At 67.4% G+C, this 111,122-nt stretch carries 103 protein-coding genes (1 of these 103 running past the window's edge); 44 read left to right on the top strand and 59 right to left on the bottom strand.

The window, feature by feature from the left end:
- Positions 1-1,759, top strand: the 3' portion of a protein-coding gene (gene copA1 / locus JHD77_RS28005; RefSeq protein ID WP_003103003.1) for a copper-translocating P-type ATPase CopA1. Its footprint begins 620 nt before the window's first position; 1,759 of the gene's 2,379 nt are visible here — the last part of the coding sequence; the start codon falls outside the window, past its left edge; the stop codon is at positions 1,757-1,759.
- Between the two features lie 31 nt (positions 1,760-1,790).
- Here the strand turns inward: copA1 and JHD77_RS28000 are convergent, their stop codons facing one another.
- The 4 genes from JHD77_RS28000 to JHD77_RS27985 all read right to left on the bottom strand — a co-directional run bounded on the left by JHD77_RS28000 (position 1,791) and on the right by JHD77_RS27985 (position 10,091).
- Positions 1,791-4,511, bottom strand: coding sequence for a LuxR C-terminal-related transcriptional regulator (locus tag JHD77_RS28000; RefSeq protein WP_003103006.1), 2,721 nt, complete (start codon positions 4,509-4,511; stop codon positions 1,791-1,793).
- Positions 4,512-4,843: 332 nt separating this feature from the next.
- Positions 4,844-6,211 (bottom strand): DUF1329 domain-containing protein, encoded by a 1,368-nt coding sequence (locus JHD77_RS27995; RefSeq protein ID WP_003103009.1) that lies wholly within the window; start codon positions 6,209-6,211, stop codon positions 4,844-4,846.
- 60 nt (positions 6,212-6,271) lie between these two features.
- Positions 6,272-8,197 carry a DUF1302 domain-containing protein gene (locus tag JHD77_RS27990; protein ID WP_015649519.1) on the bottom strand — a complete coding sequence of 642 codons (1,926 nt, stop codon included), beginning with the start codon at positions 8,195-8,197 and terminating at the stop codon, positions 6,272-6,274.
- Positions 8,198-8,408: 211 nt separating this feature from the next.
- Positions 8,409-10,091 (bottom strand): fatty acid--CoA ligase, encoded by a 1,683-nt coding sequence (locus tag JHD77_RS27985; RefSeq protein ID WP_003103012.1) that lies wholly within the window; start codon positions 10,089-10,091, stop codon positions 8,409-8,411.
- A 181-nt stretch (positions 10,092-10,272) separates the two neighbouring features.
- On the opposite strand from JHD77_RS27985, the gene JHD77_RS27980 reads away from it, so the two are divergent.
- Complete coding sequence (locus tag JHD77_RS27980) at positions 10,273-11,448, top strand: acetyl-CoA C-acyltransferase (RefSeq protein ID WP_003118278.1); 1,176 nt, start codon at positions 10,273-10,275, stop codon at positions 11,446-11,448.
- Positions 11,449-11,504: 56 nt separating this feature from the next.
- Here JHD77_RS27980 and JHD77_RS27975 read toward each other — a convergent pair whose 3' ends face one another.
- Entirely contained in the window at positions 11,505-12,686 is a 1,182-nt protein-coding gene (locus JHD77_RS27975) for an MFS transporter (protein WP_031755840.1), read from the bottom strand.
- 101 nt (positions 12,687-12,787) lie between these two features.
- Between JHD77_RS27975 and JHD77_RS27970 the strand changes: the two genes are divergently transcribed.
- On the top strand, positions 12,788-13,576 hold the full coding sequence (locus JHD77_RS27970) for an AraC family transcriptional regulator (protein ID WP_003137733.1): 789 nt from the start codon (positions 12,788-12,790) through the stop codon (positions 13,574-13,576).
- Between the two features lie 280 nt (positions 13,577-13,856).
- On the opposite strand, the gene JHD77_RS27965 is transcribed toward JHD77_RS27970, so the two are convergent.
- Genes JHD77_RS27965 through cioA form a run of 3 tightly spaced genes read right to left on the bottom strand, consistent with a single transcriptional unit; the run spans position 13,857 to position 16,518 of the window.
- On the bottom strand, positions 13,857-14,027 hold the full coding sequence (locus tag JHD77_RS27965; RefSeq protein ID WP_003093052.1) for a DUF2474 domain-containing protein: 171 nt from the start codon (positions 14,025-14,027) through the stop codon (positions 13,857-13,859).
- A gap of 13 nt (positions 14,028-14,040) precedes the next feature.
- Entirely contained in the window at positions 14,041-15,048 is a 1,008-nt protein-coding gene (cioB, locus tag JHD77_RS27960; protein WP_003093053.1) for a cyanide-insensitive cytochrome bd quinol oxidase subunit II, read from the bottom strand.
- Positions 15,049-15,051: 3 nt separating this feature from the next.
- Positions 15,052-16,518, bottom strand: a complete 1,467-nt coding sequence (gene cioA, locus JHD77_RS27955; RefSeq protein WP_003103027.1) for a cyanide-insensitive cytochrome bd quinol oxidase subunit I — start codon at positions 16,516-16,518, stop codon at positions 15,052-15,054.
- Positions 16,519-16,955: 437 nt separating this feature from the next.
- Here cioA and JHD77_RS27950 point away from each other — a divergent pair, with 437 nt between their 5' ends.
- From JHD77_RS27950 to betT, 3 genes are all read left to right on the top strand, one after another.
- Positions 16,956-17,735 carry a MetQ/NlpA family ABC transporter substrate-binding protein gene (locus JHD77_RS27950; protein ID WP_003118275.1) on the top strand — a complete coding sequence of 260 codons (780 nt, stop codon included), beginning with the start codon at positions 16,956-16,958 and terminating at the stop codon, positions 17,733-17,735.
- 174 nt (positions 17,736-17,909) lie between these two features.
- The gene (locus tag JHD77_RS27945; protein WP_191519404.1) at positions 17,910-18,884 is read left to right on the top strand and encodes a sigma 54-interacting transcriptional regulator; all 975 of its coding nucleotides are present in this window, start codon (positions 17,910-17,912) and stop codon (positions 18,882-18,884) included.
- A gap of 189 nt (positions 18,885-19,073) precedes the next feature.
- The gene (gene betT, locus JHD77_RS27940; protein ID WP_016852485.1) at positions 19,074-21,035 is read left to right on the top strand and encodes a choline BCCT transporter BetT; all 1,962 of its coding nucleotides are present in this window, start codon (positions 19,074-19,076) and stop codon (positions 21,033-21,035) included.
- A gap of 107 nt (positions 21,036-21,142) precedes the next feature.
- Here the strand turns inward: betT and JHD77_RS27935 are convergent, their stop codons facing one another.
- The 6 genes from JHD77_RS27935 to JHD77_RS27910 all read right to left on the bottom strand — a co-directional run bounded on the left by JHD77_RS27935 (position 21,143) and on the right by JHD77_RS27910 (position 28,084).
- A complete protein-coding gene (locus tag JHD77_RS27935) occupies positions 21,143-23,179 on the bottom strand; it encodes an OPT family oligopeptide transporter (RefSeq protein WP_003114310.1) in 2,037 nt (678 codons plus the stop codon).
- Positions 23,180-23,341: 162 nt separating this feature from the next.
- Positions 23,342-24,175 carry a taurine dioxygenase gene (gene tauD / locus JHD77_RS27930; RefSeq protein ID WP_003114311.1) on the bottom strand — a complete coding sequence of 278 codons (834 nt, stop codon included), beginning with the start codon at positions 24,173-24,175 and terminating at the stop codon, positions 23,342-23,344.
- A gap of 106 nt (positions 24,176-24,281) precedes the next feature.
- Positions 24,282-25,100, bottom strand: a complete 819-nt coding sequence (locus JHD77_RS27925; protein ID WP_003114312.1) for an ABC transporter permease subunit — start codon at positions 25,098-25,100, stop codon at positions 24,282-24,284.
- On the bottom strand, positions 25,090-25,881 hold the full coding sequence (locus JHD77_RS27920) for a taurine ABC transporter ATP-binding protein (protein ID WP_015649523.1): 792 nt from the start codon (positions 25,879-25,881) through the stop codon (positions 25,090-25,092). Before JHD77_RS27920 ends, JHD77_RS27925 begins: the two co-directional genes overlap by 11 nt.
- Before the next feature lie 64 nt (positions 25,882-25,945).
- Positions 25,946-26,959: a taurine ABC transporter substrate-binding protein gene (tauA, locus tag JHD77_RS27915; protein ID WP_003114314.1), complete on the bottom strand. Its 1,014-nt coding sequence runs from the start codon at positions 26,957-26,959 to the stop codon at positions 25,946-25,948.
- A gap of 204 nt (positions 26,960-27,163) precedes the next feature.
- A complete protein-coding gene (locus JHD77_RS27910) occupies positions 27,164-28,084 on the bottom strand; it encodes an acyl-CoA dehydrogenase family protein (RefSeq protein ID WP_003122033.1) in 921 nt (306 codons plus the stop codon).
- A gap of 324 nt (positions 28,085-28,408) precedes the next feature.
- Between JHD77_RS27910 and JHD77_RS27905 the strand changes: the two genes are divergently transcribed.
- Positions 28,409-28,735 (top strand): HU family DNA-binding protein, encoded by a 327-nt coding sequence (locus JHD77_RS27905; protein WP_223198316.1) that lies wholly within the window; start codon positions 28,409-28,411, stop codon positions 28,733-28,735.
- A gap of 123 nt (positions 28,736-28,858) precedes the next feature.
- On the opposite strand, the gene JHD77_RS27900 is transcribed toward JHD77_RS27905, so the two are convergent.
- From JHD77_RS27900 to rocR, 7 genes are all read right to left on the bottom strand, one after another.
- Positions 28,859-29,455 carry an HAD family hydrolase gene (locus JHD77_RS27900; RefSeq protein ID WP_003107576.1) on the bottom strand — a complete coding sequence of 199 codons (597 nt, stop codon included), beginning with the start codon at positions 29,453-29,455 and terminating at the stop codon, positions 28,859-28,861.
- Positions 29,452-30,321, bottom strand: coding sequence for an acyl-CoA thioesterase II (gene tesB, locus JHD77_RS27895; protein WP_003093084.1), 870 nt, complete (start codon positions 30,319-30,321; stop codon positions 29,452-29,454). Before tesB ends, JHD77_RS27900 begins: the two co-directional genes overlap by 4 nt.
- Positions 30,322-30,354: 33 nt before the next feature.
- Positions 30,355-31,950 (bottom strand): SagB/ThcOx family dehydrogenase, encoded by a 1,596-nt coding sequence (locus tag JHD77_RS27890; RefSeq protein WP_009313394.1) that lies wholly within the window; start codon positions 31,948-31,950, stop codon positions 30,355-30,357.
- 2 nt (positions 31,951-31,952) lie between these two features.
- The gene (locus tag JHD77_RS27885; protein ID WP_031755838.1) at positions 31,953-32,531 is read right to left on the bottom strand and encodes a GNAT family N-acetyltransferase; all 579 of its coding nucleotides are present in this window, start codon (positions 32,529-32,531) and stop codon (positions 31,953-31,955) included.
- A 26-nt stretch (positions 32,532-32,557) separates the two neighbouring features.
- Entirely contained in the window at positions 32,558-33,148 is a 591-nt protein-coding gene (locus JHD77_RS27880; protein ID WP_049950139.1) for a GNAT family N-acetyltransferase, read from the bottom strand.
- Between the two features lie 214 nt (positions 33,149-33,362).
- Positions 33,363-37,001 (bottom strand): transporter substrate-binding domain-containing protein, encoded by a 3,639-nt coding sequence (locus JHD77_RS27875; protein ID WP_191519403.1) that lies wholly within the window; start codon positions 36,999-37,001, stop codon positions 33,363-33,365.
- A 101-nt stretch (positions 37,002-37,102) separates the two neighbouring features.
- Positions 37,103-38,281, bottom strand: a complete 1,179-nt coding sequence (gene rocR / locus JHD77_RS27870; protein ID WP_003106013.1) for a two-component system response regulator cyclic di-GMP-specific phosphodiesterase RocR — start codon at positions 38,279-38,281, stop codon at positions 37,103-37,105.
- Between the two features lie 281 nt (positions 38,282-38,562).
- Here rocR and JHD77_RS27865 point away from each other — a divergent pair, with 281 nt between their 5' ends.
- Both JHD77_RS27865 and JHD77_RS27860 read left to right on the top strand, forming a co-directional pair.
- Entirely contained in the window at positions 38,563-39,192 is a 630-nt protein-coding gene (locus tag JHD77_RS27865) for a response regulator transcription factor (protein ID WP_031755832.1), read from the top strand.
- A 359-nt stretch (positions 39,193-39,551) separates the two neighbouring features.
- Positions 39,552-40,727: a TIGR03862 family flavoprotein gene (locus JHD77_RS27860; protein ID WP_003119225.1), complete on the top strand. Its 1,176-nt coding sequence runs from the start codon at positions 39,552-39,554 to the stop codon at positions 40,725-40,727.
- Positions 40,728-40,749: 22 nt separating this feature from the next.
- Here JHD77_RS27860 and JHD77_RS27855 read toward each other — a convergent pair whose 3' ends face one another.
- The 3 genes from JHD77_RS27855 to JHD77_RS27845 form a co-directional block, all read right to left on the bottom strand.
- Positions 40,750-42,099 carry a DEAD/DEAH box helicase gene (locus tag JHD77_RS27855; RefSeq protein ID WP_003114319.1) on the bottom strand — a complete coding sequence of 450 codons (1,350 nt, stop codon included), beginning with the start codon at positions 42,097-42,099 and terminating at the stop codon, positions 40,750-40,752.
- A gap of 77 nt (positions 42,100-42,176) precedes the next feature.
- Complete coding sequence (locus JHD77_RS27850) at positions 42,177-42,680, bottom strand: LabA-like NYN domain-containing protein (protein WP_003093104.1); 504 nt, start codon at positions 42,678-42,680, stop codon at positions 42,177-42,179.
- A 65-nt stretch (positions 42,681-42,745) separates the two neighbouring features.
- Positions 42,746-43,462, bottom strand: coding sequence for a DUF2076 domain-containing protein (locus JHD77_RS27845; RefSeq protein WP_003158720.1), 717 nt, complete (start codon positions 43,460-43,462; stop codon positions 42,746-42,748).
- 99 nt (positions 43,463-43,561) lie between these two features.
- On the opposite strand from JHD77_RS27845, the gene JHD77_RS27840 reads away from it, so the two are divergent.
- The 4 genes from JHD77_RS27840 (at position 43,562) to JHD77_RS27825 (ending at position 46,636) form a co-directional block, all read left to right on the top strand.
- A complete protein-coding gene (locus JHD77_RS27840) occupies positions 43,562-44,143 on the top strand; it encodes a cysteine hydrolase family protein (protein ID WP_003106834.1) in 582 nt (193 codons plus the stop codon).
- A gap of 157 nt (positions 44,144-44,300) precedes the next feature.
- Positions 44,301-45,395: a dimethylsulfone monooxygenase SfnG gene (gene sfnG, locus JHD77_RS27835; protein WP_003093107.1), complete on the top strand. Its 1,095-nt coding sequence runs from the start codon at positions 44,301-44,303 to the stop codon at positions 45,393-45,395.
- An 83-nt stretch (positions 45,396-45,478) separates the two neighbouring features.
- Positions 45,479-46,135: a hypothetical protein gene (locus JHD77_RS27830; protein WP_003114321.1), complete on the top strand. Its 657-nt coding sequence runs from the start codon at positions 45,479-45,481 to the stop codon at positions 46,133-46,135.
- Positions 46,136-46,201: 66 nt separating this feature from the next.
- Positions 46,202-46,636, top strand: a complete 435-nt coding sequence (locus tag JHD77_RS27825; protein WP_003106829.1) for a VOC family protein — start codon at positions 46,202-46,204, stop codon at positions 46,634-46,636.
- Positions 46,637-46,642: 6 nt separating this feature from the next.
- Here JHD77_RS27825 and JHD77_RS27820 read toward each other — a convergent pair whose 3' ends face one another.
- Entirely contained in the window at positions 46,643-47,479 is an 837-nt protein-coding gene (locus tag JHD77_RS27820) for an SDR family oxidoreductase (RefSeq protein WP_009877019.1), read from the bottom strand.
- A gap of 61 nt (positions 47,480-47,540) precedes the next feature.
- On the opposite strand from JHD77_RS27820, the gene JHD77_RS27815 reads away from it, so the two are divergent.
- The 3 genes from JHD77_RS27815 (at position 47,541) to JHD77_RS27805 (ending at position 49,935) form a co-directional block, all read left to right on the top strand.
- Positions 47,541-48,680, top strand: coding sequence for an endonuclease/exonuclease/phosphatase family protein (locus tag JHD77_RS27815; protein WP_003118267.1), 1,140 nt, complete (start codon positions 47,541-47,543; stop codon positions 48,678-48,680).
- Between the two features lie 89 nt (positions 48,681-48,769).
- Positions 48,770-49,504 carry a substrate-binding periplasmic protein gene (locus tag JHD77_RS27810; RefSeq protein ID WP_031755830.1) on the top strand — a complete coding sequence of 245 codons (735 nt, stop codon included), beginning with the start codon at positions 48,770-48,772 and terminating at the stop codon, positions 49,502-49,504.
- Between the two features lie 23 nt (positions 49,505-49,527).
- On the top strand, positions 49,528-49,935 hold the full coding sequence (locus tag JHD77_RS27805; RefSeq protein ID WP_003093113.1) for a hypothetical protein: 408 nt from the start codon (positions 49,528-49,530) through the stop codon (positions 49,933-49,935).
- Between the two features lie 10 nt (positions 49,936-49,945).
- Here JHD77_RS27805 and hrpB read toward each other — a convergent pair whose 3' ends face one another.
- Positions 49,946-52,462, bottom strand: a complete 2,517-nt coding sequence (hrpB, locus tag JHD77_RS27800; RefSeq protein ID WP_031755828.1) for an ATP-dependent helicase HrpB — start codon at positions 52,460-52,462, stop codon at positions 49,946-49,948.
- A gap of 141 nt (positions 52,463-52,603) precedes the next feature.
- On the opposite strand from hrpB, the gene JHD77_RS27795 reads away from it, so the two are divergent.
- Together JHD77_RS27795 and fieF are read left to right on the top strand one after the other, a co-directional pair.
- Positions 52,604-53,020: a hypothetical protein gene (locus JHD77_RS27795; RefSeq protein ID WP_003093116.1), complete on the top strand. Its 417-nt coding sequence runs from the start codon at positions 52,604-52,606 to the stop codon at positions 53,018-53,020.
- 88 nt (positions 53,021-53,108) lie between these two features.
- Entirely contained in the window at positions 53,109-54,005 is an 897-nt protein-coding gene (gene fieF / locus JHD77_RS27790; protein ID WP_003093118.1) for a CDF family cation-efflux transporter FieF, read from the top strand.
- On the opposite strand, the gene JHD77_RS27785 is transcribed toward fieF, so the two are convergent.
- Positions 53,998-54,681: a DUF6515 family protein gene (locus JHD77_RS27785; protein WP_003453952.1), complete on the bottom strand. Its 684-nt coding sequence runs from the start codon at positions 54,679-54,681 to the stop codon at positions 53,998-54,000. The genes fieF and JHD77_RS27785 overlap by 8 nt on opposite strands.
- A gap of 477 nt (positions 54,682-55,158) precedes the next feature.
- Here JHD77_RS27785 and JHD77_RS27780 point away from each other — a divergent pair, with 477 nt between their 5' ends.
- The 3 genes from JHD77_RS27780 to JHD77_RS27770 all read left to right on the top strand — a co-directional run bounded on the left by JHD77_RS27780 (position 55,159) and on the right by JHD77_RS27770 (position 56,542).
- A complete protein-coding gene (locus JHD77_RS27780) occupies positions 55,159-55,638 on the top strand; it encodes an Lrp/AsnC family transcriptional regulator (protein WP_003106063.1) in 480 nt (159 codons plus the stop codon).
- Between the two features lie 201 nt (positions 55,639-55,839).
- A complete protein-coding gene (locus JHD77_RS27775; RefSeq protein WP_003093125.1) occupies positions 55,840-56,049 on the top strand; it encodes a DUF2788 domain-containing protein in 210 nt (69 codons plus the stop codon).
- Positions 56,050-56,149: 100 nt separating this feature from the next.
- Complete coding sequence (locus tag JHD77_RS27770; protein ID WP_003093127.1) at positions 56,150-56,542, top strand: globin; 393 nt, start codon at positions 56,150-56,152, stop codon at positions 56,540-56,542.
- A 33-nt stretch (positions 56,543-56,575) separates the two neighbouring features.
- On the opposite strand, the gene JHD77_RS27765 is transcribed toward JHD77_RS27770, so the two are convergent.
- Positions 56,576-57,145: a pseudouridine synthase gene (locus JHD77_RS27765; RefSeq protein WP_003114324.1), complete on the bottom strand. Its 570-nt coding sequence runs from the start codon at positions 57,143-57,145 to the stop codon at positions 56,576-56,578.
- A gap of 138 nt (positions 57,146-57,283) precedes the next feature.
- Between JHD77_RS27765 and JHD77_RS27760 the strand changes: the two genes are divergently transcribed.
- The gene (locus tag JHD77_RS27760; protein WP_191519402.1) at positions 57,284-58,369 is read left to right on the top strand and encodes an MBL fold metallo-hydrolase; all 1,086 of its coding nucleotides are present in this window, start codon (positions 57,284-57,286) and stop codon (positions 58,367-58,369) included.
- Here JHD77_RS27760 and JHD77_RS27755 read toward each other — a convergent pair.
- The 6 genes from JHD77_RS27755 to ladS form a co-directional block, all read right to left on the bottom strand.
- Complete coding sequence (locus JHD77_RS27755) at positions 58,327-58,893, bottom strand: SEC-C metal-binding domain-containing protein (protein WP_023102861.1); 567 nt, start codon at positions 58,891-58,893, stop codon at positions 58,327-58,329. The genes JHD77_RS27760 and JHD77_RS27755 overlap by 43 nt on opposite strands.
- A gap of 150 nt (positions 58,894-59,043) precedes the next feature.
- Positions 59,044-60,543, bottom strand: coding sequence for an AMP nucleosidase (amn, locus tag JHD77_RS27750; protein WP_003119204.1), 1,500 nt, complete (start codon positions 60,541-60,543; stop codon positions 59,044-59,046).
- Positions 60,544-60,597: 54 nt separating this feature from the next.
- On the bottom strand, positions 60,598-61,029 hold the full coding sequence (locus JHD77_RS27745; RefSeq protein WP_003093139.1) for a PaaI family thioesterase: 432 nt from the start codon (positions 61,027-61,029) through the stop codon (positions 60,598-60,600).
- A gap of 11 nt (positions 61,030-61,040) precedes the next feature.
- Positions 61,041-62,690 (bottom strand): acyl-CoA dehydrogenase family protein, encoded by a 1,650-nt coding sequence (locus tag JHD77_RS27740; RefSeq protein ID WP_023102860.1) that lies wholly within the window; start codon positions 62,688-62,690, stop codon positions 61,041-61,043.
- Positions 62,687-63,334 (bottom strand): TetR/AcrR family transcriptional regulator, encoded by a 648-nt coding sequence (locus tag JHD77_RS27735; protein WP_003093144.1) that lies wholly within the window; start codon positions 63,332-63,334, stop codon positions 62,687-62,689. Before JHD77_RS27735 ends, JHD77_RS27740 begins: the two co-directional genes overlap by 4 nt.
- 105 nt (positions 63,335-63,439) lie before the next feature.
- Positions 63,440-65,827, bottom strand: coding sequence for a hybrid sensor histidine kinase/response regulator LadS (gene ladS / locus JHD77_RS27730; protein WP_003093145.1), 2,388 nt, complete (start codon positions 65,825-65,827; stop codon positions 63,440-63,442).
- Between the two features lie 210 nt (positions 65,828-66,037).
- Here ladS and JHD77_RS27725 point away from each other — a divergent pair, with 210 nt between their 5' ends.
- The 4 genes from JHD77_RS27725 (at position 66,038) to JHD77_RS27710 (ending at position 69,553) form a co-directional block, all read left to right on the top strand.
- The gene (locus tag JHD77_RS27725) at positions 66,038-66,835 is read left to right on the top strand and encodes a hydroxymethylpyrimidine/phosphomethylpyrimidine kinase (RefSeq protein WP_003100335.1); all 798 of its coding nucleotides are present in this window, start codon (positions 66,038-66,040) and stop codon (positions 66,833-66,835) included.
- Positions 66,836-66,845: 10 nt separating this feature from the next.
- The gene (gene thiE / locus JHD77_RS27720) at positions 66,846-67,475 is read left to right on the top strand and encodes a thiamine phosphate synthase (RefSeq protein ID WP_003093148.1); all 630 of its coding nucleotides are present in this window, start codon (positions 66,846-66,848) and stop codon (positions 67,473-67,475) included.
- A gap of 37 nt (positions 67,476-67,512) precedes the next feature.
- Positions 67,513-68,796, top strand: coding sequence for a glutamate-1-semialdehyde 2,1-aminomutase (gene hemL, locus JHD77_RS27715; RefSeq protein WP_003093150.1), 1,284 nt, complete (start codon positions 67,513-67,515; stop codon positions 68,794-68,796).
- A 208-nt stretch (positions 68,797-69,004) separates the two neighbouring features.
- On the top strand, positions 69,005-69,553 hold the full coding sequence (locus JHD77_RS27710; RefSeq protein WP_003093155.1) for a tetratricopeptide repeat protein: 549 nt from the start codon (positions 69,005-69,007) through the stop codon (positions 69,551-69,553).
- Positions 69,554-69,568: 15 nt separating this feature from the next.
- On the opposite strand, the gene JHD77_RS27705 is transcribed toward JHD77_RS27710, so the two are convergent.
- Positions 69,569-69,901 (bottom strand): DUF1820 family protein, encoded by a 333-nt coding sequence (locus tag JHD77_RS27705; RefSeq protein WP_003093157.1) that lies wholly within the window; start codon positions 69,899-69,901, stop codon positions 69,569-69,571.
- A 128-nt stretch (positions 69,902-70,029) separates the two neighbouring features.
- Between JHD77_RS27705 and miaB the strand changes: the two genes are divergently transcribed.
- From miaB to lnt, 5 genes are all read left to right on the top strand, one after another.
- Positions 70,030-71,370, top strand: a complete 1,341-nt coding sequence (gene miaB / locus JHD77_RS27700) for a tRNA (N6-isopentenyl adenosine(37)-C2)-methylthiotransferase MiaB (RefSeq protein WP_003093158.1) — start codon at positions 70,030-70,032, stop codon at positions 71,368-71,370.
- 168 nt (positions 71,371-71,538) lie between these two features.
- Positions 71,539-72,561, top strand: a complete 1,023-nt coding sequence (locus tag JHD77_RS27695) for a PhoH family protein (protein WP_031755822.1) — start codon at positions 71,539-71,541, stop codon at positions 72,559-72,561.
- Positions 72,551-73,033 carry an rRNA maturation RNase YbeY gene (gene ybeY, locus JHD77_RS27690; RefSeq protein WP_003093160.1) on the top strand — a complete coding sequence of 161 codons (483 nt, stop codon included), beginning with the start codon at positions 72,551-72,553 and terminating at the stop codon, positions 73,031-73,033. The genes JHD77_RS27695 and ybeY overlap by 11 nt, the downstream gene beginning before the upstream one ends.
- Positions 73,030-73,869 carry an HlyC/CorC family transporter gene (locus tag JHD77_RS27685; protein WP_003093161.1) on the top strand — a complete coding sequence of 280 codons (840 nt, stop codon included), beginning with the start codon at positions 73,030-73,032 and terminating at the stop codon, positions 73,867-73,869. Before ybeY ends, JHD77_RS27685 begins: the two co-directional genes overlap by 4 nt.
- 185 nt (positions 73,870-74,054) lie before the next feature.
- The gene (gene lnt / locus JHD77_RS27680; protein WP_003100330.1) at positions 74,055-75,590 is read left to right on the top strand and encodes an apolipoprotein N-acyltransferase; all 1,536 of its coding nucleotides are present in this window, start codon (positions 74,055-74,057) and stop codon (positions 75,588-75,590) included.
- A gap of 49 nt (positions 75,591-75,639) precedes the next feature.
- Here lnt and JHD77_RS27675 read toward each other — a convergent pair whose 3' ends face one another.
- Positions 75,640-76,401: a YdcF family protein gene (locus JHD77_RS27675; protein WP_003100328.1), complete on the bottom strand. Its 762-nt coding sequence runs from the start codon at positions 76,399-76,401 to the stop codon at positions 75,640-75,642.
- Between the two features lie 72 nt (positions 76,402-76,473).
- The gene (locus tag JHD77_RS27670; protein WP_003114329.1) at positions 76,474-76,905 is read right to left on the bottom strand and encodes a hypothetical protein; all 432 of its coding nucleotides are present in this window, start codon (positions 76,903-76,905) and stop codon (positions 76,474-76,476) included.
- A 170-nt stretch (positions 76,906-77,075) separates the two neighbouring features.
- On the opposite strand from JHD77_RS27670, the gene leuS reads away from it, so the two are divergent.
- From leuS to arfA, 4 genes are all read left to right on the top strand, one after another.
- Positions 77,076-79,697 (top strand): leucine--tRNA ligase, encoded by a 2,622-nt coding sequence (gene leuS / locus JHD77_RS27665; protein ID WP_003100324.1) that lies wholly within the window; start codon positions 77,076-77,078, stop codon positions 79,695-79,697.
- A gap of 66 nt (positions 79,698-79,763) precedes the next feature.
- Positions 79,764-80,387: an LPS-assembly lipoprotein LptE gene (locus tag JHD77_RS27660; RefSeq protein WP_003100322.1), complete on the top strand. Its 624-nt coding sequence runs from the start codon at positions 79,764-79,766 to the stop codon at positions 80,385-80,387.
- Between the two features lie 37 nt (positions 80,388-80,424).
- On the top strand, positions 80,425-81,462 hold the full coding sequence (holA, locus tag JHD77_RS27655) for a DNA polymerase III subunit delta (protein ID WP_003093168.1): 1,038 nt from the start codon (positions 80,425-80,427) through the stop codon (positions 81,460-81,462).
- Positions 81,463-81,553: 91 nt separating this feature from the next.
- The gene (arfA, locus tag JHD77_RS27650) at positions 81,554-81,706 is read left to right on the top strand and encodes an alternative ribosome-rescue factor A (RefSeq protein ID WP_003093169.1); all 153 of its coding nucleotides are present in this window, start codon (positions 81,554-81,556) and stop codon (positions 81,704-81,706) included.
- A gap of 229 nt (positions 81,707-81,935) precedes the next feature.
- Here arfA and JHD77_RS27645 read toward each other — a convergent pair whose 3' ends face one another.
- A complete protein-coding gene (locus JHD77_RS27645) occupies positions 81,936-82,145 on the bottom strand; it encodes a hypothetical protein (RefSeq protein WP_021205373.1) in 210 nt (69 codons plus the stop codon).
- 136 nt (positions 82,146-82,281) lie between these two features.
- Between JHD77_RS27645 and JHD77_RS27640 the strand changes: the two genes are divergently transcribed.
- Positions 82,282-83,628, top strand: a complete 1,347-nt coding sequence (locus JHD77_RS27640; RefSeq protein ID WP_003100318.1) for a lytic murein transglycosylase — start codon at positions 82,282-82,284, stop codon at positions 83,626-83,628.
- A gap of 109 nt (positions 83,629-83,737) precedes the next feature.
- On the opposite strand, the gene JHD77_RS27635 is transcribed toward JHD77_RS27640, so the two are convergent.
- On the bottom strand, positions 83,738-84,628 hold the full coding sequence (locus JHD77_RS27635; protein ID WP_031755821.1) for an alpha/beta fold hydrolase: 891 nt from the start codon (positions 84,626-84,628) through the stop codon (positions 83,738-83,740).
- 105 nt (positions 84,629-84,733) lie between these two features.
- On the opposite strand from JHD77_RS27635, the gene JHD77_RS27630 reads away from it, so the two are divergent.
- Positions 84,734-85,627 carry a LysR family transcriptional regulator gene (locus JHD77_RS27630; protein WP_003119197.1) on the top strand — a complete coding sequence of 298 codons (894 nt, stop codon included), beginning with the start codon at positions 84,734-84,736 and terminating at the stop codon, positions 85,625-85,627.
- 144 nt (positions 85,628-85,771) lie between these two features.
- Here JHD77_RS27630 and lipA read toward each other — a convergent pair whose 3' ends face one another.
- The 12 genes from lipA to JHD77_RS27570 all read right to left on the bottom strand — a co-directional run bounded on the left by lipA (position 85,772) and on the right by JHD77_RS27570 (position 96,890).
- On the bottom strand, positions 85,772-86,755 hold the full coding sequence (gene lipA, locus JHD77_RS27625) for a lipoyl synthase (protein ID WP_003119196.1): 984 nt from the start codon (positions 86,753-86,755) through the stop codon (positions 85,772-85,774).
- Positions 86,752-87,405 (bottom strand): lipoyl(octanoyl) transferase LipB, encoded by a 654-nt coding sequence (lipB, locus tag JHD77_RS27620; protein ID WP_003093177.1) that lies wholly within the window; start codon positions 87,403-87,405, stop codon positions 86,752-86,754. Before lipB ends, lipA begins: the two co-directional genes overlap by 4 nt.
- Complete coding sequence (locus JHD77_RS27615; protein WP_003100311.1) at positions 87,405-87,686, bottom strand: DUF493 domain-containing protein; 282 nt, start codon at positions 87,684-87,686, stop codon at positions 87,405-87,407. Before JHD77_RS27615 ends, lipB begins: the two co-directional genes overlap by 1 nt.
- 70 nt (positions 87,687-87,756) lie before the next feature.
- The gene (locus JHD77_RS27610) at positions 87,757-88,917 is read right to left on the bottom strand and encodes a D-alanyl-D-alanine carboxypeptidase family protein (RefSeq protein ID WP_003093182.1); all 1,161 of its coding nucleotides are present in this window, start codon (positions 88,915-88,917) and stop codon (positions 87,757-87,759) included.
- A gap of 65 nt (positions 88,918-88,982) precedes the next feature.
- Positions 88,983-90,011 (bottom strand): septal ring lytic transglycosylase RlpA, encoded by a 1,029-nt coding sequence (gene rlpA / locus JHD77_RS27605; RefSeq protein ID WP_003100310.1) that lies wholly within the window; start codon positions 90,009-90,011, stop codon positions 88,983-88,985.
- Positions 90,008-91,030 (bottom strand): lytic murein transglycosylase B, encoded by a 1,023-nt coding sequence (gene mltB, locus JHD77_RS27600; RefSeq protein ID WP_003132500.1) that lies wholly within the window; start codon positions 91,028-91,030, stop codon positions 90,008-90,010. Before mltB ends, rlpA begins: the two co-directional genes overlap by 4 nt.
- 8 nt (positions 91,031-91,038) lie before the next feature.
- A complete protein-coding gene (gene rodA / locus JHD77_RS27595; RefSeq protein WP_003114090.1) occupies positions 91,039-92,142 on the bottom strand; it encodes a rod shape-determining protein RodA in 1,104 nt (367 codons plus the stop codon).
- A 31-nt stretch (positions 92,143-92,173) separates the two neighbouring features.
- Positions 92,174-94,114, bottom strand: coding sequence for a penicillin-binding protein 2 (gene mrdA / locus JHD77_RS27590; protein WP_003093191.1), 1,941 nt, complete (start codon positions 94,112-94,114; stop codon positions 92,174-92,176).
- Positions 94,115-94,126: 12 nt separating this feature from the next.
- Positions 94,127-94,594 carry a 23S rRNA (pseudouridine(1915)-N(3))-methyltransferase RlmH gene (rlmH, locus tag JHD77_RS27585; protein ID WP_003093193.1) on the bottom strand — a complete coding sequence of 156 codons (468 nt, stop codon included), beginning with the start codon at positions 94,592-94,594 and terminating at the stop codon, positions 94,127-94,129.
- Between the two features lie 7 nt (positions 94,595-94,601).
- On the bottom strand, positions 94,602-94,958 hold the full coding sequence (rsfS, locus tag JHD77_RS27580) for a ribosome silencing factor (protein ID WP_003100305.1): 357 nt from the start codon (positions 94,956-94,958) through the stop codon (positions 94,602-94,604).
- Positions 94,959-94,980: 22 nt separating this feature from the next.
- Positions 94,981-95,625, bottom strand: coding sequence for a nicotinate-nucleotide adenylyltransferase (gene nadD, locus JHD77_RS27575; protein WP_003110376.1), 645 nt, complete (start codon positions 95,623-95,625; stop codon positions 94,981-94,983).
- The gene (locus JHD77_RS27570) at positions 95,625-96,890 is read right to left on the bottom strand and encodes a glutamate-5-semialdehyde dehydrogenase (RefSeq protein ID WP_003114089.1); all 1,266 of its coding nucleotides are present in this window, start codon (positions 96,888-96,890) and stop codon (positions 95,625-95,627) included. Before JHD77_RS27570 ends, nadD begins: the two co-directional genes overlap by 1 nt.
- A gap of 297 nt (positions 96,891-97,187) precedes the next feature.
- Between JHD77_RS27570 and JHD77_RS27565 the strand changes: the two genes are divergently transcribed.
- Positions 97,188-98,411: an alpha/beta fold hydrolase gene (locus JHD77_RS27565; RefSeq protein ID WP_023109669.1), complete on the top strand. Its 1,224-nt coding sequence runs from the start codon at positions 97,188-97,190 to the stop codon at positions 98,409-98,411.
- A gap of 7 nt (positions 98,412-98,418) precedes the next feature.
- Here JHD77_RS27565 and JHD77_RS27560 read toward each other — a convergent pair whose 3' ends face one another.
- A complete protein-coding gene (locus JHD77_RS27560; RefSeq protein WP_033936540.1) occupies positions 98,419-99,276 on the bottom strand; it encodes a class I SAM-dependent methyltransferase in 858 nt (285 codons plus the stop codon).
- Positions 99,277-99,339: 63 nt separating this feature from the next.
- On the opposite strand from JHD77_RS27560, the gene JHD77_RS27555 reads away from it, so the two are divergent.
- Together JHD77_RS27555 and JHD77_RS27550 are read left to right on the top strand one after the other, a co-directional pair.
- A complete protein-coding gene (locus tag JHD77_RS27555; RefSeq protein WP_003100299.1) occupies positions 99,340-100,059 on the top strand; it encodes a DNA-3-methyladenine glycosylase in 720 nt (239 codons plus the stop codon).
- Positions 100,056-101,369 carry a bifunctional DedA family/phosphatase PAP2 family protein gene (locus JHD77_RS27550; RefSeq protein ID WP_003100297.1) on the top strand — a complete coding sequence of 438 codons (1,314 nt, stop codon included), beginning with the start codon at positions 100,056-100,058 and terminating at the stop codon, positions 101,367-101,369. Before JHD77_RS27555 ends, JHD77_RS27550 begins: the two co-directional genes overlap by 4 nt.
- 10 nt (positions 101,370-101,379) lie before the next feature.
- Here JHD77_RS27550 and JHD77_RS27545 read toward each other — a convergent pair whose 3' ends face one another.
- From JHD77_RS27545 to JHD77_RS27535, 3 genes are read right to left on the bottom strand one after another with little or no spacing between them, the layout of a single operon-like run.
- Positions 101,380-101,973 carry an LON peptidase substrate-binding domain-containing protein gene (locus JHD77_RS27545; protein ID WP_003093212.1) on the bottom strand — a complete coding sequence of 198 codons (594 nt, stop codon included), beginning with the start codon at positions 101,971-101,973 and terminating at the stop codon, positions 101,380-101,382.
- A 19-nt stretch (positions 101,974-101,992) separates the two neighbouring features.
- A complete protein-coding gene (locus JHD77_RS27540) occupies positions 101,993-102,703 on the bottom strand; it encodes an LrgB family protein (RefSeq protein ID WP_003093214.1) in 711 nt (236 codons plus the stop codon).
- A complete protein-coding gene (locus JHD77_RS27535; protein WP_031636980.1) occupies positions 102,703-103,065 on the bottom strand; it encodes a CidA/LrgA family protein in 363 nt (120 codons plus the stop codon). The genes JHD77_RS27540 and JHD77_RS27535 overlap by 1 nt, the downstream gene beginning before the upstream one ends.
- 193 nt (positions 103,066-103,258) lie before the next feature.
- On the opposite strand from JHD77_RS27535, the gene JHD77_RS27530 reads away from it, so the two are divergent.
- The 3 genes from JHD77_RS27530 (at position 103,259) to JHD77_RS27520 (ending at position 106,332) form a co-directional block, all read left to right on the top strand.
- Complete coding sequence (locus JHD77_RS27530; protein WP_003093220.1) at positions 103,259-103,714, top strand: MaoC family dehydratase; 456 nt, start codon at positions 103,259-103,261, stop codon at positions 103,712-103,714.
- Positions 103,715-103,904: 190 nt separating this feature from the next.
- Positions 103,905-105,644: a C13 family peptidase gene (locus tag JHD77_RS27525; RefSeq protein WP_003118249.1), complete on the top strand. Its 1,740-nt coding sequence runs from the start codon at positions 103,905-103,907 to the stop codon at positions 105,642-105,644.
- Positions 105,645-105,690: 46 nt separating this feature from the next.
- Entirely contained in the window at positions 105,691-106,332 is a 642-nt protein-coding gene (locus tag JHD77_RS27520; RefSeq protein ID WP_003100290.1) for an oxidoreductase, read from the top strand.
- A 19-nt stretch (positions 106,333-106,351) separates the two neighbouring features.
- Here the strand turns inward: JHD77_RS27520 and JHD77_RS27515 are convergent, their stop codons facing one another.
- From JHD77_RS27515 to eatR, 4 genes are all read right to left on the bottom strand, one after another.
- The gene (locus JHD77_RS27515; RefSeq protein ID WP_042159398.1) at positions 106,352-106,600 is read right to left on the bottom strand and encodes a YceK/YidQ family lipoprotein; all 249 of its coding nucleotides are present in this window, start codon (positions 106,598-106,600) and stop codon (positions 106,352-106,354) included.
- A gap of 28 nt (positions 106,601-106,628) precedes the next feature.
- The gene (gene ubiX / locus JHD77_RS27510) at positions 106,629-107,258 is read right to left on the bottom strand and encodes a flavin prenyltransferase UbiX (protein WP_003093227.1); all 630 of its coding nucleotides are present in this window, start codon (positions 107,256-107,258) and stop codon (positions 106,629-106,631) included.
- 8 nt (positions 107,259-107,266) lie between these two features.
- Positions 107,267-108,622 (bottom strand): UDP-N-acetylmuramate:L-alanyl-gamma-D-glutamyl-meso-diaminopimelate ligase, encoded by a 1,356-nt coding sequence (gene mpl, locus JHD77_RS27505; RefSeq protein WP_003124067.1) that lies wholly within the window; start codon positions 108,620-108,622, stop codon positions 107,267-107,269.
- 157 nt (positions 108,623-108,779) lie between these two features.
- Positions 108,780-110,711 carry a sigma-54-dependent transcriptional regulator EatR gene (gene eatR, locus JHD77_RS27500; RefSeq protein WP_003114083.1) on the bottom strand — a complete coding sequence of 644 codons (1,932 nt, stop codon included), beginning with the start codon at positions 110,709-110,711 and terminating at the stop codon, positions 108,780-108,782.
- Between the two features lie 338 nt (positions 110,712-111,049).
- Here eatR and JHD77_RS33155 point away from each other — a divergent pair.
- Positions 111,050-111,122, top strand: a 73-nt coding sequence (locus JHD77_RS33155; RefSeq protein WP_003158058.1) for a hypothetical protein, incomplete at its 3' end; no start/stop codon positions are given.

Raw genomic sequence — 111,122 nt, 5'->3', positions numbered from 1 at the left:
TGTCTCCGCCTGGCGCGCGGTGAAGGCCGGCGCCGGCAACATGGACCTGCTGGTCGCCCTCGGCACCAGCGCCGGCTACGGCCTCAGCGTCTACCTCTGGCTGACCGCCCCGCCCGGCCACATGCCGCACCTCTACTTCGAAGCATCCACCGTGGTGATCGCCCTGATCCTCCTCGGCAAGTACCTGGAAAGCCGCGCCAAGCGCCAGACCGCCAGCGCCATCCGCGCCCTCGAGGCGTTGCGCCCGGAGCGCGCGGTGCGCCTGCGCGACGGTCGCGAGGAAGAGGTGGCGATCGCCGAGTTGCGCCTCGGCGACGAGGTGGTGGTGCGTCCCGGCGAACGCTTCCCGGTGGACGGCGAGGTGCTCGACGGCAGCAGCCACGCCGACGAGGCGCTGATCACCGGCGAGAGCCTGCCGGTACCCAAGGCTCCCGGCGACAAGGTCACCGGCGGCGCGATCAACGGCGAAGGCCGCCTGCTCTTGCGCACCACTGCGCTCGGCGGGGAAACGGTGCTGGCGAAGATCATCCGCCTGGTGGAAGACGCCCAGGCCGCCAAGGCGCCGATCCAGAAGCTGGTGGACAAGGTCAGCCAGGTCTTCGTCCCGGTGGTGATCCTCATCGCGCTGGTCACCCTCGGCGCCTGGCTGGTCGCCGGGGTCGGCCTGGAGCAGGCCCTGGTTAACGCCGTGGCGGTGCTGGTGATCGCCTGCCCCTGCGCCCTCGGCCTGGCCACCCCGACCGCGATCATGGCCGGCACCGGCGTGGCCGCGCGCCACGGCATCCTGATCAAGGACGCCGAGTCCCTGGAAGTCGCCCATGCGGTCACCAGCGTGGCCTTCGACAAGACCGGCACCCTGACCTCCGGGCGGCCGCAGATCATCCACCTCGGCGGCGACGACCCGGAGCAACTGCTCAGGCTCGCCGGCGCCCTGCAACGCGGCAGCGAGCACCCGCTGGCCAAGGCCGTGCTCGAGCGCTGCGCCGAGCGCGACCTGGAGGTTCCGCCGGTGAACGCCAGCCAGGCCCTCAGCGGTCGCGGCATCCAGGGCGAGGTCGAGGGTCGCCGGCTGGCCCTGGGCAACCGCCGCCTGCTCGACGAGCAGGAACTCAAGCCCGGCGCGCTGGCGAGTGCCGCCGCGGACTGGGAGGCCGAGGGCCGCACCCTGTCCTGGCTGCTGGAACTGGCTCCGGAGAAACGCGTGCTCGGCCTGTTCGCCTTCGGCGACAGCCTCAAGGACGGCGCCGCCGAAGCGGTGGAGGCCCTGCGCGGACGGGATATCCACAGCCACCTGATCACCGGCGACAACCGCGGCAGCGCGGCGGTGGTGGCCAAGGCCCTGGGCATCGACGACGTACACGCGGAAGTGCTGCCGGCGGACAAGGCCGCCACGGTCGCCGAGCTGAAAGGCCGGGGCCGGGTGGTGGCGATGGTCGGCGACGGCATCAACGACGCCCCGGCGCTGGCCGCCGCCGACGTCGGCATCGCCATGGGTGGCGGCACCGACGTGGCCATGCACGCCGCCGGCATCACCCTGATGCGCGGCGACCCGCGCCTGGTGCCGGCGGCGCTGGACATCTCGCGGCGGACCTACGCGAAGATCCGCCAGAACCTGTTCTGGGCCTTCATCTACAACGTGATCGGCATCCCGCTGGCGGCCTTCGGCCTGCTCAACCCGATGGTGGCGGGCGCGGCGATGGCCTTCTCCAGCGTCAGCGTAGTCGGCAACGCCCTGCTCCTGCGACGCTGGAAGCCCTGAGCCAGCACGCCAGGCACATGGGGTGGCGCGCCTAGCGCAACAACCCCATGTGCTTGGCCCGCGCCACCGCCTGGGTGCGACGCTCGACGCCGAGCTTGTCGTTGATATGGCGGGCGTGGCTCTTCACCGTATGCAGCGAGATGAACAGCCGCTCGCTGATCTCCTGGTTGGACAACCCCTGGGCGATCAGCTCCAGCACCGCCAGTTCGCGCCCGCTGAGCACCTCGCCCGCACTGCCCGCGGGCTCGGCGGGCGGCTCCGGCAACAGCGCGCGCATGCGCTGGGCGCCGGGACAGGCAGGGAAGCGCTGCAACTGTTCGCGCAACCATTCCGGCTGCTGCACGAGCAATTCGTGGAGCGGCAGCAAGGCTCCGCCGACTGCGCCCTCCATGGCTTGTTGCAGGGTCGCCAGCGCCTCGCGCTCGCGGCCCTGCTCCAGGTGCAGCGCGGCCAGTTGGCCGAGGGCCAGGCGAGCCGGCAGCAATGCGCCGTTCTCCCGCGTCGAGCGGGCCAGCCGATCCAGACGCCGGGCGGCCTCCTCCGGGCGTCCTTCGCGGCGCTCCAGGCCGGCCTGGAGCAACTCCACATGCAGCGGCAGCAGCGGACTGCATTCCGGCGGCGTGGCCGCCTGCCCGCCGTAGGTGCCGCCCAGGCGCTGTAGCCAGACGCCGGCCAGTTCGGTCTGGCCCTGGGCCAGCCAGAGTTCGCACTTGATCAGGGTGATCGCCGCCAGGTAGTAGATCGGCGGGATATCCCAGGCATGCATCAGCCGCTCGACGTCGCCAAGCCGGGCGAACGCCGCCGCGTAGTTGCCCAGGCGCCCTTCCAGGCTGGCCAGGACGCAATAGCCGATCACCAGGCTGACATCCCGGCAACTGCGGGTTTCCTCGATTCCCTGCTTGATCCATTTGCGCGCTTCGTCCGGCTGCAGCGCCAGGCTGCGCAGGTAGCCGCGGTACAGCAGGAGCCGCCCGCGCACCGCGTAGCGGCGTTGCGCCGGCAGGTGCTGGAGGCGTTCCAGGCCCTGGCGCACCTCCTCCTCGGCGCGCGCCACCTCGCCGCGCGCCTGGAGGACGCGGGCGCGGTCGTAATGGACCAGCGCCTCGAACAGCGGGTTGCCGTAGCGCTGGGCGAACTCCAGGGCGTCGCGGTTGTAGTTGCGCGCCTGCCAGAAGTCGCCACGGGTCACCGCCAGGTTGCTCAGCGTCGACAGGCATTGCAGGCGAGTGCCGTAGCGCTCCCCGGCGAGGTCCTGCAAGGCCTCGCGGCAGTGCGCCTCGGCCTTGTCGATATCGCCGCGGCCGCGCGCGATCACCCCGCTCAGGGCCTGCCACTGGGCCAGCAGGTCGCGCTGCGCGGACTCGTCCGGCGCCGGCAGGAAACGCGCCAGTTGGCCGGCCAGTTCTTCCGCGGCATCCAGCTGGCAGGCCAGCGCCAGCGCCCAGCCGTACAGCAGGATCAGGCGCGGCGTGCTCGCCAGGAGGCTGTCCGGCAGGTCCATCTTCCAGCGCAGCAGGGTGGCGATGTTCTGCTCCGCCAGCAGTTGCTCTTCCGACAGGTTCTGCACCAGGCTCGCCGCCACGTCCGGCTGGCCGGCGCGCAGCGCCTGCTCCACCGCCTGGTCGAGCAGGCCATGGCGGCTGAACCAGCCGCAGGCGCGCAGGTGCAGGGAGCCGGCGGACGGACCGAAGTCGGGCAAGGGACGCGCCAGCAGCAGGTCGGAGAACAGGTGGTGGTAGCGGAACCACTGGCCGTTTTCGTCCAGCGGCACGAGGAAGACCTGGTGCTGCTGCAGGTGGTCGAGGATCGCCGCGCTGTCGCCGGCCTCGCGCACGGTATCGCAGAGCTCGGCGCAGAAGCGCTCGAAGCGCGCGGTCTGGGCGAGGAACGCCTGGACCTCGGGCGGCTGCCGCTCGATCACCTCCTCCAGCAGGTAGTCGCGGATCAGTTCGTCGGCGCCGTGTACCCCGGGGCTGACCTGCTCCTCTGGATCGCCGCGCGCCAGCAGCCAGAGGCGCAGCCCGGCGACCCAGCCTTCGCTGCGCTCGAGCAGCGCGTCCAGCGCATCCTCGTCGAGTTCGAGGCCGCTGGCGGCCATCAGCGCCCCGCTCTCCTCGGCGGTCAGGCGCAGGTCCTGTTCGCTGAGTTCGAGCAATTGCCGCGACAGGCGCAGGCGCGCCAGGTGCCAGTCCGGCCGCTGCCGGCTGGTGACCAGCAGCACCAGGCCCTCGGGCAGGTGATTGAGGAGGAATTGCAGGCAACGGTCGAGCACCGCGCCCTGGGCCAGGTGGTAATCGTCCAGCACCAGTAGCAGGGGACGCTGCGGGTCCAGGCAGGGGGCGAGTTCGTCGAGCAGGTCGTCGAGCCAGGTCTCGAAGGCGAACGGCTGGTGGCGCTGGCGCATCTTCAGCAGGCCGAGGGCCTCTTCGCCCAGGGTCGGGTGGTACTGTCGCAAGCCATCGAGCAGGCGTTCGAGGAAACGTCCGGGATCGCTCTCGCGGCTGCTCAGTCCCAGCCAGAGGCTCTGCCAGCGCGGATCGAGGCTTTCGCAGAACTCGATGGCCAGGGAACTCTTGCCGAATCCGGCGGGCGCGGCGATCAGCAGCAGGCGACCGTCCAGTCCGTCGCGCAGTCGACGGCAAAGACGCGGGCGCGCCACATGGGCCGACGGCAGCGGGGGGCGGAAAAAGCGGTTGGCCGTCGGCAGGACGGCGGATGGAGTGCCCGAGAAGGTGCGCGAGAAGTCAGTCATCACCCGGTTTCTTGGTTTATGTATGGGGCGTGAACGCTCCGGAGACTAACCACAAGTGATGGCTATTTGAAGCACTATCCATCGGCTCGGACGAAATAGCGCACCGGCGCTTCAGCTCGATAACCAAGGAAAGACCGGTTTCCCGGCGCGGTCCAGGCGCGGCAAACGTTTCCCGGCCACACAGGTGCCCGCCGGGAGGATGGCGACGACGGAATCCGCGGGCGAGGCGGGAAAACACTTTGTAATGAATTGACGGCCGGAGCGGCACGCCGCCCGCGAAAACGAAGAAACCGGCACAAGGCCGGTTTCTTCGTGGCTAGGAACGCCGTTTCTCAGCGTACCCCTTCCTGGCGCAGCGCCGCCGGGGTGTAGTCGCTTTCCGAAGCGCTGTAGTTGAAGTCGTAGGCCTGTTTCTCCTCGTTCTTCATGCCCAGCGCCAGGTAGCGGCCGGAGAGCAGGTCGTAGAGGGTTTCCACCGCGTACCAGGGCACCTGCTTGTCGTAGTACTGCTCGGCATGCGCCTCGGCCACGCGCCACAGGGTGCCGCGACCGTCGTAATGGTCGATCTCGGCGGCCTGCCAGGTGTCCTCGTCGATGTAGAAGTCACGCTTGGCGTAGATGTGCCGCTCGCCCGGCTTCAGGGTCGCGACCACATGCCAGACGCGGTGCAGCTCGTAGCGGGTCAGGTCCTGGTTGATGTGGCCGGCCTTGACGATTTCGCTGTACTTGATCTTCGGATCGTCGAGCTTGTAGCTGTTGTAGGGAATGTAGATTTCCTTCTTGCCTTCCAGCTTCCAGTCGTAGCGGTCCGGCGCACCGTTGTACATGTCGAAGTTGTCCGAGGTGCGCAGGCCGTCGGCGGCGGTGCCGGGACCGTCGTAGGACACCTGCGGAGCCCGCCGCACGCGGCGCTGGCCGGCGTTGTAGAGCCACGCCAGGCGCGGCTCCTTGACCTGGTTGAGGGTCTCGTGGACCAGCAGCACGTTACCGGCCAGGCGCGAGGGCGCGGTGACCCGCTGCTTGAAGTAGAACAGCACGTTGCTCGGCTTGTTCGGGTTGTAGTCCTTCAGGTTGGTACGGAAGGTGAAGGCATCCTGGAAGTAGACCAGCTGGTAGGAGCCGTTGACCTGCGGAGTGGCCTGGGTCACCAGGCGCCGGACGCTGCCGCCGCGATAGCGGGTGATGTGGTTCCAGATCACCTCCAGGCCGTTCTGCGGGATCGGGAACGGGTTGGCGGTATCGAAGTTCTCCAGGCCGTTGCCGCCTTCCACCAGCTTGGTGGTGGTGGCGTTGCGCTTGGCCGCCTCCTGCACCGCCGCCGGGACGGTGGCGCTGCGGTGGGTCTTGTATACCGGGATCTTGTAGGTATCCGGGTAGCGCTTGAACATGGCCAGTTGGCCGGGAGTCAGCTTGTCCTTGTACTGGTCGACGTTCTGCGCGGTGATGGTGAACAGCGGTTGCTCGCTGGCATAGGGGTTGGCGAGGAAGCCACGGCTGTCGACGCTGCCGGCGTTGGTCGCCAGGCCGCCGTCCCAGGCGGGGATGCTGCCGTCGGCGTTGCCGGCCTTCTCCGCCCCCAACGGAGTCAGGCTGGTGCCGAGCTTGGCCGCTTCGTCGGCGGATACCGCCGCCATCACCTGGGTGGCCAGCAGGCTCAGGGCCAGTACACCGGTATGCAGAAGAATCTTCGTTGTTTTCATTCGCTCGTCGTCCTCGTTAAGTCCTGCTCGCCGGCCCGGTTCGCACCGGGCCGGCGTACATCAGAAGTTCATGCCGAAGCTGAGCGCGACGAAGTCGCGATCGTCCACGGTGGTGTACTTGCCGTCGAAGAAGTTGGTGTAGGAGAGGCTCGCGGTGTAGGTGTTCTGGTACTCCGCGTCCACCCCCAGGCTGACCGCCTTGCGGCCTTCCTCGAAGTTGGCGCCGGGACCGGGCGAATAGCCATCGACGTCGTGCGACCAGGCCACGCTGGGCTTGAGGTTCACGCCCATGAACACGTCGTTGTAGTCCCAGATCGCACGGGCGCGATAACCCCAGGCGTCGGTCGTGGTGTAGCCGTCTTTTTCACAATAGCGAGTGACGTTATTGGCGTTCGGATTTCCCGTCACACTTGCGGCTAAGCCTGAACAAGTGCTCAGGCCATTTAACGTTCCCTCCATCGGACCGGAGCCAAATGACGGATCACGCCCGTAACGAACGACGGAACTACTTTCCAGCCCGCCGACATGGGTCCAGCCGATCTCACCTACCACTGTCAAGCGCTCGGCACCCATGACCTGGTCAAAGAAGTGCGTCAGGGTGGTCTGCAGTTGGGTGATTTCCTTGCGCCGATAGCCATGCATGTCCTCACCCGGCCGACCGTTCAGCAGCGATGCGTTCTCATAAGGTCGGCTACCACCGATATTCACGGGGTCCAGAGCGGAGTAGAGAATATCGGTGGTGTTCAGTTGTACGGGAGCATTCGGCCGATAGCTGACCTCACCGCTCCAGGCGGTACCATTGGGCAGCGTGGTTGAGAAACTCAGCCCGAACATGCGAATGTCTTCTGGATACTCGATGAAGTAATTGGAGTTGCCCGCAGTGGCTGCCGCCGCTGCCTGAGCAGCCAGGCTGGGACTGATAGCAGCGATATTGGTCGCAAAGTTGTTGATGGCCGCCATCTTCGCGGCGGACGGTCCCTGACCACTAAAGATCGGCAGGCGGCTGTGGTAATTCATGTAGTAGGCGCCGAACTCGGTGTTCAGTTCGTCGGCGAAGTAGCGAAGGGCGAAGCCGTACTGGCCACTGTCACGAGCGTCACGATCCGGACCACGCTGCACTACGATCCCTTCGTTCCAGGGAGACGGAGTGATTCCCAGACCTGCTCCGGACAACAGGCTGTTGAGCAGGTTGATGGACGCCTTGTTGTTGGTCAGCACCGCCAGGTTCTGGTCGCAGCCATCGGCCACCACGTCCGGCTGGGAGAAGAAGGTGCCACAGTTGTCGACCACCGTCTGGTCCCACTCGATCTGGTAGAAGCCTTCGGCGGACAGGTTGTCGGTGAGGTTCTGCGACAGGTAGAACATGTTCACCGGGATCAGGCCTTCCTTGATCTCCGAGCCGGGCCGGCGGAAGGCGGTGACGTCGATCGGGTTGATGGCGCTGATGCCGTTCTGGATGAAGGTGCTCTCGCCCCAGTTCACCACCTGCTTGCCCAGGCGCACGCTGCCCGGCAGGTCGCCGATGGCATAGTTGTGGTAGATGAAGGCGTCGAGCAGTTCGGCGCCGGAGGACTTGGCCAGGGTCTTGCGGCCGCTGTCGTCGATGTCCTTGAACTCGCGGTGCTCGTCCTTCAGCTCGAAGTCGTACCAGTACTTGCCGCGCAGGAACACACCGGTATCGCCGTACTTCAGTTCGAGGTCATGGATGCCCTTGAAGACCTTCGAGAACGTTTCCCCACGCTTGAAGTTCAAGTGGCTGTCGTCGGAGGTCTGGGAAAGTCCCTTGCCGCCGTTGTTCACACCGATCAGGTTCTTGTTCGGCTTGGCGGTCGACCAGCTGGCCCCGACCGACAACGCCGAGTCGAAGGAACCTTCGATTTCCCCGATGTTGAAGGTCACCCCAAAGGCCGGAGCCGCCAGCGAGGAAGCCAGGCTGACGGCCAACGGCAACCGGGCCCGACGCGAGAACGGATTACGGGTTGTCATCGACGCTACTCCATGTGTGTTTTTTGTTATGAGTGCGTGGACTATAGCTAGCGCTGCCTGCCGCTTGATCCCTCGAAAGTGTGATTTGCGCGGCGCAACCACTCTGGCTCGCGCCTTTGCGGCGGATGGAGAATGACCGGCCGGTCGCGAAAACGCGGAGACCAAGCGTTTGCTTGGCCTCCGGGCGTTTCGGCGGTGTAGGAAAGCCCCGTCAGACGGTCGACAGGAAGGCGCTGCCGGCTTCCTGCCACTGGGCGATCTCGATACGGATGCGCTTCTTGTCCAGCTTGCCGACGCTGGTCTTGGGAATATCGGTAACAACCGCGATCTGCGAGGGGATAGCCCACTTGTTGATGTTGCCCTGCTCGACGAAAGGCTTGAGGTGCTCCTTCAGGCCACGGGCGTCCAGTTGCTGGCCCTCGCGCACCACCAGCAGGGCGAACGGGCGCTCGCCCCATTGCGGATCGGGCACCCCGACCACCGCCACTTCGCGTACCGCCGGATGGCGGCTGATCAGGTCTTCCAGCTCCAGGGAGGACAGCCACTCGCCGCCGGTCTTGATCACGTCCTTGATGCGGTCGCGGATCTCGATGAAGCCCATGCCGTCCAGGGTCGCCACGTCGCCGGTGTGCATCCAGCCGCCGCGCCACAACTCCTCGCCGCGCTCGGGTTCGCGGAAATACCCCTGGGTCAGCCATGGCGAGCGCAACACCAGCTCGCCCTGGGACTCGCCGTCGGCCGGGAGGAAGCGGCCCTGTTCGTCCATGATCGCCGCATCCACCAGCGGCACCGGCACGCCGGCCTTGATCCGGTAGGTGGTGCGCTCGTCCTCGCTTCCGGCCAGCAGTTCGTCGTTGAGGTAGGCGCAGGAAATCAGCGGACAGGTCTCCGACATGCCGTAGGCGGCGGTCAGTTGGATGCCGCGCGCCTTGGCCGCCTCGTAGAGCGAGCGGTTCAGCGCGCTCCCGCCGATGATCACCTTCCAGCCCTTGAAGTCCACGCCCTGGGCAGCCCTGGCGTTCATCACCATCTGCAGGATGGTCGGCACGCAGTGGGAGAAGGTGACCTTCTCGCGCTTCCACAGTTCGACCAGCAGTTCCGGATCGTAACGCCCGGGATAGACCTGCTTGACCCCGAGCATGGTCGCCACGTACGGAGTGCCCCAGGCGTGGACATGGAACATCGGGGTGATCGGCATGTACACGTCGCTGGTACCGAGCAGGCGGATGCTGTCCAGGCTGCCGATGGTCGAAGCCATCGCCAGGGTGTGCAGGACCAGTTGCCGGTGGCTGAAATACACACCTTTCGGATTGCCGGTGGTGCCGGTGGTGTAGAAGGTGGTGGCGATGGAGTTCTCGTCGAAATCGGGGAAGTCGTAGCGCGGGCTGGCCGCGGCCAGCAGCGACTCGTATTCGCCGACCAGGCCGGGCAGTTCGGCGCTCTTCTCCGCGCCGTCGGTGAGCAGGATGGTCCGCTCCACCGTGGCCAGCTGCCCCGCCACCGCCTGGTAGAGCGGGACGAACTCGCTGTTCACCAGCACGAAGCGATCCTCGGCGTGGTTCATGGTGTAGAGGATCTGTTCCGGGGAGAGGCGGATGTTGATGGTATGCAGCACCGCCCCGATCATCGGGATGGCGAACATGCATTCCAGGTAGCGATGGCTGTCCCAGTCCATCACCGCCACCGTGTCGCCGGCCTTCACCCCGGCCTCGCTGAGTACGTTGGCCAGGCGCGCGACGCGCTCGTTGAAGGTGGCGTAGCTGTAGCGCACCTGGTCGCGGTAGACGATTTCATGACTCTTTTCGTAACGACGGCCGGAAAGCATCAGGCTCTTGATCAGCAACGGATACTGATAAGCGCCGGCGGCGGCCGGGATGAGACGGGTCTTCAGCATGGGGCGTACACCTGGGAGCGGGTTCGTTGTCAGGATGAGGCCGACTCTAGAGCCGTCGGCGGGCTTTGTTCATCAGTCAAAAGAGTGATTTGCCCCGTGACCTTTCGGAGCCTCCCGGTCACAAGATAGAATCCGCCCGCTGAATCGTTCAGACCCTATCCAGAACAAGAGGTAACGTTCCATGTCCGATATCGTCATCGTCGCCGGCGCCCGTACTCCCATGGGCGGCTTCCAGGGCAGCCTGGCCGGCGTTTCCGCGGTCGACCTGGGTGCCGTCGTGATCCGCGAAGCGGTGCAGCGCGCCGGCATCGCCGCCGAGGACGTACAGGAAGTGATCATGGGTTGCGTCCTGCCCGCCGGCCTGAAGCAGGGCCCGGCCCGCCAGGCCGCGCTGGCGGCCGGCCTGCCCGCCGCCACCGGCTGCACCACCATCAACAAGCTGTGCGGCTCGGGGATGAAGGCGGTGATGCTGGCCCACGACCTGCTCAAGGCTGGCACCAACCAGGTGATGGTCGCCGGTGGCATGGAAAGCATGTCCAACGCGCCCTATGTCCTGGAGAAAGCCCGCAGCGGCCTGCGCATGGGCCACGGCGAGATCAAGGACCACATGTTCCTCGACGGCCTGGAGGACGCCCGTACCGGCCGTTTGATGGGTTCGTTCGCCCAGGAGACCGCCGACAAGTACGGCGTGACCCGCGAGGAGATGGACGCCTATGCCATCGAATCGCTCAAGCGCGCCCAGGCCGCCATCGCCGATGGCTCGCTGGCGGCGGAAATCGTCCCGGTCACCGTCACCAGCCGCAAGGGCGAGAGCGTGGTGAAGGACGACGAGCAACCGCTGACCGCCAACCTGGAGAAGATCCCGAGCCTCAGGCCGGCGTTCCGCAAGGACGGTACCATCACCGCCGCCAATGCCAGCTCGATCTCCGACGGCGCCTCCGCGCTGGTCCTGATGACCGCCGAGGAAGCCCAGCGCCGTGGCCTGAAGCCGCTGGCGCGAATCGTCGGCCATGCCACCCAGAGCCAGGACCCGAGCGAGTTCACCCTGGCGCCGATCGGCGCGATGACCAACCTGTTCGCCAGGACCGGCTGGAGCAAGGACGACGTCGACCTGTTCGAGATCAACGAAGCCTTCGCCATGGTCACCATGCTCGCCATGCGCGAACACGGCCTCGATCATGCCAAGGTCAATGTCTATGGCGGCGCCTGCGCCCAGGGCCATCCGGTCGGTTCCACCGGCTCGCGGATCATCCTCACCCTGATCAACGCCCTGCGCCAGAAAGGCGGCAAGCGCGGCGTCGCCTCGCTGTGCATCGGCGGCGGCGAAGCCACCGCCGTGGCGCTCGAACTGCTCTGATACGGCGTTGAGCCATCGGCGCCCGGCCGGCTCGCGCTGTCCGGGCGCCCTCTTCCTCAGGTGCCCACCGCGGCGCTGCGCGCCGGACGCGGAAACACCAGCGCCGCGGCGAAGGTCAGCGCGGCGAAGCCCGCCAGTACCAGGTACAACCCCAGCAGCCCCTGCCGTGGCTCCAGGTAGGCAATCATCGGGATCGCCGCCGCGCTGGCGCCGAACGACAGGAAATAGCGCAGGGCGAAGACCCGCGCCTGCCACTGCGGCGCGACGAAGTGGGCGACCATCGCATCGTTCACCGTCACCTGGCCGAACACCGCGAACATGAACAGCGCGCCGAACAGCACCACTGCGCTGCCGTGGCCGTAGGCCAGGGCCAGCAGCAGCGGCACCTGGCAGAAGGTGAGGAAGACGAACGGCAACTTCAGGTTCAGGCGATCGATCAGGCGGCCCATGATCAGTTGCGCCACCGCGCCGAAGGCATAGGCCAGGCTGACCACCACGCCGAGGGTCTGCGGCGACGCCAGCAAGTCGCTCAGGCGCTCCTGGAACAGCTTCGGGTAGGTCACGGTGCTGGCGTTGAACACCACCCCGCCGGTGGCGGTGACCAGCGCCAGCACGCCGAACACCCGGCGCATCAACAGGCCCTCGCTGTCCTCGCCACGCGCCGCGGCCTTGGCCGACAGGTGCGGCGATGGCTCCTCGCGCACGCAGAAGAAAAAGCCGATGCCGAGCAGGATGGCCACCCCGCCGGGCAGGATGAACGCCGCACGCCAACCGAAGTGCGCGGTGAGAAAGCCGGTAAGCAGCGCGGCGAAGGCGACCCCGAGGTTACCCCACATGCCGTTGATGCCGATCTCGCGGCCGCGGTTCTCCGCGTGTGCCACCAGCATCGCGGTGCCGACCGGGTGGTAGATCGCGGCGAATACCCCGATCAGGGTCAGCCCGGTCACCAGCATCGGTACGCTGCCGGCCAGCCCGGTGAGCAGTGCGGCGGCGCCGATACCGAAGAAGAACAACAGCATCATCCGCCGCCGGCTCCAGGTATCGCCCAGCCAGCCGGCCGGCAGCGAACAGGCGCCGAAGGCGATGAAACCGCCCAGCGACAGGCCGATCAGACCGGCGTAGTCGAGGTCGAAGCTGCCGGCCATGCCGAGCACGGCGGCGGGGAAGATCAGCATGAACATGTGGTCGATGACATGCGCGGCGTTGATGAAGCGGATAACGGTTCGAGGTCGGTTCATGGCGTGCGGTCTGAATGGTCGGTGAGGAATGGGCGTCATGACCCGGGCATGATAGGTTGACCGAAAAGCGCAGACAGGACAGCGAGGTCATCGAAACGGACATGCTGATCGAGCACCGCCCGGACGGCCTGCTGGCCGCCATCTCCCTCGACTTCCCCGACAGCCATCACCTGGGGCGGCATTTCCACCCGCAGGCGCAGTTCCTCTACGCCGCTCGCGGCCTGATGCGCCTGGCCACCCACCACGGCGCCTGGGTGATCCCGCCGACCCGCGCGGTATGGATTCCGCCCCGGGTGGAGCACGAGATATTCATGTCCGGCGAGGTGCACATGCGCACCCTGTTCATCGAGCAACCCGAAACGCCGACACCGCTAAGCGACTGTTGCGTACTGGCGGTGACGCCGCTGCTGCGGGAAATGATCCTGCGCGCCATCCACCTCGAGAGCCAGCCGCGCCTGGACGACTTCCGTCAGCGCCTGCAAGGGCTGATCCTCAGCGAGATCGCCAACCTCGAACGGATGCCGCTGTACCTGCCGATGCCCCGCGACCGCCGCTTGCAGGCGATCTGCCAGGCATTGCTGAAACAGCCGGAACTGGGGCTGACCCTCGATGACTGGGGCCTGCGGGTCGGCGCCAGCTCGCGCACCCTGGCGCGGCTGTTCGCCCAGGAATTGCAGATGAGCTTCCATGAGTGGCGCCAGCAATTGCGCCTGACCGAAGCCCTGCCGCGCCTGCTGGCCGGCGACAGCGTGCAGGTGGTCGCCCGCGACCTCGGCTACGGCAGTACGCGGGCCTTCAGCAGCATGTTCCGCCGCCTGCTCGGCGAAACCCCGCGCGACTACCTGGGGCGACTGGAGCAACTGGCACGGGTCAGGGGCCGCGAGGACTGATGCCCCACGGCGCAACGCCAAGCCATGGCAATTCGGCGGATAACGCCTGCGGCGTTATTCGCCCTACCAAGGCTTCAGTAGGGCGCATCCGCCGCTCCCGTAGGGCGCATAACCGCAGCGCGGTTATCCGCCGAACCGGCCTGGATGGTGCAAGGCGGGAACGCGAGGATTGACGCCCTAGGGCGCAACACCGAGCACTGGCGGATCGGCGGACAAAAAGAAGCCCTCCAGCGGAGGGCTCTCGGAAAAGGGCGCCGGAGCGCCCGGATGGGATCGTCGATCAGTGCGGAACGCCCAGCCCCGCCGCGCTCATGAACAGGCGCATCAGCCAGGCGGCGACGCCCAGGGCCAGCACGCTGGCGGTCCAGATACCCGCCAACCAGGCCAGGCGTCGCCAGAGCGGTGGTTTGGCCGCGCTATCTCGTTCGGGATGACTCGGCGTACGGACCATATGCGGCGCCTCCTCAGTGATAGCCATCGCCGTGCTTCACCTTGCCGCGGAACACGTAGTAGCTCCAGGCGGTGTAGCCGAGGATGAAGGGAATGATGAACAGCGCGCCGACCAGCATGAAGCCCTGGCTCTGCGGCGGCGCCGAGGCCTCCCAGATGCTCACCGCCGGCGGGATGATGTTCGGCCACAGGCTGATCCCCAGGCCGCTGTAGCCGAGGAAGATCAACACCAGGGTGAGCACGAACGGCTTCACGTGGTCGTTGTTGGCCACCGAGCGCAGCAGCGCATAGAAGGTCACCAGGACCAGGATCGGCACCGGCAGGAACCAGAACAGGTTCGGCAGGCTGAACCAGCGTGCGGCGATCTCGGCATGGGCCAGCGGCGTCCACAGGCTGACCACCCCGATGATCGCCAGCAGCACCAGCGCCAGCGGGCGCGCCAGGTCGTGCATGCGCTCCTGCAGGCGGCCTTCGGTCTTCATGATCAGCCAGGTGCAGCCAAGCAGGGTGTAGGCGACGATCAGGGCCAGGCCGCAGAACAGCGGGAACGGCGCGATCCAGTCCAGCGAACCGCCGGCGAAGCTGCGGTTCTCCACCGGGATGCCTTCGATGAAGGCGCCCAGCGCCACGCCCTGGAAGAAGGTCGCCACCAGCGAACCGCCGATGAACGCCTTGTCCCAGATGTGCTGCTTGGCCGGCTTGGCCTTGAAGCGGAACTCGAAGGCGACGCCGCGGAAGATCAGCCCGACGAGCATGAAGATCAACGGCAGGTAGAGCGCCGACAGGACCACCGCGTAGGCCAGCGGGAAGGCCCCGAACAACGCCGCGCCGCCCAGCACCAGCCAGGTCTCGTTGCCGTCCCAGACTGGCGCCACGGTGTTCATCATCACATCGCGGTCGCCGCTGTCCTTGAAGAACGGATAGAGCATGCCGATGCCCAGGTCGAAGCCGTCCATCACCACGTACATCATGATGCCGAAGATGATGATGACCGCCCAGATGAGGGGAAGATCGATACCCATGTCTCAGTTCCTCTTGTCCTGGTCGCGGTCGGCCGCTTGCGCGTGGCCGTCGTGCTCTTCGTCGAAACCTTCGCCGGCGGCCGACAACGGCCGCGCCGGCGTGCGCTTCTGCCCGGCGCCTCCCGGGTTGGTCTCGCGTCCCTCATGGGTGACCGGGCCCTTGCGCACCAGGCGCATCATGTAGCCGATACCGACGCCGAACAGCGAGAAGTACACCACCACGAAGGTCAGCAGGGTCAGGCTCATCTGCGTCACGCTCTGCGCCGAGGAGGCGTCGGCGGTACGCATCAGTCCGTAGACCACCCAGGGCTGGCGGCCCATCTCAGTGGTGAACCAGCCGGCGAGGATCGCGATCAGGCCGGACGGTCCCATCAGCAGGGTCAGGCGCAGGAAGGCCTTCGAGTTGAACAGCTTGTCCTGGCCGCGCCAGCGCAGCCACAGGCTCCAGACGCCGACCAGGATCATCAGCATGCCGAGGCCGGCCATGATCCGGAACGACCAGAACACCACGGTGGAGTTCGGCCGGTCTTCCGGCGGGAAGTCCTTCAGCGCCGGGATCGGCTCGGTCAGGCTGTGCTTGAGGATCAGGCTGCCGAGCACCGGGATCTCCACCTTGAAGCGGGTTTCCTCGCGCTGCATGTCCGGCCAGCCGAACAGGATCAGCGGGGTCGGCTCGCCGCTGCTGTTGTCCCAGTGGCCTTCCATCGCGGCGATCTTCGCCGGCTGGTGCTCCAGGGTATTGAGGCCATGGGCGTCGCCGATCAGCGCCTGTACCGGGGCGACGATCAGCGCCATCCACATGGCCATCGAGAGCATCTTGCGGATCGCCGGGTTGTCGCGCCCGCGCAGCAGGTGCCAGGCGGCCGAGGCGCCGACGAAGAAGGCGGTGGCGAGGAACGCGGCGACCGACATGTGCAGCAGGCGGTAGGGGAACGACGGGTTGAAGATCACCGCCAGCCAGTCCACCGGGATCACCCGGCCGTCGACGATCTCGAAGCCCTGCGGGGTCTGCATCCAGCTGTTGGAAGCGAGGATCCAGAACGTCGAGATCAGCGTGCCGATCGCCACCATCACCGTGGCGAAGAAATGCAGGCCCGGTCCCACGCGGTTCCAGCCGAACAGCATGACCCCGAGGAAACCGGCCTCGAGGAAGAACGCGGTGAGCACCTCGTAGGTCAGCAGCGGACCGGTGATGGACCCGGCGAAGTCGGAGAAATGGCTCCAGTTGGTGCCGAACTGGTACGCCATGACCAGCCCGGACACCACGCCCATGCCGAAGTTGACCGCGAAAATCTTCGACCAGAAATGATAGAGGTCGCGGTAGACCTCTTCGTTCGTTTTCAGCCAGAGGCCTTCCAGTACGGCCAGGTAGCTGGCCAACCCGATGGTGATCGCCGGGAAGATGATGTGGAAGGACACGGTGAACGCGAACTGGATGCGGGCAAGGTCGATAGCCTCCAATCCGAACATGGCAACTCCTCTTCAGGTTCTCGGCCCTTCCGGCTTACGTGCGGATTCGGCCGTGCTTCCTCACGCGCAACGCTACGCAAGGTTTTGGAACACATCCTTCAGCTATCGTTCTTGTCATTGGAAAGCGACCGCAGCCCTGGATGGCAGGAATGCGGGAAGGGTCGCAAGCAGATTCCCGGACCGCCCGCCTTGATGCAGAGCAATTCGGTACGAAAATCTTACCCGTTAGCCTAGACCGTCCTGCTGTGGTCGGTTGTCGCGAGACAAATTGCCTCAGCTCTCTCATATTCATTAATAGAATATAAAAATAAACAAATAATATTTTTATGGAATAAAAAGAGTCGCTACTCTCCCCTTCAAGCCGCCCCTCGCGTGTTGGCGCCCCTCCTTCACCGCCCTGAACGCAGCGGCGGACATCGCCCTACAAGGATCGAAGAATGAAAAAACTGCTCCTGCTGACTGCCCTGGCCTCCGTCATCAGCGTTTCCGCCAACGCAGCGGAAAAGCTCCTCGTCGCCGCCACGCCGATCCCCCACGCGGAAATCCTCGAGCTGATCAAGCCGACCCTGGCGAAGGAAGGCGTCGACCTGCAGATCAAGGTGTTCACCGACTACGTGCAGCCCAACGTGCAGGTCGCCGAGAAGCGCCTGGACGCCAACTACTTCCAGACCCTGCCGTACCTGGAGAACTTCAACAAAGGCAAGGGCACCAACCTGGTCACCGTGGTCGGCGTACACGTCGAGCCCTTCGGTGGTTATTCGAGGAAATACAAGTCGCTGGCCGAGCTGCCCGACGGCGCCACCGTCGCCATCCCCAACGAAGGCAGCAACAGCGGGCGCGCCCTGCTGCTGTTGCAGAAGGCCGGCCTGCTCAAGTTGAAGGATCCGAACAACGCCCTGGCCACGCCCAAGGACATCGCCGAGAACCCGAAGAACCTGAAATTCAAGGAACTCGAATCGGCCCTGTTGCCGCGCGTGCTGGACCAGGTCGACCTGGACCTGATCAACACCAACTACGCGCTGGAGGCCAAGCTCAACCCGGCCAAGGACGCGCTGGTCCTGGAAGACCGCGACTCGCCCTATGTGAACTACCTGGTGGCGCGTCCGGACAACAAGGACAGCGACGCCCTGAAGAAGCTTTCCGCCGCGCTGACCAGCCCGGAAGTGAAAGCCTTCATCGAGAAGAAATATGCCGGCGCGGTGGTCCCGGCCTTCTGACCCCAGCCCGTCCCGACTCCCACGCTGGGCGCCGTTGCAGCGCCCCTTGTTCACGCCGGTGTCGCATGGCTTGCACCGGCGTTTCTTTTTCCGCAACGGCCCCCGCCCGCAGCCGTTCCGGCCGTCGTCACGGCGCAGGCGCTGGAGGCGCCCCGTGCCGCCAAGGAGTTACCCATGAGCGAGAAACCACGCCCCGCGCCGCTGACCTTCCCCGACGCCGACCGCAGTCCGCTGAGCATCCGCGCCAAGGCCCTGGTGTTCTTCGACCCACGCTCGCACCGGGTCCGCGAAGAACTCGAGCGCCTCGCGCCACAGGGCCAGCCGGTGCTGATCGAAGGCGAGACCGGCACCGGCAAGGAGCTGCTCGCCAGGCAGATCCACCGCCACAGCGAACGCGCCGGTCTGTTAGTTGCGGTCAGTTGCAGCGCCCTCAGTCGCAACCATGCCGAAGCCGAGCTGTTCGGCTACGCTCCCGGCGCCCATAACGGCCCGGTCGGCAGCCGCGCCGGCTGGTTCGGTTCGGCCAATGGCGGCACCCTGTACCTGGACGAGATCGCCGACCTGCCGCTGACGCTGCAGGCCAGGCTGCTACAGACGCTGGAGGAACGCGAGGTGCTGCGGGTCGGCGCGCAGCAGCCGATTCCCCATGACGTGCGCCTGGTCACCGCCACCAGCGTCGACCTGGACCAGGCGGTGCGCGCCGGCAAGTTCCTGGCCGGCCTGCAACAATACCTGCACGACGGCCGCCTGAGCCTGCCGCCATTGCGCGAACGTCCGGGAGACATCCTGCCGCTGGCGGAATACTTCGTCGGCGTCTATGCCCAGCGCCTGGACCTGCCGGTGCCGGCCATCGGCGTGGAAACCCAGCGGATCCTCGAGAGCTATCCCTGGCCAGGCAACATCCGCGAGCTGGAAAACGTCGTCCACTTCGCCCTGCTGGTCAGCGACAAGGAAGAAATCCTGCCGCAGCATCTGAATTTTGGCGGGGCAACGCCAGACCCATCGCTGGCCGGTCTGCGGCGCCTGCTCGGCCAAGCCGGAGCGCCGTCGCTGGAGCAGATACAGGCCCTGCTCCTGCAACTGGCCACCGAGCAGGCAGGCGGCGACGAGGAGGCGGGAAGGCGGCGCTTGGGACTGGCGGCGAACTGAAGGAATCCTTCGGCGAACGTGCGGGAAAAGCGCGGCGCCGAAGGCTTCCATACGTCCGAAGGATTGGCTCCCGGGCCCTTGATCGTGTTTATATTGAACGCTTGATCAAATTAAGGACGAGGAGACCAGCCTGTTTTGACTGACGCACAATCGCCCTCCGCCACCCCCTCCACCCCCACGCCCATCCGCATGAATCCCCCGGTGTTCTACGGTGCGGCGATCCTGATCCTGCTGTTCGCCGCAGTGGTCATCGGCTTCCCCCAGCGCGCCGGCGAATGGCTGCTGGCCGCGCAGACCTGGGCCTCGCAGACCGTCGGCTGGTACTACCTGCTGGCGATGACGCTGTACCTGATCTTCGTGGTGGTCACCGCGCTTTCCGGCTACGGCAAGATCAAGCTCGGTGCCGACCACGACGAGCCGGAATTCAGCTACCTGTCCTGGGCCGGCATGCTGTTCGCCGCCGGCATCAGCATCACCCTGTTCTTCTTCTGCGTATCCGAACCGCTGACCCACTTCCTCCAGCCGCCGCAAGGCGAGGCCGGTACCCAGGAAGCCGCGCGGCAGGCCATGGAACTGCTGTTCCTGCACTGGGGCCTGCACGGCTGGGGCGTATTCGCCCTGGTGGCGATGGCGCTGGCCTACTTCGCCTACCGCCACAACCTGCCGCTGGCCCTGCGTTCGGCGCTCTACCCGTTGATCGGCAAGCGTATCAACGGGCCGATCGGCTACACGGTGGACTGCTTCGGCATCATCGCCACGGTGTTCGGCCTCGGCGCCGACATGGGCTTCGGCGTGCTCCAGCTCAATTCCGGGCTGGACTACCTGTACGCCATACCGCATACCCATGCGGTGCAGATGGTGCTCATCGTGCTGATGATGGGCGCGGCGATCTCGGTGGCGGTCTCCGGGGTCGACAAGGGCATCCGCATCCTCTCCGACATCAACATGCTGCTGGCTTGCAGCCTGTTGCTGTTCGTGCTGTTCGCCGGTCCGACCCAGCACCTGCTCAACACCCTGGTGCAGAACGTCGGCGACTACCTCGGCCACCTGCCGGGCAAGAGCTTCGACCTCTACGCCTACGGCGGCCCCAGCGACTGGCTGGGCTCATGGACGGTGTTCTACTGGGCCTGGTGGATCGCCTGGGCGCCCTTCGTCGGCCTGTTCATCGCGCGCATCTCGCGCGGCCGGACGATCCGCGAATTCGTCTTCGGCGTGCTGTTCATCCCGCTCGGCTTCACCCTGGCGTGGATGTCGATCTTCGGCAACAGCGCCCTGGAGCAGGCCCTCGGCGGCGCCAGCGAACTCGGCCGGGTGGCCATCGAGCAGCCGTCGATGGCCCTCTACCAGATGCTCCAGAACTACCCCTGGAGCCGCGCGGTGATCACCGTCACGGTGCTGGTCAGCTTCGTCTTCTTCGTCACCTCGGCGGACTCCGGCACCGTGGTCCTCTCCACCCTCTCCGCCCACGGCGGCAGCGCCGACGACGACGGACCGAAGTGGCTGCGGGTGTTCTGGGGCTCGGTCACCGCGCTGGTCACCGGCGGGCTGCTGTTCGCCGGCAGCATCGACGCGCTGAAGTCGGCGGTAGTGCTGACCTCCCTGCCCTTCTCGCTGATCCTGCTATTGATGATGTGGGGCCTGCACAAGGCCTTCTACATGGAGTCGCAGCGCCAGCGGGCGCGGAGCCACTCCCTGGCGCCGCTGATGAGCGGCAACGGCAAGCGCTCCGGCGGCTGGAAGCGACGCCTGTCGCAGGCCGTGCACTTCCCCTCGCGGGACGAGGTGTACCGCTTCATGAACGACGTGGTGCGCCCGGCGATCAGCGAGGTTTCCGAGGTGTTCCGCGAGAAGGGCCTGGCGGTGGACGCCCAGCTCGACCCGGGCAACGCCTCGCTGAGCCTGGAGATCGGTCATGGCGAGCAGCATCGGTTCCTCTACCAGGTGCTGATGCGCGGCTACTTCACGCCGTCCTTCGCGCGTGCCGGCATGGGCGGCCTGCACCTGAAGAACCGCCGCTACTTCCGCGCCGAGGTGCATCTCGCCGAAGGTAGCCAGGACTACGATCTGATGGGCTACACCAAGGAGCAGATCATCAACGACATGCTCGACCAGTACGAGCGGCACCTGCAGTTCCTGCACCTGGTGCGTTGAGCGCAGGAAAAGGGGGCGCGCAGGGCGCCCCTTCCCTCATCCTCCGTCCCTGACCGCGGGGAATGACGCTAGCGGCAACATCCCATCCCCGTGCAGCTGCGAATCCCTCAGCGCGCCAGCACTCGCCGGTAGAACAGCACGCAGATCGCGACGAATACCACCAGTCCCAGCCACTGGGCGATGCCCGCGAAGCCGGCGCCGGCCAGCGCCAACGGCGCGTCCTCGCCGGTGGCGCCGATCACCCCGGCGAGCAGGATGCCCATCAGGCTCTCGCCGACGATCAGCCCCGAAGCCAGCAGCACGCCGCGTCGCTTCGGCTCTTCGGCATAAGCCTCTTCGTCGACCCCGGCCGCCGCCGCACGCTTCTTCAGGGCATTTTCCAGCAGCCAGGAAATCAGCGCACCGACCACCAGGGTCATGCCGATGGTCGGCGGCAGGTAGATCCCCAGGCCCACCGCCAGCACCGGCAGGCAGGCCTTGCCGGTACGGCGCAGGAGCAGGTCGACGAGGATCAGGGCGATGCCCAGGGCGACGCCGATGAGGATCATGTTCCAGTTCAGCGCGTCGTGGAAAATCCCGCTGGCGATCGCCGTCATCAGGGTCGCCTGCGGCGCGGCCAGGGCCTGGCCGGGGTCCATTCCCTCGCGCGGCAGGGCCCCGGTGAAGCCGTAGGCGCTGTAGAGCAGTTCCAGCACCGGGGGGATCACCAGCGCGCCGACGATGCAGCCGACGATCAGCGCGACCTGCTGGCGCCAGGGCGTGGCGCCGACCAGGTAGCCGGTCTTGAGGTCCTGCAGGTTGTCGTTGGAGATCGCCGCGATGGCCAGCACCACCGAGGTGGTAAACAGCGCCAGGGCGATCGCCAGCTTGCCGTTCTGGCGGTCCAGCAGGCCGCCCTCGATGCTGCCGAAGCCGAGTATCAGCAACGACACCAGGATGACCGCGATGATTCCGATCCCCGAGATCGGACTGCTCGACGAACCGACCAGGCCGGCCATGTAGCCGCAGGCGGCGGCGATCAGGAAGCCGAAGAAGAAGGCGAACACCACGCATACCGCCACCAGGCTCCAGAACTGCGGGCTGGCCATGTCCGGCGCGGCGGCACCGAGGAAGTGGCTGAAGACCACGAACAGCGAGACCAGCAGTATCCCGGCGATCAGCAGGATCCACTTGGCCGGCATGTCCAGCTCGGTGCGCAGGCTGTTCGCCTGGCTATTGCCGCGCACTGCCCCGAGGGAGGCCCAGACGCCCCGTACCATCGGCTTGAACAGGGTCGCCAGGGTCCACAGCGCGGCCACGCCGATGGTGCCGGCGCCGAGGAAGCGCACCTGCGAACTCCACAGTTGGGTGGCCAGGTCCGACAGGCTCTGGCCGTCGGCCGGCACGCTGTTGACGGTCAGCAGCGGCACCGCGACGCCCCAGGAGATCACCACGCCGATGAGGATCGCGATGCCGGCGGTGATGCCCATCAGGTAGCCGGCACCGACCAGCGCCAGGGAAAAACCGGTGGAAAGGCGGAACGCCGCCTGCCCGGCACTGAGCCAGACGCTGAAGCCTTCGGCGAGAACCTTGAAGCCGCTGCTCCAGAGGCTGAACAGCGCCGCCACCAGGCCGCCGCCGAGGATGTCGTAGAGCCCCGGCGCGTTACCGGCGGCACGCGGCGCGCGGGCGTCTTCCTCGTCCTCGGCGCCGTCGCTGCCGACCCGGAGGATTTCCGCCGCCGCCACCCCTTCCGGATACGGCAGTTCGCTCTGCACCACCATCACCCGGCGCAGCGGAATGGTATAGAGCACCCCGAGAATGCCGCCGATGGAGCAGATCGCCGCGGTCTGCCAGAACGGGAAGCCACTCCAGTAGCCGATCATCAGCAGGCCGGGAAGGATGAAGATGATCGAGGACAGAGTGCCGGCCGCCGAGGCCTGGGTCTGCACCATGTTGTTCTCGAGGATGTTGGCGCCGGAGAAGTAGCGCAGGACGGCCATCGAGATCACCGCCGCCGGGATCGACGAGGCGAAGGTCAGGCCGACCTTCAGACCGAGGTAGACGTTGGAGGCGGTGAAGACCACGGTGATCAGCGCACCGAGGATCAGGCCACGCAGGGTGAGCTCTGGCAGGGTCAGCTCATCCGGGATGCGTTCTTGCATGGATGAAAACTCTCGAAACAATTGGACCCGCCAAGCTTAGGCGAGAGCGGCACGCCGGGACACGACAGCGAATGTCGCAGAGGCGACCTTTTCGAGAGCAAAAGCTGGCGGAACGGACAGTTGCCGGCGCGGGCCGCCGGAGGAAGCCCGCGCGCGGCGTCGTCAGAAGGGCTTGTCGCCGAGGATGGTGGCGCGATGCATGACCCGCCGCTGTGGCCGGTAATCGTCCACCGCGTAGTGCTGCGTCACGCGGTTGTCCCAGAACGCCACGTCGTTTTCCTGCCAGCGCCAGCGCACGGTGAATTCAGGTCGCGTGGCATGGGCGAAGAGGAACTTCAGCAGCGCATCGCTCTCGGCCGGCTCCAGTTCGTTGATGCGGGTGGTGAAGCCATCGCTGACGAACAGGCCCTTGCGCCCGGTGACCGGATGGGTGCGCACCACCGGATGCGAGCGCGGCGGATTCTTCAGGCGGGCCTCCTCCAGGCGCGCCAGGTCGGCCTCGGTGACGCCGAAGCGCTCGCGGGGGAAGGACTTGCCGATGTCGTGGGTCGCCGTGAGGCCGTCCAGCAGACGCCGCAGCGGCGCCGACAGCGCCTCGTAGGCCGCCGTGCTGCTCGCCCAGAGGGTGTCGCCGCCGTACGGCGGCAATTGCTTGGCGGCGAGCACGGCTCCCAGCGCCGGGGTCTCGAGGAAGGTCACGTCGGTGTGCCAGATGGCATTGTCGCGCACGTCGGTGACCGCGGTGTCGAGGACGATGACCTCCGGCTGCTCCGGCACGCTGGGGTAGATCGGATGGATGTGCAGGTCGCCGAAGCGGGCGGCGAAGCGCGCCTGGCTCCTGGGTTCCAGCGACTGGTCGCGGAAGAACAGCACCTGGTGTTCGAGCAGGGCCTGCTCGATGGCCCGCTGGCCGGTGTCGTCCAGCGGCGCGCCGAGGTCGATGCCGGAAACGATGGCGCCCAGGGCCGGGCTGATGGGTTGGATGGTCAGGCTCATGTCGTGCTACTCGTCGGGCAGGTTGCGGGCGCGCCCTGCGCGCCCTCGCTCCGGCCTTCGCCGCGTGAGTGAAGGCCGGTTCGGAAATGACTCGGGACTCTCGCGCTCAACCCCAGGCGGCGAAGCGCCGCTGGACCCAGCGCAGCCCCAGTTCGAAGGCCAGGGCGATGGCGGCGATCAGCAGGATGCCGACCACCACCACGTCGGTGGCGAGGAATTGCGCGGCGGACTGGACCATGAAGCCGAGGCCGCGGTTGGCCGCGATCAGCTCGGCGGCGACCAGGGTCGACCAGCCGACGCCGAGGGCGATGCGCAGGCCGGTGAGGACCTCCGGCAAGGCACTCGGCAGGATCACGTAGCGCACCACCTGCCAGCGGCTGGCCCCCAGGCAGCGCACCGCCTGCACCCGCGATCGGTCTACGCGACGCACGCCAGCGGCGGTAGCGATCAGCAGCGGCGCGAACAGCGCCAGGTAGATCAGCAGCACCTTGCTCAGCTCGCCGATGCCGAACCAGATGACGATCAACGGCAGGTAGGCCAACGGCGGGATCGGCCGGTAGAACTCCACCAGCGGATCGAGGGCCGCTCCGGCCAAGGGATTGAGGCCCATCAGCACGCCCAGCGGGATCGCCGTCAGCACCGCCGCGCCGAGCGCCAGGAGCACCCGCAGCAGGCTGGTGCCGACGTGTTGCAGCAGGCTGGCATCGAGGTAGCCCTCCTGCCATAGCCGTTGCAGGGCTTCGAAGAGCTGTTCGGGCGCCGGCAGGAACAGCACGTCGACCCAGCCGAAACGGGTCGCCGCCCACCACAGCAGGGCCAGGGCCAGCACGCTGGCACCGGCGGCCCAGCGCCGACGGTCGCCGGGCAGACGGCGCTTGCGCGGGACAGGATTGGCAACGGCGAGTCCGAGGGTATCAGTGGGCATGTTCGGCCTCCGCGACATCGAGGAATTCGTCCAGCAACGCCTGGCGCAAACGGCCGAACTCGGGATCGGCCTTGATCGAACGCACCGTTTCGCCGGCGGCGTAGCGCCGCGCGAAGTCCACCGGCAGGCGCTTGACGATGCGCGCCGGCGGGCCGTCCATCACCACCAGGTCGGTAGCCAGGAACAGGGCTTCGTCGACGCTGTGGGTGATCAGGAAGAGGCCCTTGCCGGTCTGCTTCCACAGGTCCAGCAGGAGCACCTGCATGCGCTCGCGGGTCAGCGCGTCGAGCGCGCCGAACGGCTCGTCGAGCAGCAGGAAGTCCGGCTCGACCGCCAGCGCGCGTGCCAGCCCGAGGCGTTGCCGCTGGCCGCCGGAGAGCTGGGCGACGGACTGCTCGGCGTACTCCTGGAGGCCCACCAGTTGCAGGACCTGGCGCGCCCGCGCGGTGCGCTCGGCCTTGCCCAGGCCACGGATGCGCAGGCCCAGGGCGACGTTTTCGAGGGCGTTGAGCCAGGGCATCAGGGCGTCGTCCTGGAACACCACGCCGCGCTCGCCGCCGGGCCCTTCGAGTGTCCGGCCGTCGATCTGCACGCGTCCCTGGTCCGGCTTCTGGAAACCGGCGAGGATGTTCAGCAGTGTCGACTTGCCGCAGCCCGAAGGACCCAGCACCACCAGCGACTCGCCCTTGGCCAGGCCCAGGCTGAGATCGCGGAGGATGGCGCGGCGCTGGCCGCGCTGTTCGAATGAGAGGCTGATCGCCTCGGCCGTCAGACGGCTCATGTGTTCTGCCCTCCGTAGGGTAAGAAAGCCTCCGCTTCGACAGGCCGGAGCGGAGTCGCGGAATTCAGCGCTGGCCAACCTGGACCTGCTCCGCCTGGCGCACGAAGTCGGCGCTGACGTAGGGCGAGTAGTCGCCGAGGACGGCCGGCACGCGCTTCTGTTCCTTGAGGAATTCGGCAGTGCCGGCGATAGCCTTGGCGGTGCCGCCGCCGAGCAGGTCGGCGGACAGTTGCGCCTGGCTTTCCGGGAAGGTCGAGCCGGCCAGCAGTTCGGGGACGTCCCTGGGATCGGCGCCGGTCAGCCGGGCGATCTTCTTCACCGGCTCGGAGTCGGCGGTCCATTCGGCCTTGTGCGCGTTGTAGTCGGCGAAGGAATCGAGGCTGACGCGGGCGAAGCGGGCGACGATTTCAGGATGCTTCTCGGCGAAGTCCTTGCGCGCCACCCACACCTCGAATGTCGGCGCACCCCACTGGCCGACTTCGGCGGCGTCGGTGAGGACCTTGCCGCTTTTCTTGATCTCGCCCAGCGCCGGCGACCAGACGAAGGCCCCGTCGATGTCGCCGCGACGCCAGGCGGCAGCGATCTCGGCCGGGTTGAGGTTGACGATCTTCACCTTGGACGGATCGATCTGCCAGTGCTTGAGGGCGCCGAGCAGGCTGTAGTGGGAGGTTGAAACGAACGGGGTAGCGATAGTCTTGCCGACCAGGTCCTCGGGTTTCCCGATCCCGCTTCCATTGCGCACCACCAGCGCCTCGGCGGCGTTGATCTGCGCGGAAACGATGAAGGCGACGATCGGCAGCTTCCGCGAGGTCGCCGCTGCCAGTGGGCTGGACCCGATGTTGCCGAGTTGCAGGTCTCCGGAGGCGAGCGCGGCGATCACTTCCGGACCGCTGTTGAAGCGGCGCCAGTCGATCTTCTCGCCGATGGCTTTCTCGTACAGGCCATCGGCCTGGGGCACCTTGGTCGGGTCGATGCCGGTCTGGTAGCCGACCGTGATGTCGGCGGCCTGGGCGGCGACAGAAAGGCTGGCAAAGGCCAGGGCTGCCACCAGGCGGTGCAGGGAATTCGGGCGTTTCATCGGGCGAACCTCGGAGGCAACGGTGCCGCGCTCCGGAGGAGAACGGACCAGGGACGGGCAATGGGTGGCGACAGCGAGTCCGGTGGTCCGGTGCGATGCAGATTACAGATATAAAAAACGCGATATAAATAATATTTTGGAATTAGTTTATGAGCGCGAATGCGCCCCCGGATGCCCTTCCGCCCTTGCTCCATGCCCCCGTCCCTACAGGGCCGCGCCCAGCAAACGGGCTTCCAGGGCCTGTCGGCGCAGGCAGGCGAGCAGCCCGGCGCGGGCCACCGCCTCCGCCTCGCTCGCCAGCAGCGACGCCGCCGCGCTTTCGCGGAATGTCAGCGCGCCGCCGCGGGCGAATGCCGCCTGGAAGGACTCCGCCGCCAGTTCGACAAGACGCAGCGCGAGGGCGAGGAGACGCGGCGCCTCTCCCTGCCCCGCCACGTCGCCCGGCACCCGCGCAGCCTGGCCCAGGTCGAGGTTGGCCTGGGCCAATCGGGTCAAGCCTTCGCGCAGTTGCCCGCACGGGGTCGGCGGCAGGCCGGGCGGCACCAGGATGTCCTCGGGATGCAGCCGCAGCCGCTGGTAATGCAGCCGCTGCCCGGCGGGCAAGAACAGCCCCGAGCCATCGGCGAGGCCGGAGATGTCGATGCCTGCCCGTCCCGTTTCGGCGACAGCGATCAGGTGAGCGCGGGAGGGCGCGTGCCAGGCTGAGATCAGCAAGCGATCCACGTCTTCCACGGCGAAGCAATCGCTACCCCGTCCACCCACCAGGAAACCGCCCCGCCAGTGCTCCTGCGCTTCGGGCTGGGCGCGCCGCAGATCGACCGCCTCGCTCCACAGCCAGCGGCGCTCGACGCTGGCCGGCAACAGGCGGCGCTGCTGTTCAGGACTACCCAGCAGGCGAATGGAAGCGATCTGCAGATGATGCAGGGCCAGGCGCCGTGCCAGCTCGAGTTCCTGCTCGGCCAGGTGGCGGACGCCAGCGAAGATTTCCCCCCAGTCCCGCTCCATGCCGGCGAACACGCGCGGCACTGCCAGCGCCAGCAGTCCACTGTCGCGCAGGCTTGCCGCCCAACCGGCCATGGGTCGCGGTTTCCTGGGGTCGGGCGAGTGGAGCCGGGCTTCGCTCATGCGGCACCTCGAACGGGGAGCGAGGGCCAGGCGTTGGCGCGAGGTAAGCAGGCTCCGGTGATGGAAAGGGACGGGATGTCCTGCTTATAACCCTAATGGATGAAACCCTAACCTATAAATAACCAATAATCCTTAACTAAGAACCGGAGGCATGCGCCCCTGGCAGAACCATGAGGATGCGTCGGGCAACCGACGCCGGCATCATTCCGGACAGCCGCGAAAACCTCTGTAACGGCTCTGTCATGCGCGTCGTGCGAGGAAACAAATAAGCGGAGAAAAGGGAACCTTATTCGCGCCAAGCTGTTTAAAATCACGCCCGTTTCTGTGCGAGGCCCCTCGCGCAGTCTTTTACCAAGGAGCTACACCACCATGGCACTGACCAAAGACCAACTGATCCAGGACATCGCCGAAGCCATCGACGCGCAGAAGACCACCGTTCGCAGCGCGCTCGACCAGCTCGCCGAGATCGTCAAGGACGCCCTGGAGAACGATGGCGAAATCACCCTGCCGGGTATCGGCAAGCTGAAGGTCTCCGAGCGTCCCGCGCGCACCGGCCGCAACCCGCAGACCGGCAAGGCGATCGAGATCGCTGCCAAGCGTGTAGCCAAGTTCGTTCCGGCCAAGGCACTGACCGACGCGATCAACGGCTGATAACGGCCGCCGCATCCCGCACGGATGCGCAGGAAAAAAGCGCAGGAGCCTGGCTTCCTGCGCTTTTTTCGTTTTCGGGGAGCCGCTGGCGCTGCCGCCCTCGAGGTTTTCCGCCGGATATTCCTACGGCGTTTGCAGTTGCTCGAGCAACGCATGGCAATCGGCAGCGTGCCAGTCGGCCAGCTCCGGCCAGGGGTTTTCCGGCAGGTTGACCAGCACCGTGCGACTACCCGCGGCGCGTCCGCAGTCGAGGTCGAAACGGTAGTCGCCGACCATCACCAGCTCCGCCGGCGTCACGTTCCAGCGTCGGGCGATGCGCAGCAAGCCATCAGGGTCCGGCTTGGGCCGCGCCTCGCCGCGCCCGAGGATGTGCTCGGTGGGGAAGCAGCCGCCCAGGCCGATCGCTTCGAGGGTGATCAGCGCCAACTGGTGGTCGTTGCGGGTCAGGATGCCCAGGCGCACGCCGCGCCGCTGCAACTCGCGCACCAGTTCCAGTGCGCCCGGCGCCGGCCGCGCGGCCTCGGCCAGGGCGCGCTCGTGTTCGAGCAGCCAGGCGTGCTTGGCCGCCGCCTCGGCCTCGGGCAGGGCGGCGAGGTGCAGCAGGATGTCGTCCTGCTCGGGGATGTCCAGCGCTCGGCGGATCGCCGGGAAGTCGTGCACGGCCCGGGTCAGGGTGCCGTCCATGTCGAACACCCAGTGGCGGATGTCGGCCAGCCTCACGCCCAGTCCTCACGCTTGCGGATCAGGCCTTCCTGGCTCGACGAGGCGACCAGCTGGCCGCTCTGGTTGAAGATGCTGCCGCGCACGAAACCGCGTGCGTTGCCGGCCCAGGGGCTGTCGATGGCGTAGAGCAGCCACTCGTCCGCGCGCAGGTCGCGGTGGAACCACAGGGCGTGGTCGAGGCTGGCGACCTGCATGGTCTTCTGCCACACCGAAACGGCATGGGGCTGCATCGAGGTGGTAAGGAAACCGAAATCCGAGGCGTAGGCCAGCAGGTACTTGTGCAGCGCCGGGACGTCCGGCAGCTTGCCGTCGGCACGGAACCAGAGGTACTTCACCGGTTCGTCGGGCTGCGGGTCGTAGGGGTCGTGCTGGGTGACCGGACGAATCTCGATGGGCTTCGGATACAGCAGCTTGTCGCGGATGCGCTCGGGAATCCGCTCGGCGCGCTGGCGGGTCAGCTCCAGTTCCGAAGGCAGATTATCCGGGCCAACCACCTCGGGCATCTCGATCTGGTGGTGGAAACCTTCCTCGTCGTACTGGAAGGAGCTGCTCAGGGTGAAGATCGGCTGGCCTTTCTGGATCGCGGTGACCCGGCGGGTGCTGAAGCTGCCGCCGTCGCGCACCCGGTCCACCTGGTACACCACCGGCATGCTGGCGTCGCCGGGACGCAGGAAGTAGCCGTGCATGGAGTGTACGTGGCGATCGTCCTCCACCGTCTGGCTGGCCGCCGACAGCGCCTGCCCCAGGACCTGGCCGCCATAGAGCTGGCGGAAGCCGAGATCCTGGCTCATGCCCCGGAACAGGTTCTCCTCGATGGGTTCCAGGCTCAGCAAAGCCACCAGGTTGTCCAGTATCTGGGTCATGGGGTGTTTCCTCGAATTCGGGCTGTCGACGGGCTAGTCGCGGCGCAAGGCCGGGTACGCGGGCATGTTGCAAAGACGAGTGTCCCACACCGCGCGGCCGAGGGTGAAATGGTAGAGACTGGCCATGGACTCATCCGTTAGTCCAAGCAGCTCATGCACCAGGGGGTCGTAGTAGCAGCCGATACCCGTCCCAGACAGCCCAGCGGCCTCCGCCTCGAGGTAGAGCAACTGGCCGAGCTGCCCGCATTCCCAGTACAGCCGCGGATAGCACCAGGGGCCTTCTTCGAGCGCCGCGCCGAGATGGGCGAGCATGGCGAGCGCGACGCAGCCGTCGCCGGCGATGTCCTGCTGGCAGGAGAGATACGCCGACAGCGCGCGCGCATCGCCTTCCTGCAACAGGTACAGCGGCAACTCCGGATCGACGCGCTGCCAGAGGAAGTCCTCGCGCATCGGCGGCCGCCGCAGGCCGCTGCGATCCAGCCAGTACAACCCCGGCACCAGGCCCCGGACGCGATGGACGAACAGCAGTAGATCGACCCGCGCGGCCTCGCCGGTGACCGCGAAAGGCACCGGCGAGCGCTCCGGCAGCAGCCTGCGCAGCCAGGCCCGCAGCAGTTCGACATCGATGCCGGCGCGCCCGTCCATGCGCTGCGCGCTACGCCGCCGATGCAGCAGCGGTCGCAGCGGCAGGCCGGGGTTGTCGTTGCCGGGCTCGCCCGGTGCGACCCTCCACGGGCGTGCCGGCAGGCGCGGCGCCCGGCATAGCCCATGTATCCGCTGCAACTCCGGCCAGTCCCGGTACTCCCGCGACAGCCGGTTCGGTGCGCCGGCCAATGGCAGGGCCGCCAGCCCTTCGCACAGGCGCGGCGAAAGGGAAGGCTCCTGCGTGAGCGCCGGCCCGATCCAGAACAGTGCGTCGACGCTCTCGCACTCGGCGAAGCCGTCCCGGTCAAGGCCGAACAGGCCGTCCAGTGCGCTTTCGGCGACGCCGCGCAGCAGGCGCATCTCCCAGCCCTGGATCGCCGCGGCGATCGAGAGGCAGGCCAGCGCGTGGCCGAGGTCATGCTGGCAGTAGCGATAGGCTCGCTCACCGTATTTCCAGGCCTCGCGCCAGGGCACGCTGGTCAATGCCAGGAGGCAGCCGCCGGCCGGCAAGCAGTCATCCAGCAGCGAAGCCAGCGGCGCCGGCAGTTCGCCGCGCACCTCCAGGGCATGCTTGTCGGGACGGTAGTGGGCGAGCAGCGGCGCCGGCTCCAGGGTACCGCCGGGAAGCAGCAGGTAGGCTTCGGTGGGATGCAGGTTGCCGCTCGACGGATTGACCCGCAGCGCCCAGCGAGTGCCGCCGGCCTCCTTCCAGGCCGACAGAGCCAATCCGTCGTAGAGCATCTGCGAGAGGCTGCGGCGATCGAGCCGAGAGGGCGCGGCCGCCGGCCCGGAAAACACCCCGTCGTAGGGTGGCGACTCCTCCAGCGGCCGATGCAGCAGTTCGACTTGCCGGCAGCCCCGGTACTGGCGGAACGGCGCCGGCTGGGTCGCCCAGTCCAGTCCGCCGGGACCGGGAGCGTAGCGCTCCGGGCGATGCATGCTGAGGCGATGGTAGGAGAGCACCTCGCCGCCGCCGTCGCCCATGTTCACCGCTCCGCCCAGCGGGCCGCGTCGACGCGATAGAGGATATGCCGGCGCATCGGGTGATCCGCTGCCAGGAGTGGGTGGTCGAAATCCTCGGCCGGTTCGCGACGCATGCCCAGGCGCTCCATCAAGCCCCAGGAGCGGCGGTTGGGCGGCGTGGTGAAGGCCACCACCTCGGGCAGGCGCAGCCGCTCGAAGGCGAAGTCCAAGGCGGTTTCCGCCGCTTCGCGGGCGAATCCACGGCCCCAGTAGGCGGGCGCCAGGCGCCAGCCGATCTCCACGGTCGGGGCGAAGTGCACGTCCATGGTCACGTCGAACAGGCCGGTGAATCCGATGAACGCCGCCTCGCCCGGTAGCTCCAGGGCCCAGGGCCCGTAGCCACGCTCGGCAAAATGCGCCTGGACGCGATCGACCAAGGCGTCGCTCTGCGCGCGGTCGAGCACACTGGGGAAGAATTCCATTACCTGCGGGTCGGCGCACATCTCGGCGAACGCCTCGCGGTCGCTGTCGCGCCAGGCGCGCAGCAGCAGGCGCGGGCCATGCAGTTCGGAAATGGCGGAAGGGGGAAGGTTCGCGTTCATGGGAGGCCTTTTCGGAAACGGCCGACTCATCTGCGAAGCCAGTCCTCGCGCGTCAACCGGTACAGCACATGATGCCGCAAGCGGTGGCCGGGAGGCAGGTCGGGATGCTCGAAGTCGTCGGTGGGATCGCGATGCATCCCCAGGCGCTCCATCAGCCCCAGGGAGTTCTCGTTGGCCGATACGGTGAAAGCCACCACCTGGTCCAGGCCAAGGGTATCGAAGGCGTAGCTCAGCGCCGCCTCGGCCGCCTCGTGGGCGAAGCCCTCCGCCCAATGCTCGGCGGCGAGACGCCAGCCGATGGCCACCGCGGGTACGAAGGGCGCATCGAAGTCCACGACCTCCAGCCCCACGTAGCCGATGAAAGGATCGCCGCCCTTGACCTGCAGCGCCCACCAGCCAAAACCGTGCTCGGCGAAGTGCGCGTCGATGCGGCGCAGCAACGCGTCGCTCTGGGCACGATCCAGGCAGGACGGAAAGAACTCCATCACCAGTGGATCGGCATTCAGCTCGGCGAACCTGGCCCGGTCCTGCACCAGCCAGGGCCGCAGGATCAGACGGTGGGTATACAGCCGTGGCGAGCGAAGATGCTCGATGCTCAGGCTGGTCAGGTCGGCCATCGCTTGGTTCCTTTCGTTCAACGCACTCCAGAAGGACTATCTGACCGCAGGAATCGGCTGGGGTGCCCGCGAGGGCGGTATTCCGATCTTTGGTCAGGCTCCGCGGAAAAGGCTCCCCAACCGGAGTGTAGTCTTTTCCGCGCCTGGACATGCCCGATCCTCGGGCAAAGCGATGACGATTGGTTTACCGCCCGGGCAACGGGCGCGGGCCACGTCAATCCGTGCACTCTTCCACCAGGCTTTCGTCCAGGGCGAGGATCGCCAGTTTCACCCCAACGGCGCACTCTTCCACCCAGGCGAACGAGGCGTTCGGGCTGAGGCAGGCATCCTCGAGGCGCCGGCAGCTTTCCACCAGTTGCTCGCCACGCACCACCCTCGCCGCGCCCTTGATCCGATGCGCCAGCTCGGCCAGTTCGCCGGTCTCCTGGCGTTGCACCAGTCCCTCGAGGGTCTCCAGGTCCTTGCGGTTGCTGGTCAGCAGTTCGTCGAGCAGCCGCCTGAGCATCGTCGGCTCGCCGCCGGTCAGCGCATGCAGGGAATCCAGGTCGTAGAGACGGGGGGCCGTCGGTATGGCGACGGGTTCGGCATCGATGGTGACGGGCAGCTCGTCGGCGGCGAAGCCCAGGGCCAGCAGGCGCTCCTCGAGGACATCGAGGCCGATGGGCTTGATCAGGCACTCGTTCATTCCAGCCTGGATGCAGCGCTCGATCTCCTCCGGCTGGGCGTCCGCGGTGAGGCCGATGATGACCACCGGCTCCTCGCCATTCTCGCGCTCCTCCTGGCGGATCGAGCGGGCAAGGTCGGAGCCGCTCATCAGCGGCATGTGACAGTCGGTGATGACCATGTCGAACGGTTGCCCATGCCACAGGTTGAGAGCGCTCAGGCCGTTCTCCGCTTCCTCCACGTCATGACCGAGGAAGCTCAGCTGTTGATGGAGGATCTGCCGGTTGACCGCATGATCGTCCACCACCAGCACCTGCAACCGCCGCGCCTGGCGACTGCCGAGCGGGATCGCCCGCACGTTCTCGACGATCGGTTCCAGCACCTGCAGGCGCAGCTCGACGTCGATCCGCGTACCCTGCCCCAGCTCGCTGCTCATCACCAGGCGCCCTCCCATCATTTCGCACAGCGAGCGCGAGATCACCAGGCCGAGCCCGGTGCCCTCGGTGTTCTGCAGGTTGCGGTTGACCTGGGCGAAAGGCCGGAACAACTGCTGCTGGTCGCCCAGGGAAATACCGATGCCGGTGTCTTCCACACAGAGATTGACCTGCAACAGCGACGGCTCCACCTGGCGGCCATCGATGCGGATGCGGATCGATCCCTCGTCGGTGAACTTGATCGCGTTGCTGACCAGGTTGGAGAGGATCTGCTTGAAGCGCATGGCATCCAGCAGTACGTCGCCGTTGATACTCGAATCGATCTCCAGCACCAGGCTCAGGCGCTTTTGCCGGGCCAGGCCTTCGAACACCCGTGCCACCGATTCCACCAGCTCGCGCAGGTTGGCCCGTTTCGGCGACAGGCTGAGGCGACCTGACTCGATGCGGGCGATGTCGAGAATATCGCCGATCAGCTCCAGCAGGCTCTTCGCCGAGGCATAGGCGATCTCGATGCTGAAACGGTCCACCCGACCGGTCTCGGCACGCTTGAGCGCCAGTTCGAGGATACCGATCACCGCGTTCATCGGCGTGCGGATCTCGTGGCTCATGGTCGCCAGGAAGGTGGTCTTGGCCCGGCTCGCTTCGTCGGCCAGATTCTTTGCCTCTTCCAGCTCATCGATCAACTGGCGGTGCTCGGTGATGTCCAGCCAGCCACAGATGACACCGCGGATGGTCCCGCTGGAATCGCGGAACGGCTGGATCCAGTGGTCGATCCAGCGCTCCCGGCCGCCCAGCGCCACCGGGTAGACCGCCTCGATGGTCCTGCCCTCGCGCATGGCCATCAGGTAGCTGCGATGGAACTCCGGAGCGGTCTCGAAGTTTTCCATGGGCAGCTCGAGCACGGTGCGGTTCATCACCTCCTCGGAACTCAGGCCGACGCTCTGCAAGTAGCTGCGGTTGCAGGACAGCATCCGTCCGTTGACATCGCGCACATACAGCGGCGGGGGCATGCAGTCGGTCAGGGCCTCGACGAACCGCAACTGGTCGCTGAGCGCCTGTTCGACCCGCGCGCGCGCCCTGATCTGCCGGCGCTGATAAGTGACCCAGCCCAGGCAGAGCAGCAGCAAGGCCGCTGCGATCGCCAGGATCTCGGTGATCACCAGGATGTAGTCGACCCAGGTCTGGCCGCTCATTCCCGGCGGCGAGCGCCAGCGATTGACGATATCGCTCAGGTCGTCCGGCGAGATGCTCAGCAAGGCCTTGTCGAGAATCGACTGGAGTTCGGCGTCGCCTCGGCGAACGGCGAAGTGGGCGGTGGCCGCACCGATGGGAACCAGGTCGGCGATCGCCAGCCTCTCGCGGAACAACCGGACGATGTAGTAGCGAGCGGTGACCAGCGGCACCACCGCCGCGTCGGCCCGTCCTTCGTAGACCAGGTTCATGGCATCCAGCGCGACGCCGACCTCCACCATCGAGGCCTGCGGATAGCGCTCGCGCACCTGTTGCATGCCCACATGGCCGGCGGGAATCGCTATGCGCTTGCCGTCGAGGCTTCCGGGGCTCTCCGCGCGTCCCTTGTCGTCCGCCCGGGTGACGAGGACGTACGAGGTGGACAGGAACGAGCGGGTGAAACGCAGCATTTCCTCGCGCTTGCTGCTGCGGCTCATGATCGCCAGGTCCGCCTCCTTCCTGGCCAATACGCCGATCTGCTCGGGGAAGCCGCCACTGCGAGGCGTGACCTGGAAATGCAGGCCGGTGCGGCGGGAAATCATGTCCAGCAGGTCGGAGGCGATGCCCGAGAAGGTCTCGTCGGAATTGAAGAAGGCCAGCGGCGCCAGGTCGTCGTTGATGACCAACCGCACCACCGGGTGGCGAGCGATCCAGCGACTCTCCTGCGGCGTCAGCGCGATACGCTGGCCCGTTGGCAGGGAACCGCTGCCGACCCAGCGCCTGGCGATGCTTTCGAGACGGTCCTGGTTGATCGCGCCGATGGCCGAGTTGACGACGCGCAACAGGTTCGTGTCGCCGCGACGAAGGAGGAAGCCGTAGCCCCCTTCCAGGCGGGCATCGGCAAACCGCTCGAACCTCACGTAGCCGTAATAGGATCGATTGATCCGGTGGTAGGCGCTGAGCACATCGTCGAGATACAGGTCGGTATGTCCGAAAGCCACCGCGGCAACGGCCTCGTCATGGCTGCCGAAGACCACGAAACGCGCCCGCGGGAAACGCTGGCGCAATTCCCCGACATGCTCCCGGGCCACCGCCACGCTGAGTCCGGCGAGATCCTCCGGTGAGTTGCGCTTTTCCCCCATCCGCTTGAACACCGCCAATCGATCACGGGCATAGGGTTGGCTGAGCACCAGGGAGGAATCACCCGCCGAGCTGTAATGGCTGCCAAGCAGGTCGATCTTTCCGGCAGCGAGCGCCGCCACGGCATCCGCATGGGTATCGAAGCTCACGACCTTGATGCGCATGCCGAGCAACTGCCCGACCAGCGTGGCGACGTCCGCCGTTATGCCTTCGTAGTTCTCGTCGTCGAGCCGGACGTTGAAGGGCGAGGTCTCGTCCAGCGCCGCGCCGAGCCTCAGGTGACCCTTGTGGCGCAGCCAGGCCCAGTCGTCCTCGGCGATCGCCATGTCCTCGTGCTCGATGCGCAACTGGCTGAACAGCGTCAGGGACGGATGCGCTTCGACGGCGAACAGGCGTCCGCCCGACAGCAGCAGGCAGAAGAACAGCAGGAATAGTTTTGATCGCATGAAAGGTCTGTGCGGCAGGGCCGGCAGTTGTATGGAAAGGAAACGCGTCCGGCGCGAGGCCCGGCGTTCGGCTAGAGGCAGCCGAGGCCAGGGCAGCGGCGTCAGGATCCGGAGCAATAGTCGAGAAAGTGCTGTTCCGGCATCGGCCGGGCGAACAGGTAGCCCTGGGCTATGGAGCAACCGAGTTCGATCAGGCGTACCCGTTGTTCGTCGCTCTCCACCCCTTCCACCACCAGGGAAATTCCCAGCGCCTGCGCCAACGCCACGACACTGCTGATGACGGCGCAACTCCTGGGCTGGGTCTTCATCTTCTGGACGAAGGTTCTGTCCAGCTTGATCTGGCTGAAGGGAAACTCGCAGAGCCGGTCGAGGGACGAATAGCCGGCGCCGAAATCGTCCATCGCCAGGCCGCAGCCCATGATCCGCAGACGCACGAGGTTCTCCAGGCTGCTGGCAGGAGCGCTGATCAACCCGGTCTCGGTGATCTCGAACATCACCGAACTGGGCGGCAGGTGGAACTCGGTCAGCAACGCCGAGATGTTCTCGGCCAGGGCACGCGAACCCAGTTGCGAAGGATGGACGTTGAACGCCAGGTTGATCGGCTGCCCCAACTGCGCCAGCTTCCTGCGCGTCGCCAGACCCTGGCTGAACAGTTGCCAGAACAGCTTGTCGACCAGGTTGTAGGTTTCCATCACATAGAGGAAATGCGACGGCGGCAATACGCCGAGATGCGGGTGGTTCCAGCGTGCCAGGACCTCGGCGCCGATCAGGCCGCCGCCATCCAGGGCCACCTTGGGCTGGTAGTAGGCTTCGAACTCGCCGTTGTCGAGGCCGCGCACCACGTCCGCCACGGAGGGCAGCTCGGCGACTTCGATCTGTCGCGGCAGGTCCTGGCGACGAGCGTTGTAGCGGGTCAACAGGGCGGTGATCCGCTCCAGGCTGAATGGCTTGCCGAGGTCGCCGAGAAAATTGAGGCCCAGGCACTCGATCATCGAAATGGTGGCCTGGCGCAGGATGGGATCCACCTCGCTGCTGAGGATCACCGAATGGACCTTGCCGCTCAGGCTTGCGTGGCGAAGGAACGCCAGGCCGTCCATGCCGCTCATCTGCAGGTCGCAGATGGCGATGTCGACGTGTCCGCAGGACTCCAGGATCGCCACCGCCTCCTTGCCGTCCGCCGCCTCGAGGATCGATCCGGGCACCACTTTCTTCAGGGCTGTGACGGCTACCAGGCGCTGAAAAGGCTCATCCTCCAACACCAGAACATTCAAATCATTCATCACGGTCCACACAGGGTTTCCAGGAAATACCGGCGATATACTGCTGTGTTTCCCTTACTAGACCTATGGGACAAGTCCCCATGTTTTGTGGGAATTTTCCTACTGATTTGGAGGTTCGGTTGGATTAGCATGGTTCCACATGAAAAACCGAATCGCCCCGCCTCAACAGGCTATTCTGGACGGCGATCTCGGCCTAGCGCCCAACATGGATGACCACCGGCGGCAACGCCCGGGAAATCGAATCCCGCCCCTGCCCCGGTCCCTCAAGGTAAATCGAATTTATGCATACCGTCCTGATCGTCGACGACCACCCCGTCATCCGCCTCGCCGTGCGCGTCCTGCTGGAAAAGCATGGTTTGCAGGTGGTGGCCGAGACGGACAATGGCGTGGATGCCATCCAGTTGGTCCGGGAGCACGAACCGGACGTGGTGATTCTCGACATCGGCATTCCCAAACTCGATGGCCTGACCGTGATCTCGCGGATCAAGTCCCTGGAACTGCGCAGCCAGGTGCTGGTACTCACTTCGCAATCCGCAGAGGCGTTCTGCAAGCGCTGTATCCAGGTCGGCGCCCGTGGGTTCATCAACAAGGAAGAAGACCTGAACAACCTGATCAACGCCCTGAACGCCGTGATCGCTGGCTACACGTTCTTTCCTTCGCTCACGTTCGATACCCTCGGCACCCCGCCGGAGCGCATTTCCGAAAGCGAGCTTATCGGCCTGCTCTCCGACCGCGAGATGATCGTCCTCCAGCATCTCGCCATGGGCTATTCGAACAAGGCCATCGGCGAGAAGCTGTTCCTCAGCAACAAGACCGTCAGCACCTACAAGACCCGCCTGCTGCAGAAGCTCGGCCTGGGTTCGCTGGTCGACCTCGCAGAGTTCGCCAAGCGCAATTCGCTGATCCACTGACCTGGCGCTTGGCTGTCGAAGCCAAGGCCTAGCGCACCTTCGGGCAAGCGCGACCGGAAGCCGTTCCTGCCACACGACGAGCGTCGGCGGATTTCCACAAAGCGTGTGGAACCGCCTGTGGATAAGGTGCGAAAAACGCTTCGCGCAGCGCATCGTGCCTGGCCTTGCGACGGTTGATCAGTTCCTGACCAGGCGCACGGCGAGCGGACCAGCTGGCATCGACAAGGCTCGGAGGCGGTCTTCGCCTCGGTTACACTGCACGCCGGTTTCCCCAGGTCTCGCTCGTCGTCCACATGCCCAGTCAAGCATCCTCCCCTTCCCCCCAGGTCGCCATCGTCGGCGGCGGTCCCGCAGGCCTGATGGCCGCGGAGGTCCTGAGCCAGGCGGGCGTACGCACGGAAGTGTTCGACGCCATGCCCTCGGTCGGCCGGAAATTCCTCCTCGCGGGCGTCGGCGGCATGAACATCACCCATGCCGAGGCCAGGGAACAATTCCTCGGCCGCTATGGCAGGCGCCAGAAGGAAATCGCCGCACTGCTCGGCGAATTCGACGCGGATGCGTTGCGCGCCTGGATCCACGGCCTGGGTATCGACACCTTCGTCGGCAGTTCCGGCCGGGTGTTCCCCTCCGACATGAAGGCCGCGCCGTTGCTCCGTGCCTGGCTCAAGCGCCTGCGCGAGCAAGGCGTGCTCATCCACACCCGCTGCCGTTGGCTGGGCTGGAACGCGGACGGTACGCTGGACATCCAGAGCGCCGCCGAGCGCCTGTCGATACGCGCCGACGCCGTGATCCTGGCGCTCGGTGGCGGCAGTTGGCAGCGCCTGGGCTCCGACGGCGCCTGGGTGCCCCTGCTGCGCGCCCGTGGCATCGAGGTCGAGCCCCTGCGGCCAAGCAATTGCGGTTTCGAGATCGACGGCTGGAGCGAGCTGTTTCGCGACAAGTTCTCCGGCGCTCCGGTCAAACCGGTGGCCATGGGACTGGCGGGCGAAACGCCGCGCCAGGGCGAATTCGTCGTGACCCGCGACGGTATCGAGGGCAGCCTGGTCTATGCCCTCTCCGCCGCCATCCGCGAACGGATCGAGGCACGGGGCTCGGCCGAAGTATGGCTGGACCTGTTGCCGAACAGGCGTCGCGAGCAGATCGAGGCAGCCCTGGCTCGCCCGCGCGGTTCCAGGTCGATGGCCAATCACCTGCGCAGCCAGTTGGGCATCGATGGGGTTCGGGCCGGCCTCCTGCGTGAACTCACCCCCGCCGCCACCTATACCGAGCCGGCCCGCCTGGCGGCGGCGATCAAGCGCCTGCCGCTGACGCTGCTGCGCCCGCGTCCGCTGGACGAAGCGATCAGCAGCGCCGGCGGCGTACGCTTCGAGGCGCTCGACCGCAACCTGATGCTCGATGGCCTGCCCGGCGTGTTCTGCGCTGGGGAAATGCTCGACTGGGAGGCGCCCACCGGCGGCTACCTGTTGACCGCCTGCTTCGCCAGCGGGCGCGTGGCCGGACTCGGCGCGCTGGCCTGGTTGCGCGGCAGGCGCTAGAGACCGGTACGCCAGCGCCTCGCTATTTGCCGGACGGCCGCTTCTTCGGCTTGCCCGCCGCACCCGCGCCGAAGCCCGGTGCCTTGCGCACCGCCTTGACCGTCGGCGCGCTGCTGTCGAACCAACTGCCCAAGTGGATCTTGCCGGGCTTGCCGACGCTCTCCGCGGCCTTGGGTTTCTTCGGCTTCTTCGGTTTCTTCAGCACCACGCCGCCCGGTGCGGTCTGCGGCACCCGGTGCTCCGGCTCGAAGTCGGGCTCCTCGCGGCGTTGCAGGGTCTGCCCGATCAGTGTTTCGATCGCCGCCAGCAGCTCCACTTCGTCGGCGCAGACCAGCGACACCGCCTGGCCGGAGGCACCGGCACGGCCGGTACGGCCGATGCGATGCACGTAGTCCTCGGCGACGATCGGCAGGTCGAAGTTGACCACCAGCGGCATTTCCTCGATATCCAGGCCACGCGCGGCCACGTCGGTGGCTACCAGCAGGTCTACCTCGCCGGCCTTGAACCGCTGCAAGGCGCGCAGCCGCGCCGGCTGCGGCTTGTCGCCATGGATCGAGTCGGCGGCGATACCCTGCCGCTGCAACAGTCCGACCAGTTCCTCGACGCTCTTGCGGGTCTTGGCGAAGACCAGCGCCTGGCGCCAGCGATTGGCCTGCAACAGGTGGCAGAACAGCTCGGCCTTGCGCTTCTTGTCCACCGGCACCAGCCATTGCCTGACGCTCTTCGCCGCGGTATTGCGCGGACTGACCTCGATGGACAGCGGGTCGCGCAGCAGTTCACGGGCCAGCGTGCGGATGGCGTCGGAGAAGGTCGCGGAAAACAGCAGGGTCTGGCGCTTGCGCGGCAGCGCGGCGAACAGTTCGTCCAGCTCGCGGGCGAAACCGAGGTCGAGCATGCGATCGGCTTCGTCCAGCACCAACGCCTGGAGCTGGGCGAACTTCACCGCGTTCTGCCGATACAGGTCGAGCAGCCGCCCGGGAGTGGCGACGAGGATATCCACTCCCTTGCGCAGCTTCATCATCTGCGGGTTGATGCTGACCCCACCGTAGGCCACCGCGGTACGCAGCGGCAGGTGCTGGCCGTAGTCGCGGACGCTGGCGTGGACCTGCTCGGCCAGTTCGCGGGTCGGAACCAGGACCAGTGCACGCACCGAGTTCGCAGCGACCTGCGGCCCCTCCAGGGTCAGCCGCTGCAGCAACGGCAGGGCGAAACCGGCGGTCTTGCCGGTGCCGGTCTGTGCTGCGGCGAGCAGGTCGCGGCCCTTGAGCGCCGGGGGTATGGCTTGGGCCTGGATCGGCGTAGGCGTGCCGTGGCCGAGCCCTTCGAGGGCCTTGAGCAGGGGGTCGAGCAGACCGAGGGAAGCGAACGTCATGAGCGACTCGGAAAAAAGGAAACGGACGGCATTCTAGCGGATTCGCCGTCTCCCATCGTCCTCTGGAGCGCGGCCGGTCAGCCCTTGAGCAGCAGTCCGCCCTCGATCGGCACGTAGCGCGACGCCGCTCGGATCAGCGCGTTGGCGGTCAGGCCAGGCACCCCGTAGGCCGTAGCCACGACGCCGTGGGCGCGGATGACCTTCTCCAGCAGCAGATCGAAGTCGCCGTCACCGGACAGCAGCACCACTTCGTCCACCCGTGGCGCGGCATCCAGTACGTCGATGGTGATGCCGACATCCCAGTCACCCTTGGCCGAGCCGTCGGCACGCTGGATGTAGGGCTTCAGCTTCACCGTGAAACCGAGGTTGCGCAGAATCTGCTGAAACTGCTGCTGACGCGGGTCGCCGCGGTCGATGGCGTAGGCATAGGCCTCGACGATGCTCCCGCCGCGAGCGATGTCTGCCCACAGGGCGGCGTAGTTGAGATGGCAGCCGTAGGCCTGGCGCACGGTGTAGTAGAGGTTCTGCACATCGGCGAAGACAGCGATCTTCTTCGCCGCGGGCGACTCGGGACGACTCAAGGGGAACTCCGGAACGACGGCAGTGGGCCACCATTATCGCAGCCCACGGCCCGCAACCCTAACGGTCAGGTGAACAAATCGTCGTCGCCGAGGAAGCTGGAGTCGTCGTTGAAGTCGCTGTCGCTGAAATCGCCATCGGCGAAACCGCCGTCGGCGGGATAGTCGCTATCGGCGAAGCGCTCGGTCGCCGGCTCAGGATCGGCAAACTGGCTGGCGTCGAGGTTATCCACCGGGACGTCCTGGATCACCTCGACGATTTCCTGCGGCTGGCTGTGGCGGAACATGCCGGTGAGCAGGTCGGCCACCAGCATCCCGCCAGCGACCCCAGCGGCCGTCTGCAGCGCACCGCCGAGAAAGCCGCTGGCCCGCGAAGGCGCGGCCGCCGCGGCGGGCGCCATACCCGGACGCATGTCGCCGGCCGCCGCCGCCGGATTGGAGAAACGCGTCTCGCCCCAGCCCGCCGGGCGCCCCGATTGGCTCGGCGCCGGCTCGTCGCGCGCGCCGCCGCCGAACAGGCCGGAGAGGAAGCCGCCGCTGCTCGGACGGCTCTGCTGCAACTGGGTGACCTGCGCCTCGAGCTCCTTCACCCGTTGGTCGAGGCGCTTCAGCGCGGCTTCCTGGATCAGCACCACCTGCGCCATGTAGTACGGCGCCGCCGGCTGCCGCACCAGGTGCTGGTTGATCTGCGCCTCGGCCTCGGCGTCACGCGGAGCGGACTGCCCCTCGGCCTCGCGCAGGCGGCTGAACAGGCCGTCGATCAGGGTTTTCTCATCGGATTTCATCGCACGCCTCGACTGCATTTCGAGAAGGAAGGATGGATTGCACCAAAGGGAAATATTGGAGCACCCTGCACGATCTCAAGTTCCTCCGGTGAATTCCCGATGAATGACGATGCCCAGCGCTCCGCACGGTCCCAGGTCGCCCTGCTGATCGTCGACCTGCAACGCGGCATGCAGCGCCACGACCTGCCGCCGCGCAACAATCCCGGCGCCGAGGCGCGCATCGTCGAACTGCTTGCCGCCTGGCGCGCCGCCGGCTGGCCGGTGGTGCACGTCCGGCACGTATCCCGGCAGCCCGGCTCGCCCTTCGCGCCCGGCCAGCCTGGCGTGGAGTTCCAGCCAGCGCTGGCGCCGCGCGACGACGAGGCGGTGTTCGAGAAGAACGTTCCCGACGCCTTCATCAACAGCGGCCTGCAACGCTGGCTCCATGTCCGCGACATCCGCCAGGTGGCGCTCGTCGGGGTAGCCACGGAGAACTCGGTGGAAGCCAGCGCACGCAGCGCCGGCAACCTCGGCTTCCAGACCTGGGTAGTGGCCGACGCCTGCTTCACCTTCGCCAAGCCCGATTTCCACGGCACCCCGCGCAGCGCCGACGAGGTGCATGCGATGGCGTTGGCCAACCTGCACGGCGAGTACGCCGTGGTTCTGCGCGCCGCCGAACTGTTGCAGCGCTTGCCGGCCTGACTGTCTGCCGGGCAACAGCGGGACAACAGGGCTGTCCGGCAGAAGACAGGCCGGTTCCGCCATATCCCCCATAAGCCATTGATTCGAAAACATGAATCCGGGATGGCACGGTTCCTTCATAGACACCGGACCACGCCCCTACCCGGAGATACCCCCGATGAGCCAAGAGCAACAGCCGATCCGCTTCGCCTACTGGGTCCCCAACGTCAGCGGCGGCCTGGTGGTGAGCAAGATCGAGCAACGCACCAGCTGGGACATCGACTACAACCGCAAGCTGGCCCAGTTGGCGGAACGCAACGGCTTCGACTACGCCCTCTCGCAGATCCGCTTCACCGCCGGCTACGGCGCCGAGTACCAGCACGAGTCGGTGGCCATCAGCCACGCCCTGCTGGCGGCCACCGAGAAGCTCAAGGTGATCGCGGCGATCCTGCCTGGCCCCTGGCATCCGGCGGTGGTGGCCAAGCAACTGGCGACGATCGACCAACTGACCAATGGCCGGGTCGCGGTGAACATCGTCAGCGGCTGGTTCAAGGGAGAGTTCACCGGCATCGGCGAACCCTGGCTGGAGCACGACGAACGCTATCGGCGCTCCGAGGAGTTCATCCGCGTGCTGAAAGGCATCTGGACCGAGGAAAACTTCACCTTCAAGGGCGATTTCTATCGTTTCCACGACTACACCCTGAAACCCAAGCCGATCCAGCAGCCGCACCCGGAAATCTTCCAGGGCGGCAGCTCGCGGGCGGCGCGGGACATGGCCTCGCGCGTGTCCGACTGGTACTTCACCAACGGCAACAGCATCGACGGCATCCGCGCCCAGGTCGAGGACATCCGCGCCAAGGCGGCGGCCAACGGCCATTCGGTCAAGGTCGGAGTGAACGCCTTCATCATTGCCCGCGACACCGAGGAGGAAGCGCGGGCGGTGCTCGACGAGATCATCGCCAAGGCCGACTACGAGGCGGTGAACGCCTTCGGCGACGCGGTGAAACAGGCCGGCAAGGCCTCGCCGGAGGGCGATGGCAACTGGGCCAAATCCACCTTCGAAGACCTGGTGCAATACAACGACGGCTTCAAGACCAACCTGATCGGCACGCCACGGCAGATCGCCGAGCGCATCGTCGCGCTGAAGGCGGCCGGGGTCGACCTGGTGCTGTCGGCCTTCCTGCACTTCCACGAAGAAGTGGAGTATTTCGGCAAGCACGTGTTGCCGCTGGTCCGCGAACTGGAGCAGGCCCAGGCTCGCGAAGCGGCCTGAACGGCAACGGCGGCCGCCAGGCGTTGGCCTCGGCGGCCGGCTGGGTTAGAGTCGCGGGCTCGTATCCGATCTGCCGACCCGCGATGAATCCTCTGCTGCCGCTGCGTGACGCCTGGTTCTTCTTCACCCGCCACCTGACCACCCTGGTGCCGCTCTGCCTGCCCTGGATATTCCTCGAAAGCCTGCTCCAGCAGCAGATCGACGAAGCCGTCGGCCCCCAGCAGATGGGCGCCTGGAGCCTGGTCGCCGGACTGCTCTTCTACCCGCTCTACACCGCAGCCCTGATCCTGTTCATGGACGCGCGCGGGCGCGACGAGCGGCCTCGCGTCGGCCAGCTGTGGAGCGCCGCGCTGCGCCTGTGGCCAGCCTTCGCGCTACTCGCGGCGCTGACTTCGCTGCTGATCGTGCTCGGCCTGTCGCTGCTGATCCTGCCGGGCATCTTCGTCATGGTGAAGCTGTCCTTCGCCGAATTCTGCCTGGTGCTGCGCGGCCGTAGTCCGCTGCAGGCGCTGCGGGAAAGCTTCGAGTTCACCCGTGGGCGATTCTTCCTGATCCTCGCCTGTTCGCTGGTGATCCTGCTGCCGGTCTGGAGCCTGGAAGCCTGGCTCGCCGATTCGGCCGGCGACGCCGTCGTGCTGCGGGTCGCCCTGCATGCGCTCAGCGGGTTCTTCCAGCTGCTGTTGACCATCGTCGCCTTCCGCATCTACAGCCTCGGTCCGGCGCCACGCAACGGGATGTGAACGGCGCCGCGCGCCGATTCGCCGCGCTGGCCTATGCTTGACGAGCCCTGCCTCGAGGAACGGACCATGAGCGACGAATCGGCCAACCCCAGCTGCATTTCCCACCTGTCCATCGGCACCAACGACTTTCCCCGTGCCCGAGCCTTCTACGACGCGGTGATGGCCGCCCTCGGCTGCAAGGTGATCCTCGAATACCCCGGCGCCGTAGCCTACGGCAAGCTCTATCCGGAGTTCTGGGTGCAGGCGCCGATCGACGGCCGTCCCGCCAGCGTCGGCAACGGCAGCCACGTCGGCTTCTTCGCCGACAGCAAGGCCCAGGTCGACGCCTTCCACGCCGCGGCCCTGGCCGCCGGCGCACGCGACGAGGGCGCGCCGGGCCCGCGTCCGCTGTACGGCGAGCCCTACTACGGGTGTTTCATCCGCGACCTCGACGGGCACAAGGTCGAGGCCTCCTACTGGGACATGAGCCAGGGCTTCGACGCCCACGACCACGCCCACTGAGCACCGTCAGGGTTGCGGCTTGAGTCCCGACAGGCGCGGCACCAGCAGCTTTTCGAAGAGACGCGGAAAGAAGCGCGCCAGCAGCCGCGCCCGCCAGTTGACGTTGGACAGCACCAGCAGGCGCCGGCGCCGCGCGGCGCCCTGGAAGATCGCCTCGGCGACCTCCACCGGCGATGCCACCTGGCTGCCCAGCACTTGCACCGGCTGGCGAGTCACCGAGCCATCGCCGACCAGCGCGTTCTTGCGCAGGTCGGCGGCGGTGAATCCCGGGCAGGCCAGGGTCACGCTGACGCCGGTGCCTTCCAGCTCCATCCGCAGGGTATCGAACAGACCGTGCAAGGCATGCTTGCTGGCGTTGTAGGCGCTGCGGTAGAGCAACGGGGCGAAGCCGGTCAGCGAACCGAGCACGACGATCTGCCCGCGCCGTTCGAGCAGGCTCGGCAGCGCCGCGCGGGTGCAATGCACGGCGCCGAAGAAGTTCACCGCCATGACCTTGCGGAAAACCCCCAGGCCGGTTTCGGCGAAGGTACCGCGGTGGGTGATGCCGGCGTTGTTGACCAGCACGTCGATGCCGCCGAAGCGCTCCACCGCCAGCGCCACGGCACGCTCCACCGCATCGGCGTCGGCGACGTCGCAGCGCAGGCCGAGCGCCTCGCCGCCGAGATGGTCGCGCAGGTGCTGGACCAAACTGTCCAGCGCCGCCTGGTCGAGGTCGAGGATCGCCAGTCGCGCACCGGCCCGGGCGAAACGCAGCGCCAGCGCGCGACCGATGCCGGAACAGCCGCCGCTGACCAGCACCACCTTGTGGCGGTAGGCCTGGCTGCTGAATACCTTGCGCGGCATGCGGTACCCTCCCGCTCGAAAAAACGCGAACCCTTGCGTCAATTCGACCTGCAAGGATGAAATGCGCGGCGGCAAGCTCTATGCTCTGGTCCTTTCCAGCATAGTCTCGATTGCGATGTCACTGCCCCGTCTACGCAACCTGCTGTTCGTCGGCCTGCTCCTGCTGGTCGGCGGTGCCCTGCTCGCCAGCTACCTGCTGAGCTGGCAACCCGCCGACCGCGAAGCCGCGCCCCTGCATTGCCAGGGCGCCGCGCCGGCGCTGAAGCCGGGGCAGGCCCTGAAGGTGATGACCTGGAACATCCAGTACCTGGCCGGCAAGCGCTACGTCTTCTGGGACGACCTGCCGGATGCCACCGGCCCGGACCAGCGCCCCACCGCCGAAGACCTGGCGTTCACCCTCGACGAGGTGGTCCGGGTGATCCGTGACGAGCAGCCGGACCTGGTCCTGCTCCAGGAGATCGACGACGGCTCCAGCGCCACCGACGATCAGGACCAACTGGCGCTGATCCAGGAGCGCATCAACGATCTCTACCATTGCAGCGCCCAGGCCTACGAGTGGAAATCGGCCTTCGTGCCGACGCCGCACATCTTCGGCAGCGTCGGCCGCAAGCAGGCCACCCTGAGCCGCTATCGCATCGATAGCGCCGAGCGGCGCCAGTTGCCGCCACGCGATGGCGGGCTGTTCGACCGCCTGTTCGGGCCGCGCCCGGCGATCCTGGTCAGCCACCTGCCGATCGACGGCGGCGGCGAGCTGGCCGTGCTCAACGCCCGCTTCGACCGCCCGCAGGCGAACGACGACACCCTCGAGCGCCAGGTCGAGACCACCCGTACGCTGCTCGACGAACTGCAGGCCAGGCGCACGCCCTGGCTGCTCGGCGGCGACCTCAACCTGCTGCCGCCCGGCCAGTATCCCTACCTGCTGGCGCCGCTGCGCGCGCCCTACCGGGAAGACAGCGAACTGGGCATCCTGAGCGGGCGCTTCCCGATGGTGCCGTCGCTGGAAGAGGCCAGTGGCGTCGACCAGGTTCGCTGGTACACGCACTTCCCCAACGACCCACGGGTCCAGGGGCCGGATCGGACCCTCGACTACCTGTTCCACAGCCCCTCGCTGACCCGTCTCGATGCCCGGGTCCGGCGCAGCGATACGCTGCAGATCTCCAACCACCTGCCGCTCGCCGCGCGCTTCCTGCTGCCCCATTGACCGGGCGCGCGCCGGGCTGGACAAGCGGCCCGGCGCGCCGCATGCTTCGCCCCCATTCATAACAACAAAAAACGGCAAGGCCGCACACCATGCCCCTACGCACCACAACGCCCCTGCTCGCGCTGCTGGCGTTCGTCCTGCTGGCCGCCCCGCAGCTCCATGCGCAGGACGCAAGGCCGTCGTTGAACGTCGGCTACTACGAATTCCCCCCCTACATCTATACCGCCCGGGATGGCCACGCCGCCGGTTCCGGCGCCCGCCTGGTCCGCCTGCTGCTGGAGCGGGCCGGCTATCGTCCGGCGTTCCGCGCCCTGCCCAGCGCGCGCCTGTACCTGGGGCTGCAGGATGGCAGCGTGGCGCTGTGGGCCGGCGCGGCCAAGCCGGAGCTGGCCGCCGACACCCTCCAGGCGCGGCGCGTGCTCGGCCACGTCAGCCTGAACCTGTACTACCCGGCGCACCATCCGGCACCGCGGGTTCCCCAGGACCTGGCCGGACGCCGGCTGATCCTGATCAGCGGCTACAGCTACTGGAAACCGGTCACCGACTTCATCCAGGACCCCAACCTGCACCTGCGCCTGTACCGCACCGGCACCCACCACGCCGCCTTGCGCATGCTCGAACTCGGGCGCGGCGACTACCTGCTCGACTACCAGGCGCCGGTGGAAGCGGCCAGCCGCCAGGCGTTGGCAAGCCAGGAACTGTACCGCCTGCCGCTGCGGATGATCGTCTCGCGCCACATTCCCGGCGCCGAAGCGCTGCGCGACCGCCTGGACCAGGCCTACGACCAGTTGCGGAGCGACGGCGCCGACCTGTCCCTGCTGTGAACCGACCCCGGAGGAGGAGCCCGATGCATACCGCCATCCCCTGCTGCACGATCAACGGCGAACAGCCCGCCCTGCGCGGACAGGTCTGCCAGTCGCTGCTGATCCAGGAATGGTGGTGGGAAGGCCGTCCGGCCGATCCGGTGAACGTGGTCTACCTGCAGTTCGAGCAACGCTGGTATCGCCTCTACTTCGAGGGCGAGACGGTGTTCTGGCGCAGCGGCGAAGCGCCGCGGCCCTGCGAGAACGACGAAGGCCCGGGCGAGTACCGCCTGCACGACCTCGGCCGGCAGCGCGGCCTGGTCGGTGTGCGCCTGCTGGCCCTGGAGTTCGTCCTCAACGGCCCGACCCTGGACAGCCACTTCGACTTCGCCGACGGCCAGCGCCTGAGTTTCCGGCACTTCCTCGACGACGACCTGACCCGGGTGCTCTGAGCGCCGTCGACTACTTACGTGGCTTGGCCCGGGCAGTGGCCTCGGCCACCAGCGGGTCGTCCGGCCAATAATGCTTCGGATAGCGTCCCTTCAGGTCCTTCCTGACTTCCGCATAGGTGCTGCGCCAGAAGTTCGCCAGGTCCTGGGTCACCTGCACCGGGCGATGCGCGGGAGACAGCAAGTGCAGCTTCACTGCCAGGCGGCCCTGGGCGATGCGCGGAGTGTCGCCGAGGCCGAACAGTTCCTGCAGGCGCACCGCGAGGATCGGCGGGGTTTCGCTGTAGTCCAGGCGGATGCGCGAGCCGGAGGGGACTTCCAGGGTTTTCGGCGCCCACTCGTCGAGACGCTGCGGTAATGGCCAGGGCAACAGCCCGGCGAGGATCGAAGCCAGGTCGAGGTTGGCGAAGTGAGCCAGGCGGGTGACCTTGCCGAGATAGGCCGGCAACCATTCCTCCAACCGTTCCAGCAACGCGGCGTCGCTGACGTCCGGCCACTCGCTCTCGCCCTTGTCTTCCAGGTCCAGCCGGCGCAGCAAGCCGATGCGCGCCTGCCACTGGCGCAGTTCCGGGGTCCAGGGCAACAACTCCAGGCCCTTGCGCCGGACCAGGCCGAGCAGCGCCTGGCTGCGCGCCGCTTCGTCGAGGCCGGGTAGCGCCTCGCTGGACAGCACCAGTTCGCCGACCCGGCGCTGGCGCTCGGCGCGCAGCACGCCTTCGCGCTCGTCCCACTGCAGCTCGTCGCGCTGGCTGACCTGCTCCGCCAGGACCGTATCGAACAACCTCGGATCGAGTTCGGCGGCCAGGTAGATCCGCTCTTCGCGCTGGCCCTGGCGGCTGCCCAGATCGGCGATCACCAGCCAGGGCTGCTTCATCAGGCTGTCCGGTTCGCCGAACTGCGCAGCGCGTCCATTGGCCAGCCGGTAGTCGCCGCCACCGGCGCGGCGCTGGCGAGCGATGCGGTCGGGATAGGCGAAGGCCAGCAGGCAACCCAGCCAACGCGGATGACCGGGATCGACGACCGCCTCGCTGGCGGCGCCGCGCAGGTAACCGCGGAACTGCCGGGCCAGTTGCCGGGCGCGCTGTACCGCGCCGCGCGAGGCGCCAGTGCGGGCCTCGCCGGCGAGCAGGGCGAGACGGCTGTGCAGGTCGGCGCCGCCGCCACGCTGTATGTCACGTTCGCCGAGCAGCGCCGCTACGTCGCAAGCCAGTTCGCCAAGGCCGAGGGCCTGGCCGCGCAGCAGCAGGTGGGCAATGCGCGGATGGGTCGGCAATTCGGCCATCGCCTGGCCATGGGCACTCAACGCGCCGCTGGCGTACAGCGCCCCCAGCCGCCCGAGCAGCTCGCGGGCCTGGGCGTAGGCCGCCGCGGGCGGCGCGTCGAGCCAGGCCAGCTCCTCCGGCGCCACGCCCCAGCGCGCCAGTTGCAGGGCCAGCCCGGCCAGATCGGCCTGGAGGATTTCCGCCGTGCCGTAGGCAGGCAACTGCTCATGCTGGCTCTCCGACCACAAGCGGTAGCATACGCCCGGCTCCAGGCGCCCTGCGCGGCCGGCACGCTGGGTAGCGGAGGCGCGGGAGATGCGCTGGGTCTCCAGGCGGGTCATGCCACTGCCCGGATCGAAGCGCGGCACCCGCGCCAGGCCGGCGTCGATCACCACCCGCACGCCGTCGATGGTCAGGCTGGTCTCGGCGATATTGGTCGCCAGCACCACCTTGCGCGTGCCCCGCGACGCCGGCTCGATGGCGGCGCGCTGGGCGGCGAGGTCGAGTTCGCCATGCAGCGGGCAGAGCAGCACCTCGGGGCGTCCGCCAAGGGCTTCGCGCAAGCCTTCGTGAACGCGGCGGATCTCGGCCTGGCCGGGAAGAAAGACCAGCACGCTGCCGCTTTCCTCCGCCAGCGCCTGGAGCACCGCCTGCTGCACCCGCGGCTCGATGAACTCGCCGGGTTGCGCCGGCCGTCCCCAGCGGATATCCACCGGGAACATGCGGCCCTCGCTGCGCACCACCGGCGCTTCGCCGAGCAGCGCCGCAAGACGCTCGCCCTCCAGGGTCGCCGACATCACCAGCACTTTCAGCGGCGGCTCGTCGCGCAACAGTTCGCGGCCATTGAGAGTCAGCGCCAGGGCCAGGTCGGCATCCAGGCTGCGCTCGTGGAATTCGTCGAAGATCACCAGGCCGACACCGTCCAGCGCCGGGTCGTCTTGCAGGCGACGGGCAAGGATACCCTCGGTGACCACTTCGATGCGGGTCTTCGGGCCGACCCTGCTCTCCAGGCGGATCCGGTAGCCGACGGTCTCGCCGACCTTTTCGCCCAGCTCGGCGGCCAGCCGCTCGGCCGCGGCCCGCGCCGCCAGGCGTCGCGGTTCGAGCATGAGGATGCGTTGGCCGGCGAGCCAGGGCTCGTCGAGCAGGGCCAGCGGCACGCGGGTGGTCTTGCCGGCGCCCGGCGGGGCTTCCAGAACGGCCTGGTGTTGTGCGCCAAGGGCCTGGCGCAGGGCGGGAACAACGGCGTCGATGGGTAGGGAAATCATGCTGGCTCCGGACTGACCGACGAAGTATACCGGCGAACCGGCAGGCGCTTTCGACGGTCTTATCGTCATCGTCGCGGCAGAAGATTGCCGAACGCTGGTCGATTGCTATAGTTCGCCGTCATGTTCACCCGGAGGTCATACATGCGCCTTGCCACCCGCGTTTCCTGTGCCGTTCTCAGTGCAGCCCTGCTGAGCCAGTTGTCGGCCTGCGGTACGCTGTTCTACCCCGAGCGACGCGGCCAGATCGACGGTCGCATCGATCCGGCCATCGTCGCCTTCGACGCCATCGGCCTGCTGTTCTATATCATCCCCGGCCTGATCGCCTTCGGCGTCGACTTCGCCACCGGCGCCATCTACCTGCCCGACGCCAAGTACTCGGTCGCCCCGGAAGTGCTCAAGGATGCCGTCGGCGCGGACGGCAAGGTCGACAACCGCAAGCTCAAGGCCATCCTCGAACGCGAGATCGGCCGTGAACTGCCGCTCGACGACCCGCGCCTCATCCGCCACAGCGGCAGCGTCGAGCAACTGGCGGCCTATGGCCTGAAGCCGGCCGCCTGATCCGCCCTCCGAGCGCGACCGTGCGTCAGTGCCCGGTCGCCGCCCGGTTGGTTTACAGTGGCGCCGTCCCTCCTGACAGAAGCGCCCCATGAGTCCCGATTCCCCCCACGCCCGCCTGCTGCGCCTGGCCACCCTGGCCTCGCTCGGTGTCGCCGTCACCCTGGTCATCGGCAAGGCCATTGCCTGGTGGCTGAGCGGTTCGGTGAGCCTGCTCGCCGGCCTCACCGACTCCCTGCTGGACAGTGCCGCCTCGCTGCTCAACCTGCTGGCGGTGCACTATTCGCTACGCCCGGCCGACGACGACCACCGCTACGGCCACGGCAAGGCCGAGGCCCTGGCCGGCCTGGCCCAGGCCATGTTCATCGGTGCCAGCGCGGTGCTGGTGGCTATCCAGGCGGTCGAGCAATTGCGCGACCCGCAGCCCCTCGGCGCGGCCACCTGGGGCATCGCGGTGATGCTGCTGTCGCTGCTGCTCACGGCCCTTCTCCTGGCCTTCCAGACCCACGTCATCCGCCGCACCGGTTCCACCGCGATACGCGCCGACTCGCTGCACTACCGCTCGGACCTGCTGCTCAACGCCAGCATCCTCGTGGCACTGCTCCTGGCCCGCTACGGCTGGCCACAGAGCGACGGCCTGTTCGGCCTGGGCATCGCCCTGTACATCCTCTGGAGCGCCCTGCAGATCGCTCGCGAGTCGGTGTCGATCCTGATGGACCGGGAACTGCCTACCGACATCAGCGAGCGCATGCGCGAACTCGCCTGCAGCGTGCCGGGAGTGCTCGGCGCGCACGACGTGCGCACGCGGATCTCCGGCAACCACTGGTTCGTCCAGTTGCACCTCGAGCTGCCCGGCGAGCTGAGCCTGTCGGTGGCCCACGCCCTGACCGACCGCGCAGTGCTGGCGATCAAGCGCGAATACCCGAAGGCCGAGGTGCTGATCCATGCCGACCCGCAGGAAGTGGTCGGCAAGGAAACCGTCAGTTGACGCTGTAGCCGCGCCCGCTCAGGCAGGCGGCCATGGCCCGGCGGTAGCCGTTGGCGACCTCGGCGGCCGGCGCGTAGGTCGCCCCCGCCGGGTCGAAGCCGCTCTCGCCCACCGCCCAGCGGTGGCACTCGTAGCGGTCGCGGCTCTGCTGGTCGGGCCCCTGGCCGCGCGCGGGGTAGGCCACCACGTCGTAGCCGGTGGCCGGCACGCTGACCGGATAACCGGGCCCCGCTGCCCGCGGCGGCGGGCTGACCACTTCGTACTCGCGGGTGTCGGCATGCCACAGGTAGTAAGTACCGGCGGCAAGGAAGTACAGCACGCTGCCCAGCCAGACCTGCTCCGCATAGGGTGGCAGGCTGCGGACGCGCACCCCGCGGGGCGGCACGACCAGCACATAGCGCGGGCCGTCGGGTCGGTACCAGTAGCCGTCGTGGAAGAAATACTCGCCGCCGCGATAGGGCACCCGCAGGTGTCCGCGCGGCAAGGCCTCCACCACCCGGCCCGGACGCCAGTCGGGATGCGGTCCCCAACTGCCGCCGTACGCTTCGCCGCGGCCAGGTCCCGGTTGTCCGTGGGCAACACCGCGCTCGCCGCCGGGTCCGCCGCGTCCCCCTCGGCCGTCGTCGGCCTGCGCCTGGACGCACAGGCTCAGCGAGAGAGCGCCCACCCCGAGCATTCGCCACCATCCACCGTTCATCGTCTGCCTCGCCCCGGGCATGGTCGCCCGGCCATGTTCGAATGATCCCGGGAACGACTTTCCGCCGTTTTCCGCCAAGGGTGGGTAAACGCCGGGTAAAGAATGGGTAAAAGCGCGGCACGGGCCGGATCGCGGGCAAAGAAAAAGGGAGGCCCGTCGACCTCCCTTCTGGGGTAACTGTCCTGGCTCGGCGCTGTTGGCGACGGCTCACCTCACTCCACCTTCTGGGCGGTGTGCAACCCGGAGGCCGGCGCAACCCTGTAGGGTCGGCGGCCACGGCTGGCCTGATTGGGCGAGCCGTGATGGACGAGATGTCCGGGCCGTGAATCTGGGTAAAAGAATACGTCGCCAGGCGCGACCAATGATTGCTAATATTGCTCACCAGAACCTTGATTGCGCAATAAATCACTCAAATTCACCTTGCCAATGGCAATCAACCTGAAAGAAATCCTCGCCATGAACAAACTCGATCGCTACGACCTGCGTATCCTCGAAGAACTCCAGCGCGACGCACGCATCTCCAACCAGGAACTGGCAGAACGGATAGGCCTGTCGCCATCGCCCTGTTCGCGACGGGTCAAGCAGCTCGAGGACGACGGCTACATCGTCCGCCAGGTAGCCTTGCTGGACCGCAAGAAGCTCGGCCTGAGCCTCACCGCCTTCGTCCTCATAGGCATGGACCGACACACCCCGGAACGCTTCGAACATTTTCAGGAAGTCATCGGCAAATGCCCGGAAGTGCTGGAGTGCAGCCTGGTCACCGGGATGGACGCGGACTACCAGTTGAAGGTCGTGGTGCCGGACATGGACCATTACCAGAAGCTCCTGCTGGGTACCCTGACGCGCATCGAGGGGGTTTCCAGCGTGCGCTCCAGCTTCGTCCTCAACCAGGTGCTGGCGAGTACCGAACTGCCGCTGGAGCACCTGCGCGATTGATCGTAGCGAGACCTGGGACATGACACGGAACAGGCGGCATGCCGTATAATCGGCAACCTGTTTCAGTTGTCATGCCCGCGTGGCCCCCGCATATAAAGAGCAGCCTGCTCGTAGAACGATAAACGCCTTGCCCGCCCCCCATGGCACGCTCCGTCCGACCGCGAGCCGGACTTCGTTTGCTTGAAAATCCGGAGGTTGCCAATGGATCCCGAACTGTTCGAAGAGTGGATGATGACCGGTCTGGTGACCGTGCTTATCCTGTTCATGGCTTTCATCGTGTGGGACCTGGCGAAGAAGTCGAAAGCCGGCAAGTTCGGAACCCTGATCCTGTTCTTCGCCCTCGGCCTGGGCGTACTGGGCTTCATCATCAAGGGCCTGGTCATCGGCAGCCTCGAAGGCGCGGGCATGTAACCCCGGCGCCACGCGCGTCATCCAACCACTCGTAATCATCCGCCGGCCCCGGCCAACGGGGCCGGCTCGCCTTGCCATTGCCTAGAACAAGGGAGTCGCCATGAACGCCGCCGACCGCGTCATGCAGAGTTATGGACGCTGCTGTGCCAGCACCGGATTCTTCGATGATTTCTACCGGCATTTCCTTGCCAGTTCCCCGCAGATTCGCGCCAAGTTCGCCACCACAGACATGACTGCGCAGAAACACCTGCTGCGTGCCGGAATCATGAACCTGGTGATGTACGCCCGCGGCATGTCCGACAGCAAGCTGCGCGCACTCGGCGCCAGCCATTCGCGCGCCGCGCTGGATATCCGCCCGGAACTCTACGACCTGTGGCTGGACGCCCTGCTGATGGCGGTCGCCGAGCACGACCGCGACTGCGACGCCGAGACCCGCGACGCCTGGCGCGACGTGATGGGTCGCGGCATCGCCGTGATCAAGTCGTACTACTGATCGTTCCGCGCCCGCTGGACGACGCCCCTCTCGTCAGTCCAGCCGCGCCGGCACTTCCCGCCATTCCCCGAGGCCCAGGCCGTCCAGGCTCCAGGGGCCGATCCGCACCCGCACCAGCCGCAGCGTCGGCAAGCCCACCGCCGCCGTCATCCGCCGTACCTGGCGATTGCGCCCCTCGCGAATCACCAGTTCCAGCCAGTGGGTCGGCACCGACTTGCGAAAACGCACCGGCGGCACCCGCTCCCACAACGTCGGCTCATCCAGCAGACGCGCCTCGGCGGGCAGCGTCGGGCCGTCGTTGAGCGTCACGCCCTCGCGCAGGCGCCGCAATTGCTCCTCGTCCGGCGTGCCTTCGACCTGCACCCAGTAGGTCTTCGGCAGCTTGTGCCGGGGGTCGGCGATGCGCGCCTGCAGGCGACCGTCGTTGGTCAGCAGCAACAGGCCCTCGCTGTCGCGGTCCAGGCGCCCGGCCGGATACACGCCCGGCACCGGGATGAAGTCCTTGAGGGTCGAGCGCCCTTGCTCGTCGTTGAACTGGGTCAGTACGTCGAACGGCTTGTTGAACAGCAGCAGCTTCGGCTCGCTCGGCGGCGCCTTGGCCACCCGGCGTGGCGCAGGGCGGACGGGATGACGCGGGGAAGGACGCGGGGGACGGGACATGACTGGAAACGAGTTGGCTTGATCGGGGTACCGGGCGGCATGCTAGGTTGTCCGAGAGCCTGACCGCAAGAGCATCCCCTCATGCCCTCCCTGCGTCCCACCTGGCTGATCAGCCTGCTGACCCTGGCCGGCTGCGCTGGCAGCGCCTATCAGGGTCCGCCTTCGGACCATTTCGACGGCGAACGTTTCCGCAATATCCAGCCGACCGCGCACAAGAGCCTGCGCGACCTGCTCAAGTGGCAGTGGAACCGCCCGCCGCAACGCCCGTGGTTCGCCCTGCCGCCGACGGCAACGCCGCCAAGGGTGAACGAGCGCGCCCGCGGCGAAGAACTGCGGGTCACCTACATCAACCACGCCACCCTGCTGATCCAGCACCGCGGCCTGAACATCCTCACCGACCCGGTCTGGTCGCAACGGGTCAGCCCGCTCGCCTTCATCGGCCCGAAGCGCCACCATCCGCCCGGGTTGACGCTCGACCAGTTGCCACCGATCGACCTGGTGCTGGTGAGCCACAACCACTACGACCACCTCGACCTGGAAACCCTGCGCCAGCTCCACCGGCGCTGGCCGACGGCCAAGGTGGTCAGCGGCCTGGGCAACGCCGGGCTGATCCGCCAGACAGGTTTCGCCGACGTCGTGGAGATCGACTGGTGGCAGGCCGTGCCGCTGGGCGCTGGCCTGACGCTGCATGGCGTACCGGTGCAGCACTGGTCGTCGCGCACCCGCAGCGACACCAACCGCACGCTCTGGCTCAGCTTCGTCATCGACTCGCCGGACGGCCCGCTGCTGTTTCCCGGCGATACCGGGCTCGGCCCGGAGTTCGGGCTGATCAACCAGCGCTTCGGGGCGATGCGTTTCGCCGCCCTGCCGATCGGCGCCTACGAGCCGCGCTGGTTCATGCGCGACCACCACATGAATCCCGACGACGCGGTGCAGGCCCATCGCACGCTGCAGGCGCAGACCAGCATGGCCATCCACTTCGGTACCTTCAATCTCACCGACGAACAGCAGGACGACCCGCCCAAGGCGCTCCAGGCGGCACTGCGCAGCCAAGGCGTGGACCCGGCGACCTTCGGCACGCCGAAACCCGGCGAGCAGTGGCGCGTCGCACCGCGCAACGTCGCTCAGGAGGCCGAGGCCACCAGGCGGGAGCAGCAGTTGCGGTAGCGCTTGCCGCTGCCGCACGGACAAGCCTGCTCGCCACGGCCGCCCAGGGCCAGCCAGCTTTCCAGGCGCGCGGCCATCCCGGCCAGGCGCTCGCGGGCCTCGTCGTCCAGGCCGGCGCGGGCCAGTTGGCGCCGCAGGCCGAGATAGTCTTCCAGCAGGACATCGCGGCTGAGCGCCTGGTACTGGTCGGCCAGCGGCACGCCTTCGTAGCGCCGCTGCGGGTCGGCCAGGAAAGCGATGGCGCCCGCCTGCGGCAGGACATTCCACAGGTTGCCGCGCGGATCGCGCCAGCAAGCGCTGAAACGCGCGCGCAGGGCCAAGCCACGCCATTCTTCCAGGATCCAGCCATCGACCCGCTCGCCGCCGAGGGCCTCGACCGCCCGCCCGACCGAGAACCACGGTTCGCCGGCCAGGCTTTCCGGCATCGGCAACGGCGCTGCCACTTCCGGCGCGGCATCGGGCACCAGGCGGCGGGCGAAGCGACGGAGCGGGTTGCTGAGATGAGTGGGGACGCTGAACGGCATGGGGATCACATCGATGGCAGGCGTGGTCGTTCCGACCGGCAGAGGGCGCCGCGGTTCCACGCAGGGCGAAGGGCCATCATTGTAGGGCCTCGGCGCCGCAAGGCGTAGAAGCGCGCCGCGGTTTCCGCACGGAAACCGCGGCGCGTCCGATCAACGGAACGGCGGCTCGTCGAAACTCCGCAGCTTGCGCGAGTGCAGCGAGTTGAGCTGGCTGCGCAACAGGTCGAGGGCGGCGATGCCGATCCGCAGGTGCTGGTTCACCGCGCGCTCGTAGAAGGCGTTGGCCGAGCCGGGCAGCTTGATCTCGCTGTGCAGCGGCTTGTCCGAGACGCACAGCAACGTGCCGTAGGGCACCCGCAGGCGGTAGCCCTGGGCGGCGATGGTGCCGCTCTCCATGTCCACCGCGATGGCCCGCGCCAGGTTGATCAGTGGCCGCTCCTGGGCCCAGCGCAGCTCCCAGTTGCGGTCGTCGTAGGTGAGCACGGTGCCGGTGCGCAAGCGTCGCTTGAGCGACTCGCCGCGCTCGCCGGTGACTTCGGCGGCGGCTTCCTGCAAGGCGACCTGGACTTCGGCCAGCGCCGGGATCGGGATGTGCGGCGGCAGCGCGCGGTCGAGGATGCCGTCGCGGCGCATGTAGGCGTGCGCCAGTACGTAGTCGCCGATGGTCTGCGACTGCCGCAGGCCGCCGCAGTGGCCGATCATCAGCCAGCAATGCGGACGCAACACCGCCAGGTGGTCGGTGATGTTCTTCGCGTTGGACGGGCCGACCCCGATGTTGACCAGGGTGATGCCGTCGCCATCGGCGGCGATCAGGTGGTAGGCCGGCATCTGGTAGCGGTGCCAGACCACCCCGGCGACGATGGCGTTGGCCTCGCCTTCGTCCATCCCGCGTTCGATGATCACGTTGCCCGGCAGGACCATGCGCACGAAGCGCGGGTCCTCGCGCAGGCGGGTCAGGCCGAGGCGGATGAACTGGTCGACGTAGCGGTGGTAGTTGGTCAGCAGGATCCACGGCTGCACGTGGCGCCAGTCGCTGCCGGTGTAGTGCACCAGGCGGCGCAGGGAGAAGTCCACCCGCGCGGCGTCGAACAGCGCCAGCGGCAACTGGTCGGCGCGTTCCCATTCGTAGAGGCCGTCGGCGATGTCGTCGGAAGCGGCGGACAGGTCGGTGCTGGGGAACACCCGCGCCAGCTCGGCGGCGGTCACCCCGGAGCCGGCCAGCTCGTCGCCCTGCTCGACCACGTAGGGATAGGGGATGTCCTGTTGGCTCGGGCCGACCTGCACCTGCACGGTGAAATCGTCCATCAGCGGACGCAACTGTTCCAGCAGGTACTTGCGGAAGGCGTCGGGGTGGGTGACGGTGACGCTGTATTCGCCCGGCACCTGGACCTTGGCGTAGGCGCGGGTGGTGGACGGCACCTCGCCCTGGCAGCGGTAGCCGATGCGCAGTTGCGGGTAGTGGAAGTTCTGCCGCTCGGCCTCGCTTGGCTCGATGCGCTCCTTGATGTAGCGCTTGAGCGCCTGGCTCAGCGCCGCGGTGGCCTGGCGGTGCAGCTCGGCAAGACGGTCGACGGCCTCCTCGGCCGTGCGGGCGACGACGAACCCGTCGTCGGAATCGATACTCATGGTGGGCTTCCTGTCGGTTCGCATGGAAAACATCTTGCCTGTACCGACAGGAAAACACAGCGCTTTTCTCCCGTTATCTCATTCGGCCAGCGCCACCACCGCCATGGTCACGGTGGCCTTGCTGAACAGGTGCCGCCGACCGTCCCGCTCGGCGAACACCTCGGCCTCGACCACCGTCACCTGGCGCCCGGCCTTGAGCACCTCGGCGCGACACAACAGGCGCTGGCAAAGCGCCGGGCGCAACAGGTTGAGCTTGAACTCCAGGGTCAGCACCGTCTGCCCCTCCTCCACCAGGGTCGCGGCGGCGGCCCCGGCGGCATGGTCGGCCAGGGTCGCCTGGACCCCGGCATGGATGAAGCCGTTCTGCTGGGCGTGGCGGGGCAGGATGTCCAGCCCCGCTTCGACCCAACCCGGCCCGCAGTCCAGCGGACGGATGCCGAGGTCGCCGACGAAACTGGCCGCGGCGAAGCCCTGCTCGACCAGCTCCCGGTAGCGCGGATGCGCCTGCATCGCGACGCGCCTCAGGTCAGGTGCGGGGTGGCGCGAGCCAACAGCGCCTCGACCTCGACGCCGCGCGGGAGGGTGCCGTAGACACGCCCGCCGTCCCCCAGGCGACTGCCGATGAAGGCGTCGGACACCGCGGAGTTGCCGGCTTCCAGCAACAGCTTGGCCTGCAGGGCGATCGCCACGTCCTCGGTGAGCTGGCGGGCGCGGTACTGGATGTCGGCGGTGTCGGCGAAGGCCGCTTTGAGGTTGCCGATGTGCGCGGCGAGACGGGCGTCGCCATGGCCGTCGCCCAGTTCGGCGAACAACGCGTCGAGCACCCCCGGCTCCTTCGACAGGGCACGCAGCACGTCCAGGCACTGCACGTTGCCGGAACCTTCCCAGATCGAGTTCACCGGGGCCTCGCGGTACAGCCGCGGCAGGATGGTTTCCTCGACGTAGCCGGCACCGCCCATGCATTCGGAGGCTTCGTTGATCATCGCCGGGGCACGCTTGCAGATCCAGTATTTGCCCACCGCGGTGACCAGGCGGGCGAACTTCTCCTCCTGCTCGTCGTGGGCACGGTCCAGGGCATGCCCCATGCGCAGGGTCAGGGCCAGCGCCGCCTCGCTTTCCAGGGCCAGGTCGGCGAGCACGTTCTGCATCAGCGGTTGCTCGGCCAGCACCCGCCCGCCGACCTTGCGGTAGGCACAGTGGTGGGCGGCCTGGGTCAACGCCTGACGCATCAGTGCGCTGGAGCCGATCATGCAGTCGAAGCGGGTCATGGCGACCATCTCGATGATGGTCGGCACGCCACGGCCCTCCTCGCCGACCATCCAGGCCAGGGCGCCGCGATACTCGATTTCGCTGGAGGCGTTCGACCAGTTGCCCAGCTTGTCCTTCAGGCGCTGGATGTAGAACTGGTTGCGGCTGCCGTCCGGCCGGTGGCGCGGCAGCAGGAAGCAGGTCAGGCCCTTGTCGGTGTAGGCCAGGGTGAGGAAGGCGTCGCACATCGGCGCCGAGCAGAACCACTTGTGCCCGACCAGTTCGTAGGCCTGCCCCGGCCCGGGAATCCCCACCGGGTAGGCCCGCGTGGTATTGGCCCGGACGTCGGTGCCGCCCTGCTTCTCGGTCATCGCCATGCCGATGGTGACGCCCGCCTTCTGCTCCATCGGCACGTTGCGCGGGTCGTACTTGCGGGAGAGGATCTTCGGCAGCCATTTCTCGGCCAGGTCCGCCTGCAGGCGAATCGCCGGCACGCTGGCGTAGGTCATGGTCAACGGGCAACCGGTGCCGGCCTCCGCCTGGCTGTGCAGGTAGGACAGCCCGGCCCGCGCCACCTGGGCGCCGGGGCGCGGGTCGGTCCAGGGCAGCGAGGGCAGTTCGTGTTCGATGGCGGCGCGCATCAGCTCGTGGTAGGCGGGGTGGAACTCCACCAGGTCGACGCGGTTGCCGTAGCGGTCGTGGCTATGGAACTCCGGCTTGTGCTGGTTGGCCAGGAAGCCGGCCGCCATCAGCGGGCCGCCGGCCAGCTCGCCGTAGCGCTGCAGGCGCTCCTCGGCCCAGCCGCCCTGGTAGCGACGCACCCACTCCTGGAGAGGCAGGTCGAGGCGGTAGAGGTTGGCACCATCCAGCGACGGTACCTGGTTGGTCACTTCGTGGGTTTCGGCGTACTGGTGCAGGTTCATGAGGGTTCCTCGCAGACAGGCGCGCCCACCGCGCGCAGGCAGAAGTTCACCAGAGCCGTACTCACCGGCTCCAGACTCGGTTCCGGCTGGCCGCTGTCGCGAGCGGCGCGCGCCGGGGGAGACAAGGGGCCGACCAGCGCCTCGGCGATGGCCCCGACCAGGCAGGCCGCGGCAAGCGGCACCAGGGAAAGCTGGAATGCGCCACTGCGCCGGCCCTCCTCGAGCAGTTCGACGAACAGTGCGGCGTAGGCCTCGCGATAGCGCAGGCGCTGCTCGTCGACTTCAGGATCCACCGGCTCGGCGATCAGGGCGAAGGCCAGCCGCTGGCTGCTCCAGGCGCGCGCGGCAAAGCGCCGCAAGCCCTCGGCCAGGCGCCAGGCGGGCGCGCCGGGACCGCGCAGGACCACGGCCAGGGCATCGACCTCACGCTGGCTGGCGCGGCGGAAGATTTCCGCCGCCAGCTCGCCCTTGCCCCGGAAGTGGCGGTACAGGCTGCCGGTGGCGATCCCCGCGTCGTCGGCCAGGGCCTGCATGGTCAGCGCGGCGAAACCGCCCTCCGCGACACGCCGCAGGCCTAGCTGGAGGATACGCTCGCGCAGCGCGGAATCGCGTTGCAGGCGGCGTTCGGTGACACGATAGACCATGACTGAATCCGGATTCACTTTTTCCCAGTGAATCACGCTTCAGGCTTTGCCTAAAGAGACATACAGGTCGCGCAGGCCGGCATTTCAGCCAGCCGCGGAAAGGCTTCAGGCGGACTTGGTGACGATCGGCTGGCACAGCAGCCAATCGTGCAGCAGGGTCTGCAACTCTTCGAACTTGACCGGCTTGGCCATGTAGTCGCTCATGCCCGCCGCCAGGCAGCGCTCGCGATCGCCGCTGTGGCTGTGGGCGGTCAACGCCAGCACCGGCAGTTCCGCGCAGCCGGGCAGCGCGCGGATCGCCCGACAGGTGGCGAAGCCGTCCATCACCGGCATCTGGCAGTCGAGCAGTACGCCGTCCGGCCGCTCGCGCGCCAGCAACTCCAGGGCCTCGCTGCCGTTGTCGGCGGTGCGCACCCGGTAGCCGAGCTTGAGCAGCATGCCGCGAGTCACCAACTGGTTGATGGCGTTGTCCTCCACCACCAGCACCGTGCACTCCTCGGGACGCCGCACCGCCTGCCCGCCGGCGCGCCGCGGCGGCGGCGCCAGGCCCTGGGCCGGCTGGGTCAGTTGCAGGCGCAGGAGGAAGCGGCTGCCCTGCCCCGGCCGGGACTCGTGGGTCAGCTCGCCGCCAAGCAGTTCCACCAGCTTGCGGCACAGCGCCAGGCCGATGCCGAGGCCTCCGTAGCCACGGGTCAACGAGCTGTCGGCCTGGACGAAACGCTGGTAGAGGTCGCTGCCGGCGGCCATGTCGAAACCGATGCCGGTGTCGATCACTTCCACCCGCAGCGCCACCCCGTCATGGGTACGCCCGGCGGCGACGCGCAGGGTCACGCTGCCCCTGGCGGTGAACTTGATCGCGTTGTCGACCAGGTAGCCCAGCGCCTGGGCCAGCTTGCCGGCATCACCTTCGAGGGTGTCCGGCAGGCTGTCGTCCAGTTGCAGGGCGAAGCGCAGGCCCTTCTCCTCGGCGCGCGGCGCGTACTGCGCGCGCAGGCTGTCGAACAGGCCGCGCAGGCTGAACGGCTCGCGGCGCGGGTAGAGCTTGCCGGCCTGCAGTTCGATGAGGGCGAGGATGTCGTTGACCATCCGCATCATGTCCCGCGCCGAACCGGCGGCGGTGCGCTGGTACTCGGCGAGTTCGACGTCCATCGGCACCGTCTGCATCAGCTCCAGCGAACCGATCACCCCGCTCATCGGGGTGCGCAGTTCGTGGGTGACGGTGGCGAGGAACTCGTCCTTCAGGCGGTTGCTGTTGGCCAGTTCCTGGTTCAGCGCTTCCAGCTTGCGGCTGGACTCCTGGAGGATTCGCGCGCGCTCCTCCTTCATTGCGTTGATCCGGTCGGCCAGTGCCAGCGACAGCAAGCCCACCTCCAGCGCCGAACCGATCTGGCTGGCATACATGGTGAGGAACATGTTCGGCAGGTAGCCGAGGACCATCAGGGTGTTGACGATGCCGCCGAGAAGGAAGGCGGTCCAGGCGATGATGAAATAGCGCGCCACGCGCATGCCGCGCAGCCAGGCGAGGATGCCGGCGGCGAAGATCAGGCCGGTGAAGGCCAGCGCCAGGTAGGTGGCCAGGCGCAGGGCCACGGCGTAGCTCATGGTCAGCGCCATCAGCATGACCAGCGCGCCGACCGCCATCAGCGCCAGCAGGCCGCGGTCGACCCACACGCTGTGGTCGCGGGTATGCAGGAAGCTGCGCGCGAACTGGCAGCCGAACAGCGCCGCCGAACCGATCAGGAATGGCGTGGCGGCGTTCGCCCACCAGGGGCTGTCGGGCCAGAAGTACTCGATGCCGGCGCCGTTCACCGAGACCTGGTAGAGCCCGAACGAAGCGATATAGAGGATGTAGTAGAGATAGCTGGTATCGCGGACGCTGAGGAAGATGAACAGGTTGTAGATCAGCATCACCAGCAGCACGCCATAGATGATGCCGAGCACATAGATGCGTTCGGGCTGCTCCTCCAGGTAGGCCTTGGGCGACCACAGGGTCAGCGGCGCCTGGATCGACCCCTGGCTTTCCAGCCGCAGGTAGACACGCTGCGGCTTGTTCGGCTCGAGGCCGAGTTCGAACAGGTAGTTGTTCTGCCGGATCGGCCGACTGGCGAACGGCAATGTGTCGCCGGTGCGCTGGGCGAGGCGGTAGCCGCCCTGGCCATCGGGCAGGTAGAGGTCGAGCTTGTCCAGCGGCGGATAGGCCAGCTCCAGCAGCCAGGTGCGCGGATCGCTGGAGGCGACCGGCCGGTAGTCCAGGTCCAGGCGCAACCAGAACACCGAGCGCGAATAGCCGGCATTGAGCACGTCCTTGTCATGGCGGCGGAAGCTGCTGTCGATGGCCCGCGAGGTGATGTCGTTGATATCGGCGCTACCGCGCACGTCCTCGAACACGTCGATGGACTGCCCCAGCGGCAGGCGCTCGACCTGCTCGTTGAAGCTCACCGCACCCGCCAGGCACGGCAACGCAAGAAGAAAGAGAATCAGCCAGTGCCGCATGATGCCCCGCAGTGCTCCTCGAACGGACCGGGAGCCCCACCTCCCTCGTCATGGTCCGCCCTTGGCGAGCGTTGTATGAATATTCGCCGAACTTTAGCACACGCCACGCCACGTCAGGCCCGGGACGTGTCACGCAGGGCCCGGGCGCGGCGCCCGAAAGGTCGTCCGCGCAGCCGCCACGAAGCGCTTTTAGTGGTAAGCTCACGCGCCATGAAAACACCGACTTCCCGCCCCGTAGTGCTCTGCCTGTCCGGTCACGACCCCAGTGGTGGCGCCGGACTGCAAGCCGACATCGAAGCCCTGCTCGCCCAGGGCTGCCACGCCGCCCCGGCGGTCACCGCGCTGACCGTGCAGGACACCGTCAACGTCAGCGACTTCCGCGTCCTCGACCGCGAGTGGGTGCTGGCCCAGGCCAACGCCGTACTCGCCGACCTGCCCGTCGCGGCGGTCAAGCTGGGTATGCTCGGTTCGCTGGAGATGGTCGACACGGTGGCCGAGATCCTCGCCGCCCACCCGCACTTGCCGGTGGTCTGCGATCCGGTGCTGCGCGCCGGCGGCGGCGGTGCGTTGGGCAAGGGCGACGTCGGCTTCGCCATGCGCGAGCGGCTGCTGCCGCGCGCCACCATCGCCACGCCGAACCTGCCGGAAGCGCGCCTGCTCGCCGACCTGCCCGAGGGCAGCGCCGACCAGTGCGCCGAGCGCCTGCTGGAACACTGCGAGCACCTGTTGATCACCGGCGGACACGGCGACGAAAGCGAAGTGCACAATCGCCTGTACAGCCGCGACGGCAGCCGCCGCACCTTCACCTGCCAGCGCCTGCCCGGCAGCTACCATGGCTCCGGCTGCACCCTGGCCAGCGCCCTGGCCGGTCGCATCGCCCTCGGCGAAGCGCTGCACGGCGCCGTGCAGAGCGCCCTCGACTACACCTGGCGGACCCTGCGCGACGCCGAGAGTCCGGGCCACGGCCAATACGTGCCGCGCCGCCTGCCCACCGACTTCTGTCACTGAGAGCCAGCCGATGAAACTGCGCGGCCTGTACGCCATCACCGATAGCCAGCTACTGGACGACGGCCGCCTGCTGCCCTACGTCGAAGCCGCGCTCCGCGGCGGCGCGCGCCTGCTGCAATACCGCGACAAATCCAGCGACCAGGCGCGGCGCCTGCGCGAGGCGGAAAGCCTGCGCGAACTCTGCGAACGCCACGGCGCGCAGTTGATCGTCAACGACGACGCCGAACTCGCCGCGCGCCTGGGCGTCGGCCTGCACCTCGGCCAGACCGACGGTTCGCTGTCGGCGGCGCGCGCCCTGCTCGGCCGCCAGGCGATCATCGGCGCCACCTGCCACGCCCAACTGGAACTGGCCGAGCAGGCGGTGGCCGAGGGCGCCAGCTACGTCGCCTTCGGCCGCTTCTTCAATTCCAGCACCAAACCCGGCGCCCCCGCCGCCAGCGTCGAACTGCTCGACCAGGCCCGGCCGCGCCTGCACCTGCCGATCACCGCCATCGGCGGCATCAGCCTCGACACCGCGCCCGGCCTGATCGCCCGCGGCGTCGATCTGGTCGCCGTGATCCATGCGCTGTTCGCCGCCGCGTCCGCCGCCGAGGTGGAACGCCGCGCCCGCGCCTTCAGCGCCCTGTTCGAACCTGCCTGACGCCTCCGCGCCTCGCCCGAGAGATAGAGAGCTAGCCATGTCCCGTTCCGAAACGCTGTTCAACAACGCCCAGAAACACATTCCCGGCGGGGTCAACTCCCCGGTGCGCGCCTTCAAGAGCGTCGGCGGCACCCCGCTGTTCTTCAAGCACGCCGAAGGCGCCTATGTACTGGACGAGGACGACAAGCGCTACGTGGACTATGTCGGCTCCTGGGGCCCGATGATCCTCGGCCACAGCCATCCGGACGTGCTCGACGCGGTGCGCCGGCAACTCGACCACGGCCTGTCCTATGGCGCGCCGACCGCGCTGGAAGTGGAAATGGCCGACCTGGTCTGCTCCATGGTGCCGTCGATGGAGATGGTGCGCATGGTCAGCTCCGGCACCGAGGCGACCATGAGCGCCATCCGCCTGGCCCGCGGCTACACCGGGCGCGACAGCATCATCAAGTTCGAAGGCTGCTACCACGGTCACTCCGACAGCCTGCTGGTGAAGGCCGGCTCCGGCGCCCTGACCTTCGGCGTGCCGAACTCCCCGGGCGTTCCGGCGGCCTTCGCCAAGCACACCCTGACCCTGCCGTTCAACGACATCGAGGCGGTGCGCAAGACCCTGGGCGAAGTCGGCAAGGAGGTCGCCTGCATCATCGTCGAGCCGGTTGCCGGCAACATGAACTGTGTGCCGCCGGCGCCGGGCTTCCTCGAAGGCCTGCGCGAAGCCTGCGACGAACACGGCGTGGTGCTGATCTTCGACGAAGTGATGACCGGCTTCCGTGTCGCCCTCGGCGGCGCCCAGGCCTACTACGGGGTCACCCCGGACCTGTCGACCTTCGGCAAGATCATCGGCGGCGGCATGCCGGTGGGCGCCTTCGGCGGCAAGCGCGAGATCATGCAGCAGATTTCCCCGCTGGGCCCGGTCTACCAGGCCGGCACGCTCTCGGGCAACCCGCTGGCGATGGCCGCCGGCCTGACCACCCTGCGCCTGATCAGCCGCCCCGGTTTCCACGACGAACTGACCGCCTACACCACGCGCATGCTCGACGGCCTGCAACAGCGCGCGGATGCCGCCGGCATCCCCTTCGTCACCACCCAGGCGGGCGGCATGTTCGGCCTGTACTTCAGCGGCGCCGACGCCATCGTCACCTTCGAGGACGTGATGGCCAGCGACGTCGAACGCTTCAAGCGCTTCTTCCACCTGATGCTCGACGGTGGCGTGTACCTTGCGCCTAGCGCCTTCGAGGCCGGCTTCACCTCCATCGCCCATGGCGACAAGGAGCTGGAAATCACGCTGAACGCCGCCGAAAAAGCCTTCGCCGCGCTGAAATGATCCTCTTCGCGGCGCCCTTCCCGGGCGCCGCCCTCCTCCCCGCCGGAACGCCTTCCTAGCCGAAATGCATAAACGCGCCGACAAAGTTCCCGAAAAGACAGTAAAGACTTTGTAAGGAGGCGTCGGCTTATTTCATAATGTGAGGGTCAGCGCATTTCGTTGGCCGGGCAGCCCTTGCCCGCCCCGATCCAGGAGGTGTCTTCCCCTCATGTTCCGTACCGGCCGCACCCTCGCCCTGGGTTGCCTGTTGATCCTCCAGCCGCTGCTCGCGCAGGCGGGAGGCAACTCGTTGCTGATTCCAGCGACCGGCCGCTGCGCGCTGAACACCGTTCCCGAAGAATTGCAGCAGGCGCTCGCCGCCTGCCAGCAGGTCGCCAATGGCGGCGACGCCGAGGCGCAATACGAACTGGGCGAATTCTTCTACGACGGCGAGCGCATCCCGCGCGACCTCCAGGCCGCCCTCAACTGGTTCGAGAAAGCTTCTCTACAGGGCCATGCCCAGGCCCAGTACCACCTCGGCACCATGTTCTTCCGTGGCGAAGGGGTTCCGGCGAACAACGTACAGGCCTACATCGTGCTGAAGATGGCAGCGGTGAACGGCGCCGAGGACGCCCTGGACAGCGCCGACCTGGTAGCCGAGCAGATGAACCGCGACGAACTGGACATCGCCACCCGGGTGCTGGGGCAGATCTTCCGCAACTACCTGATCGAACTGCAGACTGCCGGCGGCGTCACGCCCTTCGCGCCGCTGCCCTGACGTCCCTTTCGCGAATCAGTCGCTCTTGCCGGGCATCGGCATGGGGAACGGCATGACGTTGCCCGCGCCCTTGGCCTCGCTGATCTTCGGCGTACCCAGGCGCTCGACCTCGTCGATGCGGACGATCGCGTGCATCGGCACGAAGCTGCGCAGAACGCCTTCGAACTGCGCCTTGAGCTTCTCCTCGCTGGGGTCCACCACCACCTGGGTGCGCTCGCCGAAGACGAACTCCTCGATTTCCAGGAAGCCCCACAGATCGCTCTGGTAGATCTGCTTGGCATACATCTCGAAGACCTGGCCCTGGTTGAGGAAAATCACCTTGTAGATGGGGTTTTCGCGCTTGTTCATGGCGGGGAAAGCAATGCCGGAAAATGAAGGGCGCGAATCATAGCACAGCCTTTCGGCCAGCAACGCTAGGAACCGGGGGCCCCGCCCTCTATAATGCGCGGTCCTTTTCGAACTGTCCGACGAAGCGCATGGCCAAGAAGCTTTTCATCGAAACCCACGGCTGCCAGATGAACGAGTACGACTCGTCGCGAATGGCGGACCTGCTCGGTGAACACCAAGCCCTCGAGGTGACCGAAAACGCCGCCGAGGCCGACGTCATCCTGCTCAATACCTGCTCGATCCGCGAGAAGGCCCAGGAAAAGGTGTTTTCCAAGCTCGGCATGTGGCGCGAGCTGAAGCAGCAGAATCCCGACCTGGTGATCGGCGTCGGCGGCTGCGTGGCCAGCCAGGAAGGCGCCGCGATCCGTGAGCGCGCGCCCTATGTCGACGTGGTCTTCGGCCCGCAGACCCTGCACCGCCTGCCGGAAATGATCGACGCCGCGCGCAGCACGCGCAAGCCGCAGGTCGACGTGTCCTTCCCGGAAATCGAGAAATTCGACCGCCTGCCGGAACCGCGGGTCGATGGCCCCACCGCCTTCGTCTCGGTGATGGAAGGCTGCAGCAAGTACTGCAGCTTCTGCGTGGTGCCCTACACCCGCGGCGAGGAAGTCAGCCGACCATTCGACGACGTGATCGCCGAAGTGATCCACCTGGCCGAGAACGGCGTCCGCGAAGTCACCCTGCTGGGACAGAACGTCAACGGCTTCCGCGGCCTGACCCACGATGGCCGCCTGGCCGACTTCGCCGAACTGCTGCGGGTGGTCGCCGCCGTCGACGGTATCGAGCGCATCCGCTATACCACCTCGCACCCGCTGGAATTCTCCGACGCGCTGATCCAGGCCCACGCCGAGGTGCCGGAGCTGGTGAAATTCATCCACCTGCCGGTGCAGTCGGGCTCCGACCGCGTGCTGGCGGCGATGAAGCGCAACCATACCGTGCTGGAATACAAGTCGCGTATCCGCAAGCTGAAGGCCGCGGTACCGGACATCTGCATCAGCTCCGACTTCATCGTCGGTTTCCCCGGCGAAACCGAGAAGGACTTCGAGCAGACCATGAAGCTGGTGGAGGACGTCGGCTTCGACTTCTCCTTCTCCTTCATCTACAGCGCGCGGCCCGGCACGCCCGCCGCCGACCTCGCCGACGACCTGCCGGAAGAAGTGAAGAAACAGCGCCTGCAGATCCTCCAGAGCCGCATCCACCAGCAAGGCTACGAGATCAGCCGGCGCATGGTCGGCAGCACCCAGCGGATCCTGGTCACCGACTTCTCGAAGAAGGACCCAGGCATGCTCCAGGGGCGCACCGAGAACAACCGGATCGTCAACTTCCGCTGCGACAATCCACGCCTGATCGGCCAGTTCGCCCAGGTGCACATCGACGACGCGCTGCCGCACTCGCTGCGCGGTACCCTGATCGACAGCACCCTGCATTGAGGCCGACGACCGTACGGCGGGCTCGCTGAACCTTCCCGCCGCCACGGTGCACCAACGTTTCAGCGGGAACCGGGAAAGCGCCGCCGCGATACGGCAACTTTGCGCGACGATATCCAGCGGTTATTCTCTTCCCTATCAATCAGCCACTGGCGAGTACGACAGAACACCTTGAACGCCCCCCAGGAACTTCATCGCTTTATCCTCGAGCCGTTCGACGCCCGCAGCTTCGCGACACTTTGCGGGCAGTTCGACGAGCATCTCCACCAGATCGAGGAACGCCTCGACATCGAGATCCGCAACCGCGGCAACCAGTTCGAACTGGCCGGCGAACCGCGCCGGACCAAGGTCGCCGAACGCCTGCTGCAGCGTCTCTACCGCGAGGCGCAGAACGGCACCGATCTCACCCCCGACACCGTGCACCTGTACCTGCAGGAGTCCGGCCTGGAAGACCTCGAGGAATTGCAGAGCGCGCCGCAGGTCACCCTGAAATCGCGCAAGGCGCACATCCGCCCGCGCGGCGCCAACCAGCAGCGCTACGTCAAGGCGATCCTCGACCACGACATCAACTTCGGCATCGGCCCGGCCGGCACCGGCAAGACCTATCTCGCCGTGGCCTGCGCCGTCGACGCCCTGGAGCGCGAGCAGATCCGCCGCATCCTGCTGGTGCGCCCGGCGGTCGAGGCCGGCGAGAAGCTCGGTTTCCTTCCCGGCGATCTGTCGCAGAAGATCGACCCCTACCTGCGCCCGCTCTACGACGCGCTCTACGAGATGCTCGGCTTCGAACACGTGGCCAAGCTGATCGAGCGCAACGTCATCGAGGTCGCGCCGCTGGCCTACATGCGCGGGCGCACGCTGAACAACAGCTTCATCATCCTCGACGAGAGCCAGAACACCACAGTCGAGCAGATGAAGATGTTCCTCACCCGGATCGGCTTCGGCTCCACCGCGGTGATCACCGGCGACGTCACCCAGGTCGACCTGCCCCGCGGCACCCGCTCCGGCCTCAAGCACGTGATCGAGGTCCTGCAGGACGTCCCCGGCATCAGCTTCACCCACTTCAAGCCCAAGGATGTGGTCCGCCACCCGCTGGTCCAGCGTATCGTCGAAGCCTACGAGCGCCATGAGAACCGCCAGCAAGGCCAGGTGCGGCCGGTCGAGGGAACGGGCAAGGGCGGTCACGATGCCGCTTGAGCTCGACCTGCAGGTCGCCAGCGCCGCCCCGGACCTGCCCTCCGAAGCACAGTTCCGCGCCTGGTGCGAACTGGCCCTGCGCCAGCGTCCGGAGTCGGAGCTGACCATCCGCCTGGTGGACGAGGCCGAAGGCCTGGAACTGAACAGCACCTACCGGCACAAGGACTACGCGACCAACGTGCTGTCCTTCCCCGCCGATGTCCCGGACGAGCTTCTCGATATCCCGCTGCTCGGCGACCTGGTGATCTGCGCCCCGGTGGTCGCCCGCGAAGCCCTGGAACAGCGCAAGCCGTTGCAGGCCCACTGGGCCCACCTGGTGATCCACGGCTGCCTGCACCTGCTCGGCTACGACCACATCGACGACGCCGAAGCGGAAGAAATGGAAACACTGGAACGTGAATTGCTGGCGGAACTGGGTCATCCCGATCCGTACGCCTGCGACGACGAAGAGCCACCGAGCAAGGAAAAATGAGCGAAGACCGATCGAGCAACGGGCACAAGTCCTGGCTGGACAAGATCACCCAGGCTTTTGCCCACGAGCCGAGAAACCGCCAGGAGCTACTCGAGCTGCTGCGCGATGCCCACGACAACAAGCTGCTGGACAGCGAGGCGCTGTCCATCGTCGAGGGGGCGATCCAGGTCGCCGACCTGCAGGTGCGCGACATCATGGTGCCGCGCTCGCAGATGATGAGCATCCGCTCGACCCAGACGCCGAAGGAGTTCCTTCCGGCCATCATCGAAGCCGCCCACTCGCGCTACCCGGTGGTCGGCGAAAGCCTCGACGACGTCATGGGCGTACTGCTGGCCAAGGACCTCCTGCCACTGATCCTGCACAACGACGAGCGTCCCTTCGACATCAAGGAACTGCTGCGTCCGGCTACCTTCGTCCCCGAATCCAAGCGCCTCAACGTGCTGCTCCGCGAATTCCGCGCCAACCGCAACCACATGGCCATCGTCATCGACGAATACGGCGGCGTGGCCGGCCTGGTGACCATCGAGGACGTGCTGGAACAGATCGTCGGCGATATCGAGGACGAGCACGACGTCGAGGAGGACAGCTACATCAAGCCGCTGCCCAGCGGCGATTTCATCGTCAAGGCGCTGACCCCCGTGGACGCCTTCAACGACTTCTTCGGCTCGGAATTCTCCGACGAGGAATTCGATACCGTGGGCGGCCTGGTGATGAGCGCCTTCGGCCACCTGCCCAAGCGCAACGAAGTGGTCGAGCTGGGCGAGTTCCGTTTCCGCGTACTCAACGCCGACAGCCGCCGCGTCCATCTGCTGCGCCTGTCTCCCCTGCAGAACTGAGCGCGCCCCCTCCGCCACGGCGGAGGGGGCATCTTCCCGCGCCGTCCTTCTGGCGTCTCGCCAGCCCCTCCTTTACTCTTGCGCCTTGCGCCAGACTCCCCTGTCGCCGCGGACGTTGCCGTCCGGCAGCCGAAGGCGGCCCCGGTCTGCGCAGTCGGACATTGAACAGGCTCTAAGGACATTCGATGCGTTGGATTTCTCGTCCCGGCTGGCCCGGACACCTGCTGGCACTCGCCGCAGGCGCGCTCACACCCCTGGCCCTGGCGCCCTTCGACTACTGGCCGCTGGCGATCCTCTCGATCGCCCTGCTCTATCTCGGCTTGCGCGGCCTTCCCGGCAAGTCCGCCCTGTGGCGCGGCTGGTGGTACGGTTTCGGCGCGTTCGGCGCCGGCACCAGCTGGATCTACGTCAGTATCCATGACTACGGCGCCGCCTCGGTGCCGCTGGCAAGCTTCCTCATGCTCGGCTTCACCGCCGGCGTCGCCTTCTTCTTCGCCCTGCCGGCCTGGCTGTGGGCGCGCTGCCTGCGCCGCGACAACGCGCCGCTGGGCGACGCCCTGGCGTTCGCCGCCCTGTGGCTGGCACTGGAGCTGTTCCGCAGTTGGTTCCTTACCGGTTTCCCCTGGCTCTACGCCGGCTATAGCCAGTTGCAGGGACCGCTGGCCGGGCTGGTACCGGTGGGCGGCGTATGGCTGTCCTCCTTCGTCATCGCCCTCAGCGCGGCCCTGCTGGTGAACCTGCCGCGCCTCTTCCCGCACGGTGCCAGCCTGCTTCTGGGGCTGGTCCTGCTGCTCGGCCCGTGGGCGGCCGGCCTCTATCTCAAGGGCCACGCCTGGACCCATTCGGCCGGCGAACCGCTGAGGGTAGTGGCGATCCAGGGCAACATCGCCCAGGAGCTGAAATGGGACCCGAATCAGGTCCGCGCGCAACTCGACCTCTACCGCGACCTGAGCCTGCCGCAGCAGGACGTCGACCTGATCGTCTGGCCGGAAACCGCGGTGCCGATTCTCCAGGACATGGCCAGCGGCTACCTCGGCGCCATGGGCCAGGTCGCCGACGAGAAGAACGCCGCGCTGATCACCGGGGTCCCGGTGCGTGAACGTCTCGCCGACGGCAAGAGTCGCTACTTCAACGGCATCACCGTGGTCGGCGAAGGCGCGGGCACCTACCTCAAGCAGAAGCTGGTGCCGTTCGGCGAGTACGTGCCGCTGCAGGACCTGCTGCGCGGCCTGATCGCCTTCTTCGACCTGCCGATGTCCGACTTCGCTCGCGGTCCGGCCGACCAGCCGCTGCTCAAGGCCAAGGGCTACCAGATCGCCCCGTACATCTGCTACGAAGTGGTCTACCCGGAGTTCGCCGCCGCGCTCGCGGCGCAGAGCCAGGTGTTGCTGACAGTGAGCAACGACACCTGGTTCGGCACTTCCATAGGCCCTTTGCAGCACCTGCAGATGGCACAGATGCGCGCCCTGGAAAGCGGTCGCTGGATGATCCGCGCGACCAACAACGGCGTCACCGGCCTGATCGATCCCTATGGCCGGATCGTCCGGCAGATCCCGCAGTTCCAGCAGGGCATCCTGCGCGGCGAGGTGATTCCCATGCAGGGCCTGACGCCCTATCTGCAATACCGCGTCTGGCCGCTGGCCGGGTTGGCCGGCGTGCTGCTGCTATGGGCTCTGCTCGGCCGCCAGTTGCGTCCGCAGGAGCGACGCCTGTTCGGCTGAAACCAGCCCCTCCTGGAAAGACCGGCGCCCCTGCGGCGCCGGTTGCGTCTCAGCGGTAGAACAGGCGATAGCCGACCAGGCCGATCGCCTCGTTCAGCAGCATGCCGCTCTGCCAGAAGGCCTGCGCTTCCGGCAGCCAGCCGCCGAAGGGCCGCAGGTTGGCCCCGCCGAGGAAGCCGACCGGCGCCGGGATCACCTCGAACCCCTGGCGCTCGAAGCTCCAGCGTGCCCGCTGCATGTGCCAGGCCTGGGTCACCAGCACCACCCGGCGCACGCCGGCCTCGCGCAACTGCGGGGCGCTCAGGGTGGCGTTTTCCCAGGTGGTACGGCTGAGACCTTCCTGCCAGCGCGTCGGCACGCCGAAGTCCTGCAACAGGGCATTGGCCATCAGCGCCGCCTCGCTGGGCGGGCGTCCGTAATGCAACCCGCCGCTGATCAGTACCGGCAGCGCCGAGGTCTTGGCCAGCCGCGCGGCATAGCGCAGCCGCTCGGCCGCCAGCAGGCTCGGCGCATCGTCGCCCCAGGCCGGGTCGTTGGTCTGCCGGCCGGCACCGAGGATGACGATGGCGTCGGCGCGCTGCGCCAGGCCCGGCAGATCCTCCGCCAGCAGGGCCGGTTCGCTTTCGAGCCAGCGCGCCATCCACTCCACGCTGAGCGGCATGCTCATCAGCCACAGACCGAAGAACCCGCAGACACCGCACAGCCGCGCCAGCCTCGGTCGGCTGGTGCGCCACCAGAAAGCGAAAAACAGCAGCAACAACAGGCCGCCCGGCGGCAGCAGAAGTTGCTTGAAGAAATAACGGATCGGCATCGCCCCCTCCCTGTCGGAAGAGGCAATCTAAAGGATTGCGCGACGCCTGGCGAAACTTCCCGGAAAGAGACCCTAGCGGCCGTTGCCCGAACGGAACAGTTGCGAGCCGCAATGGCCGCACGGCAACACGCCATGCCCCTTGCTCCACTGCACCGGCGCACCGCAGAGCGCACAGAGCAGTTGCCGCTGTTTCAACGAGACGTGGCGACGGGGCGCCGGCGGTTGCGGCCGGGGCGGCCGGGGTGTCCTGCCGGGCTGGCGCTCGAGCAGCGCCAGCTCCTCGGCGGCCGCATGCCAGCCGCGCAACCAGTGCAGGTCCTGGTCGAGATAGGCGCGTATCAGCCCCATCTCCGCTTCGCTCAAACCACGCAACTCAAGCTCCGTGGGATGCTCGTCACGCAGGCGCTCGGCCGTATCCGCTTCATCCAGAGCCAGGGCGAGACGCTGCAGCAGCCTCTCGTACAGCCCACCTCCCGTCACACTCGCGCGTTGCAGCTCAGCCATCGAACACCTCTGAAGGTACCACTGGGCAGCCAGCCATCGACGGCCCATAGGGCAAGCTTAGCGTTCCCGTTCGGCTGAACCGCCCCCGGCGACAAACGGCGCGGGCTATCGACAGGAGTGGGGGTCATGTATGCTACGAGGCTTTCGAACAGTCACGTCTAAGTAGCGCCATGCACGAGCAATATCAGCCACTCGAGATCGAAACCCAGGCCCAGAACTACTGGAAAGAACACCAGTCCTTCCTCGTCAGGGAGCTACCCGACAAGGAGAAGTTCTACTGCCTGTCGATGTTCCCGTATCCGAGCGGCAAGCTGCACATGGGCCACGTGCGCAACTACACCATCGGCGACGTGATCAGCCGCTACCACCGCATGCAGGGCCGCAACGTGCTGCAGCCGATGGGCTGGGACGCGTTCGGCATGCCGGCGGAAAACGCCGCGATGAAGAACAACGTCGCCCCGGCGGCCTGGACCTACGACAACATCGCCTACATGAAGTCGCAGCTGGACAGCCTCGGCCTGGCGATCGACTGGAGCCGCGAGGTCACCACCTGCAAGCCGGACTACTACCGCTGGGAGCAGTGGCTGTTCACCCGCCTGTTCGAAAAAGGGGTGATCTACCGCAAGAACGGCACGGTCAATTGGGATCCGGTCGACCAGACCGTACTCGCCAACGAGCAGGTGATCGACGGGCGCGGCTGGCGCTCCGGCGCGCTGATCGAGAAGCGCGAGATCCCGATGTACTACTTCAAGATCACCGCCTACGCCGAGGAACTGCTGGAGAGCCTCGACAACCTGCCCGGCTGGCCGGAGCAGGTGAAGACCATGCAGCGCAACTGGATCGGCAAGTCGCGCGGGATGGAGATCGGCTTCCCCTACGACCAGGCCTCCATCGGCCACGCCGGCCAACTGAAGGTGTTCACCACCCGTCCGGACACCCTGATGGGCGCCACCTACGTCGCCGTCGCCGCCGAACACCCGCTGGCCACCCAGGCAGCGCAGAACGACCCGCAGTTGCAGGCGTTCATCGACGAATGCAAGCGCGGCGGCGTCGCCGAGGCCGACATCGCCACCCAGGAGAAGAAAGGCATGGCCACTTCCCTGTTCGTCGAACACCCGCTGACCGGCGACAAGCTGCCGGTATGGGTCGCCAACTACGTGCTGATGAACTACGGCGAAGGCGCGGTGATGGCGGTGCCCGGCCATGACGAGCGCGACTTCGAGTTCGCCAACAAGTACGGCCTGCCGATCCGCCAGGTGATCGCCAAGGTCGAGGGCGACAACGACTTCGAGTCCAGCGTCTGGAAGGAGTGGTACGGCGCCAAGGACGAGTCCGTGCTCACCGTCAACTCCGGCAAGTACGACAACCTCGGCTACCAGGCCGCCTTCGACGCCATCGGCGCCGACCTCGAGGCCAAGGGCCTGGGCCAGGCGCGCACCCAGTTCCGCCTGCGCGACTGGGGCATCAGCCGCCAGCGCTACTGGGGCTGCCCGATCCCGATCATCCACTGCGAGGCTTGCGGCGACGTCCCGGTGCCGGCCGACCAGTTGCCGGTGGTGCTGCCGGAAGACGTGGTACCGGACGGCTCCGGTTCGCCGCTGGCGAAGATGCCGGAATTCTACGAATGCAACTGCCCGAAATGCGGCCAGCCGGCCAAGCGCGAAACCGACACCATGGACACCTTCGTCGAGTCGTCCTGGTATTTCGCCCGCTACGCCTGCCCGCAGTTCGAAGGCGGCATGCTGGACAGGAAGGCGGCCGACTACTGGCTGCCGGTCGACCAGTACATCGGCGGCATCGAGCACGCCATCCTGCACCTGCTCTATGCGCGCTTCTTCCACAAGCTGATGCGCGACGAAGGCCTGGTCGGCAGCGACGAACCGTTCAAGAACCTGCTGACCCAGGGCATGGTGGTCGCCGATACCTACTACCGGACCACCGCCAACGGCGGCAAGGACTGGTTCAACCCGGCCGACGTCGAGGTCGAGCGTGACGCCAAGGCCAAGGTCGTCGGCGCGCGCCTGAAGAGCGACGGCCAGCCGGTCGAGATCGGCGGCACCGAGAAGATGTCGAAGTCGAAGAACAACGGCGTCGACCCGCAATCGATGATCGACCAGTACGGTGCCGATACCTGCCGCCTGTTCATGATGTTCGCCTCGCCGCCGGACATGAGCCTGGAGTGGTCGGACGCCGGCGTCGAGGGCGCCAACCGCTTCCTCCGCCGCGTCTGGCGCCTGGCTCACGCCCACGTCAGCGCCGGCCTCCCCGGCGCGCTGGACGTCGCCGCCCTGAGCGACGCGCAGAAGCAGGTCCGCCGCGCCATCCACCTGGCGATCAGGCAGGCCAGCCAGGATGTCGGCCAGCACCACAAGTTCAACACCGCCATCGCCGCGGTGATGACCCTGATGAACGTGCTGGAGAAGGCGCCGAACCAGGACGCCCAGGACCGCGCCCTGATCCAGGAAGGCCTGGAAACCGTGGTCCTGCTGCTGGCGCCCATCACTCCGCACATCTGCCACGTGCTCTGGGGCCAGCTCGGCCATGCCGAAGCGGTGATCGATGCGCGCTGGCCGAGCGTCGACGAGAGCGCACTGGTGCAGGACACCCTGCAACTGGTGGTGCAGGTCAACGGCAAGCTGCGCGGACACATCGACGTGGCCGCCAGCGCCAGCCGCGAGGATGTCGAGGCCGCCGCGCGCGCCAACGAGAACGTGCTGCGTTTCACCGAAGGCCTGAGCATCCGCAAGGTCATCGTGGTACCGGGCAAACTGGTCAACATCGTCGCCAACTGATACGCGATTCCATTGGACGCCCCCGGCCATCCGGGGGCGCTGATCAACAGGAGTGAGGGAAGCTTGATGAAACGTATCCTGACCAGCGCCGCGCTGATCGGTATGACCACCCTGCTGGCCGCCTGCGGCTTCCAACTGCGCGGCCTGGGCGATGCGCAATTCGCGCTCAAGGAAATCGACGTGTCCGCGCGCAACGCCTACGGCCCGACCGTGCGCGAACTGAAGGAAACCCTGGAAAACAGCGGCGTGAAGGTCACCAGCAACGCGCCCTACCACCTGGTGCTGGTCCGCGAGGACAACCAGCAGCGCACCGTCAGCTACACCGGTTCCGCGCGCGGCGCGGAGTTCGAGCTGACCAACACGATCAACTACGAGATCGTCGGCGCCAACGACCTGGTCCTGATGAGCAACCAGGTACAGGTGCAGAAGGTCTACGTGCACGACGAAAACAACCTGATCGGTTCCGACCAGGAAGCCGCGCAGCTGCGCAGCGAGATGCGGCGCGACCTGATCCAGCAGTTGTCCATGCGCCTCCAGGCGCTGACCCCGGCGCAACTCGACGAAGCCCAGCGCCAGGCAGAAGCCAAGGCCAAGGCGGAAGCCGAAGCCCTGCGCGCCGCCGACGAGGCGGAGCGCCAGCGCCGCGCCGCCGAGCCGCAGCAGTCGCCGATCGAGTTCCCCACCCCGTGATGCCCCGGGGCCGGTTTCGCCGGCCCCGTCTTCTCCTATGAAGCTGACTCCCGCGCAACTCGCCAAGCACCTCCAGGGCCCCCTGGCGCCCGTCTATGTCGTCAGCGGCGATGAACCGCTGCTCTGCCAGGAAGCCTGCGATGCCATTCGCCAGGCCTGCCGCGAGCGCGACTTCGGCGAGCGCCAGGTATTCAATGCCGAAGCCAACTTCGATTGGGGCTTGCTGCTGGAGGCCGGCGCCAGCCTGTCGCTGTTCGCCGAGAAGCGCCTGATCGAACTGCGCCTGCCCTCCGGCAAGCCCGGCGACAAAGGCGCGGCGATTCTCCAGGAATACCTGCAACGGCCGCCGGAAGACACCGTGCTCCTGCTCAGTCTGCCCAAGCTCGATGGCAGCACGCAGAAGACCAAGTGGGCCAAGGCCCTGATCGATGGCAACGCCGCGCAGTTCATCCAGGTCTGGCCGGTCGACGTCCACCAGTTGCCGCAGTGGATTCGCCAGCGCCTGTCCCAGGCCGGCCTGTCCGCCAGCCCCGAAGCCCTGGAGCTGATCGCCGCGCGCGTGGAAGGCAACCTGCTTGCCGCCGCCCAGGAAATCGAAAAGCTCAAGCTGCTCGCCGAGGGCAACCAGATCGACGCCGCCACCGTACAGGCCGCGGTCGCCGACAGCGCACGCTTCGATGTCTTCGGCCTGATCGACGCTGCCCTTGGCGGTGAAGCGGCCCACGCCCTGCGCATCCTGGAAGGACTGCGCGGCGAAGGCATCGAGCCGCCGGTGATCCTCTGGGGCCTGGCCCGCGAGATCCGCCTGCTGGCTGGCCTGTCCCAGCAATACGGCCAGGGCATCCCGCTGGAGAAAGCCTTCGCCCAGGCGCGTCCGCCGGTCTGGGACAAGCGCCGTCCGCTGCTGACCCGTGCCCTGCAACGCCACTCCAGCAGCCGCTGGAACCAGATGCTGAGGGATGCCCAGTTGATCGACGCGCAGATCAAGGGACAGGCACCCGGCAGCCCCTGGAGCGGTCTCTCGCTTCTCGCCCTGAGCCTCGCCGGCCAGCGCCTCGGCCTGCCGGCAGCCTGAAGGCGCAACCGGCACTGGACAATCCGCGGCGACAGGCAGATGATGCGCGCGCTGGCGAGCGCCAGCCCGATCACCTTCGAGGACCTATGCCATGGCAAAGAAAAGCAAGCGGCCGAACAAGGCCAAATCCCTGGTCGCCCAGCCACTGTTCCGCAGCCGCCAGGAACAGGCGAAGAAAGGCAAAGGCAGCTACCGCCGCGAAGCCTCCCGTAACTGGGAGGCTTCTTTCGTTATGGCGGCCTGAAACAGCCGCTGGTCCATCCTCCCGCAACGCCCTCCTCACCCACGCGCCCCGCCTACCCCGCCCGAAGCCCGTCGACAAGACCAACCCCACCGCCAGCCTGCCGCCCATGGGCACACTATCGTCGGCGCGCAAGCCCTGGCCCCATCGGGTTGGGCGAAAAGCCAATGGTTCCTCCATCATGATCCGCGGCCTCGACATCCCGCGCGGCCGACTGGCAACCCTCTGGCCATTACAGCGCACGAACCAGGCTCGGGCGTTCGATGCCGACGCCGAAGCGGGTAGCCATGTCGCGCAGAACGAAGGCCAGGAAGAAGAAGTCGAAGGCCTCGAGCATGCCGCGCGCCCCGTCGCCGATCCCGACTCGGGTGCGCCGCGAGGCTTCGACAGGCGGCGGAGCGATACGGACGAAACCATTGGCCGCCCGACAGTGACCGAACATATGGCGAACGATATCCACCGCGCCGATGGAACCACATTGACGAACCCGGGGCCCCGCCGGCGCGTCCAACGACGGCAGACGCGTCCTGGCCGGCGTGCTAAGGTGGCCCGTCCCGAGGACCCTGCTGAGGAGAGCAATGCGTAACCCCGAACGATCCGCCCTGCTGAAGGTGAGCGGGCTGCTGGGCAGCACCGTCGTCGCCATGGGGCTTGGCCTCTCCAGCGCGTGCGCGCAGAAGAATCCGACAGTCGAATACAACCAGCCTGCCGCTCCCCAGCAGACCAAGGCGCCCTTCTCCGGCGCCGGCCCGGCCGCCTCGGTGCCCGCTGGCGCGCCGAACGAGGCCCAGCCTGGGCAAAGCTTCGAACAGTGGCGCGACGCCTTCCGTCAACAGGCGCTGGCCGGTGGAATCGATGCGCAGACCTTCGATCGCGCCTTCGCCGGCGTCCAGCCCGATCCCGCCGTGGTCGAAGCAGACCGCAGCCAGCCGGAATTCACCCGACCGGTATGGAAGTACCTGGAAGGCGCCCTCGATCCGCTGCGCGTTCGCCAGGGCCAGGCGCGCCTGGCGCAGCATGCGCGCATCCTCGGCGAAGTCGACGCGCGCTATGCGGTGGATGCGGATGCGGTGGTGGCGATCTGGGGCATGGAGAGCAACTACGGTTCGCACATGGGCAACAAGAACGTGATCCGCTCCCTGGCGACCCTCGCCTATGAAGGACGCCGCCCGGAATTCGCCCACGCCCAGTTGCTCGCCGCCCTGAAGATTCTCCAGCACGGCGACGTTCCGGCCTCCTTCATGATCGGCTCCTGGGCCGGCGCCATGGGCCAGACCCAGTTCATCCCGACCACCTACAACCAGTATGCCGTGGACTTCGACGGCGACGGCAAGCGTGACATCTGGGGCTCGCCCGGCGACGCCCTGGCCTCCACCGCCAACTACCTGAAAGCCTCCGGCTGGATCGCCGGACAACCCTGGGGTTTCGAAGTCCGCCTGCCGGCAGGCTTCGACTATTCCCTGGCGGAACTCACCATCCGCAAGCCCCTGGGCGAATGGCAAGGGATGGGCGTACAAGGCGTCAACGGCGGCCCCCTGCCCTCCGGGCTCTCCGGCGAACAGGCCTCGCTGCTGCTGCCGGCCGGGCACCGCGGCCCGGCCTTCCTGGTGCTGCACAACTTCCGCGCCATCCTCAAGTACAACAACTCCAGTGCCTATGCCCTGGCCGTCGGCCTGCTCGCCGACAGCTTCAAGGGCGGCGGCCGGATAGTCGGCGCCTGGCCGCTGGAGGATGTTCCGCTGAGCCGCTCGCAGCGCATCGAGCTGCAACGGCAACTGGCCGCCCGCGGACACGATCCGGGCGCGGTGGATGGCATCATCGGCGCCAATACGCGCAAGGCGATCCGCGCCTGCCAGCAGGAGTTCGGCTGGCCGGCGGACGGCTATCCGACCCCGGCGCTGCTCGACCGCCTGCGGACGCCATAGGGCCACCGGCGGAGCTTACGACCCCACGTCCGCCGCGACCGCTCGCGGCACACCGGTTCGTAGGGCGGATAACGCCATGGGCGTTATCCGCCGCTGCGGTGTCCAGGACCTAGTCATCCGCGCAGAACCGCAGGATAGCGTCCGCCACCTGGGCGGCCGCCTCGCGCTGCGGAAAATGGCCGACGCTCTCCAGCACCAGCCGCTGGTAGCGCCCGCTGAAGTAGTGCTCGCGTCCGCGGGAGCCGTCGGGGTGGGTGCAGGCATCCGCGCCGCCGTGCAGCACTAGGGTCGGCAGCGCCAGGCGCGGTGCCGGGAGCAAGCGCTGTTCCGCCGCCCCGTAGCGCGGCTTCCCCGCGACGAAGCCCCAGCGATGCCGGTAATAGTGCAGCACCACGGCGACCCAGTCCGGCCCGGAGAAGGCCTGGGCGGCCTCCTGGAAATCGCGCTCGGCATACCATCCCGGCGGCGACCAGGTGTCCCACATCTGCCGGGCGAACGCCTCGCCCTCCTCGCGCAGCGCGCGCTCTCCGCGTGGCGTGGCCATGAACCACTGGTACCAGAAGCTACGGGCCTGCGGCAGGGAAAGAACTTGCTGCGGATCGTTGCTGGCGTACCCCACCGAGAGCATCACCAGGTGCGAGGCTACGCCCTCGCGCAGTCCGCAGGCACTAGCCACCGCGCGAGCCCCCCAGTCATGGCCGACCAGCAGGGGACGTTGCAATGCCAGGCTGTCGACGAATGCCAGCAGATCGCAAGCCAGAGCCGCCAGTTGCCCGCTGCGCGGAGTAGACGCATCGCGGAAGCGGGTCGGGGCGAATCCCCGGAGGGCTGGTGCCAGCACCCGATAGCCGGCGTCCGCCAGGGACTCCGCCAGGTCTTTCCAGGCATGCGGGCTGTCCGGCCAACCGTGCAACAAGACGGCGCTGCGCGCCCCCTGCGGATTCCACTCCAGGTAGGCGATATCCAGGACATCGGTGGAAACGAAGGCATAGCGGCTCATCGGACCTCTCCAAGAGAAAGAAGGGACATCCTAGGACGCTTGCCAAGCGTGATTCATGAATAGTTAGCGTCTACTATTCATGAAACGAGATGAATGGAAGACCTCATGGAGCTTGCCGTCCCCACCTCCCAATCCCTGGATATCGTGTTGTTGCGTACCTTTCTCGAAGTGGTCGACAGCGGCGGTTTCGCCCTCGCCGCGGACAATCTCGCGCTCACCCCCTCCGCGGTCAGCGGGCATATCAAGCGCCTGGAACAGACAGCCGGCGTCAGCCTGCTCAGCCGCACCACTCGCCGCCTGGAGCTGACCCAGGCGGGCGAGACGCTCTACGCCTATGCCCGCAACATCGTCGAGCTGGAGCGCGAGGCCCGCGCCAGGCTGCACGGCACGCCGATCCGCGACCGCCTGCGCATCGGCGCTTCGGAGGACTTCGCCAGCGCCTGGCTGCCACGCGTCCTGCAACGCTTTCGCCGCTGGCACCCCGAAGCATCCATCGAACTCAAGGTCGGTATCACCACCGACCTGCTCCGCCAGCAGGCCCAGGGGCGCACCGACGTGGTGTTCGGCAAGCAGTGCCGGCGGGTAGGAGACGACGGCGAACTGCTCTGGGAGGAACCGCTGGTCTGGGCCGCGGCGACCGCGATCGAGCTGCCCGCGGGCGAACCGCTGCCGCTGGCGCTGTTCCCCGAACCCTGCGTCTACCGCGAAGCGGCGATTACAGCCCTCGGCGCCGCTGCGCGACCCTGGCGCCTGGTGTTCGAGAGCGCCAGCATGGCCGGCTGCCTGTCCGCCGCGCTGGCCGGTTTCGCCGTGACGGTGGTGGCGCGCAGCCAGATGCGCGAGGGGCTGCGCGAACTGGGCCCGGAACAGGGTTTTCCGACGCTGCCGGAGGCGCGTTTCTACGCCTTCTCGCGCCAACCCAGCCTGGCGGCCGATGCCCTGATCGAGGCGGTGCGGCAGCTCGGCCAGCGCAGTCGCTTCGTTACCGCACAGGGATGAGAGCAAACGGTACTCACCTACGCGCCGGCGGATAACCGCAAGCGGTTATTCGTCCTACGTCCGAAGAGGCTTCGTGGCTGCCCAACGAAAAACGCCGCGTCCCTGTGCAGGGACGCGGCGTCGGAGGCATTGGCGCGGCGTCGATCAGCCGATCTTGTTGCCGTGCGCCTGCTGGTCGGCATGGTAGGACGAACGCACCAGCGGGCCGGACGCGACGTTCTTGAAGCCCATCTTCTCGCCTTCCTCGGCGAACCAGGCGAAGGTGTCCGGATGCACGAAGCGCTGCACCGGCAGGTGGTTGCGCGACGGCTGCAGGTACTGGCCGAGGGTCAGCATGTCGATGTCGTGCTCGCGCATCCGCTGCATGACCTCGATGACCTCATCGTCGGTCTCGCCCAGGCCGAGCATCAGCCCGGACTTGGTCGGTACGTGCGGAACCATCTGCTTGAACTTCTGCAGCAGGTCCAGCGACCACTCGAAGTCCGAGCCCGGCCGCGAGGAGCGGTACAGGCGCGGTACCGTCTCCAGGTTATGGTTGAACACGTCCGGCGGCTCGTTGGCGGTGATCTCCAGGGCGATGTCCATGCGACCGCGATAGTCGGGCACCAGGGTTTCCAGCTGGATCCCCGGCGACAGCTTGCGGATCTCGCGCAGGCAGTCGGCGAAGTGCTGGGCGCCGCCGTCGCGCAGGTCGTCGCGGTCCACCGAGGTGATCACCACGTACTTCAGCCGCAGGTCGGCGATGGCGATGGCCAGGTTGGTCGGCTCGTCGACGTCCAGCGGCTTCGGCCGGCCATGACCGACGTCGCAGAACGGGCAGCGTCGGGTGCAGATATCGCCCATGATCATGAAGGTCGCGGTGCCGCCGGAGAAGCACTCGCCCAGGTTCGGGCAGGACGCCTCTTCGCAGACGCTGTGCAGCTTGTGCTTGCGCAGCAGTTGCTTGATGCGGTCGACCTCGGGGGAAACCGGGATGCGCACGCGGATCCAGTCGGGTTTCTTCGGCAGTTCCTCGGTGGGAATGATCTTCACCGGAATCCGCGCGACCTTTTCCGCGCCGCGCAGCTTCACGCCGACTTCCACCTTGCCCGGCTTGGCTTCTCCGGACTTCTCCACAACAGTGCTCATGTCAGTTCGATCCCGCCCGTAAGGGTCTTCTGTTCAGCGTAGCCAAGGCGTGAGACGAGCTCAGCGCGCAATCGGGTACACACCTCGGCAAAATCCACCGGCCCAACCAGGTCGCGCAGTTGGGTCATGGGCATCCCGGCGTAGCCGCAGGGATTGATTCGTTGGAACGGTCGCAGGTCCATGTCCAGGTTCAGCGCCAGGCCATGGAAGGAACAGCCGTTGCGGATGCGCAGGCCGAGGGAGGCGATCTTCGCCCCGTCGACGTAGACACCCGGCGCGTCCGGCTTGGCCACGGCCTGCACGTCATAGGACGCCAGCAGGCCGATCAGGCTCTGCTCGATCCGGCTGACCAGCTCGCGCACGCCCAGTCCCAGGCGGCGGACATCGAGCAGCAGGTAGGTGACCAACTGGCCGGGGCCGTGGTAGGTCACCTGGCCGCCGCGATCTACCTGGATCACCGGGATGTCGCCGGGGAACAGCACATGCTCCGCCTTGCCGGCCTGCCCCTGGGTGAAGACCGCAGGGTGCTGCAACAGCCAGGCTTCGTCCATTACCGATTTGTCGCGTTCGGCAACGAAGCGCTGCATGGCATGCCAGGTCGGTTCGTAGGGAACCTCGCCGAGCTCACGGAAGCCCAGCTCGAGTCCCATCAGAGCACCATGTGCACGCGTCCGGTCGCGCGCAGGTCGTTATGGATGGCTTGCAGTTGGTCGACATCGGTGGCAGTGATCAGCACCTGCACCGAGAGGAATCGCCCCTTGCTGCTGTCACGGACCACCAGGGTCTCGACGTCGAGATCCGGCGCGTGGCGCTGGATGATTTCCACGACCAGGTCGGAGAAACCTTCGCCGGCGTCGCCGATCACCTTGATCGGATAACGCTCGCAGGGGAATTCGATTTTCGGGGGTTGAACGTCAGGGGTATCGGTCATGGCGGCGGCGGACCCGTGGTCCGCGGGGACGGGCGCCCGCTGGCCTCGTGAGCGGGCGGGCGCCGGTCGGTCAGTTGAACAAACCGTAGAAGAACAGGCGGATGCTATCCCACAGGCGGCGGAAGAAACCACCCTCCTCGACGGCGTTGAGGGCGACCAGGTCGGCGCTGCGGATGACCTTGTCGTCCAGCTTCACTTCCACCTTGCCGATCACCTGGCCCTGCTGGATCGGCGCCATCAGTTGCGGCTCCAGGACCATGCTGGCCTGCAGCTTCTGCATCTGGCCGCGCGGCAGGGTCATGGTCAGGTCTTCGGCGAGGCCGGCTTTCACTTCATGCTCGGAACCCTTCCAGACCAGGCCCTTGGTCAGCTCGGTGCCCTTCTTGTAGAAGTTGCGGCTTTCGAAGAAGCGGAAGCCATAGGTCAGCAGCTTCTGGGTCTCGGCGGCGCGGGCCTGCTCGCTGTTGGTGCCGAACACCACGGCGATCATGCGCTGGCCGTCGCGTACCGCGGAAGCCACCAGGCAGTAGCCGGCTTCGTCGGTGTGGCCGGTCTTCAGGCCGTCGACGGTCTTGTCGCGCCACAGCAGCAGGTTGCGGTTCGGCTGCTTGATGTTGTTCCAGAGGAATTCCTTCTGCGCGTAGATCGCGTAGTGGCTCGGCTCACCGTAGATGATCGCGCGGGCCAGCACCGCCATGTCGCGGGCGGAGGAATAGTGGTCCGGGTTGGGCAGGCCGGTGGCGTCCATGAAGTGGGAGTTGGTCAGGCCCAGCTTCTGCGCGGTGGTGTTCATCATGTCGGCGAAGGCGTCTTCGCTGCCGGCGATATGCTCGGCCAGGGCGACGCTGGCGTCGTTGCCGGACTGGATGATGATGCCATGCAGCAGGTCGCTCACCGATACCTGGCTGCCGACCTTGATGAACATCCGCGAACCGCCGGTGCGCCAGGCATGTTCGCTGACGGTGACCAGGTCGTTCTCGCCGATGCGGCCGGCCTCGATCTCCTTGGTGGCGATGTAGGCGGTCATCAGTTTGGTCAGGCTGGCCGGCGGCAGGCGCTGGTCGCCGTTGTTCTCGACCAGAACCTGGCCGCTCTCGCCGTCCATCAGGACGTACGACTTGGCGGCCAGTTGCGGCGGCGCCGGAACCATGGATTCAGCAGCCCAGCCAGCCGTAGGGGCGATGAACAGGACAAGCAGTGACAAGCGTTTCGCGATAGTGGTGATGTTCATCCGTCTCTCTGGTTCTACCAATGGTCAAACAATCCCTTGCGGGAATTCCCTGCGTGAGTAGGCGCTCAGTCGGGGCGTACCAGCGTCGGCTGGCCAAGGTTGGCCACGCGGATGCTGTCCTGGGTGCGGCTAACCTCGTCCGCCGAACCGATCGGTCCCAGCCGCACCCGGTGCAGAATCTGCTGGTTGCGCACGACCGAGCTGATAAACACCGGCGCAGCCGTCACGCCGCTCAGCTTGGCCTTCAGCAGCTCCGCCGCATCCGGGTTGGCGAAGGCGCCCACCTGGAGATACAGGCCATCGGCTGGTAATGAAGCGTTTTTTTTTGAGTCGATCTGCACCGGCAGCACGGCGGCCGCATGCTGCGCCGGCGGCGGAGTGTAGGTCTCGATCGGCTGGGCCATCGCCACCGCCTGCGTCTGCGCCGCGGCGGGAGCGGCCTGGGCCACCGCCTGCTTGGGCTGCGCCAGGACCATCGGTGCCGGCCGGCCGCGCTGGGCCCACCACTGCACCGGGTCGATGCCTTCGACCTTGACCCGCGCGGTGCCGGTCTCGGCATAACCGAGCTTCTTCGCCGCGGCGAAGGACAGGTCGATGACCCGGTCGGAATAGAACGGGCCGCGGTCGTTGACGCGGACGATCACGCTCTTGCCGTTGTCCAGGTTGGTCACCCGCACATAGCTCGGCAACGGCAGGGTCTTGTGCGCGGCGGTCATGCCGTAGAGGTCGTAGGTCTCGCCGTTGGCGGTGGCCTGGCCGTGGAACTTGGTGCCGTACCAGGACGCGGTGCCGACCATCCGGTAGGCCCGCGCATCGTTCATCGGGTAGTAGGTCTTGCCCAGCACGGTGTAGGGGTTGGCCTTCACCGAACCGTTGTGCGGCATCGGTACCGCATCGGGGATCCGCGACACGTCGACGTCCCACCAGGGGGCGCCGTCGCGATGCGGACGGGAATAGTCGCCCGGCCCGGAAATGCCCGCCTGCCTGGCCGGCTGCTGGGGCGCCTTGCTGGAGCAACTGCTCAACAGCACGGCCGCCAGCCCGAGGCCGCAGACGGCGGGCAGGATCAGGGAGGAGCGGACACGCTTGCTCAATGGGCACCTCGCGCGCGGGCAATCTCGCCCGCCAGCTGATAAACCGCCATGGCATACATGGCGCTGCGATTATAGCGGGTGATCACGTAGAAGTTCGGCAAACCGACCCAATACTCGATGCCCTTGTCGCCGACGAAACGCATCGCCGTGACCTTCTGGTCGTCGCGCAGCGCATCGTGGGTGCGCCAGCCGCGGGCACGCAACTCACCCAGGCTCATGGTCGGGTCGACGCCCCTGGTCACCGCGCTCTCGGCGCTCTCGTCGTTGATCTCGGCCACCGAGACCACCGGCTCGCCGGTGACCCAGCCGTGCTGCTTGAAGTAGCTGGCGACGCTACCGATGGCGTCGGTCGGGTCGCTCCAGATATTGATGTGGCCATCGCCGTCGAAGTCCACCGCGTAGGCGCGGAAGCTGCTCGGCATGAATTGCGGCAGGCCCATGGCGCCGGCGTAGGAGCCGGTCAGGCTGAGCGGGTCGACCTGCTGTTCGCGGGCGAGCAGGAGGAACTCGCGCAACTCCTTGCGGAAGAAGTCGGCCCGCGGCGGGTAGTCGAAGCCGAGGGTGGACAGCGCGTCCATCACCCGGTAGCTGCCGGTGTTGCGGCCGAAGAAGGTTTCCACGCCGATGATCGAGACGATGATCTCGGCCGGCACGCCGTATTCCTTCTCTGCCCGCGCCAGGTCTTCGGCATGCTTGTTCCAGAAGTCGACACCACGACTGATGCGCGCGTCGCTGATGAAGATCGGCCGGTATTCCTTCCACTGCTTGACCCGCTCGGCCGGGCGCGAGATCGCATCGAGGATCGACTGCTTGCGGTTCACGTCGCGGAACAGCCCCATCAGCTGCTCTCCGGCGAAGCCGTAGTCGCGGGTCATTTCGCTGACGAACTCGGCCACTTGCGGCGAGCCGTCGTAGTCCCCCGCCTGGGCCGCCCCGGACAGGCCAATGACGCCGGCTACGCCGACCCATTGGACGCCCCTGGCCGCCCATGTACGCAGTACTTGCATTGCGTTCTTCACTCTTGGTCTCAAACCTGGGCGATCCACTTCCGATGGGTATGGATCGACATCAGAACCCCGAACCCTGACAACAGGGTAACCAGCGAAGTTCCGCCATAACTAATGAAAGGCAGCGGTACCCCCACCACCGGCAACAACCCGCTCACCATACCGATATTCACGAAGACATAAACGAAAAACGTCATGGTGATGCCACCGGCCAGCAGTTTGCCGTAGAGCGTCTGCGCCTGGGCGGTGATCACCAGGCCACGACTGATCAGCAGCAGGTAGAGCACCAGCAGCAGGCAGACGCCGACCAGGCCGAACTCCTCGCCGAGGACCGCAATGATAAAGTCGGTGTGGCTTTCCGGCAAAAAATCCAGGTGCGACTGGGTGCCCAGCAGCCAGCCCTTGCCGAATACCCCGCCGGAACCGATGGCCGCCTTAGACTGGATGATGTTCCAGCCGGTGCCCAGCGGGTCGCTTTCCGGGTCGAGGAAGGTCAGCACCCGCTGTTTCTGGTAGTCGTGCATGATGAAGAACCACATCGCCACGGCGATCGGCACCGCCGCCGACACCGCGCCGACGATCCAGCGCCAGCGCAGGCCGCCGACGAACAGCACGAAGCCGCCGGAAGCGAGGATCAGCATGGCGGTGCCGAGGTCGGGTTGTTTCAGGATCAGCACGAACGGGGTGATGATGATCGCCAGGCTGATCACCATGTGCTTGAGCCCCGGCGGCAGGTTGCGCTTGGACAGGTACCAGGCCACCGTCATCGGCATCAGCAGCTTCATGAACTCCGAGGGCTGGAAGCGGATCACCCCGGGGATGTTGATCCAGCGCGTCGCCCCCTTGGCGTCGTGGCCGATCACGTCGACCACCACCAGCAGCGCGACCCCCACCAGGTAGCCCAGCGGCACCCAGCGGGCCATGAAGCGCGGCTCGATCTGGGCGATGACCACCATCATGCCCAGTCCCAGGCCGAACGAGGTGGCCTGCTTCATCAGCATGTCCCAGCTCTTGCCGCTCGCCGAATAGAGGACGAACAGGCCGGTGGCGCCGAGGATCAGCAACAGCAGCAGGAGAATCCCGTCGATGTGCAGGCGCTGCAACAGGCTGGCGCGCCGGCGCATCACGTCTTCGTTGGACAGGGTGCGGTCGAAGTTACTGTTCAAGGGCGGGCGCCTCCGGCTCGGCTGCCGTGGGTTCGGGCTTGGCCACCGCCGCCGCGAGCGGCGCGACGGGTTCCGCGTATTCGGCCTTGAGCTTGCCGTGCTCGTCGAGCAGCCAGGCGTCCATCACCTGCTTGACCACCGGGGCGGCGACGCCGGAGCCGGACTCGCCGTTCTCCACCATCACCGCCACCGCGATCTGCGGGTTGTTGGCCGGCGCGAAGCCGACGAACAGGGCGTGGTCGCGGTGCCGCTCGAGCAGCTTGGAGCGGTCGTAGCGCTCGTTCTGCTTGATCGCCACCACCTGGGCGGTACCGCTCTTGCCGGCGATCAGGTAGGCCGAGGTGGCGCCGACCTTGCGCGCCGTGCCGCGGGCGCCATGCACCACCTGCTGCATGCCGTAGTCGACGCGGTCCCAGTTGGCCGGGTCGCGCAGCACGATGTCGGGCATCGGGTCGGGGTCGACCGGCGGCTGGCCGTCGATGGTCTTGGCCAGGTGCGGGCGGATCCAGTGGCCCTTGTTGGCCAGCAGCGCGGTCATCTGCGCCAGTTGGATCGGCGTCGCCTGCATGTAGCCCTGGCCGATGCCGAGGATCAGGGTCTCGCCCGGGTACCAGACCTGGCGGCGGGTCTTGCGCTTCCATTCGCGCGAGGGCATCAGCCCGTCGGCTTCGCCGAACATGTCCAGGGCGACTTTCTGGCCGAAGCCGAAGCGGCTCATGAAGGCGTGCAGGCGGTCGATCCCCAGCTTGTGCGCGAGGTCGTAGAAATAGGTGTCGTTGGACCGGTAGATCGCCGACTCCAGGCTCACCCAGCCATCGCCGTAGCGGTTCCAGTTACGGTACTTGTGGTCGTAGTTGGGCAACTGGTAGTAGCCGGGGTCGAAGACCCGCGAGGTCGGCGTGACCACCCCGGCGTCGAGGCCGGCCAGCGCCACCGCCGGCTTCACCGTCGAGCCCGGCGGATAGAGCCCGCGCAGGACGCGGTTGTACAGCGGCCGGTCGATGGAGTCACGCAGCTCGGCATAGGCCTTGAAGCTGATGCCGGTGACGAACAGGTTGGGGTCGTAGCTCGGCTGGCTGACCATCGCCAGCACGTCGCCGGTGGACGGCTGGATCGCCACGATGGCGCCCCGCCGCCCGGCCAGGGCGTTCTCGGCGGCCTCCTGCAGGCGGCTGTCGATGCTCAGGACGATGTCCTTGCCGGGAATCGGGTCGGTGCGCTTGAGCACCCGCAGCACCCGCCCGCGGGCGTTGGTCTCGACTTCCTCGTAGCCAACCGTGCCGTGCAACTCGCTCTCGTAGAAGCGCTCGATGCCAGTCTTGCCGATATGGTGGGTGCCGCTGTAGTTGATCGGGTCGAGGTTCTTCAGTTCCTGCTCGTTGATCCGCCCGACGTACCCGACCGAATGGGCGAAGTGCTCCTTCAGCGGGTAGTGGCGGACGAACTGGGTCGCCACGTCGACGCCCGGCAGGCGGAACTGGTTCACCGCGATGCGGGCGATCTGTTCCTCGTTGAGTTCGAACATGATGGGAACCGGCTCGAACGGACGCCGCCCCTGCTTCATGCGCTTCTCGAAGATGGCCCGGTCGTCCTCGGTCAGGCCGAGGATCTCCACCAGCGTGTCGAGGGTCTTCTGCAGGTCCTCGGTGCGTTCGCGGGTGATGGTCAGGCTGAAGCTCGGCCGGTTGTCGGCGATGATCACGCCGTTGCGGTCGAAGATGATCCCGCGGGTCGGCGGGATCGGCTGCACATGGACCCGGTTGTTCTCCGACAGCGTCGAATGGTACTCGTACTGGGTCACCTGCAGGTGGTACATGCGCGCCACCAGCACCAGGGTCAGCAAGACCACCGCCACCGCCCCGACGATGACGCGCCGACGCACCAGGCGGGCGTCTTTCTCGTGGTCTTTCAGGTGGATCGGCTGCGGCATCGGGACTGGGGACTATTTGTGGTAGGGGTGCCCGGACAATACGGTCCAGGCCCGGTAGATCTGCTCGCCGACCAGGATCCGCACCAACGGGTGCGGCAGCGTCAACGGCGACAGCGACCAGCGCTGCTCGCTGCGCGCGCAGACCTCCGGCGCCAGCCCTTCCGGGCCGCCGACCATGAGATTCACGGTGCGTGCGTCGAGACGCCAGCGATCCAGTTCGCGAGCCAGTTGCTCGGTGCTCCAGGGCCGACCTTCGACCTCCAGGGTCACCACCCGTTCCCCCGGCTGCACGCGCGCCAGCATGGCCTCGCCTTCCTGACGGATCAGGCGCGCCACGTCGGCGTTCTTGCCGCGGGTGTTGAGCGGGATCTCCACCAGTTCGAGGGACAGCTCGGCCGGCAGGCGCTTGACGTATTCCTGCCACCCTTCCTCGACCCAGCGAGGCATGCGCGAGCCAACCGCGATCAGGCGCAACCGCATGCCGGCGTCACTCTTCCGGCTGGTGCTGGGCGCGGCTCTGCTCGGCGCCCTGCCACAGGCGCTCCAGGTCGTAGAACTGGCGGGTCGCCGGGAGCATCACATGGACCACCACGTCGCCCAGGTCGAGCAGCGCCCATTCGCCGGACTCCAAGCCTTCGCTGCCCAGGGGCTTGACGCCGTTTTCCTTGGCCTTGGTCAGGACGTTGTCGGCCAGCGACTTGACCTGGCGGCTGGAACTGCCGCAGGCGATCACCATGTAGTCGGTGACGCTGGTCTTGTCCCGCACATCGAGGGTCACGATGTCCTGGGCCTTGAGATCTTCCAGGGCATCGATGGCCACTTGGACGAGTTGTTCGGTTTGCATTGAGTCGGTCTCTGTTTCTTTATCAGTGTGGCGCACGATACAGGTGGTGCGCCTCGATGTAGTTCAATACTGCGTCCGGCACCAGGAAACGCACGGAGCGCCCGGCACCTAGCAGCGCACGGATCTGGGTGGCGGACACCGCCAGCGGCGTCTGCCAAACGAAGGTGATCTGCCCGCCCGGCCCTTTCAGGGCCTGCGGGTCGGCCACGCTCCGCGCCGCCAGCAGGTCGCGCAGCGACTCCGGCGGCTCGCTGTCGGCATCCGGACGCTGCAACACGACGATGTGGCAGTGATCCAGCAACGCCTCCCAGCGGTGCCACGTCGGCAAGCCGCAGAAGGCATCCCAGCCGATCAGCATGAACAACTGGTCGTCGGCCGCCAGCTCCGCCCGCACCGACTCCAGGGTGTCGATGGTGTAGGACGGCTTGTCGCGCTTCAGTTCGCGGGGATCGACCGTCAATCGCTCGACTCCCGCCACCGCCCGCTCGACCATCGCCAACCGCTGCGCGGCCGACACCTGCGGGGTTTCCCGGTGCGGCGGCCGCGCATTGGGCAGCAGGCGCAGTTCGTCGAGGGCGAACTGCTCGGCCATTTCCACGGCGCTGCGCATATGTCCGATATGCACGGGGTCGAAAGTGCCGCCGAACAGGCCGATACGTTTGCCCATCAGGTGCGCACGTGACCGTCGCCGAAGACGACGTACTTCTCGCTGGTCAGGCCTTCCAGGCCGACCGGGCCGCGGGCGTGCAGCTTATCGGTGGAAATCCCGATCTCGGCGCCGAGGCCGTACTCGAAGCCGTCGGCGAAGCGGGTCGAGGCGTTGACCATCACCGAAGCGGAATCCACTTCGGCGAGGAAACGCCGCGCATCGCTGAAGTTCTCGGTAATGATCGCGTCGGTGTGCTGCGAGCCGTAGGTGTTGATGTGCTCGATCGCCGCGTCCAGCCCGTCGACGATGCGGATCGACAGGATCGGCGCGTTGTACTCGGTACGCCAGTCCTCCTCGGTAGCCTCCAGCACGTCTGCGCCGAGCAGCGCACGGGTCGCGGCGTCGCCGCGCAGTTCCACGCCCTTCTCGCGGTAGATCGTGGCCAGCGGCGGCAGCACCCGCTCGGCGATACCGGCATGTACCAGCAGCGTCTCCATGGTGTTGCACGGCGCGTAGCGCTGGGTCTTGGCGTTGTCGGCGACGCGAATCGCCTTGTCCAGGTCGGCGGCGACATCGATGTAGACGTGGCAGATGCCGTCCAGGTGCTTGATCACCGGCACCTTGGCCTCGCGGCTGATGCGCTCGATCAGGCCCTTGCCGCCGCGCGGGACGATCACGTCGACGTATTCGGGCATGCTGATCAGCGCGCCGACCGCGGCGCGGTCGGTGGTTTCCACCACCTGCACGGCGGCGGCCGGCAGGCCGGCCTCGGCCAGGCCCTGCTGGATGCAGCGGGCGATCGCCTGGTTGGAGTGGATCGCCTCGGAGCCGCCGCGCAGGATGGTCGCGTTGCCGGACTTCAGGCACAGGCTGGCGGCGTCGATGGTCACGTTCGGCCGCGACTCGTAGATGATCCCGACCACGCCCAGCGGCACGCGCATCTTGCCGATCTGGATGCCCGAGGGCACGTAGCGCATGTCGCGGATCTCGCCGATCGGGTCGGGCAGCGTGGCGACCTGGCGCAGGCCCTCGATCATGTCGTCGATGCGCGCCGGGGTCAGCGCCAGGCGGTCCAGCATCGCCGGCTCCAGGCCATTGGCGCGGCCGGCGGCGAGGTCCTGCTCGTTGGCGTGGGACAACTCCGCGCGGGCGGCGTCCAGCGCATCGGCCGCGGCCAGCAGGGCGCGGTTCTTCTGCGCGGTGGCGGCGCGCGCGAGCAACCGCGAGGCGGCGCGGGCATCGCGGCCAAGGCGGCTCATATAGTCGAGGACGGACTCGGTCATGGTCTCGGCATCTGGCGTCAGGGAAATGCGCGATTATAGCGAGCCAGCCCCGGCGCGCCCAGCCGCAACAGCCGGTCGGTAGACAGTGCGTTCCATCGCCCCCGGCGGTAACGCGGCAGCCCCGCTGCGCCTGGGGCTGTGCGCGAGACGGTGACACCCGGGCGCAGGCGCCGGCCGAAGGATAGGTAAACAAAATTGCTACCTCTGTTTACCTTCGAGGCGAGCCTGGCCACTGCCACCCACCGGCACCCGCTCGGCAGAACAACAATAACGACGCACACACCGCGGGGCCTCGCCATGCGCTACCGTACCGACTACAGCGCACAGTCGCTGAGCAGCGAACCGGATATCCTCTTCCTAGACGGCTGGCAACTGCGCTACCAGGCCTTCGCCGCCCGCGCCGACGACCCGCGCCCGCCGGTGCTCCTGCTGGGCGGCGCCTTCCAGAGCTTCCGCTCGTTCACCGGCGAGGTCAGCGAACTGCTCGCCGAGCACCCGGTGATCCTGCTCGACCTGCCGAGCCAGGGCGGCAACCTGCAACTGGCGGCGGAACTGAGCCTGGAAGACCTCGCCGACCTGATCGCGGCCTTCGCCGAACGGCTCGGCCTGCCGCCGTTGATGCCCATCGGCCTGTCCTACGGCTCGGCCCTGGCCGCGCTGTTCGCCGCCCGCCATCCGCGCCGCTGCGCGCGCCTGCTACTGGCCGGCATCACCGCATTCGGCCGCCCCGGTGCGCGGCTGCTGCTGGAAGAAGCCCTGGCCCGGCTCGACGAGGGCGACCAGAGCGCCTTCGCCCACGGCGTACTGACCGGCCTGATCAACCCGCTACAGCTGGAACGTACCGGCGTCTCCCCGGTATTTCGCAAGGCCATGCTGCGCCAGTTGCAACGCCTGACCGCGGCGGAGATCGAACGCTACCGGCAGAATAGCCGGCGCCTGTTGGCCTTCGGCGGCTTCGAGCGGCACCCGACCTGCCCGACCCTGGTGCTCGCCGGCGAGTACGACCATTTCACCCAGCCCTGGGAACATGCGGTGTTCGCCCATGCCTGCGGGAACGCCGAGTTCGCCCTGATCCACGACGCCGACCATCTTGCCCAGTTCGAACGACGCGAGGCCTGCGCCCGGCTCTACGGCCCGTTCCTGCGCGGCGAGGCACTGCCGGAGCGCGCCGAGGGCAGCACGCGGATCCCGCGCACGCGCCTGCTCGGCCTGGAGCGACGCTTCGAGGTCCGCCATCGGCCAGCCCAGGGGCACGCTCGGCTGGAACATCCGCAGTTCGGCGTCTATGCGGCGGAACTGATGGAACTCGGCTATTTCGGCGGGCGGCTGCACGCCGAGCTGCCCGAATCCCGCCCGCAACGCGGCTGGCGGTTGTGCTGCGACGGCCTGGCGGACTTGGACATCCTGCCCCTGCGCTCGACCGCCGGCGGCTTCGCCTTCATCTTCCCGCACTCCGATCCGGCGGCCAGCGCCGGACTGGCCGACCTCCTCGCCGCCTGGGAGCGAGCGGAGGTCGCCTGAGAGGCGGCTATGCCGTGCGGCTTTCGATCACCCGCACCAGGCTCGGCAGGCGTCCCTGCGGCACGCCCAGGGCGGCGCCTTCGCGCTGCGGGTCGAGCACCAGGGTGGAGGCAAAGCCGCAGCGGGCGAAGGCCGCCTCGATTTCCGCGGCATTGCGGTAGTGCAACGGATAGCTTCCCCGCGTCAGCCGCCCGATGATCCCCACTCCCCAGCGTATCTGCCGGTAGCGCGGGTGCTCGCGGAGATCGGGATAGAGGTCGGTCAGGTAGGTGCCCTGGGGGAAGCGTTTAAGTTCGGTCGCCAGGCGACTCCAGAAGGCCTCGATCACCGGGCGCTGGAAATAGTTCACCAGCCCCTCGGTGATCACCACCAGCGGGCGCTCGCGATCGAGCCCGGCGAACAGCGCGGCGAGGCTGCGCTCGCCGTCCTCGGCGAGGATATCCACAGCCGCCACCGCGTGCTCCGGGCCCAGCCAACCCTGCTCGCGAAGCAACGCCGCCTTGCGCGCGGCCATCGGCGGCAGGTCGGCCTCCAGGTAGCGCAACTGTGGATAGCGTTGCCGGAAGCGTCGCCCGCGCGGCGAGAGCCCGCAGGCCATTTCCACCACCTGGACCACTCCCTCGCGTTCGACGGCCTGGGTCAGGCGCGCGTCGATCATGAGGTGTCTTTGTAACAGGAAATCCTCGATGTTCAGCCCGAAACCGAGCTGCGCGCCCCAGTTGATCGGCGCGACGAAGCCGTGTACCCAGCGGCCGAAGACGGTGGCGAAGGCCGGTTCGGCGAGTCGATGGCGGAACCAGACGTAGCCGGTGTAATGGGCGCTGGGCGTGATGTGGGCACTGTCGACACGCTCTCGTTCAACCATGATTCAGGCTCTTGTTGTTATCATTCGCCAGCCTATGACTGCCATGGTCCCAGCGACAATCCCATGTCCCGCGATCCCATCCTTAGTTTGCCCTGGCCCGACGCCCGGCCACTCCCCGACACCTTCTTCGACCGCGATGCGTTGCTGGTCGCCCGCGAGCTGCTGGGCAAGGTGATCCGCCATCGCCAGGGCAATCTCTGGCTGGCGGCGCGAATCATCGAGACCGAGGCCTACTACCTGGAGGAGAAAGGCAGCCATGCCTCGCTCGGCTACACCGAGAAGCGCAAGGCACTGTTCCTCGACGGCGGGCACATCTATATGTATTACGCGCGCGGCGGCGACTCGCTGAACTTCAGCGCCGGCGGGCCGGGCAATGCGGTGCTGATCAAGTCCGGCCATCCCTGGCTGGATCGCATCAGCGACCACACGGCGCTGGAGCGGATGCAGAGCCTGAACCCGGACAGCCAGGGTCGGCCCCGCGAGATCGGCCGCCTGTGCGCCGGCCAGACCCTGCTGTGCAAGGCCATGGGGCTGAAGGTGCCGGAGTGGGACGCACAGCGCTTCGACCCGCAGCGACTGTTCGTCGACGATGTCGGCGAGCGCCCCAGCCAGGTGATCCAGGCCGCTCGGCTGGGCATTCCGAAGGGGCGCGACGAACACCTGCCGTACCGTTTCGTCGATGCCACCTTCGCCGCCTTCTGCACCCGCAACCCACTGCGCCGCGGCCAGGTCGCCGGGCGCGACTATCATCTACTCGGACATCAGGACCCGCACCTGCAATGAGTCTCGACAGCTTCAACGCCTGGATGGCCGCCAACCCCGAGTGGCTGGGGCTGGCCATCTTCCTCATCGCCTTCCTCGAATGCGCGGCCATCGTCGGTATCGTCCTCCCCGGCGTGGTGCTGCTGTTCGGCGTCGCGGTGATCGCCGGCAGCGGCGCCCTCGGCCTCGGCGAAACCCTGCTGCTGGCCTACGCCGGCGGGGTGCTGGGCGACCTCAGCTCGTACTGGATCGGCCGCCGCTTCCACCAGAACATCCGCCGCCTGCCCGGCCTGCGCAGCCATCCGCAGTGGATCACCGCCGCCGAGGTGTACTTCGAACGCTACGGTATCGCCAGCCTGCTGGTCGGCCGCTTCATCGGCGCCCTGCGACCGATGCTGCCGATGGTCGCCGGCATGCTCGACATGCCGTTCGGCCGTTTTCTCGGCGTTTCGCTGATCGCCGCCGCCGGCTGGGCGGTCGCCTACCTGTTGCCCGGCTGGGCCACCGGCGCAGCCCTGCGCCTGCCGTTGCCGGAAGGCTTCTGGAGCGAAGCCGGGATCGTCGCGGCCTGCCTGGCGGTGCTGGTCGGCGTGGTAGTCCAGGCCAGCCTGCGGCGCAAACGCTGGGCAACCGCTGTGGCGGCCGCGCTGAGCCTGGTCCTGCTGCTGGCGATGACCGTCGCCTGGCCGTACCTCCAGGACCTCGACCAGGGCCTGATGACGCTGGTCCAGGAGCATCGCAACGCCGACCTGAACCCGGTGATGGTGGTGGTCACCCGGCTCGGCGATTTCCGCACCCAGTTCATCGCCGGCGCGCTGCTCGGCGGTATCCTCCTGCTGACCCGGCAATGGCGTCCGGCCATCTTCGCCATCGGCACCCTGGTGGGTACCGCGCTGGCCAACCAGACCCTGAAGACCCTGTTCGCCCGCGCCCGCCCGGAAGTGCTGGCCGAACCGCTGAGCAGCTTCAGCTTCCCCAGCGGACACAGCTCGGCGTCCTTCGCCTTCTTCCTCACCCTGGGCGTCCTCGCCAGCCGCCAGCAACCGCCGCGCTGGCGCCTGACCTGGGTACTGCTGGCGGTGATCCCGTCGCTGAGCATCGCCCTGTCGCGGGTCTACCTTGGCGTGCACTGGCCGTCGGACATCGTCGCCGGCGCCCTGCTCGCCACTACGGTCTGCGCCGCCAGCCTGTGGCTGAGCCAGCGCCGCGAGTCGCTGCCGGCGCTGCCGCAACGGGTCTGGTGGCTGCTGTTGCCGGTCTGCGTGGCGACCCTGGCGATCGCCGCCGGCTGGGCCCTGCCGGAAGCCATTGCGCGCTACCGGCCGCTGTGAGGGTTGGCGCTCAGTCGATACCCAACTCGCCCTGCAGGTGCTCCAGCAGCACCTGGATCCGCGCCAGTTGCATCTGCGCGTCGGGCAGGGCGAGCAGTTCGAGCTTGCGTTCGGTATCGAACGGCAGCAGGTAGGCCAACTGGTTGGCCAGGTCCTGCTGGCCGCCGGGCTCGCCGCCCATCTCCAGCGCGGCCACCATCGGATGCTCGGCCAGCACGCTGAGCAACGCGGCGAGATCGTTGTGTTCGTAGGTCAGGGGTTGCTCCGGCAGGTCTTCGAACCACTCGATCTCGCCGACGCTGAGCTGGTCGGCCTGGACCTCCACCGACAGCACCTGGAAACGCCGACCGCCCTCCACGCGGATGCCCAGCAGGCCGTTCGGGCGCTGCTGCCAGTCGCGGACCGAGGCCTCGCAGCCGACCATCGCCAGGCGGCTCGGCGCTTCGCCGACCTCCCGCCCTTCGCCGATGGTCACCACGCCGAAACCGGTGCCCTGCTTCATGCAGCGGCTGATCATGTCCAGGTAGCGCGCCTCGAAGATCTGCAGGTCCAGGCGGCAACCGGGGAACAGCACGGCGTTGAGGGGAAACAACGGCAACTTCATCGCGACTCCTCGGGCATCGTCAGGCAACCAGCGCTACCGCCAACGGTAGCAGCACTGCGGTGGCAACGCCCATCAGGCTCATCGCCAGGGCGGCGAAGGCGCCGCACTCCTCGCCTTCCTGCAAGGCCCGCGAAGTGCCTACCGCGTGGGCCGTCATGCCCAGCGCCATGCCCTGCGCGGCGGGGTGCCGGACGCCGATGGCGCGCAGCAGCTCCGGCCCGAGGATCGCCCCGAGTACCCCGGTGATCAGTACGAACACGGCGGCCAGCGCCGCCACGCCGCCGATCTGGCTGGCCACCAGCATGGCGATCGGCGAGGTCACCGACTTCGGCGCCATGCTCATCAGCATCCGCGGCTCGGCACCGAACAACCAGCCGAATGCGATGCCCAGCACCGTCGCCAGCGTACCGGCGACCACCAGGGTCAGCAGGGTCGGCCAGAACAATTGGCGGATACGCCGCAGGTTGAGGAACAGCGGCACCGCCAGGGCCACCGTGGCGGGGCCGAGGAGAATGGTCAGGACCTTGGCGCTGGCACTGTATTCGTCGTAGTCGATGCCGCAAAGCAGCAGCACGCCGATCACCACCAGCATCGATACCAGCACCGGCTGCAGGAACACCCAGCGGGTCCGTTCATAGGCGGCCAGGGCCAACTGGTAGGCGCCCAGGGTCACGCCGACGCCGAACAGCGGATGGTGGATCACCGCCTCGAGGGCGGCCTGCCAGGCCATCAGGACTCCTCCCGGCGACGTTGCTGGCGATCGATGAGCTTCTGCATCGTCCAGCCGGCGAACAGGAACGACAGCACCAGCGACAGTACCAGCGCGCCGACGATGGCCCAGAAGTCGGCGGCGATCTCCCGCGCATAGGCCATCACCCCGACCGCCGCCGGCACCAGCAGCAGCGGCAGGTAGCGCAGCAACGAGCCGGCCGCCTCGTTGACCGGCTTGCCGACCTCGCCACGCGCCAGGAAATAACCGAACAGCAGCACCAGGCCGATGATCGGACCGGGCAGCATGGGCAACAACAGAACGTTCAGACCTGTGCCGAGCAACTGGAACAGCACCAGCCAGGTCAGACCACGAAGCAACATGGGCACCTCCAGCAAGGGCCGACCATTATGCCCAGCCCGCCGGGACATTGGCACGCTCCTCGCCTATCCATCAGTCGCAGTCGCGGCACCGCATGACGCGATATTCGCCAGGCCGATGGTTTCTTGACCCGGTCGCCAACGCGTGCTGATCTTCCTGCACCATGAGAACAACAGCCATCCTCCCGGAGGACTTATGCCATTCGTACCCGTAGCAGCGCTCAAGGACTATGTCGGCAAGGATCTCGGCCATTCCGAATGGCTCACCATCGACCAGGAGCGGGTCGACCAGTTCGCCGAATGCACCGGCGACCACCAGTTCATCCACGTCGATCCGGAGAAGGCGGCGAAGACGCCCTTCGGCGGCACCATCGCCCACGGTTTCCTGTCCCTGTCGCTGATCCCGAAGCTGATGGAAGGCCTGCTGGTGCTTCCCGAAGGACTGAAGATGGCGGTCAACTACGGCCTCGATACGGTGCGCTTCATCCAGCCGGTGCGGGTCGGCTCGCGGGTCCGCCTGGGCCTGACCCTGCTCGACGTCAACGAGAAGAATCCCGGCCAGTGGCTGATCAAGGCGCGCGCCACCCTGGAGATCGAAGGCCAGGAGAAACCCGCCTACATCGCCGAGACCCTCAGCCTCTGCTTCGTCTGAGCCCGCCCCAGCGAGCGCTGCCGTTCGCTTGACGGCCAGGCGCCTTCGCGCCCCTCTCCCCCCTTCCAAAAGCCCCCGCTCGCGGGGGCGCTCTGGGCCGGCAGGGAAATACCCTACTGCCAGGCAACGATTTTTCCGCCACACTGTCTCCCCTCCACCCTCGGACCGAACCACTCATCGGGAACGCCGCATGCTTCGCCCCGCCAGGTCTCTCTCGCTCTGCTCCGCCCTGGTCATCCTGCTCGCCGCCTGTGGCGAGGGCGAACCGCTGCTCCCGGCCGATGCGCGCCTGCCTGACGGCGCGCGCTATCGCGGCGAGCTGGTGGACGGGCGCCTGGAAGGCCAGGGCCGGCTGGACTACGACAACGGCGCCTGGTACGCCGGCCGCTTCGAGCATGGCCTGCTGCACGGCCATGGCACCTGGCAGGGCGCCGACGGCAGCCGCTACAGCGGTGGCTTCGCGGCCGGCCTGTTCGACGGTCAGGGACGCCTGGCGATGGCCGATGGCAGCGTCTACCAGGGCGGTTTCCGCCAGGGCCTGTTCGATGGCGAAGGCAGCCTGGAACAACAGGGCACTCGCTACCGCGGCGGTTTCCGCAAGGGCCTGTACAGCGGCCAGGGCACGCTGGACGGCAGCGATGGCAGCCGCTACCAGGGCAGCTTCCGCCAGGGCCGCCTGGAAGGCGAAGGCAGCTTCAGCGACAGCCAGGGCAACCAGTACGCCGGTACCTTCCGCGACGGGCAACTGAACGGCAAGGGGCGCTGGAGCGGGCCCGATGGCGACCGCTACGTCGGCCAGTTCAAGGACAACCAGTTCCATGGCCAGGGGCGCTACGAAAGCGCCAGCGGCGATGTCTGGATCGGCCGCTTCAGCGAAGGCGCGCTGAACGGCCCCGGCGAGCTTCTCGGCGCCGACGGCAGCCGCTACCGCGGCGGTTTCCAGTTCTGGCGCTTCCATGGCCAGGGCCTGCTCGAACAACTGGACGGCACCCGCTACGAAGGCGGCTTCGCCGCCGGCGCCTATGCCGGCCAAGGCACCCTGGACCGCGCCGACGGCAGCCGTGAGCAGGGACTCTGGGCCGACGGCAAGCGCATCCGCGACGCCGCCGGCAAGGCCCTGCCCGACACTCTGGAAATCGGCCTGTTGGCCCAGGGTCGCCTGCTCGACGAAGAACTGCGCAAGATCCCGGCCTCGACGCCGGCCAGCGAACTCTATGCCCTGAGCCTGGGCGGCGATGGCCGCCAGGGCGTGTTCCTGCGCGAGGCCGATTACGCCGGCGACCTGCTCGGCCAGCGTTTCGCCGCTCGTGGCGTGATTCGCCTGGTCAACCACCGCGACCACTTCGGCGACCGCCCGCTGGCTACCCGGGAAAGCCTGTCCCGCGCCGTGCGCACCCTGGCCGAACGCAGCGGGCCGGAAGACCTGGTCTTCATCTACCTGACCAGCCACGGCTCCAGCGACCACCAGTTGGCCCTGGACATGCCCGGCCTGAACCTCGGCGACCTGCCGGCCGCGGAACTGGCCGAACTGCTCGCGCCGCTGCGCCAGCGCGACAAGGTGCTGGTGGTATCGGCCTGCTACAGCGGGGGCTTCATCCCGCCGCTGAAAGACGAACGTACCCTGATCCTGACCGCCGCGCGTGCCGACCGGGTCTCGTTCGGCTGTTCCGACGACGCCGACTTCACCTATTTCGGCCGCGCCTTGCTGGCCAATGCGCTGAACCGCACCGACGATCTGTCCAAAGCGTTCGAACTGGCGAAAGAGGAAGTGCGTCAAAGGGAGAAGGAGGAAGGTTTCGAAGCTTCGGAACCGCAAGCCTGGTTACCGGAACGCGTGCTCGCGCACTGGCGGACGCTGCGGGGGCAGCAAGCCGAGCGCGCGCTCGCGTCCCGGGAAGGAAAAACCGGCGAGGGCGCGGCGGGCAAATAGATACGCCGCGCACTACGCTCATTGGTGTGGAAGGGGAGAAACACACATGCACTCGACGCCCAAGCGCGTTCTGCTCGCCGGCGCGACCGGTCTTACCGGCGAGCACCTGTTGGATCGGATATTGAGCGAGCCGACCCTGGCCAAGGTCATCGCCCCTGCCCGCAAGGCGCTGGCCGAGCATCCGCGGCTGGACAACCCGGTCGGCCCGCTGGCCGAGCTGCTGCCGCAACTCGACGGCAGCATCGATACCGCCTTCTGCTGCCTCGGCACCACGATCAAGGAAGCCGGCTCGGAGGAGGCCTTCCGCGCGGTCGATTTCGACCTGCCGCTGGCGGTGGGCAAGCGCGCGCTGGAGATGGGCGCCCGGCATTACCTGGTGGTCAGCGCCCTGGGCGCCGACGCCAAGTCGTCGATCTTCTACAACCGGGTCAAGGGCGAACTGGAGCAGGCCCTGCAGGAACAGGGCTGGCCACAACTGACCATCGCCCGGCCATCGCTGCTGTTCGGCCCGCGCGAGGAATTCCGCCTGGCCGAGATCCTCGCTGCGCCGATCGCCCGCATCCTTCCCGGCAAGTACCACGGCATCGAGGCCTGCGACCTGGCCCGCGCGCTCTGGCGCCTGGCGCTGGAGGAAGGCAAGGGCGTGCGCTTCGTCGAGTCCGACGAACTGCGCAAGCTGGGGAAATGAGCCTGGGGCGGATCCCGCCCTACATGCCGCCGCTGACGCCGAGGTTGAGGCCGATGGCGGTGGCCAGCGAGAACGGCAGCAACAGGGTGTCCAGCAGCGCGCTGCCCGGCAGGTCGAGCCCCGGATGGGCCGGCGCCTCCGCGCCGAAGCGTTCCATCGGGCAGCAGCCGCCGTGCAGGCTGTACCAGTCCAGCCGGGTGCCGGCGTAGACCACCGGCGCCCCTGGCTTGGCCGCATCCAGGGTGCGCACGGTGGCGCAACCGCCCATCTGCACCGCCAGGACCAGCAGCAGCACCCTACTCGTCGCTGACAAGGTGCTGTTCCCCCCAGCGCGGCAGCATATCCTGGGGAATCCCCAGGGTGTTGAGGATTCGCGCGACGACGAAGTCCACCAGGTCCTCCACCGATTGCGGCTGGTGGTAGAAGCCCGGCGCCGCCGGCAGGATCACCGCGCCGAGGTTGGACAGCTTGAGCATGTTTTCCAGGTGGATACTGGAGAACGGCGCCTCGCGCGGCACCAGCACCAGCGGCCGGCGCTCCTTCAGGGCGACATCGGCGGCGCGCTCGATGAGGTTGTTGCAGGCCCCCGTGGCGACCGCCGACAGGGTGCCGGTGGAACACGGGCAGATCACCATGGCATTGGGCGCGCTGGAGCCGGAGGCCGGCGGCGCCATCCAGTCGTTCTGGCCGAACACGCGGATCTGTCCGGCGGCGGCACCGCAATATTCGGTGAGGAAGGCCTGCATCGCCTGCGGCTTGGCCGGCAAGGCCACGTCGGTCTCGGTGGCCATCACCAGTTGCGCGGCCTTGGAGATCAGGAAGTGCACCTCGCGCTCTTCCTGCACCAGGCAATCGAGCAAGCGCAGGCCGTACTGGGCGCCGGAGGCGCCGGTCATCGCCAGGGTAATGCGTTCCGGACCGCTCATCGCGCCCCTCACTCGGCCAGCGCCGCGGCCAGCTTGCCGTGCAAGCCGCCGAAGCCGCCGTTGCTCATGATCACCACTTGCGCGCCGGGCCTGGCCTGCTGGCGCACCTGCTCGATGATCGCCTCCAGGGTATCGCAGACCTGCGACGGTATCGCGCATTGCGCGGCGGTGGCGGCCAGGTCCCAGCCCAGGTTCGGCGGCGCGTACCAGAGCACCTGGTCGGCCTGGCGCACGCTGTCCGGCAGGCCGTCGCGATGAGCGCCGAGCTTCATCGAGTTGGAACGCGGCTCGACGATGGCGATCACCTGGGTATCCGCGCCAACCTGCTTGCGCAGGCCGTCGAGGGTGGTGGCGATGGCGGTCGGATGGTGGGCGAAGTCGTCGTAGAGGGTCACGCCCCGGACCTCCGCGACCTTCTCCATGCGCCGCTTGACGTTGCGGAACTCGCTGAGCGCTGCCGCGCCCTGGCTGGGCACCACACCGACATGGCGCGCCGCCGCCAGGCTGGCGAGGGCGTTGGCGACGTTGTGCAGGCCGGTCAGCGGCCAGTCCACCTCGCCCTGGACGATGCCGTCGAACAGCACCTCGAAGCGCGAGCCGTCCTCGGCGAGCAGGCGCGCCTGCCACTGGCCGCCTTCGCCGGTGGTCTGCACCGGGGTCCAGCAGCCCATCCCGAGTACGCGCTCCAGGGCTTTCTCGGCGCTCGGGCGAATGATCAGGCCCTCGCCCGGCACAGTGCGCACCAGATGGTGGAACTGCCGCTCGATGGCCGCGAGGTCGGGGAAGATATCCGCGTGGTCGAATTCCAGGTTGTTCAGGATCGCCGTGCGCGGGCGGTAATGGACGAACTTCGAGCGCTTGTCGAAGAAGGCGCTGTCGTACTCGTCGGCCTCGACCACGAAGAACGGCGTACCGCCCAGGCGCGCCGAAACCCCGAAGTTCTGCGGCACCCCGCCGATCAGGAAGCCCGGGCTCATGCCGGCGTGCTCCAGAACCCAGGCGAGCATGCTGGTGGTGGTGGTCTTGCCGTGGGTACCGGCCACCGCCAGCACCCAGCGTCCTTGCAGCACGTGGTCGGCCAGCCACTGCGGGCCGGAAACGTAGGGCAGGCCCTTGTTCAGGACATGCTCCACCGCCGGATTGCCGCGCGACAGGGCGTTGCCGATCACTACCAGGTCCGGCGCCGGCTCCAGGTGGGCCGGATCGTAGCCCTGCATCAACTCGATGCCCTGGGCTTGCAGTTGGGTGCTCATGGGGGGGTAGACGTTGGCGTCGGAACCGGTCACCCGGTGGCCCAGTTCCTTGGCCAGCACGGCCAGCGAGCCCATGAAGGTCCCGCAGATGCCGAGTACGTGGATGTGCATGCAGACTCCTGCAGATCAAGCCGTCGAAGGCGCTGTGAATGGGCGGCAGATTAGCACAGCGGAGGCGCCGGCCGCCCGGCGTCGCGGCATCAGACGACGCGGCGTCGGCGGGGTTCCCGCCGGCCTCGCGGCGGCCCGCCTGGAGCCGTCCCGCCCGTCAGGCCTGGCCGCGCACCAGGCCGTGCCGGCGCAGCTTGCGATACAGGGTGTTGCGGCTGATCCCCAGTTGCTCGGCCACCCGGCTCACGTGCCAGCGCTGGCCGTCCAGCGCCGCCAGCAACGCGGCTCGCTCGGCGTCGTCCAGGCTGTTGCCCGCGGCCGGGGCGGGCGCCGCTGCGGCGGGCGGCAGCGCCGCCAGGGCCTGGCGGATATCCGCGGGCAGGTCGCGCAGGCCGACCCGGCCGTCCTCGCAGAGTGCCACCAGGGTCCGCAGCACCGTGCGCATCTGCCGGACGTTGCCCGGCCAGCGGTAGGCCAGCAGGCCCTGGCGAACCTCGCCGTCGAGCTGGATGCGCTGGCCCCTGGCCTCCTCGGCCAGCAGGTAGTCCAGCAGCTCCTCGCGGTCGCTGCGCTCGCGCAGCGGCGGCAGGCTCACGACCATGCCATTGAGGCGGTAGTAGAGATCCTCGCGGAAGCGTCCATCGGCGACCAGCCCGGCCAGGTCGCGGTGGGTAGCGCTGATCAGGCGCACGTCGACATCCTCCGGCTCGCCGCCCAGCGGTACCACCCGGCGCTCTTCCAGCACCCGCAGCAGGCGGGTCTGCAAGGCCAGCGGCATGTCGCCGATCTCGTCGAGGAACAGGGTGCCGCCGTCAGCCTGCTGCAACTTGCCGCGCATGCCCTCCTTGCGCGCGCCGGTGAAGCTGCCGCCGCGATAACCGAACAGTTCGCTCTCGATCAGGGTTTCCGGGATCGCCGCGCAGTTCAGCGCGACGAACGCCTGTTCCGCGCGCGGGCCGGCCAGGTGCACGGCCTTGGCGAAGGCCTCCTTGCCGGAACCGGTCTCGCCGTTGAGCAGCAGCGGCACGTCGCGCGCGTAGACCTTCAGCGCCCGGCGGAAATCGGCGGCCAGCTCGGCGTCGCCCAGGCACAGGCCGGGCGCGGCAGGCGCCGGCTTCGCTGCCGTGGGCACCGCCAGGGCCTGGGGTATCGCCCGCGGCGCGCCGCGCAGCATGGCGTACAGGGTCCGTCCCTCGCGGGTGCGCAGCGGCCAGCTGGCGCTGGGTTGCTGCGAGGCGCGACCGAGCAGGTCGTCGAGACGGCAATCGAAGAAGGTCTCCACCGGCTGGCCGAGCAGGCGCTGGCGCGGACAACCGAGCAGGTTCAGCGCGCTCTGGTTCACCGCGCGGATCCGCCCGTCTTCCTCGAAGGCCAGCAGCCCTTCGCTGAACAGGCCGACATAGTCGCCCTGGACATGGAAGCGCAGCAGCCAGGAGCCCTCGAAGCGACGGAGGAAATAGCAGCCCTCGATGATCTTCGCCGACAGGTTGACCAGCGCCATGGTGTGGAACTGGCTCTGCCGCGAGACTTCCTGGCGCGCCGAAGACACGTCGAGCACCGCCATCAGCTCGCCCTGCGGATCGAACACCGGGCTCGCCGAGCAGGTCAGGCCGGTGTGGCGGCTACGGAAGTGCTCTTCCTGCTGGATGGTCAGGGCCTGCCGCTCGACCACGCAGGTGCCGATGCCGTTGGTGCCTTCGCAGGGCTCGCTCCAGTCGGCGCCGAGCCAGAGGCCGGCGTGTTCGAAGGTCTGGCGCTGGGCGTCGGCGTTGACGCAATTGAGGATCACCCCGCGGGCATCGGTGAGCAGTACCGCGTGGTCGTTGCCGGAAAGCTGCTGGTAGAGGCTGTGCATCTCGCCATCGGCGATCTCCAGCACCTGTTGCAGGCGCTCGCGGCGTTCGAGCATGCGCGCGTGCTCCAGCACCATCGGCGCCATCGGCTGGCCGGGATCGAGATGGTGCTGTTCCAGGCAGCGCAGCCAGGAGCGGGCGATGGACGGATCGGTCGCAGGGCCGCCCGGCGGGATCTTGCCCTGGGCGACGGTCAGCACTTGCCGCGCGTGGCGGCTCATGGAACTGGCAGGCATTGTTATGGTTCTCCGCGAGGGACGGGCCGTCTCTTGCCTGGGCGCGGTGGATCGGTCCGCGACTCTCCGGACGGCTATCGGTGCAGCATCCAACAGGCCGGGGCGCAATGCAACGACGGACTGACCGATGAGTCATGCGCTGCGCCGAAAACGGTACAGAGTGTCACTCACGAGCGTCCCGCCCGCGTGACAGGGAGCGTTCGCAAGCTCCCCTGCGAAACCTCCAGGACGCTCTACTCCGGGCCTTTCGCCACTCTGGCCCGGCCCTTGCTCCAGGCTTACGACAAGCGCGACAGCGCGTCCTCCCCTAATAAGCACAAGAGCCAGGAGATACCATCATGCGTTACGCCCATCCCGGTAGCGAAGGCGCCATCGTTTCCTTCAAGGCCCGCTACGGCAACTACATCGGCG

It is taken from the genome of Pseudomonas sp. P20 (assembly GCF_016463925.1).
GTDB classification, from domain to species: Bacteria; Pseudomonadota; Gammaproteobacteria; order Pseudomonadales; family Pseudomonadaceae; genus Pseudomonas; species Pseudomonas aeruginosa.
Note: the sequence above shows the minus strand (reverse complement) of the source record. Positions and strands in the feature narration are given on the sequence as shown.

What these genes read in the sequence shown, in the direction of transcription:
- JHD77_RS28000 (WP_003103006.1), bottom strand. Translation starts at nt 4,511, where the DNA reads ATGACTGACTTCTCGCGCACCTTCTCGGGCACTCCATCCGCCGTCCTG.
- JHD77_RS27995 (WP_003103009.1), bottom strand. Translation starts at nt 6,211, where the DNA reads ATGAAAACAACGAAGATTCTTCTGCATACCGGTGTACTGGCCCTGAGC.
- JHD77_RS27990 (WP_015649519.1), bottom strand. Translation starts at nt 8,197, where the DNA reads ATGACAACCCGTAATCCGTTCTCGCGTCGGGCCCGGTTGCCGTTGGCC.
- JHD77_RS27985 (WP_003103012.1), bottom strand. Translation starts at nt 10,091, where the DNA reads ATGCTGAAGACCCGTCTCATCCCGGCCGCCGCCGGCGCTTATCAGTAT.
- JHD77_RS27980 (WP_003118278.1), top strand. Translation starts at nt 10,273, where the DNA reads ATGTCCGATATCGTCATCGTCGCCGGCGCCCGTACTCCCATGGGCGGC.
- JHD77_RS27975 (WP_031755840.1), bottom strand. Translation starts at nt 12,686, where the DNA reads ATGAACCGACCTCGAACCGTTATCCGCTTCATCAACGCCGCGCATGTC.
- JHD77_RS27970 (WP_003137733.1), top strand. Translation starts at nt 12,788, where the DNA reads ATGCTGATCGAGCACCGCCCGGACGGCCTGCTGGCCGCCATCTCCCTC.
- JHD77_RS27965 (WP_003093052.1), bottom strand. Translation starts at nt 14,027, where the DNA reads ATGGTCCGTACGCCGAGTCATCCCGAACGAGATAGCGCGGCCAAACCA.
- cioB (WP_003093053.1), bottom strand. Translation starts at nt 15,048, where the DNA reads ATGGGTATCGATCTTCCCCTCATCTGGGCGGTCATCATCATCTTCGGC.
- cioA (WP_003103027.1), bottom strand. Translation starts at nt 16,518, where the DNA reads ATGTTCGGATTGGAGGCTATCGACCTTGCCCGCATCCAGTTCGCGTTC.
- JHD77_RS27950 (WP_003118275.1), top strand. Translation starts at nt 16,956, where the DNA reads ATGAAAAAACTGCTCCTGCTGACTGCCCTGGCCTCCGTCATCAGCGTT.
- JHD77_RS27945 (WP_191519404.1), top strand. Translation starts at nt 17,910, where the DNA reads ATGAGCGAGAAACCACGCCCCGCGCCGCTGACCTTCCCCGACGCCGAC.
- betT (WP_016852485.1), top strand. Translation starts at nt 19,074, where the DNA reads ATGAATCCCCCGGTGTTCTACGGTGCGGCGATCCTGATCCTGCTGTTC.
- JHD77_RS27935 (WP_003114310.1), bottom strand. Translation starts at nt 23,179, where the DNA reads ATGCAAGAACGCATCCCGGATGAGCTGACCCTGCCAGAGCTCACCCTG.
- tauD (WP_003114311.1), bottom strand. Translation starts at nt 24,175, where the DNA reads ATGAGCCTGACCATCCAACCCATCAGCCCGGCCCTGGGCGCCATCGTT.
- JHD77_RS27925 (WP_003114312.1), bottom strand. Translation starts at nt 25,100, where the DNA reads ATGCCCACTGATACCCTCGGACTCGCCGTTGCCAATCCTGTCCCGCGC.
- JHD77_RS27920 (WP_015649523.1), bottom strand. Translation starts at nt 25,881, where the DNA reads ATGAGCCGTCTGACGGCCGAGGCGATCAGCCTCTCATTCGAACAGCGC.
- tauA (WP_003114314.1), bottom strand. Translation starts at nt 26,959, where the DNA reads ATGAAACGCCCGAATTCCCTGCACCGCCTGGTGGCAGCCCTGGCCTTT.
- JHD77_RS27910 (WP_003122033.1), bottom strand. Translation starts at nt 28,084, where the DNA reads ATGAGCGAAGCCCGGCTCCACTCGCCCGACCCCAGGAAACCGCGACCC.
- tesB (WP_003093084.1), bottom strand. Translation starts at nt 30,321, where the DNA reads ATGACCCAGATACTGGACAACCTGGTGGCTTTGCTGAGCCTGGAACCC.
- JHD77_RS27890 (WP_009313394.1), bottom strand. Translation starts at nt 31,950, where the DNA reads ATGGGCGACGGCGGCGGCGAGGTGCTCTCCTACCATCGCCTCAGCATG.
- JHD77_RS27885 (WP_031755838.1), bottom strand. Translation starts at nt 32,531, where the DNA reads ATGAACGCGAACCTTCCCCCTTCCGCCATTTCCGAACTGCATGGCCCG.
- JHD77_RS27880 (WP_049950139.1), bottom strand. Translation starts at nt 33,148, where the DNA reads ATGGCCGACCTGACCAGCCTGAGCATCGAGCATCTTCGCTCGCCACGG.
- JHD77_RS27875 (WP_191519403.1), bottom strand. Translation starts at nt 37,001, where the DNA reads ATGCGATCAAAACTATTCCTGCTGTTCTTCTGCCTGCTGCTGTCGGGC.
- rocR (WP_003106013.1), bottom strand. Translation starts at nt 38,281, where the DNA reads ATGAATGATTTGAATGTTCTGGTGTTGGAGGATGAGCCTTTTCAGCGC.
- JHD77_RS27865 (WP_031755832.1), top strand. Translation starts at nt 38,563, where the DNA reads ATGCATACCGTCCTGATCGTCGACGACCACCCCGTCATCCGCCTCGCC.
- JHD77_RS27860 (WP_003119225.1), top strand. Translation starts at nt 39,552, where the DNA reads ATGGCCGCGGAGGTCCTGAGCCAGGCGGGCGTACGCACGGAAGTGTTC.
- JHD77_RS27855 (WP_003114319.1), bottom strand. Translation starts at nt 42,099, where the DNA reads ATGACGTTCGCTTCCCTCGGTCTGCTCGACCCCCTGCTCAAGGCCCTC.
- JHD77_RS27845 (WP_003158720.1), bottom strand. Translation starts at nt 43,462, where the DNA reads ATGAAATCCGATGAGAAAACCCTGATCGACGGCCTGTTCAGCCGCCTG.
- JHD77_RS27840 (WP_003106834.1), top strand. Translation starts at nt 43,562, where the DNA reads ATGAATGACGATGCCCAGCGCTCCGCACGGTCCCAGGTCGCCCTGCTG.
- sfnG (WP_003093107.1), top strand. Translation starts at nt 44,301, where the DNA reads ATGAGCCAAGAGCAACAGCCGATCCGCTTCGCCTACTGGGTCCCCAAC.
- JHD77_RS27830 (WP_003114321.1), top strand. Translation starts at nt 45,479, where the DNA reads ATGAATCCTCTGCTGCCGCTGCGTGACGCCTGGTTCTTCTTCACCCGC.
- JHD77_RS27825 (WP_003106829.1), top strand. Translation starts at nt 46,202, where the DNA reads ATGAGCGACGAATCGGCCAACCCCAGCTGCATTTCCCACCTGTCCATC.
- JHD77_RS27820 (WP_009877019.1), bottom strand. Translation starts at nt 47,479, where the DNA reads ATGCCGCGCAAGGTATTCAGCAGCCAGGCCTACCGCCACAAGGTGGTG.
- JHD77_RS27815 (WP_003118267.1), top strand. Translation starts at nt 47,541, where the DNA reads ATGCGCGGCGGCAAGCTCTATGCTCTGGTCCTTTCCAGCATAGTCTCG.
- JHD77_RS27810 (WP_031755830.1), top strand. Translation starts at nt 48,770, where the DNA reads ATGCCCCTACGCACCACAACGCCCCTGCTCGCGCTGCTGGCGTTCGTC.
- JHD77_RS27805 (WP_003093113.1), top strand. Translation starts at nt 49,528, where the DNA reads ATGCATACCGCCATCCCCTGCTGCACGATCAACGGCGAACAGCCCGCC.
- hrpB (WP_031755828.1), bottom strand. Translation starts at nt 52,462, where the DNA reads ATGATTTCCCTACCCATCGACGCCGTTGTTCCCGCCCTGCGCCAGGCC.
- JHD77_RS27795 (WP_003093116.1), top strand. Translation starts at nt 52,604, where the DNA reads ATGCGCCTTGCCACCCGCGTTTCCTGTGCCGTTCTCAGTGCAGCCCTG.
- fieF (WP_003093118.1), top strand. Translation starts at nt 53,109, where the DNA reads ATGAGTCCCGATTCCCCCCACGCCCGCCTGCTGCGCCTGGCCACCCTG.
- JHD77_RS27785 (WP_003453952.1), bottom strand. Translation starts at nt 54,681, where the DNA reads ATGCTCGGGGTGGGCGCTCTCTCGCTGAGCCTGTGCGTCCAGGCGCAG.
- JHD77_RS27780 (WP_003106063.1), top strand. Translation starts at nt 55,159, where the DNA reads ATGAACAAACTCGATCGCTACGACCTGCGTATCCTCGAAGAACTCCAG.
- JHD77_RS27775 (WP_003093125.1), top strand. Translation starts at nt 55,840, where the DNA reads ATGGATCCCGAACTGTTCGAAGAGTGGATGATGACCGGTCTGGTGACC.
- JHD77_RS27770 (WP_003093127.1), top strand. Translation starts at nt 56,150, where the DNA reads ATGAACGCCGCCGACCGCGTCATGCAGAGTTATGGACGCTGCTGTGCC.
- JHD77_RS27760 (WP_191519402.1), top strand. Translation starts at nt 57,284, where the DNA reads ATGCCCTCCCTGCGTCCCACCTGGCTGATCAGCCTGCTGACCCTGGCC.
- JHD77_RS27755 (WP_023102861.1), bottom strand. Translation starts at nt 58,893, where the DNA reads ATGCCGTTCAGCGTCCCCACTCATCTCAGCAACCCGCTCCGTCGCTTC.
- amn (WP_003119204.1), bottom strand. Translation starts at nt 60,543, where the DNA reads ATGCGAACCGACAGGAAGCCCACCATGAGTATCGATTCCGACGACGGG.
- JHD77_RS27745 (WP_003093139.1), bottom strand. Translation starts at nt 61,029, where the DNA reads ATGCAGGCGCATCCGCGCTACCGGGAGCTGGTCGAGCAGGGCTTCGCC.
- JHD77_RS27740 (WP_023102860.1), bottom strand. Translation starts at nt 62,690, where the DNA reads ATGAACCTGCACCAGTACGCCGAAACCCACGAAGTGACCAACCAGGTA.
- JHD77_RS27735 (WP_003093144.1), bottom strand. Translation starts at nt 63,334, where the DNA reads ATGGTCTATCGTGTCACCGAACGCCGCCTGCAACGCGATTCCGCGCTG.
- ladS (WP_003093145.1), bottom strand. Translation starts at nt 65,827, where the DNA reads ATGCGGCACTGGCTGATTCTCTTTCTTCTTGCGTTGCCGTGCCTGGCG.
- JHD77_RS27725 (WP_003100335.1), top strand. Translation starts at nt 66,038, where the DNA reads ATGAAAACACCGACTTCCCGCCCCGTAGTGCTCTGCCTGTCCGGTCAC.
- thiE (WP_003093148.1), top strand. Translation starts at nt 66,846, where the DNA reads ATGAAACTGCGCGGCCTGTACGCCATCACCGATAGCCAGCTACTGGAC.
- hemL (WP_003093150.1), top strand. Translation starts at nt 67,513, where the DNA reads ATGTCCCGTTCCGAAACGCTGTTCAACAACGCCCAGAAACACATTCCC.
- JHD77_RS27710 (WP_003093155.1), top strand. Translation starts at nt 69,005, where the DNA reads ATGTTCCGTACCGGCCGCACCCTCGCCCTGGGTTGCCTGTTGATCCTC.
- JHD77_RS27705 (WP_003093157.1), bottom strand. Translation starts at nt 69,901, where the DNA reads ATGAACAAGCGCGAAAACCCCATCTACAAGGTGATTTTCCTCAACCAG.
- miaB (WP_003093158.1), top strand. Translation starts at nt 70,030, where the DNA reads ATGGCCAAGAAGCTTTTCATCGAAACCCACGGCTGCCAGATGAACGAG.
- ybeY (WP_003093160.1), top strand. Translation starts at nt 72,551, where the DNA reads ATGCCGCTTGAGCTCGACCTGCAGGTCGCCAGCGCCGCCCCGGACCTG.
- JHD77_RS27685 (WP_003093161.1), top strand. Translation starts at nt 73,030, where the DNA reads ATGAGCGAAGACCGATCGAGCAACGGGCACAAGTCCTGGCTGGACAAG.
- lnt (WP_003100330.1), top strand. Translation starts at nt 74,055, where the DNA reads ATGCGTTGGATTTCTCGTCCCGGCTGGCCCGGACACCTGCTGGCACTC.
- JHD77_RS27675 (WP_003100328.1), bottom strand. Translation starts at nt 76,401, where the DNA reads ATGCCGATCCGTTATTTCTTCAAGCAACTTCTGCTGCCGCCGGGCGGC.
- JHD77_RS27670 (WP_003114329.1), bottom strand. Translation starts at nt 76,905, where the DNA reads ATGGCTGAGCTGCAACGCGCGAGTGTGACGGGAGGTGGGCTGTACGAG.
- leuS (WP_003100324.1), top strand. Translation starts at nt 77,076, where the DNA reads ATGCACGAGCAATATCAGCCACTCGAGATCGAAACCCAGGCCCAGAAC.
- JHD77_RS27660 (WP_003100322.1), top strand. Translation starts at nt 79,764, where the DNA reads ATGAAACGTATCCTGACCAGCGCCGCGCTGATCGGTATGACCACCCTG.
- holA (WP_003093168.1), top strand. Translation starts at nt 80,425, where the DNA reads ATGAAGCTGACTCCCGCGCAACTCGCCAAGCACCTCCAGGGCCCCCTG.
- arfA (WP_003093169.1), top strand. Translation starts at nt 81,554, where the DNA reads ATGGCAAAGAAAAGCAAGCGGCCGAACAAGGCCAAATCCCTGGTCGCC.
- JHD77_RS27645 (WP_021205373.1), bottom strand. Translation starts at nt 82,145, where the DNA reads ATGTTCGGTCACTGTCGGGCGGCCAATGGTTTCGTCCGTATCGCTCCG.
- JHD77_RS27640 (WP_003100318.1), top strand. Translation starts at nt 82,282, where the DNA reads ATGCGTAACCCCGAACGATCCGCCCTGCTGAAGGTGAGCGGGCTGCTG.
- JHD77_RS27635 (WP_031755821.1), bottom strand. Translation starts at nt 84,628, where the DNA reads ATGAGCCGCTATGCCTTCGTTTCCACCGATGTCCTGGATATCGCCTAC.
- JHD77_RS27630 (WP_003119197.1), top strand. Translation starts at nt 84,734, where the DNA reads ATGGAGCTTGCCGTCCCCACCTCCCAATCCCTGGATATCGTGTTGTTG.
- lipA (WP_003119196.1), bottom strand. Translation starts at nt 86,755, where the DNA reads ATGAGCACTGTTGTGGAGAAGTCCGGAGAAGCCAAGCCGGGCAAGGTG.
- lipB (WP_003093177.1), bottom strand. Translation starts at nt 87,405, where the DNA reads ATGGGACTCGAGCTGGGCTTCCGTGAGCTCGGCGAGGTTCCCTACGAA.
- JHD77_RS27615 (WP_003100311.1), bottom strand. Translation starts at nt 87,686, where the DNA reads ATGACCGATACCCCTGACGTTCAACCCCCGAAAATCGAATTCCCCTGC.
- JHD77_RS27610 (WP_003093182.1), bottom strand. Translation starts at nt 88,917, where the DNA reads ATGAACATCACCACTATCGCGAAACGCTTGTCACTGCTTGTCCTGTTC.
- rodA (WP_003114090.1), bottom strand. Translation starts at nt 92,142, where the DNA reads ATGCGCCGGCGCGCCAGCCTGTTGCAGCGCCTGCACATCGACGGGATT.
- mrdA (WP_003093191.1), bottom strand. Translation starts at nt 94,114, where the DNA reads ATGCCGCAGCCGATCCACCTGAAAGACCACGAGAAAGACGCCCGCCTG.
- rlmH (WP_003093193.1), bottom strand. Translation starts at nt 94,594, where the DNA reads ATGCGGTTGCGCCTGATCGCGGTTGGCTCGCGCATGCCTCGCTGGGTC.
- rsfS (WP_003100305.1), bottom strand. Translation starts at nt 94,958, where the DNA reads ATGCAAACCGAACAACTCGTCCAAGTGGCCATCGATGCCCTGGAAGAT.
- nadD (WP_003110376.1), bottom strand. Translation starts at nt 95,625, where the DNA reads ATGGGCAAACGTATCGGCCTGTTCGGCGGCACTTTCGACCCCGTGCAT.
- JHD77_RS27570 (WP_003114089.1), bottom strand. Translation starts at nt 96,890, where the DNA reads ATGACCGAGTCCGTCCTCGACTATATGAGCCGCCTTGGCCGCGATGCC.
- JHD77_RS27565 (WP_023109669.1), top strand. Translation starts at nt 97,188, where the DNA reads ATGCGCTACCGTACCGACTACAGCGCACAGTCGCTGAGCAGCGAACCG.
- JHD77_RS27560 (WP_033936540.1), bottom strand. Translation starts at nt 99,276, where the DNA reads ATGGTTGAACGAGAGCGTGTCGACAGTGCCCACATCACGCCCAGCGCC.
- JHD77_RS27555 (WP_003100299.1), top strand. Translation starts at nt 99,340, where the DNA reads ATGTCCCGCGATCCCATCCTTAGTTTGCCCTGGCCCGACGCCCGGCCA.
- JHD77_RS27550 (WP_003100297.1), top strand. Translation starts at nt 100,056, where the DNA reads ATGAGTCTCGACAGCTTCAACGCCTGGATGGCCGCCAACCCCGAGTGG.
- JHD77_RS27545 (WP_003093212.1), bottom strand. Translation starts at nt 101,973, where the DNA reads ATGAAGTTGCCGTTGTTTCCCCTCAACGCCGTGCTGTTCCCCGGTTGC.
- JHD77_RS27540 (WP_003093214.1), bottom strand. Translation starts at nt 102,703, where the DNA reads ATGGCCTGGCAGGCCGCCCTCGAGGCGGTGATCCACCATCCGCTGTTC.
- JHD77_RS27535 (WP_031636980.1), bottom strand. Translation starts at nt 103,065, where the DNA reads ATGTTGCTTCGTGGTCTGACCTGGCTGGTGCTGTTCCAGTTGCTCGGC.
- JHD77_RS27530 (WP_003093220.1), top strand. Translation starts at nt 103,259, where the DNA reads ATGCCATTCGTACCCGTAGCAGCGCTCAAGGACTATGTCGGCAAGGAT.
- JHD77_RS27525 (WP_003118249.1), top strand. Translation starts at nt 103,905, where the DNA reads ATGCTTCGCCCCGCCAGGTCTCTCTCGCTCTGCTCCGCCCTGGTCATC.
- JHD77_RS27520 (WP_003100290.1), top strand. Translation starts at nt 105,691, where the DNA reads ATGCACTCGACGCCCAAGCGCGTTCTGCTCGCCGGCGCGACCGGTCTT.
- JHD77_RS27515 (WP_042159398.1), bottom strand. Translation starts at nt 106,600, where the DNA reads ATGGGCGGTTGCGCCACCGTGCGCACCCTGGATGCGGCCAAGCCAGGG.
- ubiX (WP_003093227.1), bottom strand. Translation starts at nt 107,258, where the DNA reads ATGAGCGGTCCGGAACGCATTACCCTGGCGATGACCGGCGCCTCCGGC.
- mpl (WP_003124067.1), bottom strand. Translation starts at nt 108,622, where the DNA reads ATGCACATCCACGTACTCGGCATCTGCGGGACCTTCATGGGCTCGCTG.
- eatR (WP_003114083.1), bottom strand. Translation starts at nt 110,711, where the DNA reads ATGCCTGCCAGTTCCATGAGCCGCCACGCGCGGCAAGTGCTGACCGTC.